At 38.9% G+C, this 113,847-nt stretch carries 105 protein-coding genes and 1 rRNA gene (1 of these 106 only partly in view); 73 read left to right on the top strand and 33 right to left on the bottom strand.

Annotated features, from left to right (window positions below; all coding sequences use genetic code 11):
* Positions 1 to 81 precede the first annotated feature (81 nt).
* Both rrf and glsB read left to right on the top strand, forming a co-directional pair.
* Positions 82 to 196 (top strand): 5S ribosomal RNA (gene rrf, locus PX700_RS11755).
* Between the two features lie 538 nt (positions 197 to 734).
* Complete coding sequence (glsB, locus tag PX700_RS11750) at positions 735 to 1,658, top strand: glutaminase B (protein WP_479520800.1); 924 nt, start codon at positions 735 to 737, stop codon at positions 1,656 to 1,658.
* Positions 1,659 to 1,695: 37 nt separating this feature from the next.
* On the opposite strand, the gene PX700_RS11745 is transcribed toward glsB, so the two are convergent.
* Positions 1,696 to 3,000, bottom strand: a complete 1,305-nt coding sequence (locus tag PX700_RS11745; RefSeq protein WP_166420981.1) for an inosine/guanosine kinase — start codon at positions 2,998 to 3,000, stop codon at positions 1,696 to 1,698.
* A 178-nt stretch (positions 3,001 to 3,178) separates the two neighbouring features.
* Between PX700_RS11745 and tadA the strand changes: the two genes are divergently transcribed.
* Positions 3,179 to 3,694, top strand: a complete 516-nt coding sequence (tadA, locus tag PX700_RS11740; RefSeq protein WP_415636799.1) for a tRNA adenosine(34) deaminase TadA — start codon at positions 3,179 to 3,181, stop codon at positions 3,692 to 3,694.
* Between the two features lies 1 nt (position 3,695).
* On the opposite strand, the gene PX700_RS11735 is transcribed toward tadA, so the two are convergent.
* Together PX700_RS11735 and mltF are read right to left on the bottom strand one after the other, a co-directional pair.
* Complete coding sequence (locus tag PX700_RS11735; protein WP_197180586.1) at positions 3,696 to 3,863, bottom strand: hypothetical protein; 168 nt, start codon at positions 3,861 to 3,863, stop codon at positions 3,696 to 3,698.
* A 164-nt stretch (positions 3,864 to 4,027) separates the two neighbouring features.
* The gene (gene mltF, locus PX700_RS11730) at positions 4,028 to 5,554 is read right to left on the bottom strand and encodes a membrane-bound lytic murein transglycosylase MltF (protein ID WP_479520799.1); all 1,527 of its coding nucleotides are present in this window, start codon (positions 5,552 to 5,554) and stop codon (positions 4,028 to 4,030) included.
* Between the two features lie 211 nt (positions 5,555 to 5,765).
* Between mltF and purL the strand changes: the two genes are divergently transcribed.
* The 4 genes from purL to PX700_RS11710 all read left to right on the top strand — a co-directional run bounded on the left by purL (position 5,766) and on the right by PX700_RS11710 (position 12,811).
* On the top strand, positions 5,766 to 9,656 hold the full coding sequence (purL, locus tag PX700_RS11725) for a phosphoribosylformylglycinamidine synthase (RefSeq protein ID WP_479520798.1): 3,891 nt from the start codon (positions 5,766 to 5,768) through the stop codon (positions 9,654 to 9,656).
* 127 nt (positions 9,657 to 9,783) lie between these two features.
* Positions 9,784 to 12,270: an intermembrane phospholipid transport YdbH family protein gene (locus PX700_RS11720; RefSeq protein WP_479520797.1), complete on the top strand. Its 2,487-nt coding sequence runs from the start codon at positions 9,784 to 9,786 to the stop codon at positions 12,268 to 12,270.
* A 2-nt stretch (positions 12,271 to 12,272) separates the two neighbouring features.
* Positions 12,273 to 12,470 (top strand): YnbE family lipoprotein, encoded by a 198-nt coding sequence (locus PX700_RS11715; protein ID WP_165729381.1) that lies wholly within the window; start codon positions 12,273 to 12,275, stop codon positions 12,468 to 12,470.
* Between the two features lie 11 nt (positions 12,471 to 12,481).
* Positions 12,482 to 12,811: a YdbL family probable chaperone protein gene (locus PX700_RS11710; protein ID WP_479520796.1), complete on the top strand. Its 330-nt coding sequence runs from the start codon at positions 12,482 to 12,484 to the stop codon at positions 12,809 to 12,811.
* 47 nt (positions 12,812 to 12,858) lie between these two features.
* Here the strand turns inward: PX700_RS11710 and PX700_RS11705 are convergent, their stop codons facing one another.
* Both PX700_RS11705 and waaA read right to left on the bottom strand, forming a co-directional pair.
* Complete coding sequence (locus tag PX700_RS11705; RefSeq protein ID WP_166114757.1) at positions 12,859 to 13,407, bottom strand: DUF1415 domain-containing protein; 549 nt, start codon at positions 13,405 to 13,407, stop codon at positions 12,859 to 12,861.
* Positions 13,404 to 14,732 carry a lipid IV(A) 3-deoxy-D-manno-octulosonic acid transferase gene (gene waaA, locus PX700_RS11700; RefSeq protein ID WP_479520795.1) on the bottom strand — a complete coding sequence of 443 codons (1,329 nt, stop codon included), beginning with the start codon at positions 14,730 to 14,732 and terminating at the stop codon, positions 13,404 to 13,406. Before waaA ends, PX700_RS11705 begins: the two co-directional genes overlap by 4 nt.
* 183 nt (positions 14,733 to 14,915) lie before the next feature.
* Here waaA and PX700_RS11695 point away from each other — a divergent pair, with 183 nt between their 5' ends.
* Complete coding sequence (locus PX700_RS11695; protein WP_002961065.1) at positions 14,916 to 15,506, top strand: SIS domain-containing protein; 591 nt, start codon at positions 14,916 to 14,918, stop codon at positions 15,504 to 15,506.
* On the top strand, positions 15,506 to 16,945 hold the full coding sequence (gene hldE, locus PX700_RS11690; protein WP_197239744.1) for a bifunctional D-glycero-beta-D-manno-heptose-7-phosphate kinase/D-glycero-beta-D-manno-heptose 1-phosphate adenylyltransferase HldE: 1,440 nt from the start codon (positions 15,506 to 15,508) through the stop codon (positions 16,943 to 16,945). Before PX700_RS11695 ends, hldE begins: the two co-directional genes overlap by 1 nt.
* Positions 16,946 to 17,030: 85 nt before the next feature.
* On the opposite strand, the gene PX700_RS11685 is transcribed toward hldE, so the two are convergent.
* Complete coding sequence (locus PX700_RS11685; protein ID WP_479520794.1) at positions 17,031 to 18,578, bottom strand: capsule assembly Wzi family protein; 1,548 nt, start codon at positions 18,576 to 18,578, stop codon at positions 17,031 to 17,033.
* 168 nt (positions 18,579 to 18,746) lie between these two features.
* Between PX700_RS11685 and PX700_RS11680 the strand changes: the two genes are divergently transcribed.
* Together PX700_RS11680 and PX700_RS11675 are read left to right on the top strand one after the other, a co-directional pair.
* Positions 18,747 to 19,820 (top strand): glycosyltransferase family 1 protein, encoded by a 1,074-nt coding sequence (locus tag PX700_RS11680; protein WP_415636807.1) that lies wholly within the window; start codon positions 18,747 to 18,749, stop codon positions 19,818 to 19,820.
* Positions 19,817 to 20,902, top strand: a complete 1,086-nt coding sequence (locus PX700_RS11675; protein WP_415636808.1) for a glycosyltransferase — start codon at positions 19,817 to 19,819, stop codon at positions 20,900 to 20,902. The genes PX700_RS11680 and PX700_RS11675 overlap by 4 nt, the downstream gene beginning before the upstream one ends.
* Here PX700_RS11675 and PX700_RS11670 read toward each other — a convergent pair.
* Complete coding sequence (locus PX700_RS11670) at positions 20,895 to 21,623, bottom strand: 3-deoxy-D-manno-octulosonic acid kinase (RefSeq protein WP_479520793.1); 729 nt, start codon at positions 21,621 to 21,623, stop codon at positions 20,895 to 20,897. The genes PX700_RS11675 and PX700_RS11670 overlap by 8 nt on opposite strands.
* Positions 21,624 to 21,745: 122 nt before the next feature.
* On the opposite strand from PX700_RS11670, the gene PX700_RS11665 reads away from it, so the two are divergent.
* The 6 genes from PX700_RS11665 to glpG all read left to right on the top strand — a co-directional run bounded on the left by PX700_RS11665 (position 21,746) and on the right by glpG (position 27,575).
* Positions 21,746 to 22,804 carry a glycosyltransferase family 9 protein gene (locus PX700_RS11665; RefSeq protein WP_479520792.1) on the top strand — a complete coding sequence of 353 codons (1,059 nt, stop codon included), beginning with the start codon at positions 21,746 to 21,748 and terminating at the stop codon, positions 22,802 to 22,804.
* Positions 22,804 to 23,367, top strand: coding sequence for a D-glycero-beta-D-manno-heptose 1,7-bisphosphate 7-phosphatase (gene gmhB / locus PX700_RS11660; RefSeq protein WP_479520791.1), 564 nt, complete (start codon positions 22,804 to 22,806; stop codon positions 23,365 to 23,367). The genes PX700_RS11665 and gmhB overlap by 1 nt, the downstream gene beginning before the upstream one ends.
* 423 nt (positions 23,368 to 23,790) lie before the next feature.
* Positions 23,791 to 24,984 (top strand): glycine C-acetyltransferase, encoded by a 1,194-nt coding sequence (locus tag PX700_RS11655; protein ID WP_479520790.1) that lies wholly within the window; start codon positions 23,791 to 23,793, stop codon positions 24,982 to 24,984.
* A gap of 50 nt (positions 24,985 to 25,034) precedes the next feature.
* Positions 25,035 to 26,060, top strand: a complete 1,026-nt coding sequence (gene tdh, locus PX700_RS11650; RefSeq protein ID WP_002961053.1) for an L-threonine 3-dehydrogenase — start codon at positions 25,035 to 25,037, stop codon at positions 26,058 to 26,060.
* Between the two features lie 382 nt (positions 26,061 to 26,442).
* Positions 26,443 to 26,760 carry a thiosulfate sulfurtransferase GlpE gene (gene glpE, locus PX700_RS11645; protein WP_479520789.1) on the top strand — a complete coding sequence of 106 codons (318 nt, stop codon included), beginning with the start codon at positions 26,443 to 26,445 and terminating at the stop codon, positions 26,758 to 26,760.
* Positions 26,757 to 27,575, top strand: coding sequence for a rhomboid family intramembrane serine protease GlpG (glpG, locus tag PX700_RS11640; RefSeq protein WP_479520788.1), 819 nt, complete (start codon positions 26,757 to 26,759; stop codon positions 27,573 to 27,575). Before glpE ends, glpG begins: the two co-directional genes overlap by 4 nt.
* A gap of 10 nt (positions 27,576 to 27,585) precedes the next feature.
* Here the strand turns inward: glpG and PX700_RS11635 are convergent, their stop codons facing one another.
* On the bottom strand, positions 27,586 to 27,975 hold the full coding sequence (locus PX700_RS11635) for a flagellar basal body-associated protein FliL (protein WP_197193296.1): 390 nt from the start codon (positions 27,973 to 27,975) through the stop codon (positions 27,586 to 27,588).
* 154 nt (positions 27,976 to 28,129) lie between these two features.
* On the opposite strand from PX700_RS11635, the gene PX700_RS11630 reads away from it, so the two are divergent.
* A complete protein-coding gene (locus PX700_RS11630) occupies positions 28,130 to 28,669 on the top strand; it encodes a chorismate--pyruvate lyase family protein (protein WP_479520787.1) in 540 nt (179 codons plus the stop codon).
* On the top strand, positions 28,666 to 29,544 hold the full coding sequence (gene ubiA / locus PX700_RS11625; RefSeq protein WP_479520786.1) for a 4-hydroxybenzoate octaprenyltransferase: 879 nt from the start codon (positions 28,666 to 28,668) through the stop codon (positions 29,542 to 29,544). The genes PX700_RS11630 and ubiA overlap by 4 nt, the downstream gene beginning before the upstream one ends.
* 37 nt (positions 29,545 to 29,581) lie before the next feature.
* Here the strand turns inward: ubiA and PX700_RS11620 are convergent, their stop codons facing one another.
* From PX700_RS11620 to PX700_RS11610, 3 genes are all read right to left on the bottom strand, one after another.
* Positions 29,582 to 30,202 (bottom strand): 2OG-Fe(II) oxygenase, encoded by a 621-nt coding sequence (locus PX700_RS11620; protein ID WP_415636815.1) that lies wholly within the window; start codon positions 30,200 to 30,202, stop codon positions 29,582 to 29,584.
* Between the two features lie 91 nt (positions 30,203 to 30,293).
* Positions 30,294 to 31,178 carry a LysR family transcriptional regulator gene (locus PX700_RS11615; RefSeq protein ID WP_415636816.1) on the bottom strand — a complete coding sequence of 295 codons (885 nt, stop codon included), beginning with the start codon at positions 31,176 to 31,178 and terminating at the stop codon, positions 30,294 to 30,296.
* A gap of 377 nt (positions 31,179 to 31,555) precedes the next feature.
* Positions 31,556 to 31,978: a DUF2721 domain-containing protein gene (locus PX700_RS11610; RefSeq protein ID WP_415636817.1), complete on the bottom strand. Its 423-nt coding sequence runs from the start codon at positions 31,976 to 31,978 to the stop codon at positions 31,556 to 31,558.
* 75 nt (positions 31,979 to 32,053) lie between these two features.
* On the opposite strand from PX700_RS11610, the gene PX700_RS11605 reads away from it, so the two are divergent.
* From PX700_RS11605 to tsaD, 3 genes are read left to right on the top strand one after another with little or no spacing between them, the layout of a single operon-like run.
* On the top strand, positions 32,054 to 32,407 hold the full coding sequence (locus PX700_RS11605) for a putative signal transducing protein (protein WP_479520785.1): 354 nt from the start codon (positions 32,054 to 32,056) through the stop codon (positions 32,405 to 32,407).
* Positions 32,400 to 32,990 (top strand): YjaG family protein, encoded by a 591-nt coding sequence (locus PX700_RS11600; RefSeq protein WP_007584732.1) that lies wholly within the window; start codon positions 32,400 to 32,402, stop codon positions 32,988 to 32,990. The genes PX700_RS11605 and PX700_RS11600 overlap by 8 nt, the downstream gene beginning before the upstream one ends.
* 39 nt (positions 32,991 to 33,029) lie before the next feature.
* Complete coding sequence (tsaD, locus tag PX700_RS11595) at positions 33,030 to 34,043, top strand: tRNA (adenosine(37)-N6)-threonylcarbamoyltransferase complex transferase subunit TsaD (protein ID WP_479520784.1); 1,014 nt, start codon at positions 33,030 to 33,032, stop codon at positions 34,041 to 34,043.
* Between the two features lie 11 nt (positions 34,044 to 34,054).
* On the opposite strand, the gene plsY is transcribed toward tsaD, so the two are convergent.
* A complete protein-coding gene (gene plsY, locus PX700_RS11590) occupies positions 34,055 to 34,666 on the bottom strand; it encodes a glycerol-3-phosphate 1-O-acyltransferase PlsY (protein WP_166420962.1) in 612 nt (203 codons plus the stop codon).
* 392 nt (positions 34,667 to 35,058) lie between these two features.
* Here plsY and folB point away from each other — a divergent pair, with 392 nt between their 5' ends.
* The 8 genes from folB to trmB all read left to right on the top strand — a co-directional run bounded on the left by folB (position 35,059) and on the right by trmB (position 41,220).
* Positions 35,059 to 35,418 (top strand): dihydroneopterin aldolase, encoded by a 360-nt coding sequence (gene folB, locus PX700_RS11585; protein WP_479520783.1) that lies wholly within the window; start codon positions 35,059 to 35,061, stop codon positions 35,416 to 35,418.
* On the top strand, positions 35,419 to 35,907 hold the full coding sequence (folK, locus tag PX700_RS11580; RefSeq protein WP_479520782.1) for a 2-amino-4-hydroxy-6-hydroxymethyldihydropteridine diphosphokinase: 489 nt from the start codon (positions 35,419 to 35,421) through the stop codon (positions 35,905 to 35,907).
* Positions 35,904 to 36,704, top strand: a complete 801-nt coding sequence (locus tag PX700_RS11575) for an undecaprenyl-diphosphate phosphatase (protein WP_479520781.1) — start codon at positions 35,904 to 35,906, stop codon at positions 36,702 to 36,704. Before folK ends, PX700_RS11575 begins: the two co-directional genes overlap by 4 nt.
* 176 nt (positions 36,705 to 36,880) lie before the next feature.
* The gene (mpl, locus tag PX700_RS11570) at positions 36,881 to 38,236 is read left to right on the top strand and encodes a UDP-N-acetylmuramate:L-alanyl-gamma-D-glutamyl-meso-diaminopimelate ligase (RefSeq protein WP_479520780.1); all 1,356 of its coding nucleotides are present in this window, start codon (positions 36,881 to 36,883) and stop codon (positions 38,234 to 38,236) included.
* Position 38,237: 1 nt separating this feature from the next.
* On the top strand, positions 38,238 to 38,858 hold the full coding sequence (locus PX700_RS11565) for a flavin prenyltransferase UbiX (RefSeq protein ID WP_007584746.1): 621 nt from the start codon (positions 38,238 to 38,240) through the stop codon (positions 38,856 to 38,858).
* Entirely contained in the window at positions 38,858 to 39,787 is a 930-nt protein-coding gene (locus PX700_RS11560) for an ABC transporter ATP-binding protein (protein WP_415636824.1), read from the top strand. Before PX700_RS11565 ends, PX700_RS11560 begins: the two co-directional genes overlap by 1 nt.
* Positions 39,788 to 40,555, top strand: a complete 768-nt coding sequence (locus PX700_RS11555) for an ABC transporter permease (protein ID WP_165739646.1) — start codon at positions 39,788 to 39,790, stop codon at positions 40,553 to 40,555.
* Positions 40,555 to 41,220, top strand: a complete 666-nt coding sequence (gene trmB / locus PX700_RS11550) for a tRNA (guanine(46)-N(7))-methyltransferase TrmB (RefSeq protein WP_415636825.1) — start codon at positions 40,555 to 40,557, stop codon at positions 41,218 to 41,220. The genes PX700_RS11555 and trmB overlap by 1 nt, the downstream gene beginning before the upstream one ends.
* Here the strand turns inward: trmB and PX700_RS11545 are convergent.
* Positions 41,217 to 43,100, bottom strand: coding sequence for an EAL domain-containing protein (locus PX700_RS11545; RefSeq protein WP_479520779.1), 1,884 nt, complete (start codon positions 43,098 to 43,100; stop codon positions 41,217 to 41,219). The genes trmB and PX700_RS11545 overlap by 4 nt on opposite strands.
* Before the next feature lie 578 nt (positions 43,101 to 43,678).
* On the opposite strand from PX700_RS11545, the gene panP reads away from it, so the two are divergent.
* Positions 43,679 to 45,304, top strand: a complete 1,626-nt coding sequence (gene panP / locus PX700_RS11540) for a pyridoxal-dependent aspartate 1-decarboxylase PanP (RefSeq protein WP_415636827.1) — start codon at positions 43,679 to 43,681, stop codon at positions 45,302 to 45,304.
* A gap of 58 nt (positions 45,305 to 45,362) precedes the next feature.
* On the opposite strand, the gene serA is transcribed toward panP, so the two are convergent.
* From serA to PX700_RS11520, 4 genes are read right to left on the bottom strand one after another with little or no spacing between them, the layout of a single operon-like run.
* Positions 45,363 to 46,592 carry a phosphoglycerate dehydrogenase gene (gene serA / locus PX700_RS11535; protein ID WP_415636828.1) on the bottom strand — a complete coding sequence of 410 codons (1,230 nt, stop codon included), beginning with the start codon at positions 46,590 to 46,592 and terminating at the stop codon, positions 45,363 to 45,365.
* A 9-nt stretch (positions 46,593 to 46,601) separates the two neighbouring features.
* Positions 46,602 to 47,255, bottom strand: a complete 654-nt coding sequence (gene rpiA / locus PX700_RS11530; RefSeq protein ID WP_479520778.1) for a ribose-5-phosphate isomerase RpiA — start codon at positions 47,253 to 47,255, stop codon at positions 46,602 to 46,604.
* Positions 47,256 to 47,308: 53 nt separating this feature from the next.
* Positions 47,309 to 47,905, bottom strand: a complete 597-nt coding sequence (locus PX700_RS11525) for a 5-formyltetrahydrofolate cyclo-ligase (protein WP_479520777.1) — start codon at positions 47,903 to 47,905, stop codon at positions 47,309 to 47,311.
* 18 nt (positions 47,906 to 47,923) lie between these two features.
* A complete protein-coding gene (locus tag PX700_RS11520) occupies positions 47,924 to 48,472 on the bottom strand; it encodes a hypothetical protein (RefSeq protein ID WP_415636831.1) in 549 nt (182 codons plus the stop codon).
* A 293-nt stretch (positions 48,473 to 48,765) separates the two neighbouring features.
* On the opposite strand from PX700_RS11520, the gene PX700_RS11515 reads away from it, so the two are divergent.
* Positions 48,766 to 50,754 (top strand): LTA synthase family protein, encoded by a 1,989-nt coding sequence (locus PX700_RS11515; protein WP_479520776.1) that lies wholly within the window; start codon positions 48,766 to 48,768, stop codon positions 50,752 to 50,754.
* Positions 50,755 to 50,849: 95 nt separating this feature from the next.
* Here PX700_RS11515 and metK read toward each other — a convergent pair whose 3' ends face one another.
* A complete protein-coding gene (metK, locus tag PX700_RS11510; protein WP_166420951.1) occupies positions 50,850 to 52,001 on the bottom strand; it encodes a methionine adenosyltransferase in 1,152 nt (383 codons plus the stop codon).
* 303 nt (positions 52,002 to 52,304) lie between these two features.
* On the opposite strand from metK, the gene tkt reads away from it, so the two are divergent.
* From tkt to PX700_RS11455, 11 genes are all read left to right on the top strand, one after another.
* A complete protein-coding gene (tkt, locus tag PX700_RS11505; RefSeq protein WP_479520775.1) occupies positions 52,305 to 54,296 on the top strand; it encodes a transketolase in 1,992 nt (663 codons plus the stop codon).
* 244 nt (positions 54,297 to 54,540) lie between these two features.
* The gene (locus tag PX700_RS11500; RefSeq protein WP_479520774.1) at positions 54,541 to 55,731 is read left to right on the top strand and encodes a hypothetical protein; all 1,191 of its coding nucleotides are present in this window, start codon (positions 54,541 to 54,543) and stop codon (positions 55,729 to 55,731) included.
* A complete protein-coding gene (locus PX700_RS11495) occupies positions 55,728 to 56,534 on the top strand; it encodes a hypothetical protein (RefSeq protein WP_479520773.1) in 807 nt (268 codons plus the stop codon). The genes PX700_RS11500 and PX700_RS11495 overlap by 4 nt, the downstream gene beginning before the upstream one ends.
* A 216-nt stretch (positions 56,535 to 56,750) precedes the next feature.
* Positions 56,751 to 57,332: a hypothetical protein gene (locus PX700_RS11490; RefSeq protein WP_479520772.1), complete on the top strand. Its 582-nt coding sequence runs from the start codon at positions 56,751 to 56,753 to the stop codon at positions 57,330 to 57,332.
* The gene (locus tag PX700_RS11485; RefSeq protein ID WP_479520771.1) at positions 57,307 to 58,131 is read left to right on the top strand and encodes a hypothetical protein; all 825 of its coding nucleotides are present in this window, start codon (positions 57,307 to 57,309) and stop codon (positions 58,129 to 58,131) included. The genes PX700_RS11490 and PX700_RS11485 overlap by 26 nt, the downstream gene beginning before the upstream one ends.
* A 299-nt stretch (positions 58,132 to 58,430) precedes the next feature.
* Complete coding sequence (ppnP, locus tag PX700_RS11480; protein WP_002958974.1) at positions 58,431 to 58,745, top strand: pyrimidine/purine nucleoside phosphorylase; 315 nt, start codon at positions 58,431 to 58,433, stop codon at positions 58,743 to 58,745.
* Between the two features lie 187 nt (positions 58,746 to 58,932).
* The gene (hpf, locus tag PX700_RS11475; RefSeq protein ID WP_007376058.1) at positions 58,933 to 59,289 is read left to right on the top strand and encodes a ribosome hibernation-promoting factor, HPF/YfiA family; all 357 of its coding nucleotides are present in this window, start codon (positions 58,933 to 58,935) and stop codon (positions 59,287 to 59,289) included.
* Positions 59,290 to 59,431: 142 nt separating this feature from the next.
* Positions 59,432 to 60,667, top strand: coding sequence for an NRAMP family divalent metal transporter (locus tag PX700_RS11470; RefSeq protein WP_415636836.1), 1,236 nt, complete (start codon positions 59,432 to 59,434; stop codon positions 60,665 to 60,667).
* Positions 60,668 to 60,738: 71 nt separating this feature from the next.
* On the top strand, positions 60,739 to 61,194 hold the full coding sequence (locus PX700_RS11465; RefSeq protein WP_479520770.1) for a GNAT family N-acetyltransferase: 456 nt from the start codon (positions 60,739 to 60,741) through the stop codon (positions 61,192 to 61,194).
* Between the two features lie 78 nt (positions 61,195 to 61,272).
* Entirely contained in the window at positions 61,273 to 61,605 is a 333-nt protein-coding gene (locus PX700_RS11460) for a type II toxin-antitoxin system RelE/ParE family toxin (RefSeq protein WP_039486712.1), read from the top strand.
* Positions 61,592 to 61,906 (top strand): helix-turn-helix domain-containing protein, encoded by a 315-nt coding sequence (locus PX700_RS11455; RefSeq protein ID WP_415636838.1) that lies wholly within the window; start codon positions 61,592 to 61,594, stop codon positions 61,904 to 61,906. The genes PX700_RS11460 and PX700_RS11455 overlap by 14 nt, the downstream gene beginning before the upstream one ends.
* 118 nt (positions 61,907 to 62,024) lie before the next feature.
* Here PX700_RS11455 and PX700_RS11450 read toward each other — a convergent pair whose 3' ends face one another.
* The 4 genes from PX700_RS11450 to PX700_RS11435 all read right to left on the bottom strand — a co-directional run bounded on the left by PX700_RS11450 (position 62,025) and on the right by PX700_RS11435 (position 65,329).
* A complete protein-coding gene (locus PX700_RS11450) occupies positions 62,025 to 62,729 on the bottom strand; it encodes a hypothetical protein (protein ID WP_415636839.1) in 705 nt (234 codons plus the stop codon).
* 9 nt (positions 62,730 to 62,738) lie between these two features.
* A complete protein-coding gene (locus PX700_RS11445; protein ID WP_415636840.1) occupies positions 62,739 to 63,926 on the bottom strand; it encodes a vWA domain-containing protein in 1,188 nt (395 codons plus the stop codon).
* A gap of 265 nt (positions 63,927 to 64,191) precedes the next feature.
* Positions 64,192 to 65,037: an AAA family ATPase gene (locus PX700_RS11440; RefSeq protein WP_197119068.1), complete on the bottom strand. Its 846-nt coding sequence runs from the start codon at positions 65,035 to 65,037 to the stop codon at positions 64,192 to 64,194.
* Positions 65,038 to 65,089: 52 nt separating this feature from the next.
* Positions 65,090 to 65,329, bottom strand: a complete 240-nt coding sequence (locus tag PX700_RS11435; RefSeq protein WP_415636841.1) for a DUF1653 domain-containing protein — start codon at positions 65,327 to 65,329, stop codon at positions 65,090 to 65,092.
* 60 nt (positions 65,330 to 65,389) lie between these two features.
* Between PX700_RS11435 and PX700_RS11430 the strand changes: the two genes are divergently transcribed.
* The 11 genes from PX700_RS11430 (at position 65,390) to rpoS (ending at position 72,975) form a co-directional block, all read left to right on the top strand.
* On the top strand, positions 65,390 to 65,869 hold the full coding sequence (locus PX700_RS11430) for a DUF2947 domain-containing protein (RefSeq protein WP_165740820.1): 480 nt from the start codon (positions 65,390 to 65,392) through the stop codon (positions 65,867 to 65,869).
* Between the two features lie 74 nt (positions 65,870 to 65,943).
* The gene (locus PX700_RS11425) at positions 65,944 to 66,579 is read left to right on the top strand and encodes a hypothetical protein (protein WP_415636842.1); all 636 of its coding nucleotides are present in this window, start codon (positions 65,944 to 65,946) and stop codon (positions 66,577 to 66,579) included.
* Positions 66,580 to 66,616: 37 nt separating this feature from the next.
* A complete protein-coding gene (gene ftsB / locus PX700_RS11420) occupies positions 66,617 to 66,904 on the top strand; it encodes a cell division protein FtsB (protein ID WP_165728446.1) in 288 nt (95 codons plus the stop codon).
* A complete protein-coding gene (gene ispD / locus PX700_RS11415) occupies positions 66,894 to 67,595 on the top strand; it encodes a 2-C-methyl-D-erythritol 4-phosphate cytidylyltransferase (RefSeq protein ID WP_415636843.1) in 702 nt (233 codons plus the stop codon). Before ftsB ends, ispD begins: the two co-directional genes overlap by 11 nt.
* Entirely contained in the window at positions 67,592 to 68,089 is a 498-nt protein-coding gene (gene ispF, locus PX700_RS11410; RefSeq protein WP_007376069.1) for a 2-C-methyl-D-erythritol 2,4-cyclodiphosphate synthase, read from the top strand. The genes ispD and ispF overlap by 4 nt, the downstream gene beginning before the upstream one ends.
* Positions 68,086 to 69,138: a tRNA pseudouridine(13) synthase TruD gene (gene truD, locus PX700_RS11405; RefSeq protein ID WP_165728449.1), complete on the top strand. Its 1,053-nt coding sequence runs from the start codon at positions 68,086 to 68,088 to the stop codon at positions 69,136 to 69,138. Before ispF ends, truD begins: the two co-directional genes overlap by 4 nt.
* Positions 69,119 to 69,883: a 5'/3'-nucleotidase SurE gene (gene surE, locus PX700_RS11400; RefSeq protein ID WP_415636844.1), complete on the top strand. Its 765-nt coding sequence runs from the start codon at positions 69,119 to 69,121 to the stop codon at positions 69,881 to 69,883. The genes truD and surE overlap by 20 nt, the downstream gene beginning before the upstream one ends.
* On the top strand, positions 69,873 to 70,511 hold the full coding sequence (locus PX700_RS11395) for a protein-L-isoaspartate(D-aspartate) O-methyltransferase (protein WP_479520769.1): 639 nt from the start codon (positions 69,873 to 69,875) through the stop codon (positions 70,509 to 70,511). Before surE ends, PX700_RS11395 begins: the two co-directional genes overlap by 11 nt.
* A gap of 9 nt (positions 70,512 to 70,520) precedes the next feature.
* Positions 70,521 to 71,099, top strand: coding sequence for a YqaA family protein (locus tag PX700_RS11390; protein ID WP_415636845.1), 579 nt, complete (start codon positions 70,521 to 70,523; stop codon positions 71,097 to 71,099).
* A gap of 41 nt (positions 71,100 to 71,140) precedes the next feature.
* The gene (locus tag PX700_RS11385; RefSeq protein WP_479520768.1) at positions 71,141 to 71,965 is read left to right on the top strand and encodes a peptidoglycan DD-metalloendopeptidase family protein; all 825 of its coding nucleotides are present in this window, start codon (positions 71,141 to 71,143) and stop codon (positions 71,963 to 71,965) included.
* 35 nt (positions 71,966 to 72,000) lie between these two features.
* Positions 72,001 to 72,975 carry an RNA polymerase sigma factor RpoS gene (rpoS, locus tag PX700_RS11380; protein ID WP_415636847.1) on the top strand — a complete coding sequence of 325 codons (975 nt, stop codon included), beginning with the start codon at positions 72,001 to 72,003 and terminating at the stop codon, positions 72,973 to 72,975.
* A 90-nt stretch (positions 72,976 to 73,065) separates the two neighbouring features.
* On the opposite strand, the gene mutS is transcribed toward rpoS, so the two are convergent.
* Positions 73,066 to 75,651, bottom strand: coding sequence for a DNA mismatch repair protein MutS (mutS, locus tag PX700_RS11375; RefSeq protein ID WP_479520767.1), 2,586 nt, complete (start codon positions 75,649 to 75,651; stop codon positions 73,066 to 73,068).
* Between the two features lie 21 nt (positions 75,652 to 75,672).
* On the opposite strand from mutS, the gene PX700_RS11370 reads away from it, so the two are divergent.
* Positions 75,673 to 76,161 (top strand): CinA family protein, encoded by a 489-nt coding sequence (locus PX700_RS11370; RefSeq protein WP_415638769.1) that lies wholly within the window; start codon positions 75,673 to 75,675, stop codon positions 76,159 to 76,161.
* Between the two features lie 67 nt (positions 76,162 to 76,228).
* Positions 76,229 to 77,272 (top strand): recombinase RecA, encoded by a 1,044-nt coding sequence (gene recA, locus PX700_RS11365; protein WP_415638768.1) that lies wholly within the window; start codon positions 76,229 to 76,231, stop codon positions 77,270 to 77,272.
* A gap of 447 nt (positions 77,273 to 77,719) precedes the next feature.
* On the opposite strand, the gene PX700_RS11360 is transcribed toward recA, so the two are convergent.
* A complete protein-coding gene (locus tag PX700_RS11360; protein ID WP_415638767.1) occupies positions 77,720 to 79,828 on the bottom strand; it encodes a TonB-dependent siderophore receptor in 2,109 nt (702 codons plus the stop codon).
* 268 nt (positions 79,829 to 80,096) lie between these two features.
* Positions 80,097 to 81,263: a DcaP family trimeric outer membrane transporter gene (locus PX700_RS11355; protein WP_415638766.1), complete on the bottom strand. Its 1,167-nt coding sequence runs from the start codon at positions 81,261 to 81,263 to the stop codon at positions 80,097 to 80,099.
* A gap of 440 nt (positions 81,264 to 81,703) precedes the next feature.
* Between PX700_RS11355 and acs the strand changes: the two genes are divergently transcribed.
* The 3 genes from acs to PX700_RS11340 all read left to right on the top strand — a co-directional run bounded on the left by acs (position 81,704) and on the right by PX700_RS11340 (position 86,180).
* Complete coding sequence (acs, locus tag PX700_RS11350) at positions 81,704 to 83,644, top strand: acetate--CoA ligase (RefSeq protein ID WP_479520766.1); 1,941 nt, start codon at positions 81,704 to 81,706, stop codon at positions 83,642 to 83,644.
* A gap of 104 nt (positions 83,645 to 83,748) precedes the next feature.
* Positions 83,749 to 84,399, top strand: a complete 651-nt coding sequence (locus PX700_RS11345) for a response regulator transcription factor (RefSeq protein WP_007584799.1) — start codon at positions 83,749 to 83,751, stop codon at positions 84,397 to 84,399.
* Positions 84,400 to 84,587: 188 nt separating this feature from the next.
* Positions 84,588 to 86,180 carry an AbgT family transporter gene (locus tag PX700_RS11340; protein WP_479520765.1) on the top strand — a complete coding sequence of 531 codons (1,593 nt, stop codon included), beginning with the start codon at positions 84,588 to 84,590 and terminating at the stop codon, positions 86,178 to 86,180.
* 98 nt (positions 86,181 to 86,278) lie between these two features.
* Here PX700_RS11340 and purU read toward each other — a convergent pair whose 3' ends face one another.
* Both purU and PX700_RS11330 read right to left on the bottom strand, forming a co-directional pair.
* A complete protein-coding gene (purU, locus tag PX700_RS11335) occupies positions 86,279 to 87,109 on the bottom strand; it encodes a formyltetrahydrofolate deformylase (protein WP_479520764.1) in 831 nt (276 codons plus the stop codon).
* A gap of 169 nt (positions 87,110 to 87,278) precedes the next feature.
* A complete protein-coding gene (locus PX700_RS11330) occupies positions 87,279 to 89,165 on the bottom strand; it encodes a hypothetical protein (RefSeq protein ID WP_479520763.1) in 1,887 nt (628 codons plus the stop codon).
* Between the two features lie 217 nt (positions 89,166 to 89,382).
* Between PX700_RS11330 and PX700_RS11325 the strand changes: the two genes are divergently transcribed.
* Complete coding sequence (locus tag PX700_RS11325) at positions 89,383 to 90,357, top strand: DNA topoisomerase IB (RefSeq protein WP_479520762.1); 975 nt, start codon at positions 89,383 to 89,385, stop codon at positions 90,355 to 90,357.
* A 48-nt stretch (positions 90,358 to 90,405) separates the two neighbouring features.
* Here PX700_RS11325 and PX700_RS11320 read toward each other — a convergent pair whose 3' ends face one another.
* Together PX700_RS11320 and PX700_RS11315 are read right to left on the bottom strand one after the other, a co-directional pair.
* Positions 90,406 to 90,696 carry a hypothetical protein gene (locus PX700_RS11320; protein ID WP_415638760.1) on the bottom strand — a complete coding sequence of 97 codons (291 nt, stop codon included), beginning with the start codon at positions 90,694 to 90,696 and terminating at the stop codon, positions 90,406 to 90,408.
* Between the two features lie 555 nt (positions 90,697 to 91,251).
* Positions 91,252 to 91,389 carry a hypothetical protein gene (locus tag PX700_RS11315; RefSeq protein WP_479520761.1) on the bottom strand — a complete coding sequence of 46 codons (138 nt, stop codon included), beginning with the start codon at positions 91,387 to 91,389 and terminating at the stop codon, positions 91,252 to 91,254.
* A gap of 488 nt (positions 91,390 to 91,877) precedes the next feature.
* Here PX700_RS11315 and PX700_RS11310 point away from each other — a divergent pair, with 488 nt between their 5' ends.
* The 5 genes from PX700_RS11310 to PX700_RS11290 all read left to right on the top strand — a co-directional run bounded on the left by PX700_RS11310 (position 91,878) and on the right by PX700_RS11290 (position 97,853).
* Entirely contained in the window at positions 91,878 to 93,545 is a 1,668-nt protein-coding gene (locus tag PX700_RS11310) for a methyl-accepting chemotaxis protein (protein WP_415638759.1), read from the top strand.
* 121 nt (positions 93,546 to 93,666) lie between these two features.
* The gene (locus PX700_RS11305) at positions 93,667 to 94,158 is read left to right on the top strand and encodes a MarR family winged helix-turn-helix transcriptional regulator (protein WP_415638758.1); all 492 of its coding nucleotides are present in this window, start codon (positions 93,667 to 93,669) and stop codon (positions 94,156 to 94,158) included.
* Positions 94,159 to 94,318: 160 nt separating this feature from the next.
* Positions 94,319 to 95,068: an RIO2 family protein gene (locus PX700_RS11300; protein WP_197180490.1), complete on the top strand. Its 750-nt coding sequence runs from the start codon at positions 94,319 to 94,321 to the stop codon at positions 95,066 to 95,068.
* A 315-nt stretch (positions 95,069 to 95,383) separates the two neighbouring features.
* On the top strand, positions 95,384 to 96,736 hold the full coding sequence (locus PX700_RS11295; protein WP_415638757.1) for a magnesium transporter: 1,353 nt from the start codon (positions 95,384 to 95,386) through the stop codon (positions 96,734 to 96,736).
* Positions 96,737 to 96,791: 55 nt separating this feature from the next.
* Positions 96,792 to 97,853 (top strand): DUF21 domain-containing protein, encoded by a 1,062-nt coding sequence (locus PX700_RS11290; RefSeq protein WP_415638756.1) that lies wholly within the window; start codon positions 96,792 to 96,794, stop codon positions 97,851 to 97,853.
* 34 nt (positions 97,854 to 97,887) lie between these two features.
* Here PX700_RS11290 and PX700_RS11285 read toward each other — a convergent pair whose 3' ends face one another.
* Positions 97,888 to 98,493 (bottom strand): TIGR04211 family SH3 domain-containing protein, encoded by a 606-nt coding sequence (locus PX700_RS11285; protein ID WP_479520760.1) that lies wholly within the window; start codon positions 98,491 to 98,493, stop codon positions 97,888 to 97,890.
* Positions 98,494 to 98,706: 213 nt separating this feature from the next.
* On the opposite strand from PX700_RS11285, the gene PX700_RS11280 reads away from it, so the two are divergent.
* From PX700_RS11280 to PX700_RS11265, 4 genes are all read left to right on the top strand, one after another.
* Positions 98,707 to 100,230 (top strand): CYTH and CHAD domain-containing protein, encoded by a 1,524-nt coding sequence (locus PX700_RS11280; protein WP_479520759.1) that lies wholly within the window; start codon positions 98,707 to 98,709, stop codon positions 100,228 to 100,230.
* A complete protein-coding gene (locus PX700_RS11275; protein WP_479520758.1) occupies positions 100,231 to 100,896 on the top strand; it encodes an START domain-containing protein in 666 nt (221 codons plus the stop codon).
* A gap of 87 nt (positions 100,897 to 100,983) precedes the next feature.
* Positions 100,984 to 101,793, top strand: coding sequence for a phosphate/phosphite/phosphonate ABC transporter substrate-binding protein (locus PX700_RS11270; RefSeq protein WP_479520757.1), 810 nt, complete (start codon positions 100,984 to 100,986; stop codon positions 101,791 to 101,793).
* A complete protein-coding gene (locus PX700_RS11265) occupies positions 101,780 to 104,011 on the top strand; it encodes an ATP-binding protein (RefSeq protein ID WP_479520756.1) in 2,232 nt (743 codons plus the stop codon). The genes PX700_RS11270 and PX700_RS11265 overlap by 14 nt, the downstream gene beginning before the upstream one ends.
* Before the next feature lie 51 nt (positions 104,012 to 104,062).
* Here the strand turns inward: PX700_RS11265 and PX700_RS11260 are convergent, their stop codons facing one another.
* Positions 104,063 to 105,580 (bottom strand): S10 family peptidase, encoded by a 1,518-nt coding sequence (locus PX700_RS11260; protein ID WP_479520755.1) that lies wholly within the window; start codon positions 105,578 to 105,580, stop codon positions 104,063 to 104,065.
* Between the two features lie 366 nt (positions 105,581 to 105,946).
* Here PX700_RS11260 and PX700_RS11255 point away from each other — a divergent pair, with 366 nt between their 5' ends.
* From PX700_RS11255 to mrcB, 4 genes are all read left to right on the top strand, one after another.
* A complete protein-coding gene (locus tag PX700_RS11255) occupies positions 105,947 to 107,170 on the top strand; it encodes a diguanylate cyclase domain-containing protein (RefSeq protein ID WP_415638599.1) in 1,224 nt (407 codons plus the stop codon).
* Between the two features lie 207 nt (positions 107,171 to 107,377).
* The gene (locus PX700_RS11250; RefSeq protein ID WP_004587162.1) at positions 107,378 to 107,716 is read left to right on the top strand and encodes a P-II family nitrogen regulator; all 339 of its coding nucleotides are present in this window, start codon (positions 107,378 to 107,380) and stop codon (positions 107,714 to 107,716) included.
* 10 nt (positions 107,717 to 107,726) lie between these two features.
* Entirely contained in the window at positions 107,727 to 108,956 is a 1,230-nt protein-coding gene (locus PX700_RS11245; protein ID WP_197181671.1) for an ammonium transporter, read from the top strand.
* A gap of 148 nt (positions 108,957 to 109,104) precedes the next feature.
* Positions 109,105 to 111,447 carry a penicillin-binding protein 1B gene (mrcB, locus tag PX700_RS11240; RefSeq protein ID WP_479520754.1) on the top strand — a complete coding sequence of 781 codons (2,343 nt, stop codon included), beginning with the start codon at positions 109,105 to 109,107 and terminating at the stop codon, positions 111,445 to 111,447.
* Between the two features lie 65 nt (positions 111,448 to 111,512).
* On the opposite strand, the gene PX700_RS11235 is transcribed toward mrcB, so the two are convergent.
* Complete coding sequence (locus PX700_RS11235) at positions 111,513 to 113,354, bottom strand: methyl-accepting chemotaxis protein (RefSeq protein ID WP_479520753.1); 1,842 nt, start codon at positions 113,352 to 113,354, stop codon at positions 111,513 to 111,515.
* 177 nt (positions 113,355 to 113,531) lie between these two features.
* Positions 113,532 to 113,847 carry the end of a glutamate-1-semialdehyde 2,1-aminomutase gene (hemL, locus tag PX700_RS11230; RefSeq protein WP_479520752.1) on the bottom strand. It continues 965 nt past the right edge of the window, so the window shows 316 of its 1,281 coding nt (coding positions 966-1,281); its start codon lies off the right edge, out of view — the gene reads right to left on this strand; the stop codon is at positions 113,532 to 113,534.

Genomic DNA, 113,847 nt, shown 5'->3' with positions numbered 1-113,847 from the left:
AGTAGGACATTACCAGGCTTCAAATTCAGTCGAAGGACTTTAATCTTAATAATTAAAAATAAGAAAATTGAGAAGAATTTTCTTGGTGACAATAGCGTTTTGGACCCACCTGATTCCATGCCGAACTCAGTAGTGAAACGAAACAGCGCCGATGATAGTGTAGCATTTGCTATGTGAAAGTAGGACATTACCAGGATTTAATTAAGAGAAACCCGTTACAGCAATGTAACGGGTTTTTTGCTTTTTGAAATTAGTAAAAATTTGCATACTAAGAGACGATACGATTATTAATAGTGTAGTATTTGCTATGTGACTCTTTACCGCTGTGGGCACTACGAAATCCTACTGCGTAGCGCACGACTTCACATTGTAGAGCGCCCGAATTTAAGATTCGGGCTTTTTTATGTCTGCAGAAAAGTGAAATACGCGCAATTAACACCCACTCACATCAATATTCATCACGTAGGTCGGGCGAGCGTAGCGACTCCCGACGCTAAAATCATAAAAATCTCCGCTCGACAATGAGTGCGTAACATTTGCACTGTGACTCTCCACCGCAGTGGGCACAATGACATTACCAGGATTTAATTAAGAGAAACCAGATACAGTAATGTGACGTTTTTTTCTATTTAAATTTTGTAAAATCTCACCGTTAAATTCAACAACAAAACTAGGTGCACCTAATAGTGCGTGCTAAAATCCAATTTTTATGAATGATGATATAGAGGTCTAGATTGCCTACAGCTGATTACCAAAAGGTGCTTGATGAAATAGCACATGAAGTGCGTCCTTTATTATCACAGGGGAAAGTAGCTGATTATATTCCAGCTCTAGCCGAGGTTGATCCTAAGCAGTTTTCGATTGCTATATATACTACAGACGGTGAAACAATTTGTGCTGGTGATTGTACGCAGCGTTTTACTATTCAATCAGTTTCTAAAGTTATGACACTTACTATGGCACTACAGCGTTATGGTGATGAACTTTGGCATAGAGTCGGAAAGGAACCCTCAGGTACAGCCTTTAACTCTCTTACACAGCTTGAGTTTGAAAAGGGGATTCCTCGTAACCCATTCATCAATGCAGGCGCAATTGTAACGTGTGATGCATTATATAGCCGCTTATCTGCACCAATGCATTCTATGCTCGAAATCTTCAGGTTATTAGCTGGTAATAGAGGCATAGTAATTGATAAAAAAGTTGCTAATTCTGAGTATGAATTTAGGCATCGAAATGCTGCAATGGCGCATCTAATGAAGTCGTTTGGTAATTTTGAAAATGAAGTTGATGATGTTTTATGGTCTTACTTTAACTTTTGTTCTATTGAGCTTAATTGTATTGAATTAGCCAAAGCTTATAATTTTTTAGCTAATAAAGGTGTTGATAATCGTTCGGGAAATCGTGTTCTAAGTAGCCGTCAAAACAAGCAGCTAAATTCGCTTTTATTTACGAGTGGTTTATATGACGCTGCGGGTGATTTTGGTTACAGAGTTGGCATGCCAGGTAAGTCGGGAGTGTCAGGAACTGTTTTAGCTGTGTTACCAAATAAGTTTACTGTAGCTGTTTATTCGCCGGGGCTTAATTCGTTTGGTAATTCTGTTGCAGGAATCGCAGCGTTGGAGCTGTTATCTAAAAAACTCGATATTTCTATTTTTTAGCTAAACGAAAGGGAGCAGTAATTGCTCCCTTTATTATTTATTGTTCCCAATAAACCTGCTCTAAACAATCTTCGCGTTCAGGTAAGCCACGAGATAAACGTGGAGAATGCTGAACTAATACTTCATAGCTGGCTCGGTTAGCATATTTACTAATTTGCGATAGTGACGAATAAGTAATAGCTTGTTGTTGATGCTTAGCTGAGTTTGCCACATTAAGTTTATGATAAACATTCGCTGATAAATCATGAAGCACAGCTGCTAATGCACAATCACCCGCACCATTGGTGTTTTTGATTGAATCAGGTCCACCCATAAATGGCGCTGTATGGCTATATGCTCTGATAGGCTCATCACATTCATCTTTGCGCATAGCACGTGAAAATTCGTAACGGTTAAAATCAGGTATTGCACCTGGTAATAACGGATATTCGGTTTCACGCTTTAAACTTTCGTCAACGTAGCCGGCCATAAACAAGCCTTTTTCGCCAGCGGTGCAAATAACTAAATCTACCCAATCAAGTGCTTTATCAGCAGCTAAAAGAGGATCTTCAAAACCCGTAATAGCTAAACCTTCTTCTTCGTTCATAGCAAGAATATCAACATGCTTTTCAACGAAGCTTGCCCACCAGGTAGGGTCTTGTTCAATTAAGAACTTAGTACCAAGTGTAAGTACTACTGGCACACCTGCATCATTAGCGTATTTAACAGCTTGCATGGTGGCTTCAGTCATCGTTTCGCTACCTTGAGTACGCATAAGATAGGCACTGATCACTAACGCTGATGAATTTTCAATAAGATCTTTATCGATAGATTCAGGACGTAAGTGATTCATTAAGCCTGCACTTATCGCAAAAGTACGCTCACCGGTTTCATCAATTAATGTAAAACAACGGCCTACAGGCCCATCAACTGGTTGAAGGTAGTTTAAGTCTACACGGCTTGAGGTATTACATAAAAAACGGTAAGCGTAGCTACCTATTTTTATATTTTCGCTCATTACGCCTAATAAAACTGAGCGATCATCTGCAAGTACAGAGTAGTTGTGCATAGTGTTACCAATGGTTCCACCGGCAAACTCAAAATCAACCATATCGTTTAATTTTAAACGATCGTATAAGGCGTTTGTTGTGTCGCTATCAATAACTTGCGACATACCCCTACGTAGTTGAAATTCGTCAAGGAAAGCTTGATCAACTTTTGCCTCTATATCAACAACGATTTGATCGATACCCGTAATATAACTACGTTGTAATCGCTCTGTTGCGTTAAGTTGATTGGTAAGTGGATCTTTGGCTTCCACTGGAAAATAATGTTTATGCCTGCGGCGTCCAGGAAATTTCATTTGCTACCCGTGTTGTGAGCTAAATAAAAAAAGCGTGCGATTATAACGTAAATCAGCACTACTGAGCCATTACAAACAGGTAAATAGTGTTTTATTTTTGCAATAAAGTAATGAATGGCGCACTTTAGAGTGGTAACTAGGTATAATTACAGCATGAAAAGTTATTAAAGTAGAAATAATGAACGAGCAATTTGATGATTCCTACTGGATGGAGCAAGCGCTTTTGTATGCAAAGCAAGCAGAGCTGCTTGATGAAATTCCGGTTGGAGCGATTGTAGTAAAAGATAACCAGCTTATTTCAGTCGGATATAACCGTTCAATTACCGATAACGATCCATCTGCACATGCTGAAATGATTGCAGTACGAGAAGCAGGAAAGCTACTTAACAACTATCGTTTAATTGATTGTACGTTGTATGTAACGCTTGAGCCGTGTTCTATGTGTGCGGGATTGTTAGTGCACAGCAGAATTAAGCGTTTAGTATTTGGTGCGCTCGATGCGAAAACAGGATCTGCAGGTTCAATTATGAACTTATTGCAAGAACCAAGGCTAAATCATCAAGTAGAGGTATGTGGTGGTGTTTTGGCACAGCAGTGCGGTGATACTATTTCGGATTTTTTTAAACGAAGAAGGGCGCAAATTAAAGCAGCTAAAAAAGCTGCTCGTGATGATCAAGTAAATAAGGCTTGCTAAGTTAACTGGCTATTGGCTCTACTTCTGACTCAGCCATTTGCTGCATAGCAAACATTCTGCGACGCCAGATGATTTTTTTATGAAGCTTACGTAACATAACACGACGACGCGTAGCTGTTGAGTATATTACATTACGTTTTAATTTTTGTGTGCGTCTACGTTTTAGCATATTTTCTCCTAATGCAAGAGTGAGAAAGGCACAGGGTATATCTTATAAAATAATGATATACAATTAACACACATTAGTGATCATTTGATGACAAGTAAACAGATATTTAATTTACTTAAATTTTGCTTAACGACATGCTCCAAAAACGGATACCTATATTAATCTTAGTTATTATTTTCACTTGGTTGTTTGGGCTCAATTATAGGTTGTTGTTTTTGTGTTGAAGCTTCATCAGCCTCATTTTTTATCGCACTCTTTACTTCATTTTTCTCGTTTAGCTTAGGCTCATTATCAGCATCAGTGCTCAGTTCTGTAATTGGTTCTGGTTCAGGCGTTACGGCAATGGCATCATTCTCATCTAACCAGACAAGCGCATCGTAATAACGGCGTATATTATCTACATACTTAACTGCCACATCCCCGCGGGCATAACCGTAACGAGTTTTACGGTAATAGCGTTTTTTAATTAATAGTGGTAAGCGTTTTTTTACATCGGCCCACTTATCAGGGCTTGCACCTTGTTGCTCGGTAATTATACGTGCGTCGTTAACATGCCCCCAACCTACATTATATCCGGCCAGAGCAAGCCATGTACGGTCGGGTTGCGGGATACGGTCAGGAATGCGTTTAATAAGCTTGCTTAAGTATTTAGCGCCACCACGAATATTTTGCTCCGGTTCCAGCCTATTTGTTACGCCTACTTGTTTAGCTGTGCTGCGGGTTAGCATCATGATGCCTCGTACGCCAGTCGGTGATTTAGCTCGAGGGTTCCACATCGACTCTTGATAACTGAGTGCGGCTAATAACCGCCAATCCAAGCTTCCTGCATACTGTTCAAACCATGGCTGGTATGTTGGGAGCGTTTCTTTAATTGCTTCTATATAAGCAAGGGTATTTACATAATTAAATTGGCGCACGTGACCAAAATACTTTTCTTCGAGTACGTAGAGCTGGTTACTTTCCTTAACGTCACCAAAAAATGGCACCAATAACGCATATAAAGAGTCGTCATCTGATTTGTTGAGTACCCATGCAATCGGGTCGTTATGACTAACTGAAAAGCCGATGCTTAAATTGGGGTGATAACGGCGAAACAACGATAATGTATGTGTATCGGCTAGGGTGTAATCTATCTCGCCATCAATAACCGCTTGAAGTAATTCTTCTTCATCAAACTCTTCGCTCTCTATCCAGGTAAGGTCTGGATTGTTCTTCTTCATTTTTTGTAGAGTAAGCGAGTGGCTACTTTTAGCTATAACAGTAAAGTTACCGTCTAAATCGTCAAACTCTCGAGGACGAACGCGACCTTGCTTATAAACTAATTTTTGGCTGATTGTTCTGTAAGTTGGCCCAAAGCGATATTGCTCTGCACGGGTTTTATTATAGGTAAGTCCTGAGGCTATTAAGTCTAAATCACCGCTTTCAAGGCGTTCAAACATGTCTGATAAGTTAAAGAAAGGGACTATTTCAAGCTCTACACCTAAATATTCGGCAAAAGCTTGAGATAACTCGTATTCAAAACCTTGCTCGCCTTGTACCGCTTGATAATAGTTACTGGCGCTGGCAAGCGTGCCAACGCGTATTTTATTTTGTTCTTTTATTTGGGCGAGTTGAGTTGGCTGTTCTTGCATATCACATGCACATAACAGCATAACTAAAGTAATGATTATTATTAGTTTTTCTTTGAACATTGAGTGCCCCTTAAGCTCGCCAGTCACCGTTATAGCAAAACTAAGCCATCGCGTCACTTTACCTTTTATTTTATTAACCAAAAGAGGCTATAAATAAAGCTAAAAAGTTAATTTTATGAAAAGCGTAATTTTGAGTTAAATCTGAATGCTAATTGGACTATAATGCGTGCCTAAAATATCGTTCAATCCCTAACCCCGGATGAAATTACCTATGTTGATCCTTCGTGGTGCACCAGCACTGTCAGAGTTCAGAGTTAATAAAATTTTAGCGCGTTGCCAACAATCGCAACTTCCAGTCACTAACGTATACGCCGAGTATGCTCACTTTGCCGATTTAACATCGCCGTTGAGTAGCTCCGAGCAAACCAAGCTTGAAAAACTATTAACTTACGGTCCAACTATTGCTGAGCATACCCCAGCTGGCAAACTTGTACTTGTTACACCTCGCCCAGGTACCATTTCACCTTGGGCTTCTAAAGCTACCGACATCGCCCATAACTGTGGTTTAAAGCAGGTTCATCGCGTTGAACGTGGTATTGCTTATTATGTTGAAGGTGACTTAAACGCAGAGCAACTAGCACAAGTAACTGCGTTATTACACGACCGTATGACTGAAGCAACACACAACCAATTTGAAGATGCGGCTCAATTATTTCGTAATGATGCGCCACGCCAAATGTCGTCTGTTGATATTTTAGGTGGTGGACGTGAAGCATTAGCTATAGCTAATGTTGAGCAAGGTTTTGCCCTTGCTGATGACGAAATAGACTACTTGGTAGAAAATTTTATAAAGTTAGGCCGTAACCCTAACGACATCGAATTGTTTATGTTTGCACAAGCAAACTCAGAGCATTGTCGCCATAAAATATTTAATGCTGACTGGACAATCGATGGAAAAGAGCAGCCAAAATCGCTGTTTAAAATGATTAAAAATACCTTTGAGTTAAATCCTGAAAATGTATTGTCGGCGTATAAAGATAACGCGGCAGTAATGAAAGGCTCAAAAGCGGGTCGCTTCTTCCCAAATGCGCAAGGTGAATATGCGTATCATCAAGAAGACATTGAAATATTAATGAAAGTTGAAACGCATAACCATCCAACAGCTATTGCGCCATTCTCTGGTGCAGCTACGGGCTCTGGCGGTGAGATTCGCGATGAAGGCGCAACAGGTCGTGGCTCTAAGCCAAAAGCTGGTTTAGTTGGCTTTACGGTATCAAACTTGCGTATTCCAGGTTACGAGCAACCATGGGAAAGCGATTTTGGTAAGCCAGGTCGTATTGTTAACGCGCTTGATATTATGACAGAAGGTCCACTAGGTGGCGCTGCATTTAATAATGAGTTTGGTCGTCCTAATTTATTAGGTTACTTCCGTACTTACGAAGAAAAAGTAACAAGCCATAACGGCGAAGAAGTACGTGGTTACCACAAGCCTATTATGCTTGCCGGCGGTTTAGGTAATATTCGCTCTGATCATGTTCAAAAAGGGGATATACCTGTTGGCGCTAAATTAATTGCGCTAGGCGGACCTGCAATGAACATTGGTTTAGGCGGTGGTGCTGCATCAAGTATGGCATCTGGTCAGTCAAACGAAGATTTAGATTTTGCTTCTGTACAACGTGAAAATCCAGAGATGGAGCGTCGTTGCCAAGAAGTTATCGATAAATGTTGGCAGCTAGGTGATGAAAACCCAATTGCGTTTATTCATGATGTAGGCGCTGGCGGTTTATCAAATGCGTTCCCTGAGCTTGTTAATGATGGCGGACGTGGCGGTAAGTTCCAATTACGTAGTATCCCTAACGATGAACCAGGCATGGCACCACACGAAATTTGGTGTAATGAATCACAAGAACGCTATGTACTTGCTGTTGGCGTAGAGAACTTTGATCGCTTTGAAGCTATTTGTAAGCGTGAACGTGCCCAGTACGCTGTTATTGGTGAAGCAACCGCTGAACCTCACTTAACCGTGTCAGACAGTCACTTTAAAAATGACCCCGTTGATTTACCGCTGGACGTATTATTAGGTAAAGCACCTAAAATGCACCGCGATGTAACGTCAAAGCAAGTTGTTGGTAAAGCGCTTGATACTACATCAATAAATGCAGCCGATGCAGCGCAGCGCTTAATGCGTTTACCAACCATTGCTGAAAAAACATTCCTAATAACAATCGGCGATCGCTCAGTTACGGGTTTAGTAGCGCGCGATCAAATGGTCGGTCCTTGGCAAGTACCTGTTGCTAACTGTGCAGTAACTGCGGCAACGTATGATACTTACCACGGTGAAGCTATGTCACTCGGTGAACGTACTCCTGCAGCATTACTTAATTACGGTGCATCTGCACGTTTAGCGGTAGCTGAGTCGTTAACTAATATTGCCTGTGCAAACATTGGTAGCCTTGAAAATATTAAGTTATCGGCAAACTGGATGGCAGCAGCGGGTCACCCAGGTGAAGATGCTGGTTTATACGAAGCGGTTAAAGCCGTAGGCGAAGAGCTTTGTCCTGCGCTTGGTTTAACGATTCCAGTAGGTAAAGATTCTATGTCAATGAAAACGACATGGAAAGATGAAGGTGACTCACAAGAGAAATCAGTAACATCGCCACTTTCACTGGTTATAACTGCGTTTGGTCGTGTTGACGACGTACGTAAAACAGTAACGCCACAACTGCGTACAGATAAAGGCGATACATCGCTTATATTAGTTGATTTAGGTGCGGGTAAAAACCGCATGGGCGCATCAAGCCTTGCACAAGTTTATAAGCAATTAGGTGATGTAACACCTGATGTTGATAGCCCTGAGTTATTAAAAGGCTTTTATAACGCAATGCAAGCGCTAGTGGCTGATAGTAAGTTACTTGCTTATCATGACCGTTCAGACGGTGGTTTATTTACCACGGTTGCTGAAATGGCGTTTACGGGTCATACCGGTGTAACGGTTGATTTAGCAGGTTTAACAGGTTCAGACATTGAAGCGCTTTATAACGAAGAGCTAGGTGCAGTAATTCAAGTTGCAAATAGTGATTTAGATGCAGTAAATGCGGTGTTTGAACAACATGGTATTGCAGCAATTACTCACAACATCGGTACACTTAATAGCGACGATACGATTATATTTAACCGTGGCGAAAACACGGTACTTAATCATACGCGTACTGAGCTTCGTACTATTTGGGCTGAAACAACTTATCAAATGCAAGCGCGTCGTGATAACCCTGAGTGTGCTAAGCAAGAGTTTGATGCTAAATTTGATGCAAAAGATCCAGGTTTAAATGTAAAACTAAACTTTGATTTAAACGAAGACATAGCAGCGCCATACATTGCAACCGGTGCTAAACCGCAAATGGCTATTTTACGTGAGCAAGGTGTTAACTCTCACCTAGAAATGGCAGCAGCGTTTAACCGTGCAGGTTTTGCAGCCGTTGATGTACACATGAGCGACATTTTAGAAGGTCGTTTAACACTAGAGCAGTTTAAAGGTTTAGTGGCATGTGGTGGCTTCTCTTACGGTGACGTACTAGGTGCGGGTGAAGGTTGGGCTAAGTCTATTTTGTTTAACGACATGGCACGCGATCAGTTCCAAAACTTCTTCCATCGTGAAGATACCTTTAGCTTAGGTGTATGTAACGGTTGCCAAATGTTATCAACGTTAAAAGAGTTGATCCCTGGCACTGAGCACTGGCCGCGTTTTGTAACTAATAAATCAGAGCGTTTTGAAGCTCGCTTTAGTTTAGTTGAAATACAAGAGAATCCATCTGTGTTCTTTAACGGAATGGCTGGCTCACGTATGCCAATTGCGGTTTCTCATGGTGAAGGTCATGCTGAGTTTGCAAACGATGCAGCTACTAAAGCGGCGCTTAATAGCGGCACTGTAGCGGTTAAGTTTGTAGATAACTACGGTAACCCTACAACGCAGTACCCAGCTAACCCGAATGGTTCTCCAGAAGGCATTACAGGTATCACGTCTACTGATGGTCGCGCAACTGTAATGATGCCGCATCCAGAACGCGTATTTAGAAGCGTTGCTAACTCTTGGCATCCTGATGAATGGATCGAAGATAGTCCGTGGATGCGTATGTTCCGTAATGCACGTAAAAACGTAGGTTAATTACATTGCGTTTATACAAGTTAGATTCATAATCTAACTGTAAAATAAAAAAGGCTGCATTGTGCAGCCTTTTTTGATTAGTATACTTTTAGCACCAAGTTAAAAGCACAAGGCATTTAAGGATAGTATGTTTAAACGAGTTGGTTTAATTGTTGGGGTTATATTGCTAAGTACTTTGCTGCTTGGTTATGTATTTCGTTTACCTTTATTACAGTGGGCTATAGCGCCTGAGCTTAAAAAAGCCGGCATTACGTTAAGTTGTCTCGACTTTTCAATTACGTCTGAGCTAAATATCTATGCTGATAAAGTGTGTGTGAATTATCAAAATCAACAGTTACAACTTACTGGTATTACTGGTATTACTGGTATTACTGGTATTACTGGTATTACTGCAAATACAAAACGTATAGATATTAAAAATGCTGTGCTAACGGTTAATCCTTTCCCTAAAAACGATAATGCTAATCAACTTGCTAAAAATCTCGATTTAGCGCTTCCTTCAACCCGTCCATTAATCAGCATTAAACAGCTTGCAGTAAAAAGTGAACAGCTCAATAAGCCACTAAAAATAAGTATATTGGAACCGACACTAAATCAGTTTAATGTCACTGGTGATATAAACGCGAGTGCGATTTTGACTGCTGATAAAGTAAGTGGTCAGTTTGCAGTAAATGACACTCTTTTAAAGCAAGTTATAAATACTGAAAATACCTTGATAGCAGATGTTAACTTTAATACTCAGCAAGCGTTTAGCTTTGACGGTATAGAGCTTAAATTAAATGGCGATATTAGTGCCCAGTTTGCTTATATTTATGAGCAATGTCAGGTCAACGTATTAACCACTGGCAAGTTGGCAACTCATTTTAATTTAAACAGCCAAGCGTTAATGCTTAATACCGATTTGCTTAATAACAAAATTAATTTAACGCCAAGTTGTGCGAATTTAATTTCACCGAGTGAATACGCAGGTTTTGTGAGCAATCAAGTTCCTTTAAATTGGCAACTTAAACTCCCTCAATCAATTCGCTTAGAGGATAGTGAGCTGAATGTACCTGCAATTAATTTGGTGAGTGAGGGCGATAAGCAATTTGATATTTTAATGACAGATACAGCAGTTAATATTAAATCGCCACTTGAAAACGTACAGACAAATTTATCAGCTCAAATAAGCACACCCGATATAAATAATTTCAGCGTTAATGCTCAGTTAGTGGGCACTACGGTTAAAGGCGATTATGCGGTTGCGCTTGAAAGCTTGCCTGAATTTGTTCCTGCAACAGCGAATGGGCTTAGCCTTGGTGGTCACTTTGATATAAGTGAGTTTATTGACTCAAAACCAGTTGGGCTTATAAATGCTAAATTAACGCTCAATAGTGTAGATGCGTTTGATATAAGCGCAGTGCAATACCGAGGTGATTTAACTGCAAAAATGGATAAGCAGTTAAACGCAGAAGTAACATTAATGCATCAATTTAAAAGCGCACAATATAAAGAATTTAAAGCAACGGATATAAGTAACACATTAACAGCAAATGCTAATTTAGGCGTGGGCGAGTTATTTGCCGAGTTAACAGGAAAAACGAATATAAAGGCTGTTAATAGCCCTGACATAAAACTTAATAATATAAAAGTAGAGTCTAATGGGCTACAAAGCCGTGCACTAAAAGCCACTCATCACGCATTTATAAACGATGTCGAGTTAGTGATAAATCATCATATGTCGGCGCAAGCTCATCCGTTTGAAGTGATTATTCCTGAGCAAAGTGCATTGTTATTAAATACGTTTATTAGTCAATTTGAACCACTTGCGCAACTAACCGAGGGTAAATTTAATGGCTATATTAGTGGTGATGTAAACTTGCAAAACGCTTCATTCAATATAGGGGTTACTCACATAGGTGCACTTTATAACGATTACCTTGCGAGTGATTTGAATAGCGTATTTAGCGGGCAATATAATTCAGGTAAGCTTAATGTAAAACCAACTACCTTTAATTTAAATGAATTTAGAGCCGGTGCTGTTGTAAAAAATATTAAAGGGCAGTGGCAAGTTAACGATAATAGCGCTCTAGTAAACGATATAACGGGCGATATATTTGGCGGCGAATTTTCGTTAGATACCTACACAGTAGGGAAGCCAAATCAAGTCGCTAATGTTAAGTTTGAAAATATTGATGCAAGTCAGCTCGTTACACTCGATGATAAGTCGGGGATTGTATTAACGGGACGCTTAGCCGGTGCGTTGCCAGTCCACTTTAATAGTGGTGAAATTGAAATAATTGATGGCAGTTTATTTAGCCAAGGCACAGGTAATTTAAAAATTACTAATAACGCAGCGTTTGATTCGGTGATGCAACAACAGCAAGAGTTGCAACCTGTGTTAGGATTATTAACAAATCTAGATATTCAAAAGCTAAATAGTAGTGTTGCACTAAAAAATGATGGCTGGTTAAAACTCGGTGTTAACTTACAAGGTTATAATAAAGCAGAGCAGCAGCAAGTTAACTTTAACTACAATCATGAAGAAAACGTATTTACACTTTTACGCGCACTGCGTTTAAGTGACGAAATTACACAAAAAGTTGAGCAACAATACTCACAAAAAGGAAACTAATAATGAGACAGTCGTTATCGATAAAAGTACTGCTCGCGCTGGGTGCTATTAGCGTACTAAGTGCCTGCACGCACCGTGTTGAGGTGTCTGCAAAAGAGCCTATTACAATTAATTTAAATGTGAAAGTTGATCACGAAATTCGCGTAAAAGTAGATAAAGAACTCGATAGTTTATTTAGTGACGACAGTGAGTTATTTTAAGGAGCCAAAACATGAATACGAAGAAAAAATTAAATATTATTATGTTAGTTAGTGCTGTATGTATGTCGTTCTCTGTGTGGGCTATTAGCCTGGATGACGCTAAGAGCCAAGGGTTAGTCGGTGAAGATAGCTCTGGTTATTTAGGGCTTGTAGTGCAAAATGCAGAAGCAAAAGCGCTTGTTGGTGACATAAATACAAAGCGTAAAGCGCAGTACTTAAAGCTGGCTAAAAAGAATAATTTATCACTTTCACAAGTAGAGGCACTCGCAGCGGCTAAAACAATTGAAAAAACGCAAAGTGGTCATTATGTTGAAGTAAATGGTAACTGGGTTAAAAAATAAGCCTAAGTATTATCTTTTTAACATAAAGCAAAAATAAAACCGAGCCTTTAAGCGCTCGGTTTTTTACAGCCTTCGAGTAACTGTTGCCAAAAATCAATACCCTTACGCCTTGCTAGGTTTATATTATGCTCTGGAATAGATTCGGGCTCGTTATAACTATCAAGCGCTTCGCTCATACTGGCTTCGCGGATTAAATGCAAAGTAGGAAAGGGCGCTCTATTTGTGTAGTTTGCAGCATCGGTTTCATCGCTATCGGCAAATACGTAATCAGGGTGAAAGTTAGCAATTTGATACTTGCCTTCAAACCCTTGCGCGACTAACAGCGCATTAGCTAAATCGACCAAGTCTAAATAATCTTCAAAGTCACTAAAGCCGTTATCAAACATGATAAGCGTTGTTTCGCGCTCTGGTTCGCGGTCAAGTTCAACACATTGCTCAAGCATATCCATTACGGCGTCATCCATGCTCGTTGCTGGGCTTACGATGTAATGAATACAGTTATTTTCTACTTCTTTGCGTGCAAACGGGCAAAAGTTATATTTAACAATAACAGATGATACCCATTCGCGGGTTTGGCTTATGGCTATATTGGTCACGATTTTGGCTCTAAATATTGATTAATAATGTTAAGTGTTTTTTGTATAGCACCTTGGTTTTTAGCAACGCATTGAGCAGCTTTAATACCTAAGGTTTGGCACGCTTTTGTATTTTGGCTAAACGTTATAAGCTGTTTTGCAAGCTCGTCGTTGTTATCAACCACTACAGCGCCTTTGAGCTTTATTAGCTCGGGATAAACATGATCAAAATTGTATGTATGCGGACCCGTTATTACGCCCACCGAAAATGCTGCTGATTCTAATGGATTGTGCCCACCTCTAGGTATTAAGCTGCCGCCAATAAAGCTCACATTTGCAGCGCCATACAAACACTGTAACTCACCAAGCGTATCAGCAAGAAGTACTTGTTCATTGTTGTAGTTATTTTGGCTACGACGGCTAAAACTAAGTGGGCTTTGTGTTAAAAACTCAGCCACTTTATCAAATTGCTCTGGGTGGCGCGGAGCAATTATAAGTAAGGCATTAGGTTGTTTTTTTAGTAACTGTTGGTGAGCTGCCAATACTAATTCATGTTCTACAGGATGTGTTGAGCCTGCAACCCATACAAAGCGTTCGCCATTGTTGTGTTCAGTACTGCTATTTTCATTACTATTATTTTTATTAATACTATAAAGCTGTTTAAGGTTGAGTACCTTGGCTAATTGCTCGTCACTTGGCGTTATATCAAATTTTATCGAACCTGTTACATGGCTTTTTGACTTATCAAGACCAAGCTCTATAAAACGCTCAGCATCTGTTTTGTTATGGCTCGCAAGTACTGTAATTGAGCGCATAATAATATGCGTTAATTTAGCGACCTTTTGATAGCCTTGTTGCGACTTTTTAGAGAGTCTTGCATTGATGACAAGCACGGGTATGTTTTTTTTATGACTTATCGCCATTAAATTTGGCCATAGCTCGGTTTCTAAAATACATAATGCTTGTGGCTTAATACGGTTTAAAAATCGGGCTGTCGCAAACGGAAAATCGATTGGTAAGTAGCTACACGCCACAGTGTTTTTAAACTGGTTAAGTATTTGCTCTCTGCCTGTTGGGGTATTACAGGTTATAAGTATATTTAAATTTGGATGCGCTTTTTGAAGCGCTTTAATAAGCGGCGTTGCGGCAAGTACTTCACCAACAGAAGCACAATGAAAAACTAAAGGTTTAGCTTTAGTCGAAAATAAAGACTTACTGACAAACCCAAAGCGCTCTTTAAAGTGTGCACGATACCCTAGGTTTTTTTTACCTCGTAAAATATAGAGATAAAATACAATCAGTGGGCTAATAAAAATTAATGCTAGAGAGTAAAAAATGCGTGCCATACTGATCTTTCTTAAAGGGAAGTGACGTTAGTTTACCGTGAAATAGCCGTTTTCTAAACATACTCACAATAAAATATGGTCTGGGTTCAGTTATAACCCGATAAAATGCACACAATTAAATAAAATTATGGAATAATGGATTTAATTTTTCCCTGCTATTTCAGTTCCTAGAGGAATTTTTTCATGTCAATTATCGATTCAGTGGCAACTAGCTACGTTGAAACATTAAACCGTCATCAAGCATTATTTGAAACGATGGAAGCTTATCATCAAGAATCTATGCAACTGTTAGAGGCATGTCATAGTGCATTACAAGCTGGTGGCAAGATTGTTTGGTTTGGTAACGGCGGAAGTGCAGCCGATGCGCAGCATTTAGCAGCAGAATTTGTAGTGCGTTATAAATTGGAACGTGGTCCGCTTGCCTCTATGGCATTGACGACTGATACCTCAATTTTAACAGCACACAGCAACGATTATCACTTTGATACGGTGTTTGAACGCCAAGTTCAAGCGCTATGTAAACCAGAAGATTTAGTTATAGGTTTAACAACATCAGGTACTAGTAACAATATTAATTTAGCGTTAGAGGCGGCAAATAAGCTGGGTGCTTTTACCGTAGCACTAACGGGGCGTGATGGCGGTAAAGTGAAAGATATTGCTAAGTTACCTATCATTATAAAAAATGACGAAACAGCACGTATTCAAGAGGCTCACATGTTTATAGGTCACTGGTTATGTGAAGCCATGGATATGGTTGTTGCGGAGCAGCAGTAATGGATTTATCGTTATTAAAAAATTTATCGGCAGCACGAATATTGGTTGTTGGCGACGTAATGCTAGACCGTTATTGGTATGGCGATACAGGGCGTATTTCGCCAGAAGCGCCAGTCCCTGTTGTTAAGGTAAGTAAATTTGAAGATAAAGCGGGCGGTGCAGCTAACGTTGCAAAAAACATAGCGCGGTTAGATGCAAAAGTCGGCTTGCTCGGTTTAATTGGTGAAGATGAAAGCGGACAAATTTTAGAAACAATTCTAAAAGGTGAAAATATTAGCTCACAGCTAGTCAGTGTGTGTGATTTGCCAACTATTTCAAAAATGCGTGTTATTAGCCGCCACCAACAACTGGTTCGTCTTGATTTAGAAGAAACATTTACCGAGCAACACAGCCAACTTTTATTAAACCGTTTAGAGCTTGTGCTAGATGAATACGACTTTATTGTGTTCTCTGACTACAGCAAAGGCTCTTTAAGCTTAATTAAAGAGATGGTAAGCCTTGCTAAAAGTGCGGGTAAAACAGTTTTAATCGACCCTAAATCGCCAGATTTACATTTATATGAAGGTGCTGATTACATTACGCCTAATTTACATGAGTTCAAGTTAGCGGGTGGTCAAACCGATTCAGAAGAAGCTTTAGCAGCAAGTGCGCGTGATTTAATTAGCAAAAATGGCATTAAAGCCATGTTGCTTACGCGTTCTGAGCAAGGTATGTCGTTAATTAATGCAGATGAAAAGTTTGATTTTGCAGCACAAGAACTTGAAGTAAGCGATGTTACTGGCGCTGGCGATACTGTTATAGCAACACTGGCGGTAATGCTTGGCGCGGGCATGGAACCTAAAGATGCAGTCGAAATTGCTAATTTAGCGGCAGGTATAGCGGTTAGTAAATTTGGCGCAGCGACTGTCTCGCCAGAAGAATTAAGTCGTAAGCTTGGACAGTATTTACATACTACTGGTGAGCATTATCAAACTCCATTTGATGATGTACTTCAACATATTGAATTTGCAAAACAAAATGGCGAAACCATTGTATTCACTAATGGCTGCTTTGATATTTTACATGCTGGGCATGTACGTTATTTAGCGCAAGCTAAAGCACGAGGCGATAGGTTGGTTGTTGGATTAAATAATGACGAATCGATTACGCGTTTAAAAGGGGCAGATCGTCCTATTAACCCACTAGATGAGCGTGCAATGGTACTTAGTGCGCTTTCTTCTGTTGATTGGGTTATTCCATTTGGCAGCTTAGATGAAAATGATACACCAGCTAAATTAATCGAGCAGATAAGCCCTGATATTTTAGTTAAAGGTGGCGACTATACCGTAGAGCAAATAGCGGGTGCTGAGCATGTACTTCGCCATGGCGGGAAAGTTGAAGTGCTTGAATTTTTAGACGGGTGCTCAACATCAAAAGTAATTAGTAAAATTAAACAGTAATTACTGATTTAGTTTGCTAAAAAATACAAAAAAAGGGATGAAAACACTGTTTTCATCCCTTTCTTACTTTTAATACGTTACTTTATTAAAAGTTATATTCGTACTTGGCAAATGCTGATGTATCGTTTTCAGCACCGTCGTTATTAGATGCAAAAGCACCTAAAGTAACGCGGCCGCCCATAGAAAGCATTCTGTAACGAAGTTCTAACTGCTTAGAGCTAAACCCTGTTTTAGTAATTGTATTTCCTAAGTCAGGATTGTTAGGGTAACGATCGCGGTTGTCACTATTATAATCAACACTGCGCAGTTTTACCTGCCAATCATTACCATTTGATAGTTGACCTAATAGGGTTAAAACAACTGATTGGGCATCGTTATCATAAGTTGAACCAATAGTACGGCCGTGATAACGATAACCTGATTTATATTCAGTGTGTTCGTAATAGCAATTTTCAGTTGTAGACTCTGCTGAACATGAAACACCTGTATCTATATATTCAACATTTGCCAATATATTTTGATCGTATATACGCTGTGTTGTCTGTACACCAAATAAGTAAGCTCTATCAGCGGGTTTAAACTGCGAACTAGCATCTTCACCTATAGTACTGGCATAAACTGCATATGGTTGATCAAATAAGGTATCTGACCAACGAATGTCAACACCGGCAAGTTGGTTACCAATTTTAGAATCCAGAGCGCTATCACAGCTTTCACTGCCATTAGCACATGCCGTTTGCCCTGTAATAACATCAATAAAATCACCGGCTGAACTAGGCTGACCGTCACCGGCCCATTGTGCAGACCAGCTAAGTGCAATTTCTAACTGTTGAATAGGGCGAAAATTAACACGAGTGCTCCACAATAACGCATCAGGAATAACTCGCGTAGATTCAAGTTTTGCCATTTGTGCAGTAAAGCCCCATTGGCCGATCCAACTTAACCATGGTGTTTCAAAAGCGGTACTTTTTTCTCGAGTAACACTAAGCGCAGGTAAAGGTTTTGCATTACCAGACATAATTAAGCTGTTATCAACACCTGGGCCCCAAAATTGTTCAACAGCACCCGCTCTAAAAATCCAGTTACCTAAGCGGTATGCTAAGTAGCTGTCATCAAATGAGGTGTCGTTACAATCAGTTAAAGCTTGCTCATTAGTGGCTATATCGTCAGTCGTTTTACCATCTACTAAACATTTTTTACCATCTTTACGATGATTTACAGCTATTTTAGCCGCAAAGTTATCACCTAAATAGGAGTAAGCAGCAGAAAGCTCGGTTTCTTGAGTATCAGTTGCACCAAAGCTCGTTGCTACAATAGGATCTGTCGCTGCAAATGCTGAAAATTGAACGCTATGCGAACTACTGTTCTCTGATTTATACCGGTGTTTAACGCGTAATAAAGCATCCTGTAAACTTGGAGATAATTGCTCCAGCGGCATGCTTTCAACATCACTTATAAAACTCTTCCACATAAGCGGGTAGGTGGTTACAGGCGCCAAAATAACACCCGCATCAGCTAATTGTTGGATATCAGCTCTTAAACCGTAATCATCAGGCTTTACCCAGGGTTCAGCATTTACTGATGCGCTTACTGCGCAAAAAAGAGTAGAGAGAAGAAAAATTCTGTTTCGCAAAGTTCAGATCCTTGTGATTTGTATTGTGGCTAAGTTTATCAATCAAAGCGGTGAAATGCAGTAAATAATCAATTTATTAGTGTTTATTTGAATGTATAAATAAAACCCGTCTATCGTAAAAACTATGGTGTTGGTATACTACTGATCAAATAGAAAATTGAGAATGTAATGAGTAACAAACGACTTTTATTTATCCCTGTATCATCACCACAAGGTATTGGTGAATATATGCGCTCGTTGTTGTTGGCTCAGAGTTTACAAAGTGAACTTGCAGACTCTCTCGATATTCACTTTATACTAAATAAACATACAAGCTACGCAAAAGACTGCCCTTTTGAAACCACACTACTCGAGCACTCCGCGACTAAAGAGCTAGATTCTGTTTGCGATTTTATAGAAACGTTTAAACCCGATATCGTTGTTTTTGATTGTGCAGGGCGTGCAGGGCATATGAAAGCGGCCAAAAAGGTAGGCGCTAAAGTTATATTTATTTCTCAGCATGCAAAAAAACGTGCAAAAGGATTAAAACTTAACAGAATTAATTTAATTGATACACATTGGGTTGTACAGCCTGATTATTGTATTGAGCCACTTACATGGGCTGAAAGTACGAAGTTAGGCATGTTTCCCTTAGCACATCCCCGTAATGTAGGGCCTTTCGTTGCGTTTTCTTCTAGTGTGCAAAAGCGGGATGTTTTGAATCGCTATAATTTAGTATCGAATGACTACTTTATTGTTAATGCTGGTTCAGGCGGGCATAGTGTAAATAATCTCAATTGCGCTGATATATATTTTGAAGCTGCACTTAAAGCAACTAGACTCACAGGCTTAAAAGCCGTTGTTGTGTTTGGTCCAAATTATAACAAAAACATACCTAAAAGTGATGAGCTTATTTGTTTAGCAAGTCTGCAAAATACTGATTTTTTAGCATTAATGAGTCAAGCTAAAGTTGCATTACTAAGTGGCGGCGATACCCTACTACAAGCAATTGCCGTTAAAACACCTATTGTTGCATGTGCAATTTCTAAAGATCAAAATACACGTTTGGATCACTGTGTTAATACGGGTGTTGTAATTAAAACAAATCTTGATATAGATGAAATCACTACAAAAATAGCTCAAGTTATTACCGAGCCTTTTTATAGTGAGTTTATTGATAAATATAACCAGCTTGATAATTCAAATAGTTACGATGTAATAATTAATGGTATAAAAAGTATGCTCACAGGGGAAAGTCAATGAATGTTGTTATTGTAATAGATTCACTCATGGGTGGAGGAGCTGAAAAAGTAATGCTTACTTTGGCTGAAAAAATGGCGAAACTACATCACAATATCACTATCTTATCTCTTGCTAGCAGTGTTGAATATGATATTCCTGATATAGTTAATGTTGATAATTTATTTCCTGATAGAGCATCTAAAGTAGATCGATTTTGGCAGCGTAAAAAGAGTGTTTTAGCCTTGGAAACTTGGTTTGAAAAAAAACAAAGTGAAGTAGGTCATATTGATTTAGTGCTTTCAAACCTCGACAGAAGTAATAATTTACTCTCAAAAAGTAATGTTAAAAATGTTCATTTTGTAATTCATAACTCCGTCAATGCAGAACTTGCCCGTCAAAAAAAGTTAGGTCCATTTTCTTATTTATATCTTAAAAAAAGTAAGCAAAACCTCAATAGAAAATCACTTGTTTGTGTCTCAAAGGGTGTTGAAAAAGAAATAACACAAGGGGATTTAATTAACCCAAGTGCTATTACAACAATTTATAACCCGTTCGATTTTGAAAAAATAAGACAACAAGCAAGCGAGCAAAATAATAATATTCTTAATGAGCCTTACTTGATTCACGTAGGAAGGCTCGCCAAACAAAAGCGCCACGATATATTATTTTCAGCATTTGCAAAGCTTGATAAAAAATACAAGTTAGTTCTTTTATGTAATAAACCTGCAAAAGCGTTAAAGCTTGCACAGCAATATGGCATAGAAAAACAGTTGGTAGTACCTGGGTTTCAACAAAACCCATATAACTGGATTAAGCATGCTGAGGCATTATTGTTGAGTTCTGATTTTGAAGGATTTGGGAATGTAATTGTTGAAGCTTTGGCTGTGGGCACCCCCGTAGTTAGCACTAATTGTACATTTGGACCAAGCGAGATATTAACAGGCGAGCTAAGTAAATACTTAGTACCTATTCAACAAAGTGAGACATTAGCCAATGCAGTTAAGCAGGTGCTGGCAGATAAGCCAAATGTAGAAAACGCAGATATTTTAAAACAAGTACAGGCAGAGCAGGTTGCTCTGCAGTATTTAGCGCTAGTTAATTAGCGCCTGATAAAGCTTTTAGGTAGTTGCTGTGCAGAGTTTGCCAGTCACTCAGTTGCCAATTAAATACATCATTTCGACCTTGTTCTTTTAAAAATGAGCGCTCAAGTCGTTCCATATTACTTTGTTGCCATTGTGGATTGGGCGTTTTTATTTCACCTCTATCAAAGTCGATAATATACACATCACCAGTATCATCAAACAAAATATTATTAATGTTTAAATCAGCGTGGTATACACCGTTTGAATGAAATAGTGCGATTGTTTTAGCAATGCGCTCCAACTCACCTTCGGTCAATGGGCGTTCAATTAATATATCAAGTACACTTTTAGCGCCTGTAACGGCCTCGGTAATAATATCACCACGATAAATTAACCCGCTGCGAGTTACTTTAGCTGCAATAGGAGTTGGTACGTTTAAACCAAGCTCTATAAGTTTACTCATTAAGCTAAACTCTTTATACATACGGGTTTGTTCAAGCCCTGGATATAAATATTGATCGCTTAGCAATTTACCCACTAAGCCACCGCGCCAATAATGCCTAAGTACGGCTGTTAAATTATCTTGTTTAAAAAACCACGCAGTTGCTCTGCCTTTTTTAGCGCCCACAATTTTATTTTGTTGTTGCCAATAATTTGCATCAAACCAATCTAACGTAATTTGGTTTGTGTATTTAGGGTGGCTTAATACAGTGTGGTTGCCTTGCACGTGTTGTTTAAACATAGCTCTGTGTAATTGCTAAATAATGTGTCTATATTAGCGCGTTTTAAAGCTCAGGATAAGTGCTTGCAATAGCGTGATTATAATTTAAGATCGGCTTTTGTATTTAATACCTAAGGGAATGTGTGACTCAAGCTCCTAATTATTCATCTATTTGTATATTAAGACTCTCAGCTATTGGTGACGTATGTCATGGTGTGAGTGCAGTACAAGCTATCCAAAAAGCACATCCTAATGCAAAGATTACGTGGGTTATTGGTAAAATAGAAGCCATGCTACTTGCCGATTTACCGGGTGTTGAGCTGGTGGTATTTGATAAAAAACAAGGTAAAGCAGCACTTAAAAGCTTAAAACAGCGCTTTAAAGACCAACAATTTGATGTGTTACTTAACATGCAAGTTGCACTAAGAGCTGGGTTTGTAGCGCGTTGTATTCCTGCAAAAGTAAAAATAGGATTCGATTGGGCGCGCTCAAAAGAATTGCACAGTTTGTTTATTAATAAACGCATAGACCCACAAGCCCAGGCGCACGTTCTTGAAGGCTTTAAAGGTTTTGCTAAAGCCATTGGTGTTGCTGATTATAAACCCAGCTGGGACATGCCATATACAGAGCAAGACCAAGCGATTGCTGACGAATTGCTCACGGCTGAGTATTTAACGAATAAACTATTTGTAATATCGCCGGCAGCAAGTAAAGCACAGCGTAATTGGTTACCTGAGCGTTACGCGGCACTGGCTGATTACGCTAATGAGCAAGGTTTTAAAGTTGTACTCACTGGCGGCCCAACTGATCTTGAAATTAACCTAGCAAATAGCATTATAGAGCACAGCAACACGCCTATTTTAAACTTGGTGGGTAAAACGAAACTCAAAGAATTGTTGTGCGTGTTAAAGCGTGGCAGCTTAGTACTCGCACCCGATACAGGCCCTGCACATATGGCGGTAACTGTGGGTACGCCGGTTATTGGTTTATATGCGCACTCAAATCCAGCACGCACAGGCCCTTACTTATATCAAGATTACGTGGTTGAGGTTTATCACCAAAATTTGCTTAAGCAAACAGGTAAAACGGCTGAGCAAGTGCCGTGGGGTACGCGCGTTAAAGGCGATGATTTAATGAGCCAAATTACGGTTGATGATGTAAAAGCGATGTTTGATCATGTTGTACAAAAAGAGTCTTTGTAATGAATGAGCAACAAAAAAATAAAGCGCTTTTTTTAGACCGAGATGGTGTGGTAAATGTTGATCATGGTTATGTGTATCAAAGCGAAAAGTTTGAATTTATTGACGGTGTTTTTAACGCCTGTAAGACATTTTATGATGCGGGCTATAAAATCATAATCGTCACTAATCAATCTGGAATAGGACGAGGTTATTACACCGAGGCTGATTTTTTAGCACTAACGCAATGGATGAAAGCTCAATTTAGTGCGCACGGTATTAAAGTTGCCGATGTGTATTTTTGCCCTCATCACCCTAAAAAAGCGCTACCAGAATATTTAAAACAATGCAGTTGCAGAAAGCCTGCACCAGGTATGTTATTACAAGGCATACAAGAGCATAACATCGACTCTGCTTGCAGCATTATGGTGGGCGATAAACTCAGTGACATCCAGGCCGCGAAAAAAGCGGGTATTTCGACCCGTGTTTTAGTTCGCTCAGGGCAAAGTTTTGACGAAAGTGCAAAACAAGAGGCTGATTTAATTATCGATTCTATAAATAATTTACCCGCACTTTTAAATACATAAATAAACTAAACAGATTAGGGTCTGTTGATCTTTGTAGATTGAAATTTGTTCAAACTAGGGGCTGTTTAATCGCGGCGCGAGATTTGTAACCTAGTGGGCTAAGTAAAAACCGAGCAACAAAGAGTAAATAGCCCCTAGAAAGAACCCTTTGGGCAGCGCCTGTTTGGTCTTTATGCTACGTTATCGCAATAACCACACTGCATAGGCTCTGCCTTGCCTAAATACCAAACAGACTGCTGCAAATTCAACCTTGAAAGATCAACAGACCCTAAGTTGTAAACTGGCAGGAATTCCTTCCAGTTTATGGCGTTTAGGACGAACTACAAACCGTGCATTTTTCCCATTAAACTTTTACAATACCCCACATAATAAACTGCCATTTAAATGTGGTTGTTTACCCGTTCAAATAAATGGAGAACACAGATGAGAGCATCTGCTTTTTTTAGCCAGCTACAACAGCAAATTGAAGACGTAAAAACCGAAGGTTTGTATAAAAGCGAACGTATTATTAAGTCCCAACAGCAAGCTCAAATTGAAGTTTCATCAGGTAAAGTAATCAACTTTTGTGCTAATAACTACTTAGGTTTAGCTAATAGCCCAGAGCTAATTGAAGCGGCGCAAAACGGTTTAAAGAACCATGGTTTTGGTGTTGCGTCTGTTCGTTTTATTTGTGGCACGCAAGATATCCATAAAACGTTAGAACAAAAAATCAGTGAATTTTTAGAAACAGAAGATACAATCTTATATTCTTCATGTTTTGATGCAAACACAGGCTTGTTTGAAACCATTTTAGGCGCAGAAGACGCTATTATTTCTGATTCTCTAAACCATGCATCAATTATTGATGGTGTACGTTTGTGTAAAGCTAAGCGTTTTCGTTATGCAAATAACGACATGGCTGATCTTGAAAAGCAACTTATTGCAGCAGATGAAGCTGGCGCTAAAACTAAACTAATTGCTACCGATGGCGTGTTTTCTATGGACGGCGTTATTTGTAATTTAGAAGCGGTTTGTGACCTAGCTGATAAATACGATGCACTTGTAATGGTTGATGACTCTCATGCAGTCGGCTTTGTTGGTGAGAACGGTAAAGGTACACCAGAGTACTGTAATGTATTAGACCGTGTAGATATTATCACCGGTACATTAGGTAAAGCGCTGGGCGGCGCATCAGGCGGTTATACATCGGGTAAAAAAGAAATTGTTGAGTGGTTACGCCAACGTTCACGCCCATACTTGTTCTCAAATTCATTAGCGCCTTCAATTGTTACTGCATCAATTAAAGTACTTGAAATGCTAGAAAATGGCGGCGAGCTTCGCGCTAAACTTTGGTCAAATGCTAAATATTTCCGTGAGCAAATGGAAGCTGTTGGTTTTACGTGTGCAGGTAAAGATCATGCAATCATCCCAGTAATGCTGGGAGATGCAAAAGTAGCCTCGTTAATGGCTGATAAGTTACTTGTTGAAGGTATTTACGTAACTGGTTTTTCATTCCCTGTAGTACCAAAAGGGCAAGCCCGCATTCGTACACAAATTTCAGCGGCGCATAGCATTGAGCAACTCGATATTGCTATTGATGCATTTACCCGCATTGGTAAAGAAATGGGCGTTATTTAATTTTATTTTAAACCGAAGCCTTGCTTCGGTTTTTTAGTTGAGTGTGAATTATGAAAGCATTATCTAAATTAAAAGCAGAACCGGGCATTTGGATGACAGATGCGCCAAAGCCAGAAGTAGGTCACAACGACTTACTAATTAAAATTCGCAAAACAGCTATTTGCGGCACCGACGTACATATTTACAAATGGGATGAATGGGCAAGCAAAACTATTCCTACTCCAATGGTTGTTGGTCACGAATATGTTGGTGAAGTAGTTGATATGGGACAAGAAGTTCGCGGCTTTAAAGTTGGTGACCGCGTATCAGGTGAAGGCCATATTACCTGTGGTCATTGTCGAAATTGTCGTGCTGGGCGTGTACATTTATGCCGTAATACAACAGGTGTTGGCGTAAATCGTGAAGGTGCATTTGCTGAATATTTAGTTATTCCTGCATTTAATGCATTTAAAATTCCAGATAATATTTCTGACGAATTAGCCTCTATTTTTGACCCATTTGGCAATGCAGTGCATACCGCATTATCGTTCGACTTGGTTGGCGAAGATGTACTGATCACGGGGGCAGGTCCAATTGGTATTATGGCAGCGGCTGTTGCAAAACACGTGGGTGCTCGCCATGTTGTTATTACCGACGTGAACGAATACCGTCTAGACTTAGCACGGAAAATGGGCGCATCACGCGCTGTAAACGTTGCTAACGAAAAGCTTGAAGATGTAATGAAAGAGCTAGGTATGACAGAGGGTTTTGATATTGGCCTTGAAATGTCAGGTGTGCCAAGCGCGTTTAATTCAATGCTTAATAACATGAACCACGGCGGCAAAATTGCCATGCTAGGTATTCCACCATCAGATATGGCGGTTGACTGGAACCAAGTTATTTTTAAAGGCTTAGTGATTAAAGGTATTTACGGTCGCGAAATGTTTGAAACGTGGTACAAAATGGCAAGCTTGATTCAATCTGGTCTTGATTTGAATCCAATCATTACACATCAGTATTCTGTGGATGACTTCCAAGCTGGCTTTGATATGATGATTTCAGGTCAGTCAGGTAAAGTAATTTTAAACTGGGATTAACTCCCACCTAAATTACAAGAAGGGCGGCTCTAGGGCCTGTTGACCTTTCAGGATTAAAATTCGTTCAATCTAGGGGCTATTTAATCGCGGCGCGAGGTTTGTGACCTAGTGGGCTCGGTAACTGCTCCTGCGTTACTCTACTGGCTTACATCCATGTAAGAATAAGTAAAAACCGAGCAACAAAGAGTAAATTGCCCCTAGGCAGAACCCTTCGGGCAGCGTATGTTTGGCATTTGTGCTACGTTATCGCCTATTTATGGGGAATAACCACACTACATAGGCTCTGCCTTGCCTAAATACCAAACATACTGCTGCAAATTTAACCTCGAAAGATAAACAGGCCCTAGCCGCCTTTTTTATACTATTAATTAAAGAGACTTCAATGGCATTTAAACATATTTCTATAGCGAAAACGTTAGAACTTTTAGATAAAGAAGACGTTGTAATTGCAGATATTCGCGATCCTAATTCGTATCAAGCAGGTCATATCCCAGGTTCTGAGGCACTTTCTAACGGTAATATTGCCCAGTTTATGATGGAAAAAGAATTCGATCAGCCAATTATAATTGTGTGCTATCACGGTATGAGCTCTCAAGGCGCCGCTAGTTATTTAGTTGAGCAAGGTTTTGAAGATGTGTACAGCATGGATGGTGGTTTTACCGCTTGGGAAGCAGCTTACAGCGAGAAAGTAGAGCGATGATAGAGCTCGGCAGTTTAAATAACCCGCGCGCCGCACAAGGCTTTATAGATTATTTAAAAAGCCAAGGTTTAGATGCAAAGATACACTCGGCAGATGGCAGTAATGTTATTATTAGTGTGACTGAGGAGGACTTTCATCAAGTTCAGCCGTTATGGGCTGAATTTACACAAAACCCTAATCATGAAAAATACCTACAAGCATCTTGGGATGTAGGTAGCACGCAATCGCCGCTTAAATATCAAGGGCAATCACTTAATCTGATAACCCGTTTTAAAGCGCTCAGCTGGTTAAATCAAACCGTAAGTATTGTAAGCGTTATAATTTATTTTGCTTTTTTACTAGGTGGTTTTGAGACCATTTACACTATGATGCAGTTTAAACCTACGCAGCCTTTAAGTTGGTTAACGCCCGCGCTCGTACATTTTAGCGCGATGCACATAGTGTTTAACTTAATTTGGTGGATGTCGCTTGGTGACAATATCGAAAAACAATGCGGAAAACTCAGTTTAATAGGCTTGTTTTTAGTGACTGCACTTATTAGTAATTGGGCACAATATTTAATGGTTGGTCCCAACTTTGGCGGTTTGAGTGGCGTAGTATATGGGTTACTTGGTTTTTGTTGGATTCATAGCTTTTTAAATCCGAACAAACCTGCGCTGGTTAGTACCGCAATTATTGGCTTTATGTTGATTTGGTTAGTGCTTGGATTTGCAGACGTATTGTTTGTTGGTATGGCTAATTGGGCGCACTTAGGTGGATTAGTTAGCGGTATGGCTTTTGCCTATACCGCCAAAATATTTAACGTAAAACGTTAACCGTTAAATATTAATGATATAAATATTTAGTGAACAAGACTTCACGGATGATCTCTTGTCCTGTTTCTTCTTTTAACAGGCTTTTTAGTTTTTCGGCGCACTTTGCACGTATTTCTTCTCGACCAATAAGTGATTTTATTTTTTCTTCTGGTTCTTTAGATAATATTTTGACAAGTGCATCACGAAGCAGAGGAGTATGGTGTTCAACAATTGCGATATCAGTTGTATTATCAAGCATTAAATCAACACTGACGCGCACATATCCCATTTTTTTATTTGAGTAACTGATGTAATTGGTTACTATATCTGGCTGAAACCCAAAATAACCAACTGTAGATTCAGCACGAGCTATAAAGCTTACAAAGAATGTAAAAAGATATACGTATACTATTTTTTTCATATTTAAAGCGTTTCTAAAAACCTGTTATAAATAGTTTATACTTAATAGTAGGTAATAAACAGCGCCAACCAATTATTTATGGTTATAAAACATCACTTTTTCAAATGCTTTTGCAATGGTATCATTCTGTTGTTTTTTATTTTGTTGAGCTATTGTGATTACTTATCCCCTGTCTATGTCTGCTAATTGGCAGTTCACTTCTTATGTAAGTGATTTATCTCCTCTAGAGCGAGAGTGGCTTTTTGAGCCTAACTCTTTAACGGCTAAATTAAAAAGTAACTCAAAAATTTTTAGTGTAAAAGTATTAAGTGAGCAGTTATTTACTTTAAGCCTAGAGCAAAAGTTATTACTAAACAGTACTGCTAAAACGGCGATTAATCGAGAAGTACTTTTATTGTGCGATAACAAACCTATGGTGTACGCACAAAGCTGGCTTCCTAAAAATGATTCGAGCAATCCTTTGCACAATATGGGCGAACGACCTCTTGGTGATGTGATATTTCAAGACCCTGGACTAAAACGAACTGATATAGAAATTGCTTCTTTTGATGCCAAGCATCCCGTTCAGCAATTAGTTGCAAAATTAAACTTACCTGAAAAAAACTTGTTGGGTCGCCGAAGTGTATTTTCACTCAAAAAATATAAGTTTTTAGTGTGTGAAGTATTTTTACCCGGGGCGTATTTATACTCATGAGATTAGCTACTTTAAAGCCAAAACATATTCCTTACTACATACAGCTAATGCGTATAGATAAGCCCATTGGTACCTTGTTATTACTTTGGCCAACATATTGGGCTTTGTGGCTTGCTAATAGCGGAATGCCTAGCTTACTCAACTTTATCGTATTTACATTAGGTGTGGTTGTTATGCGAAGCGCAGGGTGCGTAATTAATGACTTTGCAGATAGGAAAATAGATGGCTCTGTAAAGCGTACTGCTCAGCGACCGCTTGCTTCAGGGCAGGTTTGTAGTGGTGAAGCACTTAGCCTATTTTTACTGCTAATTGTTATAGCATTTATTTTAGTATTAATGCTGAGCGTTAATACTATTTTGCTTTCTTTTGGGGCGTTGGCTTTAGCCTTTTGTTATCCCTTTATGAAGCGCTATACACAATTACCTCAAGTTGTTTTAGGAGCTGCATTTGGTTGGGCTATTCCAATGGCGTATATGGCTTCAATTAATGGTTTACCATCGCAAGCATGGCTATTATTTATAGCTAATATTTGTTGGACAGTCGCCTACGATACGATGTATGCCATGGTTGATAGGGATGACGATTTAAAAATAGGGGTAAAATCAACCGCTATTTTATTTGGTAAATACGACCGCCACATTATCTTTTTACTTAATGCCGTATTTATAGCGCTGGTTGCTTTTATTGGTATAAGTAATCATTTAAGCGTCGCATTTGGAGTAGGTTTAAGTGTTGCTGCTGGTTTATTAGCCTACCAACAAACGCTTATTCATAAACGAGAGAGGGACGCCTGCTTTAAAGCATTTTTAAATAATCATTATGTGGGTTTGGCTATTTTTATGGGATTATTACTTTCATACCCAATGGCATTTTAAAGCCACAATAAAGGCTGTTAAAATGCACTATTTAGAGCTACCTGGGCGGATCAATAATCCCACTAATTGAAGCGTTTTTTCTAAACCACCCAGCAATAGAGTAGCGCTCATCAACTGCGGGAAGTACTTCGTGAGTAAAGCGCTCGCTTTCAAACATAACTAATGTACCAGCCGTTGGTTTAATCGTTATTTCTACTTCTTTACTTTTAGGTTTATAAATAACAAGTTCGCCACCTTGCTCAGGCGTATTTAAATAAAGCACCGTTGTAAATACACGATTAGATCGACCTTTAAATGCATCTAAGTGCTTTTTGTAAAAGTCCCCCTGTGTATATTTTGCATAATGGCATTCGTAATCAAATAGCCCCATAAAAAAGCTGCGATTTAATGTGGTCTTTATACTTTGCATTATTGCTTGATAAGTAAGCTGTGCTTGAGAACTGCCGTCAAACCAATAGGTTTTGTCAGTACGAATAGTTTTATCTATTTGTAAGTTATTTAATCGACCAATACCGGCAAGGCTAAAGTGGGGGTTTATACGGTGACAATCTGCAACTAAATCGTTAACTAAATCTGCAATAAGCGCGTTATGAATTACGGTGTATCCTTGGCGTTCTATATCATCTAAATAGACATCAGGACCAAAAAGTGTGTTCATCCACATCAGCTGTTTAAAAAAGGTGCGACAGTGTAGCCGAAAAGCGATTTAAAGCTACTGTTTATTACGCCGCACTTTTTAAAATATTGGATTAGCTAAATGTAGCTCCCGCTTTCTTTATAAGCGATAGTAAATGCTCTACATGTTCAGTAATAGAGGTTTGCTGGCTTGTCTGCACAATAAGCTGTTCATGACTTAAATCTTTATTGGTTTTTAGTTGTACTAACTCAGGGTGTTCAGCAATTGTGTTTGCATGCTCAATACTTGCAATCGCAAAGTGATCTGACTTAACGACGCCAGCCATAACTTGATCAATACTGCCAACTTTAATGCTTGATGACTTATTTAAGGAGTCAATTGCTTCATTAAGCATTGTTTGCACTTGTTTCGATTGAGAGAAACAACCGTACATAGGGTAGTTATCGAGATCTCGCTTGCTTATATCGTTTTTATGAACAAGTGGATGATTATTCGAAACAAACAATACAATTTGATCTGGTAAGTGAATATCGCTGCCAATACTATTAATAGCTTGCGAGTAAACACTTATATCTATTTCTCCTTGTTGGAGTCTGCGTGTTAGCTCTTGTTGGTCTTGTAACTGCATTTCAATTTTTATATGTGGATATTGAGCTAAAAATTGCCCACAAGAAATAGGCACAATGCTACTTGCCTTATTGGTATAGCCAATAACCAGCTTTTCGTTAGCATTACCGTTTACTAATTGAAAAATCCGTTTTTTCGTTAGCTCAAGCTCCGATAGAGTCGTTTTAGCATATTCAAGAAAAAGTTCGCCTTCTGGCGTTAATTTAACTGAGCGTGTTGAGCGTTTTACTAGCTCATATCCCATTTCAGATTCAAGTGTTTGAATGCTGCGCGTTAGCGCTGAGGTGCTGATTTGGGTTTGTTCAGCTGCTTGTCTAAAGTGACGTAACACTCCAAGTGCTACAAATTGCTCTAATTGTTCAAATCTCACTTTATAGTCCTTTTTTATAAGTAAGTCGCAGATACAGCGGACATCAAATATATTAATTTTTATTCTAAAGTTTAGTAAAATTTTATATTGAAATATATTTGCTAGTTCATACATGTTTCCAGCAGGATACCCCCCTTTTAGTATTAATTAAAGAAAAAAGCGACCAAATAGTATTGCTTTTTTAATTTAAGACTAGTTGTTTATTGTTATTTATTTATATTTATGCAATTAAGTTTTTGGTAAAGTTATTGCCACTCAATGAGTTGGTTAAGTTAAAATGGAAAGGTTATTCTAAATTATGGAAGAGTATGGCCTTAAATAGTGCGCTATATAGTACATAATGATGACAAACAATAGCGTGCTGGCGACACGCTAAGTTATTTCACAAAATTCCGGCTAATCCTATTGCTTAATGGTTTGTTTTCAATGCTTTGTAGTTCTATTTCAATTGCATCGCAGGAAATATGTATTTCAAATAAAGACGTTAATAACGATAGACTTAAGCAAGCTAAGCTAATGCCAAATAAAATAATCCCCGTGGTGTTAAATTCAATAAATAAAGCAAACATCGAAAATGTACACAGTAAAAAAGAGGCGACTCCGTACACTTGCATTGTTCTAATTAACTTAATACGTTTACGTAAGTTAGTGATTTGGGCCACTACAACAGGTCGGATAGATTCACCTTCACGTGCATTTAACTCCCTAATTAATTGCGCTAAAACTAAAAATCGGTTTGTATAGGCTAATAATAGCAGTGATATCGCCGGAAAAAGTAAGCCCGGGGTTGTAAGTGTCATGTTTATTCCTTAAAAGTGCAGCATGTTAGTAATCTAGCGCAGGATATTGTTAACACAAAATAAATGAGGTGAATATTGCAAAATATTAATAATAAGAACTCAACAGATAGCTCCTTTCAGTGGGTTACAATTTATAAAGCCGAAAACACCCTTGAAGCTAATATTATTAAAGGTTTAATACAAACCAGTGGCATTGAATGTCAAATTAAAGGAGAGATGCTGCAAGGCGCAATGGGAGAAATTCCATTTGATCAAACACAAGTTAGTGTGCAGGTTTATGCGATAAAAGAGCGCCATGCGCGACAAATATTGGTAAACTATCAACAAGTAAAACAATCCGCTCCAGATTGGGTATGCCCTAACTGTAATGAGCATAATGGATCAACATTTGATTTTTGTTGGTCGTGTGAGACGTTAAAGAATGACTAAAGCAAATAATTTTCAGCGTATTAGAGAGCTTAACTATTTACAAAAAGCTGTTTTAGCAAGTGCTTTAATAGAGCGAATGCTGCCAAATTACGGTTTATTTAGCGAAGCAACGGGGTTTGGTGATGAAACCTTACTCCGTAATTCACTTAATGTTTGTTGGGAAAAAATATTACTGCCAAAAAGTAAAATAGATCTCGAAAAACAAGTTGAAAAAATAGAACCGAATGTTCCTGAACTTGCTGATTTTGATATGTTTGGTACTTACCCTGCTATTGATGCTGCAACGTCTTTACTTAGCTTAATGCACGGTTTAATGGCACAAGATGAGCAAGAGTTCATTAGTGTTAGTAAAATTTCTCAAGCAACCGTAGCGCGCTTTATTGAGTATCAAATGACGGTTGAAGGTGAGGTTGCAGATAACACAGCTGTTAGAGAGCATCCATTAATGCAATACGAAATTGAAGTATTAGGTGAGCTAATTGATTTTGTAGAAAATATGGGGCGCATTACCTCTGATAGCGTAAAGGCACTTAAAAAGTTTGCCCTAGAAGATGGCCAAACAAATATTGGTCTTACGTTATAAAAGTAGCAAAGTAAAAATTTAAAAGGCAGGAGAAGTACAGTGCGAATTTTAGGCATTGAATCGTCATGTGATGAAACAGGTATTGCAATATACGATGATGAAAAAGGCTTGTTAGCTCATCAATTATACAGCCAAGTAAAAGTACACGCTGATTATGGCGGTGTCGTGCCTGAACTTGCATCGCGCGATCATGTTCGTAAAACGCTACCACTTATTGATGCTGCATTTGCACAAGCGGGTTGTGGCCCAGAAGACTTAGATGGCATTGCTTATACTGCAGGCCCAGGTTTAGTTGGTGCATTATTGGTAGGTACTTCTATTGGCCGTTCATTAGCGTACGGTTGGGATATTCCTGCTGTTGCAGTTCATCATATGGAAGGGCATTTACTTGCTCCCATGCTTGAAGAAAACATCCCTGAGTTTCCGTTTATAGCACTACTTGTATCGGGCGGCCATACCATGATGGTTAAAGTAGCGGGTATTGGACAATACGAAGTACTGGGCGAGTCAGTTGATGATGCTGCAGGCGAAGCCTTTGATAAAACCGCTAAGTTACTTGGTCTTGACTACCCTGGAGGTCCGCGCTTAGCTAAAATGGCTGAACAAGGCGTTGCGAAGCGCTTTATTTTTCCTCGTCCGATGACAGACAAACCAGGTCTTGATTTTAGTTTTAGTGGTTTAAAAACAGCAGCATCAATTACTATTCGTGAAAACGACGATGATGAGCAAACTAAAGCTGATATAGCGCATGCATTTCAAACTGCAGTTATTGATACGCTGGTTATTAAATGTAAGCGTGCGCTTAAACAAGCCGGTATTAAGCGTTTAGTAATCGCCGGTGGCGTAAGTGCAAATACACAACTACGTTTACAGCTTGAACGCGTAATGAAAGGTATGAAAGGCGAGGTGTTTTATCCACGTACTGAATTTTGTACCGACAACGGTGCAATGATTGCTTATGCAGGAATGCAACGTTTAAAAGCAGGGCAATTTGCCACGCTTGATATGAAAACAAAACCTCGTTGGCCAATAGATAGCCTTGAGCCGATTTAACTGCTCATATTTTAAAGATTTTTGTTTTCATCAGTGGGTGCTTTTTTAGCGCCCACTTTTGGTTCGTCCCCACTAAATAATCTAATAACATTAGTACGATGACGAAATATAATTAACAGCGTAATAAAAGCAACAGGAAGTGTATAAAGTGGTTTTATCAGCCATGTATATAAAGGCGCTAAGGATACAGCTACAAGCGCTGCAAGTGATGAATAGCGTGTTATTGCTACAACAACGAGCCAAGTGCATACAAGCAAACCAGCTAACGATAAGCCAATAGGTAATAACGATCCAAATGCAGTTGCTACAGCTTTACCGCCTTTAAAGCTAAAAAACAGTGGGTACATATGGCCCAAGCAAGCTGCTACAGCGACTAAACCAAGCTCTAAAGGTTCAACTTCTAAAAAATAAGCGCCCCAAACCGGAATAGTCCCTTTTAAAATATCAAACACTAAAACCAAGCAAGCCGGAAATGCTCCGCCTAATCTATAAACATTTGTAGCGCCTGGGTTGTTAGAACCACTATTACGAGGGTCGGGGAGTTTGAACAACCGCGACACTAAAATAGCCGACGAAATCGACCCAAGTAAATAAGCTAAAACAAACATTATAGTGGCTAACACACGCTTCCTTATTTTTTAATTGCTATACCAATTGATAGTGCTTTTAAGCTATTATTGGCAGCAAAATTTATCGTGAAAATTATTAACAGGCTATTTAGTAGCTAGTTTATACCAACCTGCATAAATCTTTGAACAATTTAACGAATTAAATTGCACTATAACGTCGTTAGAAATTTTTTATTTAGAACAACTAGATAAAAAAATTTTTGCCTAGTTCTAGCGTGATTTCCTTAACGTTAAATAGACCCCGTATATAAGCAGATTGGTATTAGTTATTTTGCTATTGTAGAAGTTATTTTTACATATTTAAACACTGGTTAAACCATAGTCAGTATTAATTTTATTAATGCTTTGTATAGTTGCTTAGTAGTTTGTTGTTATTTGGAGTATCAATGGATAAGGTTTTTATATCTCAATTGCACGTCGACACCATCATTGGAGTGTACGACTTTGAAAAAGAAAGTAAACAGAGCCTTTATTTTGATATTGAAATGCTCAGCGATATTAAGCCTGCAGCCGCAAATGACGATATTAATTTAGCACTGGACTATTCAAAGGTCAGTGAGCGCGTTATTCAGCACTGTATGGCTAAGCCTGTTGAGTTGCTTGAGACTCTTGTAGAACAGCTAGCACATATTATTTTGACGGAGTTTAATACGCCACAAGTTACCATTAGAGTAAGTAAACCGGCAGCGGTAGCGCAAGCACAAACTGTGGGTGTTGAAATTACGCGCGTTAAGGCAACTGACTAAATGGCTCAAATTTATATCAGCCTAGGGTCAAATATAAATAAAGCGCATTATATACAATGTGCATTAATTGCACTTAAGCAGCACTTTGAGCACATAGTGCATTCGTCTGTTTTTGAAAGTGAAGCAGTTGGGTTTGCTGGCAATAATTTTTATAATTCAGTAGTTGGTGCATCAACGGATATGCCATTGGTTGATGTATGCGCTTTATTAAAGCAAATAGAGCGCGATAATGGTCGTAATGCAAGCGACAAAAAATTTAGCCCGCGTACACTCGATTTAGATTTACTGTTTTATGATGATGTAATTTGCGATTCCCCTGCGCAACTACCACGTAATGAAATAACTAAAAATGCATTTGTATTACAACCTCTGAGTGAGGTTGCCCCAGATTTTTATCATCCTGTAGCTAAGCAAACAATTGCCCAGTTATGGAATGAATATAATAATCCTCAACAAAAACTATGGAAGGTGGAGTTTTCTAATCTATGAGTATTATCGAAATAATTATTTTAGCCCTCATACAGGGATTTACTGAGTTTTTACCAATATCGAGTTCTGCGCATTTAATTCTCCCATCGCAAATATTAGGGTGGGAAGATCAAGGGCTTGCGTTTGACGTAGCAGTACATGTTGGTACTTTAATAGCCGTTGTTATTTATTTTCGTAAAGAAGTAGTAGATATACTCACTGCATGGTTTAAATCATTTGGTAAGCAAGGCACTACCGATGACAGTAAATTAGGCTGGTGGATTATACTCGGTACAGTGCCTGCTGCTATTTTAGGATTACTTTTAAAAGACTTTATTGAGTTGTATTTGCGAAGCGCTTGGGTCATTGCCACAACAACCATCGTATTTGGTTTACTACTTTGGTACGCCGATGTAAAAGGTAAGCAAATTAAAACTATTTACCAGCTCAATTGGAAAACGGCACTTATTATTGGCTTTGCGCAAGCTGTTGCAATGATCCCGGGTACTTCTCGCTCAGGTATCACGATGACCGCTGGTTTAATGTTAGGTATGAATAAGCAAAGCGCAGCGCGTTTTTCTTTTTTATTGGCGATCCCTATTATTTCTATGATGGGGCTTTATTATATTGCAGAGCTTGCATTGGGTGATCATGTAGTTGATTGGTATACATTATTACTTGGTGTGGTGCTATCGTTCTTATCGGCTTATGCATGTATATTTATGTTTTTAAAAGTAATAGAGCGAATGGGTATGTTGCCATTTGTGATATATCGTTTACTACTCGGTGTAGGTTTGATTATTTTTTTAATTATGTAGCAAATAATCGCCTAACAAAAAAGCCTTCTGACTAAGAAGGCTTTTTTGTTATTAAGTGGACATTTTGGCAAGAGTGAAATGCTTTACTGTAATGGTAACTAAGCACTAATTTTGGCATTATAGCGCCATTAAACTTTGCATAGCTGCAAAGTGAGCATACGATTTAAGGAAAGTATATGCATATACATATTTTGGGCATTTGTGGCACGTTTATGGGCGGTATTGCTGCTATTGCTAAATCGTTGGGTCATAAAGTAACGGGTTCTGATCAAAACGTTTACCCACCAATGAGTACGCAACTTGAAGAGCTTGGCATTGAACTGACTCAAGGCTACAACGTTTCTCAATTAGAGCCAAAACCAGATATGGTGGTTATTGGTAATGCAATGAGCCGTGGTAATCCGTGTGTTGAATATGTGCTTGATAAAGGCTTGCCTTATACTTCCGGTCCTGAATGGCTCAAGCATAATTTATTACAAAACTCGTGGGTACTTGCTGTAGCGGGTACCCATGGAAAAACGACCACGGCGAGTATGCTGGCATGGGTTTTAGAATATGCGGGTTTAAAGCCTGGTTTTTTAATTGGCGGCATAGTCCAAAATTTTGGTGTATCGGCCAAAATAGGTGAAACGCCATTTTTTGTTATTGAAGCGGATGAATACGATACTGCTTTTTTTGATAAGCGCAGTAAGTTTGTGCATTACCTTCCGCGTACACTTATTTTAAATAATCTTGAATTTGATCATGCTGATATTTTTGAAGATTTAAACGCAATAAAAAAACAATTTCATCACTTAATGCGTACATTACCTCAAAGCGGCAAGGTAATTTGGCCTAAGCAAGACGTAGCGCTTAATGATGTAATAGCACAAGGGCTTTGGAGCGAAAGCGAAACTCTAGGCGATGACTGGGGCTATGAATTAATAAAAGCCGATGGCAGTGAGTTTAATGTACTTTTAAATAACGAAAAGCAAGGCACTGTTCGCTGGCAATCATTCGGTGAGCATAACGTTAAAAATGCAATTATGACTATTGCAGCAGCGCGCCATGTGGGTATAGCTATTGATCATAGTATTGATGCCTTAGGAGAATTTATTAGCCCTAAAAGGCGTATGGAGCTAAAGGCTGATATAAATAATATTAAGGTGTATGACGATTTTGCGCATCACCCAACAGCAATTAAAACTACGCTTGCAGGACTGCGCGCAAAAGTAGGCGATGAAAAAATTATCGCTATTTTAGAGCCACGCTCAAACACTATGAAAATGGGTGTGCACCAATATACATTATTAGATTCACTGCGTGATGCTGACGACGTACTACTTTTTGAACCAGAGAATCTAAATTGGTCGTTAAAAGAGCAAGCAGATAAAGCGGGCATGCAGTGCTTTAGCAGCACACAAACAATTATTGATACAGTGCTTGAAAATATTGAGCCTAATCAACATATTTTAATTATGAGCAATGGCGGTTTTAATGGCCTTCATCAACACCTTGTTGATGGTTTAGCTGATAAATACAGCGGAGAATAGTGTGCAATTTAAAGATAGAATTACGCTCGCTTTTAGCGGTGCATCAGGTGCGCCTTATGGTTTAAGGTTACTTGAAGTGTTGCTTGAGCAGCAATTTCAAGTTTACGTACTTATCTCAAGTGCAGCGCGAGTGGTGCTTGATACAGAATCAAATATTAAGCTCTCTGGTAATGAAGATAAAGCCACTGAGCAGTTAAGTACGCTGTTTAATGCTAAATCTGGGCAGTTAAAAGTATACGGTAAAGATAACTGGTTTAGCCCTGTGGCTTCGGGCTCTGCGGCACCTAAAAAAATGGTGGTATGTCCATGCAGTGCTGGGTCGGTTTCTGCAATTGCAGTAGGGGCGTCAGATAATTTATTAGAGCGTGCTGCTGATGTGGTAATTAAAGAACGCGGACAGTTAATTTTAGTGCCGCGCGAAACACCGTTTAACGAAATTCATTTAGAAAACATGCTTAAGTTATCTCGTTTAGGGGTGACAATTATGCCAGCAGCGCCTGGCTTTTATCATAAGCCACAAAGTATTGAAGACTTAGTTGATTTTATGGTGGCGAGAATTTTAGATCATTTAAACATTGAACATAACCTAACAAAACGTTGGGGTTATGGTGAGGGTAAGTAATGAATAAGCAAAATATTGCTTTAAATATAGAAGGCCTTACCAAGGTTTATAAAAATGGTGTTGAGGCTATTAAGGGCGTTGATTTACAAGTTCATGAAGGTGACTTTTTCGCTTTGCTTGGTCCAAACGGAGCCGGTAAATCAACCACGATTGGTGTTATTTCGTCGCTTGTTAATAAAACAAACGGCAAAGTAGAAGTATTCGGTTGCGATATTGATACTGATTTAGAAGCTGCAAAAGCGCATTTAGGCTTAGTGCCACAAGAGTTCAACTTTAGTCAGTTTGAAACACTTAGCCAAATACTTGTTAACCAAGCCGGTTATTATGGTGTGCCACGTGGCGAAGCCCATAAACGTGCTGATAAGTACTTAGCGCAGCTTGGCTTACTTGAGAAAAAAGACAAACAAGCACGTACGCTTTCAGGCGGTATGAAACGCCGCTTAATGATTGCGCGTGCCCTTATGCACGAACCAAAATTGCTTATACTTGATGAGCCAACGGCAGGTGTAGACATAGAACTTCGTCGTTCAATGTGGGATTTTTTACGCCAAATAAATGAGCAAGGCGTTACCATTATTTTAACCACGCATTATCTTGAAGAAGCAGAGTTGCTGTGTAAAAACATCGCTATTATTGATTCTGGTCGAATTGTTGAAAACACCACGATTAAAGCATTGCTTGCAAAGCTTGATAAAGAAACCTTTATTTTAGATTTAAAAATGCCAGCAAACCCTGTAACGCTTGATGGCTACAAATTCACCATGACAGACGATCACACTGTTGAAGTCGAAGTAGCTAAATCACAGGGCTTAAACGCGGTATTTAGCGCATTAACAACTCAAGGTAATACAGTGTTGAGTATGCGAAATAAAGCAAACAGACTAGAAGAATTATTTGTAGGATTATTAGAGCAAGGGCGGGGCGAATAAATGTTTAAATATGGCGTAGCCTTAAAAAGTTTATGGATCAAAGAGTGCATTCGTTTCTTACGTATTTGGGTGCAAACCTTAGTACCGCCAGCAATTACGATGAGCTTATATTTTGTTATTTTTGGTAACTTAATTGGTTCACGAATTGGCGATATGGGTGGCTTTAGTTATATGGAGTTTATTGTACCTGGCCTTATAATGATGTCGGTTATTACTAACTCTTATTCCAACGTAGCCTCTAGTTTTTACTCAACAAAGTTTCAAAAAAGCATTGAAGAGCTTTTAGTTGCACCTGTACCTAACTACATAATTGTACTGGGTTATATGGGTGGCGGCATGACACGTGGCATTATGGTAGGCTTTATAGTGACCTGTGTATCGTTGTTGTTTGTAGATATTCAAATACATAATATTTTTGTAATAATGGCGACGGTTATTTTAACTTCCGCTGTATTTGCTTTAGGTGGTTTGATTAATGCGATTTATGCAAATAGCTTTGACGATATAAGCATTATCCCCACCTTCATTTTAACGCCATTAACTTATTTAGGTGGTGTATTTTATTCGATTACCCTATTGCCTGAATTTTGGCAAAATGTATCACAAGTAAACCCAATTATTTATATGGTTAACGCGTTCCGTTATGGCTTTTTAGGTGTGTCGGATGTTGATTTAAGCGTGGCTCTTGGGGTTATTTTAGTATTTATAACAGCGTTATTTACATTAGCGCTTACATTGATTAAAAAAGGTGTGGGGCTAAGACACTAATGAGTGATGCAAATTCACGTAGTATTGTATCTAATCAAGCGGGTATTCACGAAAAGCTTGATGAAATAGTAAATAAGCACTTAGGTGCTGAGTTTAAAAAGCCAATTGCAGCGCATACTCAAGCTGCATTTGACGAGATTAATGCTAAAGTACAAGCCTTTAGTGGCCCGCTTATTTTAGACTCGTGCTGTGGCGTGGGTGAAAGCTCAGCTAACTTAGCTAAGCGCCACCCTGATGCACTTATAATTGGTATTGATAAATCGTCGCACCGATTAGATAAGCACGATGTTGAATATAAGCAAACCGACAGTGGTCAGTACATCTTAGTGCAAGCCGACTTAAATGACTTTTGGCGCTTAGCGGTTGCTGCTAATTGGCAACCTACGCACCATTATTTGTTGTATCCAAACCCGTGGCCTAAATCTAAGCATATTCGTAGGCGCTGGCATGGAGCAGCTATTTTTCCGTTTATCGTTAAGTTAGGTGGGCAATTAGAAGTGCGCAGCAATTGGGATATTTACGTGAAAGAGTTCGCAAGGGCGCTTGAATTAACTGGTAACCCTTGCGATGTAACTCTTTATGAGTCAGACGACGCAATAACGCCTTTTGAGCGTAAATACTGGGCCAGTGGCCAGCAAAGCCACCGTTTAGTTATTAATCTTTAAAGTATTGTTTCTTCTTCAGTTACAGTATTAACATGTGGTACTGGGTGGGCAAAATAGTTGCCTTGCATTAGTACCACATTCGCTTTTTTAAGCGCGGTTACTATGGTCGCATTATCTACCGACTCGGCCATTAGTTGCAAACCAAGCTGATTAGCGAAACTGGCTATATGTTCAATAAACAAATAAATGTTTTTGTCATTCACTATTTGCTGTATTAGCGCGCCATCAAGTTTAATACCATCTACTTCTAATTTAAGTACATTTGATATATTTGAGTAACCACTACCAAAGTCATCAATAATAACCTTAACGCCTTTTGTTTTAACCATACCAATAAATGCTTTTACTTCAGAAAAGTTAGCAATAGCTTGGGTTTCTAAAAGCTCTAACGTGATGTTGCTTGGGTGCGGGTAACGCTTTAATTCATCAGCAATAAACTCGCTCAAATTAGGATCGAGCATATCTTGTGCTGTTATATTTAAGCTCCAGCAAATATCGGTTTTTCTAAAGCGGCTAACACATTGTGAAAATAGTGTGCGGGTCAATAAGCCGTCCATTCTTGAGCGGGTAACAACATTTAAAAATGCATCAGGTTTTAACACTTCCCCTTGCGCTGTTACCATTCGAGCTAAACATTCGTACTGAACAACCTTATTGGTATTAGTATCAATAATAGGTTGAAAGTAAGGCACAATGCGGTTGTTATCAAACGCTTCACGTACTTCTTTAGCCATTTCAACATTGTATTGATATTGTGTTTTTACATCGTGTAGTGCTTTTGAGTAGTTAACGACGTTGTGTCTACCTTGCTTAGCCTGTAGAGCCGCTATATGCGCATTTTCGAGTAATAGCGATTTATTACCACTGGCAATACCTGCACAAAGGGTTATATAAATAAAAGGGTCGGTTAATACTGGCGTATTAAAGTTATAAGTTTTTACTAGGTCAGTAAATTCGTCATTACCCATTTCTTTAGGCGCGAGCAATACTATTTTGTTGGTTGCTAATCTGTATATATAGCAATGTGCAGAGCTTCTAAGCTTAAAGTGAGTAAGTAAGTTTTTCATTACCTTATCGCCCACTTCAGTACCATAAAAGCTGTTTATATCTTCTATTTCATTAACCCAAATAACGGCTAATTGCATGTGATGGGCATTACTTTTTTTAATGTAGTATTCAAGCGCGATATAATTTGAAAAGCCAGTACTTGAGTCAGTTGCTAAAGAGCGTTTGAGTAAATAAATATATATGGCGGCAACAAGCAATGCGATAAAAAAGAAGAAGCTAGCCATTGCAGCAGCCTTCGATACGCTTTCTTTAAGTTGTTGGTTTAAATTGTACATAGTTATATCGGCGCCCGTTAAATAGGTATTGCCGTTATTTGGGTCAACGTAAGGAATAAAAATAGTTTTAAAATGACCCCACTGATCGCTCGATATTTCAAATACAGGCTCTGTTGAATAAAAAGCACTTAGGTTGGCATCGGTGGCTTCAGGATAGAGATCTAAAAATTGTGTAACTTTGCCATTATTTTGATCGTCTTGCGTGTAGCTTGATGAGCTAAAAAGAACCTTTCCGTCTTTTAAAATCATTGAATACACATAAGCAATATCAAGTGCTTGAGCAAACTCAGAGAGCTGTTTACTCTTATTTTGATAGTAAGAAAAGCTTATATTATCGCCTTGATTAACCGCACTTAAGTAATTTTCACCTAGAATATGTTTAACGCTGGTGGCGGCGTTAAGTAAGCGATTATCAACCGACTGCATTATTTCGGCACGCGTGGTTTGGTAAGTGTAGTAAACGTAGGTAAGCAAGCTTATTAAAAACAAGCTAAAGCCCGCCACTATCCAACTAACCTTTACTCTTCCTTCTGGCATATGTGTCCCTTTTTTGTTATCAAATTTATTATACCCAAAATAAGTAAATGCCCAATAAATAATTATGTTTAGTCGAATTTTAATTAGGGTCTGTTTACCTTTGCGGATTATAATTTGTTCAAACTAGGGGAGATTTAATCACGGCGCGAGATTTGTAACCTAGTGGGCTCGATAACTGCTCCTGCGTTATTCTACTGGCTTACATCCATGTAAGAATAAGTAAAAACCGAGCAACAAAGAGTAAATAGACCCTAGGCAGAACCCTTTGGGCAGCGTCTGTTTGGCATTAATGCTGCGTTATCGCCTATTTATGGGGAATAACCACACTACATAGGCGCTGCCTTGCCTAAATACCAAACTGGCTGCTGCAAATTTAACCTTGAAAGATAAATAGACCCTAAATTATCATTTTTTTGTCATCGCTTTGATTGCTTTTGTAGGTTTAAGCGAGACATTTTAGTTATATTGCAGTAAAGTTAGCGCAATTTTTAAAGAAACACGATTGCTCTAAAGATCCTATTAATTAGGCGTTTTTAATGAGGAAGCGCGTGTTTTAGCTACACACACTAGGTATTGAGATGGATCAAAAGCGTTGTGCCGTCGCCTCTAAAGAAAGCCTTAAGCGTATATTTACTGTACCTGAAGCGCCAGACTCAACTTTAAGCAAAATCGAGCTTGAAATTTCGAGTAATTTAGCAGGTTTTCTAAACGAAAATATAGCGGCAATTGAAAAACCATTACATGAAATCGAAAAAGATTTTCAATCGGCAGTGATCCCAGAGGATCCAACGTTTGTATCTGCTTATGCCCAAGATATAATGGAGCAACTTGTTGCACATTCAGTGCATACAGCTGCGCCTAGCTTTATTGGTCACATGACCTCTGCATTGCCGCATTTCTTATTACCGCTGTCAAAATTGATGGTAGGGCTAAATCAAAATCTAGTAAAAATAGAAACATCTAAAGCGTTTACGCCTCTTGAGCGTCAAGTGCTTGGAATGATGCATCATTTAGCTTATGGGCAAGAAGACTCGTTCTATTCTAAATGGATGCACAGTGCTAAAACCTCATTAGGCGCATTTTGCTCTGGTGGCACGGTTGCTAATATTACTGCGCTGTGGATTGCGCGAAACCGCTTATTAAAACCCGACGGTGATTTTACAGGTATTGGCGCACAAGGCCTAATTGCCGGTATGCTGCATTATGGCTATAAAGGTTTAGCCGTATTAATATCAGAACGCGGACATTACTCTTTAGGTAAATCGGTTGATTTACTGGGCATTGGTCGCGATAACTTAATTGGTATTAAAACCTGCGAAAATAATAAAGTTGACGTAGGCGCTATGCGCGAAAAAGCGCGTGAGCTTGAATCGCAAGGCATTAAAGTAATGGCAATTATTGGGGTAGCGGGTACAACCGAAACCGGCAATATTGACCCACTTGATGAAATGGCCGACTTAGCACAAGACATTAACTGTCATTTTCATGTAGATGCGGCATGGGGCGGAGCAACGCTTTTATCAAACACGCATCGTCCTTTACTCAAAGGAATAGAGCGAGCAGATTCAATTACTATTGATGCACATAAGCAAATGTATGTACCAATGGGAGCGGGTTTGGTGTTGTTTAAAGACCCTGCAGCAACCGATGCTATAGAGCATCATGCTGAGTACATACTGCGTAAAGGTTCAAAAGACTTAGGTAGCCACACACTTGAAGGTAGCCGACCAGGTATGGCAATGTTAGTACATGCTTGCTTACGTGTTATTGGTCGTAAAGGTTACGAAATGCTGATTGATCGAAGCATCAAAAAAGCGCATTACTTTGCTGACTTAATCAAAGCTGATGAAGACTTTGAGCTTATCTCAGAACCTGAGTTGTGCTTATTAACGTATCGTTATGTACCTAAGCAAATTAAACAAGCAATAGCCGATGCAGATGCTGCAACTCGGTTAGATATTTTTGCCTCTCTGAATCGTTTTACTGCCAGTATGCAAAAACGTCAGCGAGAGTCTGGCCGCTCATTTGTATCACGTACTCGTTTAACGCCTTCTAAATACGACAATCAACCTACAGTTGTATTTAGAGTGGTACTTGCAAACCCGCTTACCTCAGGCGCTATTTTAAAAGAGATATTGGCTGAGCAAAAAGAGTTGGCTGCAACAGATCCGGTATTCAAAAAATACTTAAGAAAGTATATGTAATCTAAACACAAAAAAGGGTCCATAAGGACCCTTTTTTAATATCAAAGAGTGGTATTAATTAATGTAAAATACGTGCTCTAATTGTACCCTCAACAGCGCTTAGCTCTTTAAGTGCTACTTCAGATTGATCTGTATCTACATCAATAACTACATAACCAATAGATGCGTCTGTTTGTAGGTATTGCGCAGCAATATTAATACCGTGCTGTGCAAACGCTTGGTTAATTTGCGTTAGTACACCAGGGCGGTTGTGGTGTACGTGTAATAAACGGCTACGATTAGCAAGCTCTGGCAGCGATACTTCAGGGAAGTTAACCGCAGTAATAGTTGAGCCATTATCTGAATATTTAGCCAATTTACCCGCTACTTCAATACCAATGTTTTCTTGCGCTTCTTGTGTTGAGCCACCAATGTGCGGCGTTAAAATAACATTGTCGAATTGGCGTAGTGGCGATACAAATTCTTCATCGTTAGATTTTGGCTCAGTAGGGAACACATCGATTGCTGCACCACTTAGTTTTTTCTCTGTTAGTGCTTCTGCAAGTGCATCAATATCAACAACCGTTCCGCGTGAAGCATTGATCAAAATAGATCCCTGCTTCATAACAGCAAGTTCTGCGCTACCAATTAGGTTTTTAGTTTGCGGTGTTTCTGGTACGTGTAAGCTAATAATATCAGAGCGTTGCAACAGCTGAGTTAGGTTATGCACTTGCTTTGCATTACCCAGTGATAACTTATCTTCGATATCGTAATATTCTACGTTCATACCGATGTTTTCAGCCATAATACCTAGCTGAGTACCAATGTGACCATAGCCAATAATACCTAAAGTTTTACCACGTGCTTCAAACGAACCATTTGCTGTTTTTAACCAGCCACCACGATGAGCCGCTGCGTTACGCTCTGGAATACCGCGTAATAAAAGTAGGATTTCACCAAGTACAAGTTCAGCAACTGAACGAGTATTAGAAAATGGAGCGTTAAATACAGCAATACCGCGTTCGCGTGCTGCATCTAAATCAACTTGGTTTGTACCAATACAAAAACAACCTACAGCCACTAGTTTTTCAGCTGACTCTAATACGGCTTGGTTAATATGAGTACGAGAACGAAGCCCTACAAAGTGAACATCTTTAATGCGCTCTTTTAGCTCGTCCTCAGGTAAGGATGTTTTAACGTAGTCGATATTGCTATAGCCGTTACGTTTTAGCGTTTCAACAGCGCTTTGGTGAACACCTTCAAGCAAGAGAATTTTAATCTTGTCTTTTGCTAACGATACCTTACTCATAACCTCATCCTATTTAATTTGTGGCCCATTTTTAGTACCGATAATCACTTTATCAGCGCCGCGCATCGCAAATAGGCCGTTGGTAACTACGCCAACAATTGAATTTATTTGTGTTTCAAGTTGTTTAGCATTGGTAATTTTTAAGTTAAATACATCTAATATAACGTTACCGTTATCGGTAACTACACCTTGGCGATAAACAGGGTCACCACCAAGCTTTAATAATTCTCGTGCAACGTAGCTGCGCGCCATCGGAATAACTTCTACCGGAAGCGGAAAATCGCCCAATGTATCTACTAATTTGGTGTCATCAACAATACACACAAATTGCTTAGCAACAGCAGCTACTATTTTTTCGCGAGTAAGGGCTGCACCGCCGCCTTTAATCATTTCGTTCTGAGCGTTTATTTCGTCAGCACCATCAACGTATACATCTAAAGCAGCAACGTTATTAAGCTCAAATACTTCAATACCTAACGCTTGTAGGCGCGCAGTAGAAGCTTCTGAGCTAGATACAGCGCCTACAATAGTGTCCTTTACTGAGCCAAGGGCATCAATAAAGTGATTAACAGTAGAGCCTGTACCCACACCTACAATAGTGTTTTCTTTTATAAACTCGAGTGCTGCCCAAGCAGCTGCTTTTTTTAATTCGTCTTGTGTCATTGCTTTGTGCTCATGTATGTCAGAAATATGCGGTTAGTAATCAAATTTAATTGTTACCAACTGTATGTTTTATCTGGGGTGATAATGGTTTTAAGTGGTACATCCCACGATTCTATTGGTAAAGTTTCAACTTTTTGGCATTCATGTGCAAGGCCAATTAGTTGTGGTTTTTGCCAATTTTGTTCATGTAAACATGCCAATGTCCGGTCGTAAAACCCACCTCCCATTCCTAGGCGATTACCTTGTTTGTCAAATGCAACTAATGGCATAAGGAGGTAATGAAGCACTGGTAATGGGCATATTTGAGAGCAGTTCAGCTTAGGCTCCAAGATACCATAGCGATTTGCTCTCATGGGTGAGTTTTTCTCATAGCGCTGAAATAGTAAATTAGCGCCATTGAATGGGTGTATTATAGGTAGGTAAACAGCATGATTTAAACTCCATAATTCTTTAATTAACAATGAGGTGTCTAGCTCTCCATCATTACTTAAATAAATGGCAATATGCTTTGAATTCGTTGTTTTTTCGCTTTTTAAATGTTGAATAAAATTCATTTTTAGCAATTGAGCAGCAATTATTTGCTGATTATTTGATAAGTTATTACGAATTTCACGAATTTCAGCTCTTATTTTTGCGCGTTTATTGCTCATTAAATTAATTAGCCATTCTTAAAAAGAGAATAAATCGGGAAAAATTAAAAAAACAGCCAGTACGATTAGCAAAATAGTGGCAGTTGCAATCAATGAATATAAAAGTAAGTTACTGCGTTTTTTAGGAGGCGCTAAGTCATCATCTAGCATTAGGTCGTCATCTTGCCATTCGTCAATATTTTCGTCTGGTGTTTTTAATTGAACGTCAGGAAGTCGTTGCTCTAACTCATCTAGTTTTTCTTCAAGGCGAATTAAGCTGCTAGTGATGTAATCGAGTGCATCAAAAATACGTTCATCACGTTGACTGTCATTTGCAGTAGGGGCAGAGCTATTTTGAATAGCGCTTGAAACAGCTTGAAGCTTACTTTTAATGCCTAAGCTTGCTAGTAACTTAGCTTGTTTTAATGCTTTGTCTTTATTACTTGGCGCAAACAGTGGCTTACCTTTAAAAAAAAGAGCTATTTTTTCGTCTGACGTTTTTAATTTTGCAGCTAAATTTGTACATGCTGTTTTTATGTCAACGCTATCGGCAAGTCCTGCAAATATAACGCGAAAGTTATCGGCCATTTAACTATCCCTAAAGCTTTATAATGAAGCGAGTATAAACCGAACCCCTTGATAAATGTATCTCTATGTAAAATAAAATTGTTAAACATATCTATTTCCCAAGAGATTACTTACAAAAAAAGTTGATTAGTATTTCAATAGAATATTCCATTACTTGCAATTAAATGTGAATGTAATATTTCATATGTAAAGTTTTTTCTTTAATTACAAGTAATTATAGCTATTTCCTTGTTGAAATAGCTTAAACAAGTAAAATTGTTTTCCTAGGGGTATAATATATTAGGTACAGGATTTTGCTAAAAACACACACACTTCCATCTAGCCGCTGGCTAGAATTTGTAAAAGAAAGCGGACGTATTGCCACTCTTTGGTTTGCTGGTGTACTACTTTTTATGGGCTTTCGGATTTTCTTTTTAATTCATTTTAGTGATCGTATTACTTCAGAACTAGATATTGATTCAATAATAGTGACATTAAAAGCGGGTTTAGCATTCGATTCTGCCGCGACGGGGGTCTGTTTTAGTATTGTTTTTATTTTAAACTGTATTTTACAGCCTCTACGTTTAGGACAATGGGTTAGAAAAGCACGTATATATACAAGCCGAATATTTTTCATTACGTCAACAATACTATGTATAACGAGTATTACTTACATTGCTGAATATGGAAGCCAGTTTAACTTTTTTATGTTTGAAGGGCTAAATGACGATCAACAAGCTATTGCATTAACTGTAATCGAGCAATATAAACCGTGGGGTAGCCTAGTTAGTTTAGTTATTTTATTAGCGATAGCATTTAAAATAAATAAACTAGTTGATAGGAAAAGCTATAGTGCTATCAATCACCTTTTCACCACTAATATATTAAAGCGTACGATTTTAGTTGCATTGATTATTGTTTTATTTGTTTGTGCAATAAGAGGATCATTTGAAACTCGTCCTGCTTCTCGAAAATGGTCAGCAGTAACGACAGATGCTTTTGTAAATAACCTTGTAATAAATCCGTTTCGAAGCTTCATATATGCCATTAAAGATTATAATGATTTACAAAGTTTTGGTTTAAATGGTCACAATCCTTACTTACGAAAAAATGCACCTGACATAGATAACCCTTTAGCGACGCTTGAGAAAAAAACCAGTGCGCCAATTTTAGCGGCACCTTCACAAGTGTTTTTTATTGTTATGGAAAGTTATGATGCTTGGCCGTTACAGCAAAAATATACATCGCTCAATTTAACTAATGAACTACGTAATTTAGCTAGTAAAGGTATATATTTAAATAATGTATTACCTGCAGCAAGCAGTACTATGAATTCGCTATCTAGCCTTATGTCTGGTATAGCGTTTTCGGGCGTTAACATGAGCCGTATTGGACCACAAAAACCAGCGAGTAAGTTATCAATATTTAATCAACTTGAGCAACTAGGTTATCAAAGTCGATTTTATTATGGCGGCTTGCTGTCATGGCAAAATATAGGCGAATATGTGCTTTCACAAGGAGCTGATAAAGTATTTTCGGCTGCAGACACTGGAGGTAAAGGAAGTGCTGGTGTGTGGGGAATTGATGATGGTCAGTTATTTGATTTAGTCGATACTGAAACAGATGAAAAAAGTTTTAACTTAATCATGAGTGGGAGTTACCACGGGCCATTTAACTTAGATTTAGATAAGTATGGGTATCCTTTAAAATCAGTTGCTGACTATCCAAAGGAAATTCAAGCTTTAGATGATGACTTATTAGACCCTTACGTATTAGGGCATTTATGGTATGCCGATAAAATGCTTGGTCAATTTGTTCGTAAAATGGAGCAGCGCTACCCAGATGCATTATTTGTAATTACAGGTGATCACTATAGTCGCCGTTATTTACATCATCGCCCTGATCTATATGAACTAACACATGTACCGCTTGTTATTTATGGTAAAGGTGTAAATCCAAACTGGGTATCGAGCGATCAATTAGCGAGCCATATGGATATTGCACCTACATTATTAAACTTAATAGCACCGCAAAATACGACATTTTATAGCATGGGCCAGTCGCTATTAAATCAACCTAAAGATCGTACTGTATTTGGTTTTCAAACTGTGCGTAAACCAGAACAGCTTTGGCGTGGTGATTTTTCGTCAATATATGAGTATCAAAAAGTTGAACCAGAGGATCGGATTAACTTAGCACCACTTAAGCCGCAGCCTTTTGAACCAATTGATGTAGCAACAGAGCAAGCTTATAATAAGTATATGGCTACAGCGTGGCAGTTACTTACTAAAGGAATGGATTAATAGATTTAAAAGTAGCTTTTAAAGCTGCTTTTACTCAATTAGTTTACATATAAAAAAAGCGCCAATTGGCGCTTTTTTTATATTTACTTAGCCAATCAAAGGCCAGCCGCTGCACGAAGTGCGTCTGCTTTATCTGTACGTTCCCAAGGGAACTCTTCACGACCAAAGTGGCCGTAAGCCGCTGTAGGAAGGTAGATAGGGCGCTCTAAATCAAGCATTTGAATTAAGCCGTAAGGGCGTAGGTCAAAGTGTTCACGAATAAGCTCGATTAAACGGCTTTCTTCTAGCTTGCTTGTACCAAACGTTTCAACGCTGATAGAAGTAGGCTCTGCAACACCAATAGCGTAAGAAACTTGAAGTTCACACTTATCAGCTAGGCCAGCAGCCACTACATTTTTAGCTACGTAACGTGCAGCGTATGCAGCACTACGGTCAACTTTTGATGGATCTTTACCAGAGAAAGCACCACCACCGTGACGAGCCATACCACCGTATGTATCTACAATGATTTTACGACCTGTTAAACCACAATCGCCCATTGGTCCGCCAATTACAAAGCGACCTGTTGGGTTAATGAAAAACTTAGTCGCGCTTGTAATAAGTTCAGCAGGAAGTACCGGCTTGATGATTGTTTCCATCACCGCTTCTACTAAATCTTTTTGTGAAATATCTTCGCTGTGCTGAGTAGAAAGTACCACTGCATCAATACCTACTGGTTTGCCGTTTTCGTATGCAAAAGTAACTTGAGATTTTGCATCTGGACGTAACCAGTTAAGCTCGCCGCTTTTACGAACCTCAGCTTGGCGCTGAACTAAACGGTGTGAGTAAGTAATTGGAGCAGGCATTAGTACTTCTGTCTCGTTACATGCGTAACCAAACATTAAGCCTTGGTCGCCAGCACCTTGTTCTTCTGGGCTAGTACGGTCAACACCTTGGTTAATGTCAGGAGACTGTTTACCAATAGTGTTTAAAATAGCACACGAGTCTGCATCGAAACCCATGTCTGAATTTGTATAGCCAATGTCACGAATTGTTTTACGTGTAATTTCTTCGATATCAACCCATGCGCTAGTAGTGATTTCACCACCAACCATAACCATACCGGTTTTTACGTAAGTTTCGCATGCAACACGGGCATGAGAGTCTTGCTCTAGGATAGCATCAAGTACCGCATCAGAGATTTGATCGGCGATTTTATCCGGATGACCTTCAGAAACTGATTCAGAAGTAAATAAATGTTTTGCCATTGTAATTCTGCTCACAAATATTGCGCTTCACAAACGTCGGTATTAGCGCTAAAAAATTAAGGGGCGTATTTTATCGAAAACAAAACACCTTGCATAGTGTTTTTACGCCTAGACGTCTAAATAAAATGTATAATAACTTTTTGGTCTTAAAAAATATTCATAATGCCTCATTTTTATAGGGTTTTTAATTGCACACAGCCCCCACAATAAGTAAGAATGGTGCCATAAAAGCTCTTAAGTGACTTATGAGCATAAACGATTACATAAATACCCGCGCAAATACACATAAAGGTAGGAGAATTCATGCCATCTCGCAAAGAACTTGCAAATGCTATTCGCGTCTTGTCAATGGACGCAGTACAAAAGGCCAAATCTGGTCACCCTGGAGCCCCTATGGGCATGGCCGATATCGCAGAAGTACTATGGCGCGATTATCTAAAGCATAACCCAACAAATCCAGAGTGGGCTGACCGTGACAGATTTATTCTTTCAAACGGCCACGGTTCAATGCTTATATATTCTCTATTGCACCTAAGTGGTTACGACTTACCACTGGACGAAATTAAAAACTTCCGTCAAATGCATTCTAAAACACCAGGTCACCCTGAATATGGCTATGCACCAGGAATCGAAACTACTACGGGTCCATTAGGTCAAGGGATCACAAATGCCGTAGGTATGGCAATTGCTGAAAAAGCGCTAGCTGCACAGTTTAACCGTGAAGGTCACGATATTGTTGATCACTTTACCTATGCATTTATGGGCGACGGTTGCCTTATGGAAGGTATTTCTCATGAAGCGGGTTCACTTGCTGGCACATTAGGCCTTGGTAAACTTGTTGCATTTTGGGATGACAACGGCATTTCAATCGATGGCGAAGTAGAAGGTTGGTTTACAGATGACACGCCAGCGCGCTTTAAAGCATATGGCTGGCATGTAATTAGTGGTGTTGATGGCCACGACAGCGACGCTGTAAGTGCTGCAATTGCAGAGGCTAAAAGCGTTACCGATAAGCCATCACTAATTTGTTGTAAAACAATTATTGGTTACGGCTCACCTAATAAATCAGGTAGCCACGATTGTCACGGTGCTCCACTAGGTGATGACGAAATTAAAGCGTCTCGCGAATTTTTAGGTTGGACTGGCGATGCGTTCGAAATTCCTGATGATATTTACGCACAATGGGATGGCAAAGAAAAAGGCCAACAGCTTGAATCAAGCTGGGACGAAAAATTTGCAGCATACGCAAAAGCATACCCAGAGCTAGCGTCAGAATACAAGCGTCGTATTAACAACGAACTTCCTGGCGATTGGGCTGAAAAATCTCAAGCGTATATTGAGCAATTACAAGCAAACCCAGCAAACCCAGCGTCTCGTAAAGCATCGCAAAATGCACTAAATGCATTTGGTCCGTTATTACCAGAATTTATGGGTGGCTCAGCCGATTTAGCTGGCTCAAACTTAACAATTTGGGATGGCTCTAAAGGTTTAACACACGATGATGCAAGCGGTAACTACATTTACTACGGTGTACGTGAGTTTGGTATGTCAGCAATTATGAATGGTATTGCTCTTCATAAAGGCTTTATTCCTTACGGTGCTACGTTCTTAATGTTTGTTGAATATGCAAAAAATGCTGTACGTATGGCTGCATTAATGAAGCAACCAAGCATTTTTGTATACACGCACGATTCAATTGGTTTAGGTGAAGATGGTCCAACTCACCAACCAGTAGAGCAAATTGCAAGCATGCGTTTAACGCCTAACTTATACAACTGGCGCCCGTGTGACCAAGTTGAGTCGGCAATTGCATGGCAACAAGCTATTGAGCGTAAAGACGGCCCTACATCGCTTATCTTTACTCGCCAAGGTCTTGAGCAACAAGCGCGTGACGCACAGCAATTAGCAGATGTTAAGAAGGGTGGTTACATCCTTAGTTGTGACGGCAACCCAGAGATTATCTTTATTGCGACGGGCTCTGAAGTGCAACTAGCACAAGATTCAGCAAGCGAACTACGCAGCCAAGGTAAAAAGGTACGTGTTGTATCTATGCCATGTACTGATGCCTTTGAAGATCAAAGCGCTGCATACAAAGAAAGCGTATTACCGGCATCTGTTTCACGTCGCGTAGCAGTAGAAGCGGGTATTGCTGACTACTGGTACAAGTATGTAGGTCTAAACGGCGCAGTAGTAGGTATGACTACCTTTGGTGAGTCGGCACCTGCTGGTGAGCTGTTTGAGCACTTTGGTTTTACAGTGGCAAACATTGTAAGCAAAGCAAACGAGCTTTTTTAATAGCTTTGATTAAATAAAGTAAGTAATTGAAAAGCCCGCACTGTGAAAAATAGTGCGGGCTTTTTTGTTTGTAGGTCGTGCTTTAGCGCGTTAAAGGTATATCAAAAATATGACGCCATAAATGACGACCTACAATGGAGCAAAAAAGGTGCAATTCAACATTATAATACTGCGTTAAAAACTTTTGCTCTAATAAATAATTTAACGTAGTATTTTAACCCAGACTCATTTACAAGGAAGAAATATGTCTTGGTCTAAACTCAATAAAACTATCAATGCTCATTCTGTAATCCCTATTGACGCGCTTAGCTGTCGAGATTTTGGTGTTAAGCTCCCTGTTAATTTCCCATTTAGTAAAGCTAAATTTACCTGCCAAGCTCTCGCTATGCTATCGCAGCTCAATGACTATGATTTAAAAATGGTGTGCGCCGATATCATTCAAATATGCGCTAATCCAAATGCTAACAACTCAATTAAGCATAGCCGTAACCCGCTGCGCCGTTTATGGCGAACAAAGTACCCGTTCCGTAATTATCATTTTTTAATACGTTATAGCTTAGAAGCAAGTAATATATCCATAACCGATATATTATTTGATAAGCAATTAGAGGGAGCCAAAAATAATTTTGCTGCAGAGCGTACCATGCTTTATGAAGTGAAAAGGCGAAGCCGTCATACATACGACAAAGCAATGAATGATGACGAAATAAAGAAAGTACAAGGAGCTTGGGAACCAATACCAACTCCAACCACACAAATAAAAACGCAGCATGCGGCGGTCAATGGTATGCAAAATGAGCTTAACAAAGCCACATGGTTAATGGGCACCCACCTTGATAGATCCTATGAGGGAGACGGTATAAAAGCTTATACGTTATTTCATAACCCCACCGATTATACAAAGCTTGACTTAATTGAGTGCGCGTTTGATAAGCGTTCAGGGACTAAATCCCACAATGCTCAGCATTTAGCAGCCGTGCTGGCACAAAATAATCAGCAAGGTAAACAAGTAAAATGGCTAGCTCACAGCCAAGGGGCAATCATTTTTTGTGCCGCGCTAGAGCATTATCGCATTCACTATGGTAAGCCTCTTGCGGGTCAGCAACTCGCTGTGCATGGTTCAGGCTCAAATGTCGAACGTTTAAAACGCATTGCCCATAGCGTAGGTGTAAAAGTAGTCTCAGTGCGTAATAACCCTTATGATTTAGTGCCTAATTTAGCTGACCGCAGTAAAATATCATCCAGTAGTTTAGTACGTTCGCTGAAATTTAAAGGGCTGGTTACAGATGGCTCTGTTGGCGAAAGCCCACACACTTTACCATTTTTAGGCTTAGTCACCTATGCTGACCAACTGCAAATGCTAGGTAATAATGAAAAGGCCGATATAGTAAGAAAGTTTATTAAAACTCTACCGCCTACGGATGCGCGATTATGATCAAATTAGCCAAGGCGTTTTACCGTGGTTTTATTGGCGGGCCCAGCTTCGACAACTGTATTCATTATCGCTTTATTTTAGAAGATAAGCAGTTAACACTTGATATGCCTAGCAGTAATGTTGCTGCTGTACCGTCTACCATTGACGTGTCGTTTCCCTATAATTCGAAAACTTGGTTTAATCAGCACAAGGAAGATTATTTCCATCACGTATATGTACATATGCTTACTAAAAACTGGATGTACTTGCCACCAGTGAGCTATTTGCCAAGTAGTGAGTATGGCATGCTTAGTTGCCAACTAAGAATTAAGCAAACCCACAAAATAAATGTACAGGACTTTGAGCAACTTAAGCATTTTGTAATTGAATCATATGAGAACTTTCATTGGGGACCTGATGGCAGAAATACCGAAGTTAAAAATGACACTACATTAGAATCAAGTAAAATGGCCGTCCCTTTTGAGCCTGATGAGTTAGAGGAAGAAATTTTAGGACGTATTGAGACTCGAGGATATCCACCACTACCGGCGGCCAAAGAAGTTATACTTAATAATCGCCAGTGGGTGTTTTACCAAGTAAAAAGAAACAACAGTCTCTCTCGCCAAGATTTTTATTGTTTACCATTAAGTGAACATGCTTTTTTAGAGGTTGAATTTAATCATCGTATTGATCGCTCTGATAAGCATAAAAAATGGGCTAAGCATGCACTTGAGTCACAACAGCGGATTATGGAATCAATAAAGCTCAGTGATTTACCTCCAGACTACGATAATTTAATTACTGATAATACAAATAATGCTTAAATTAGCTAAGGCGTTTTATCGTGGTTTTATTGGGGGGCCCAATTTTGAAAATTGTGTTCACCATCGCCTTATTTTAGAAGACAGACTACTCACTCTCGATGTACCGGATAGCAATGTCGCAGCTTTACCATCTACCATTGATATATCGTTTCCTTACAATTCAACAAGCTGGTTTAATCAACATAAAAAAACTATTTACACCATGAATACGTACATATGCTTACTGAAAACTGGATGTATTTACCACCGATTAACACCTTCCTTAGCAGAGAGTTTGGTATGTTTAGTTGCCAACTAAGGATTAAACAAACCAATGAAGTCAATGTGCTTGATATCAACCAATTAAAACATTTTGTGATTGAATCATATGACAACTTTCATTGGGGACCTGATGGCAGAAATACCGAAGTTAAAAATGATACCACATTAGAATCCAGTAAAAGAGCAAACCCTTGGCAGGGCGAAGCACTAAAAAAGGAGATTTTAGAGCGTGTAGAAATTTATGGTTATCCACCATTGCCCGCTGCTCAAGAGACAATTATTAATAATCGTCAATGGGTATTTTATCAAATTAAAAAATCAAATCGACGCTCTCGCTATGATTTTTATTGCCTCCCTTTAAGTGAACATGCTTTTTTAGAAGTAAAGTTTAACCATCGTGTTGACCGCTCAGATAAACATAAAAAATGGGCTAAGCATGCACTTGAATCACAACAGCGGATTATGGAATCAATAAAGCTCAGTGATTTACCTCCAGATCACGATAATTTAATTGCTGATAATTCTAAAAGTGTTTAATTTAGCCAAGGCTTTTTACCGTGGTTTTATTGGCGGGCCCAGCTTCGACAACTGTATTCATCACCGCCTTATTTTAGAAGATAAGTTACTTACTCTTGATATACCGGATAGCAATGTCGCAGCTGTACCGTCTACTATTGATATATCGTTTCCTTACAATTCAACAAGCTGGTTTAACCAACATAAAAAAAACTATTTACATCATGAATACGTGCATATGCTCACTGAAAATTGGATGTATTTACCACCAGTTAGTTATTTGCCCAGTAGTGAGTATGGCATGCTCAGTGGTCAGTTACGGATTAAACAAACCAATAAAATCAATGTGCTTGATATCAGCCAATTAAAACATTTTGTAATTGATGAGTACGATGACTTTCATTGGGCCCCAGATGGAAAAAACACTAAAATCAAAAATGATACCACCTTAGAATCGAGTAAAAGAGCAAATCCTTGGCAGGGGGAAGCTTTAAAAGAAGAAATTATAGGTCGTATTGAATCTTATGGAAAGCCGCCATTACCTGCCGCTAAAGAGGTTATGATTAATAATCGCCAATGGGTATTTTACCAAGTAAAAAAAAGTAATAGGCGCTCTCGTCACGATTTTTATTGTTTGCCATTAAGTGAGCATGCTTTTTTAGAGATAAAATTTAACCATCGTGTTGATCGCTCTGATAAGCATAAAAAATGGGCTAAGCATGCACTTGAATCACAACCGCGGATTATGGAATCAATTAAGCTCACTGAGTTACCCTCGGACCATGATAATTTAATAACAGATAACTCGCAGGGGTTTTAACTTTCTCAAAGTCTACCTTTTATAAAAGAGTTACTTTTAAAAGCCAGAAATATGCGCATCTACAAGTAGTTGTACCCAAAGTTAAGGATCGTTATTTGTAGACGTAGAGCTTGCTCACGTGAGAAGCGTAGCTTCTAATTATTTAACATATCCTCTAAAAACTAATATTCAATAAAAATAGGTTGTTGTTTGCCGTTATGATATTTTGACTTAATGTTTTTCGCTCCACTTCCTTGCAAGCTCATTATGTATCAGGCAATGTGACCGCAATTAAATATAAAAATTAGCAGGAGCTAAAAATGCCAAAGTTCGATAACGTGAGTGTAGTAAAAAAAGCCAATGTATATTTTGACGGAAAAGTGTCGAGCCGTACCGTTATTTTAGGTGATGGCGAAGCAAAAACGTTGGGCTTTATGCAACCAGGTGAGTTTGTTTTTGATACAAACCAAAAAGAATGCATGGAGCTTTTAGCTGGCCAATGGGATATTTTATTACCAGGCGCGAGTGAGTGGAAAACATTTAATGCAGGTGAATCGTTTAATGTAGATGCAAACGTAAGCTTTAAAGTAAAAGTATCTGATTTTGCTGATTACTGTTGTTCGTACACAGATTAATCAATCAGAGCTTAAATTAAGTAGACGTCTGAAAGCCCATGCAATGTGGGCTTTGCATAAACTTTGCGCAACACATGATTTAAATCACCAAAAGCCGTAAATAATCCTCAAATATATCTCTTTTTTCCTTGTGTTAATCTAAATAGCCCCCAATACTAATTGTAGGTAACAAATAAAAGGATACCCTATGAAAATTAATCTTTCTGGTCACCATGTTGAAGTTACTGACTCTATTAGAGAGCACATCAACGAAAAATTTTCAAAAATCGAGAGCCATTTCCCATCGCTTATTGCACTCGATATTATTTTGTCTAAAGAGCATCATAAGATCCAAGCTGAAATTAGCACAAATTACGAAGGCACGCGCATATCGGTAAAAGGGGAAAACGAAGTTATGTACCCAGCCATTGCAAGTGCAGCTAAAAAACTCGATGCGGCACTAAAACATCGAAAAGGGCAAATAAAAGCTAACCTACACGAAAAGCCTGTAAGCACGACACCTGAAATCGCACACGAGATCATTCAAGAGATGGATCTTAAATAAAAATTAGTCACAAAGTATTGTAAAAAAGAGCCGCCTGGCTCTTTTTTATTGCCTGTAATTTAGGTAAGTTATGCGTTCTTGTAGTTTATTAATTATAAAAGTTGATAAAAATAGCGTACAACACACATATTTTGAGAAATTAATGCACACAACAAAAACAGTATGGAAGTCTCGTCTAGGTGCGCTTGGACCTGGAATACTCATGGCAACAGCCGCTATTGGCGGTTCTCACTTAGTTGCCTCTACGCAAGCTGGAGCAATATTTGGCTGGCAATTATTTTGGCTAATACTCGTAGTAAATGTTTTAAAATATCCATTTTTTCGTTTTGGTATGGAATACACACTCGCTACTAAAAACAGCTTAGTGGAGGGGTATAAAAGTAAAGGTCCGTTTTACTTTTATAGCTTTATTGGTTTAAACATTGTAGCCGCCGTTGTTAATACCGCCGGCGTATTACTGCTTACCGCAAGCTTACTGCATTACGCTCTACCCGTGGTTATTGAGGTAACCTTGCTTTGCTGGATGCTGCTGGGCGTGTGCTTAGTTATATTATTACTTGGGCACTTTAAAGCGCTCGATAACGTTGCTAAAGGCATTATGGGGCTGCTTACACTCGCGACTTTAATTGCCCTTGCCATTGCATTTAGTAACGGTCCAATGGCACCGGCTGATTATGTAGGGCCTTCACCATATGAACTTGCCATGCTTAGCTTTATGGTGGCTTTAATGGGCTGGATGCCAGCGCCTATCGAAATATCTGCATTAAGCTCTTTATGGCTAAAAGAAAAACAAGCGCAGCAAACCGTCACTAAAAGCCAAGGCCTGTTCGATTTTAACGTAGGTTACTGGCTTACAGCCGGCTTAGCCTTGGTATTTTTTAGCTTAGGCGTATTAGTGCAATACGGGCAAACCAGCAGTATAGAACTCGGTGGAGTCGCCTTTGCCAAGCAACTTATTGATATGTACGCATTAACAATAGGGGAGTGGGCAAGGCCGCTGGTATCAGCAATCGCTTTCTTATGTATGTTTGGCACCACACTTACGGTGCTTGACGGCTACGCCCGCACGCTCAACGAGTCTCATAAGTTACTTGGCTTTAAGCAATCAAAACACAGCTTAAATATTTGGTTAATACTGCAAGCACTTGCAGGTATGGCGGTTATTTTATTTTTTAAATCAGCCCTTGGCCCCATGCTTACGTTTGCGATGACGCTTTCATTTGTTACAACGCCTGTATTTGCATGGCTTAACTTTAGTCTTGTGCGATCAGAGCCTGCTATTAAGCACAGCGTGCTATTACGTAGTTTAACTTGGTTAGGCTTAGTGTACTTGGTTGGTTTTGCTGTTGCGTTTGTAGTGTGGAAACTAGCAGCCTAAATACAGCTACTTGCTTTAGGGTTTTAATTAAAGCCCTAAAGCATTAAATTCTAGGATTAAACGAGATATAAATGGATATTAGAACAGGTGAACTTTCAAACCATGAAGTTATAAAACTACTACAAGCGCATCATAACGATATGCTAAAGCACTCACCCGTCGAGAGCGTACATGCACTTGATGTGAGCAAACTCACTCAGCCCGACATAACTTTTTATAGCTTATGGATTGATAATAATTTAGCGGGTGTTGGCGCTTTAAAAGTACTAAATGCGACCGAAGGCGAAATTAAGTCAATGCGTACATCAAGCAACTACTTACGCCAAGGTATAGCTGCTAAGTTGCTCACCCATATTATTGAGCAAGCGACCTTGCGAGGTTATAAAAAGTTAAGCTTAGAAACCGGCACTGCAAAGACATTTTTGCCCGCACAAAAGCTTTACGCTCAATTTGGTTTTAAAGAGTGCGAACCGTTTGGTGATTATGAGTTAGATCCTTACAGCTTGTTTATGAGTAAAGCGCTTTAGCTAAAGCAAGAGATACCTGCCGCTACTCGTTTAAAATCTTCAATTGAATTTATACGCTAACTGCGTATACTTTAATGTATGAAAAGCCTATTTGTTGAATCAAACATATTCGAAAAGTACCGAGAGTTGTACTTGAGTGATGACGAGTATCGTTTATTTCAAGCAGATCTAATGGTTAACCCAAAACAGGGCGATGTTATTCAAGGAACAGGCGGCTTACGTAAAATACGAGTTGCGAGCAAAGGAAAGGGTAAGCGTGGTGGTTCAAGAGTTATATATTATTACTTGGACGACAAAAGACGTTTTTATCTACTCACTATCTACAGTAAAAACGAAGTAACCGATTTAACAGCAGATCAGAAAAAACAATTAAAAGAATTCTTAGAGGTGTGGCGCAATGAGCAAACGTGATTTATTTTCAGAATTAACTACAGCACTTGTTGATGCTAAAGCGCATTCACAAGGAAAGCTTACGTTACGTACTCATGCAGTAAAGGATATCAACGACCTTGCTATCTCACCTGATGAAATAGTAAATATTCGAGAAACATTTAATATGTCGCGCGGTGTATTTGCAAACATTCTGCATACATCATCAAGAACGCTCGAAAACTGGGAACAAGGACGCAGCGCACCGAATGGGCAAGCGATAACTTTGCTAAAGCTTGTGCAACGACATCCTGAGACATTGAATCATATTGCTGAGCTGTAGGGTTTTAAGCCTTATCAAAATGAATGAAGCATTTAGACAATTTTCGCTTATTTTTTTGGATCAGAAGAGAGATGTAACCTAATAACTTGTTCTGGCGTGCATCTGAAAAATAGTAAGACTATTCTTCAGATGAAAGAGCCTCTTCCCATGCAGGAAGAGCTAACCTTTTTTCACCGGGGAAAAGTAACTCCTGTAGTTGCTCATAGTAATTATTAATTTCATAATAAAAACTTGAAAAATCTGAGTGGGCATGACTTGCTTTCAGGTATATCATCTTTGAGACAATTGAATTTGATTGGTATTTGTCTGAAGGTAGTTTAGCTAAACTAATGAAAATTCCTTTTTTAGAACTTTCAATGTTTATTACTATTTGCTCCATATCACTATGTATTTTATCCAAAAAGCTTTGTTGCACCTCAATATCTCTCTTTAATGCATCGTCATTTGATCCACTATTTAGCCTGAGTCTAGAGATTAGTTCTTTTAAGTTTTCGCGCTGCTTTCCAAATTCATTACTCTGACTAACATACTCACTTATATTAACGAAGTAATTAACTATATTACCTAGGAGTTCTAATTTCATTTCAATAGACTTTTGTGTAAGCCAAGAGTTTCTGGCATTCCAGGCTAGATAAGCTAGAGCAACTGTACCAATCATGATTAAGAAAGTGCTGGTGGAAGTTATCCAGTTAGCAAGGCTATCTTGTTTAAGTTTACTTAGTAGTATATCTATTATTGAATTAGTTGAAATACCTACGATGAATCCAATAAATATAAGAAGGGTACAAACAAACCATTCATTTAAATAAATACTTTTTTTCATATTATTCCTTTAACTCAGCTCTTTTATCGCTCTACTTATCCCATCTAAGCTCAGCGCATACATGCGATTGTTCATTAACTCTTTTATAAAACCAATTGATTGATAGTACGGCCAGTGTTCAACGGGTTGTGGGTTGAGCCAGGCGACTTTATCAAAGTGGTTGGTGATTCTTGATAACCAGGCACTGCCGGGCTCTTCGTTATAGTGCTCTACTGAGCCGCCGGGGTAGGCTATTTCGTATGGTCCCATGGTGGCATCGCCGACAAATATGACTTTGTAGTCGCTGGTAAATTTATTAATCAGCGTCATGGTGTCTATTACGTTTGAATGGCGGCGCGCGTTATCTTGCCAAACATTTTCGTACAAGCAGTTATGAAAGTAGTAAAACTCTAAGTGTTTAAACTCGCCCTGGGCGGCGCTAAATAATTCTTCGCAGGTATGAATGTAGTCATCCATTGAGCCGCCAATATCAAACAGCATGAGTACTTTTACCGCATTGTGGCGCTCGGGCGCCATTTTTACGTCAAGCATACCGCCTTGTTTTGCGGTAGCGCGAATAGTCTCGTTTAAATCTAGCGTGTCGCTTGCGCCAGTGCGGGCAAACTTTCGTAACTTTTTAAGGGCGAGTTTTACTGTGCGCGAACTAATTTCTCTGTCGGTGTCGAGGTTTTTGTATTCTCGTTTATCCCACACTTTTACTGCTTGGCGGTTACGGTTGCCTTCTTGCCCTATACGCACACCTTCTGGGTTATAGCCGTATGCACCAAAAGGTGATGTGCCGCCAGTGCCCACCCATTTATTGCCGCCAGCGTGGCGTTTTTGTTGCTCTTCTAAACGCTCTTTTAGGGTTTTCATAAGCTCGTCGAGTCCGCCCATAGCTTTAAGTTGGGCTTTTTCTTCATCGCTTAGGTTTTTTTCAAACTCTTTACGTAGCCAATCTTCTGGTAAGTTATGTTGCTGCTTTAAGCTCTCGAGTAAATCGAGGTCAGCAATACCACTAAAATAGTCGCTAAAGGCTTTGTCGAATCGATCAAAATGCGTTTCGTCTTTTACCATTATGGTGCGTGCTAAATGGTAAAAGGCGTCTACGTCGGCAAATATAACGCCCTTTTTTAAGGCGTTAATTAAGTCGAGTAACTCGCGCAAACTGACTGGTAAGCGGTATTTACGTAATTTGAAAAAAAATGCAATCAACATATAAGGGCCTGTTTATCTTTCGAGGTTAAATTTGCAGTAGTGTGTTTAGTATTTAGGTAAGGCAGAGCCTATGTAGTGTGGTTATTCCCCATAAATAGGCGATAACACAGCATAAATACCAAACACGCGCTGCCCGAAGGTTCGTCCTAGGGACGATTAACTCTTTGTTGCTCGGCTTTTACTTAGCCCACTAGGTTACAAACCTCGCGCCACGATTAAATCGCCCCTAGTTAGAAAAAATTTAATCCTGAAAGGTCAACAGGCCCTAGCGGCTCATAAATGCGAGTTTTTCGATTAGGCTGATGTCTTGCTCATTTTTAAGTAATGCGCCAAACATCGGCATTAAACCGCCTTTTTTAGCTTTGTCGTGCAGTGTTTTAGCGTCAATGTCTTCAGCCATTAAAAGTTTTAACCAGTCGAGTAATTCGCTGGTGGATGGCTTCTTTTTAAGACCATTTGCGTCGCGCAGGTTAAAAAATACTTCGAGTGCTTGGCGTACTAAATCTTGTTTTACGTTAGGGTAGTGCACGTCAATAATCTGCTGCATTTCATCGCTGCTAGGAAAATCAATATAGTGAAAAAAACAGCGGCGTAAAAATGCGTCCGGTAACTCTTTTTCGTTATTTGATGTGATGATCACAATAGGGCGCTCTTTGGCGACAATGCGCTCGTTAGTTTCATAAACATGAAACTCCATTTTATCGAGCTCAAGTAGTAAGTCGTTTGGAAATTCTATATCGGCTTTATCTATTTCATCAATGAGTAATACAGGGCGTTTACCGTGTAGTTCTGCATGAGTAAATGCTTGCCAAAGCTTACCTTTAACAATGTAGTTACCAATATTGTGTACACGCTCGTCACCTAATTGACTGTCGCGCAGGCGCGAAACCGCATCGTACTCGTACAAGCCTTGCTGGGCTTTAGTAGTCGATTTTATATGCCACTGAATAAGTGTGGTATCTAAGCTTTTAGCCAACTCCTCAGCCAGCATGGTTTTACCCGTACCGGGTTCGCCTTTAATTAAAAGTGGTTTTTCGAGCATAATGGCCGCATTTACGGCCTGTTTTAGCGAGCTGCTTGCGATGTAATTGTCAGTAGAATTAAATTGCACGGTGTACCCTTGTCTGGTCTGAGGAGTAGGTTATTTTGTTATAATGCCATAGTTAAGCAGCAGGTCCAATATAAGCAAAACGCGGTATTGTTTTACCGTCTTTTTCAACGGTTTCTAAAAACATACTAAGTGGACGTGCCCAGATTCCAAATTCACCATAGAGTGCTTGGTAAATCACAAGTTGTTCCTCGGTTTCGCTATGGGTGGCAACGTGAATAACTTTGTATTGCGGCCCTTTGTAGTGTTGGTACATACCTGGTTTGAGGGAAAGTGGTTTTATTGCTGTAGTCATGTTTTGATCTCTTGTATAATTTGGCTTTGCACTTTTAATGTTAACTAATTTGCCAACACTATGAACTATATTTCTTTAGATGATTACAAAAAGGCGTGGGTTTTTCGCCACAAAGATTTACCTGTATCTGATGAAGACGCAGCAAAAATAAAGCCTATGGGCGACGAGCGCGCAGCCGTACTTTGGACAACCATGGTGAGCCGTGAGTTTGATCACCCAGATTTTTTTGAAGACACCGATTGGTGCGGACAAGAAAAAAGTTTTAGCCAAGAAGTAGATTGGCAAGATGCGTGGGAAAATGGCGATGCGCAACCACCAGAAGCAATCTTAACTTTTTTAGATTGGGAAGCTAATACCACGGTTTATTTTTGTATGGCGCGCGATAATATTATCGAAACAACATTTGATGTATTTAAACGCAATTGGCAAAACTTTATGTTTTTAGCCGATGGCAGTTTGCTGATTGGTAAAAAGCGTAATACGGTTGTGCAATTTTTAGAATCAGGTAAAGCAAAATTAGGTGAAAAGCCAAGCGCTTAAATAGTGCGCTGCGCTTAAAAAATATTCAATACTGTGTTATAAAACATTTACCTGAGTATTTTTGAGTACAGCTATTGGTCGCTAAAAATCAGTCACTTGGTGCTCAGCAGCAAGTTGAAATTTGGCAAACTGATGCACAAAAAGTGTTGTATGCACAATTGTGCAATGCGTTTTATCAGCGAGAGGTTAAGCGTTTAGTTGCAGAGCCTAATGCCGATAAACTGCGCCGCCAGTTAAAAAGCCTACCTTATTATATTGAGCGAGCTGCAACGTTGGTTGCCAATGGTGACACGCCTTTTACACTTGATGCGCAAAACGGGACGTGGCTTGAAAAGCAAAAACCGACTCCACCCGATGTGAATGTTCACGCTAATGAACTTTTTTATCAAACGTATGCCAAAGTGGGGCTTATAGTGCCCGTTATATTGCATGGTTACGATCAGGTGCGCCTTAGAATAGATAGCATTGATCAGTTAGGCGAAAATAAGCTGCATTGCAACGAGCTTGGTTGGTTTGATTTTTTAGGTAATGGGCTAGAGCAGCAAAATGCTCAGTTAATAAAGCCAAGTAAAGTGAGCTTAACTGCTGCATGTTGCGGGCATCAGTGGCAATTTTCGAAGCGTTGTATGCCACGGGTTTTATCGCTACGCGAAATGCTTTTAGCGGGTAGTATTAATTGGCGCAATTTAAAGCGCCCCTTAGCGTATTAAAGTTAAGGTATTTGGAATTTAAAATAAGGAGTGTTAAATGCGTATTTTTCAAGTTGGCTTACTGTGCTTAGCACTGTTTGTACAATACAGATTATGGTTTGGTCATAATGGTTTACAAGACTACACACGGCTAAAAGGTGCTGTAGCATCGCATCAACAAACCAACGAAAAGCTCATTAAACGTAATAAAGTACTTAAAGCAGATATTGAAGATTTAAAGCTTGGCCAAGAAGGCATTGAAGAGCGTGCACGCAACGAATTGGGAATGATTAAACCGGACGAAACATTTATTCGTGTTTTACCGGGCAAACAATATGACAAATAAACAGACTATTGCAGCAATTGTACCTGCTGCGGGTGTTGGCAGTAGGATGCAGCACAATGCGCCTAAGCAATACATACAATTAGCGGGTAAAACTATTTTAGAGCATACCTTAGCTAAACTTTCTCAATTACCCCAATTAAGCTCTATTGTTGTTGCCCTTAGCGACAGCGACCCCTATTTTGACGAACTCCCACTGCTTGATAAGCGCATTGTGCGAGCCAGTGGTGGAAAAGAGCGAGCAGATTCAGTACTCAATAGCTTACTTTTTTTAGCACCTAACCCGCCTACGTGGGTATTAGTACATGATGCTGCGCGCCCATTAGTTAATATTAGTGATATAGAGCGTTTAATTGATGAATGTATACGCGCTGATGAAGGCGGTATTTTAGCGAGTAAAGTAAAAGACACCATAAAACGCGGACACGAGTACAGCGAACAAACTGTACCTCGCGATGACTTATGGCAAGCACTTACCCCACAGTTTTTTAAATATGAAGAGCTTAAAAGTGCACTTCAAAACGCATTAGCGAGTGGAGTAACTATTACCGATGAAGCAAGTGCAATTGAATGGGCGGGTAAACCGGTAAAGCTTGTAACAGGTCGCAGCGATAATATTAAAATAACCACGCCAGAGGATTTAGATTTGGCTGGGTTTTTACTACATAAACAACAAAACGAGAGTGCATTATGATACGAATTGGCCATGGTTTTGACGTACATAAATTTGGCGGCGAAGGCCCGTTAACTATTTGTGGTGAAAAAATTGATTACCCACAGGGCTTTTTAGCGCACTCAGATGGCGATGTGGCTATTCATGCATTATGCGATGCTATTTTAGGCTCCCTTGCAATGGGTGATATTGGTAAGCACTTTCCTGATACGGCAAGCGAGTATGAAAATATCGACAGCCGTATTTTACTTCGCCATGTAGTTGGCTTAGCTAAAGAACAAGGTTATGTACTTGGTAATGGCGATGTAACTATTGTTGCACAAGCGCCTAAAATGCTGCCACACATTCAAGCTATGCGCGCTAATTTAGCCAGCGATTTAAATTGTGACCTTTGCCAAATTAACGTTAAAGCCACCACCACCGAAAAGCTAGGCTTTGAAGGTCGTAAAGAGGGTATCTCGAGCCATGCTGTGGTAATTATGAGTAAAGAGCTAGCGAGTACAAAAAACGCATGAGCGATTTAAATTATTTATACGGTGCACCGCTTTCTAAAGCTGATTTTAAAACCACTGCTGAAGACTTTATGGTTGATGAAGACCTAGGTATAGAATTTACCGGCAGTGGCGAACACGTGTGTTTACAGGTGGTTAAAAAAGGCGAAAATACGCAATACGTTGCAAAGCTAATTGCACAACGTGCGGGTGTGTCACCGCGAGACGTAAGTTACGCCGGCATGAAAGATCGCCATGGAGTGTGCTCGCAGTGGTTTAGTGTAAAAGTACCGATTAAAAAGCCTATCGATTTTAGCGATTTAAATAGCGAGAGTATTTTTATTGTTTCGCAACAGCGCCACGACCGTAAATTACGTACGGGTTGCCACAAAGGTAATAAATTTACTATTACGCTGCGTAATGTAACCAAGCCCCTTGATATTTTATGCCGTATTAACGCTGTGCGCGCAGGTGTGCCTAATTATTTTGGCGAACAACGCTTTGGTCATGGCGGGCATAATTTAGTAATGGCTGAAAAAATGTTTGCCGGTGAGCGTATTCGCGATAAAAAACTGCGCGGTATTATTATTTCAGCGGCGCGCTCACATGTGTTTAATCAGTTAGTAAGCCTACGTGTAAAAGAACATGGTTTAGCTAAAACAATGCACCGTGAAGTATTTATGCTTAGTGGCAGTAACGCATTTTTTGAAGACGCAATTAACGATGAAAACATAGAACGATTAGCCACTGGCGATATTATGATGTCGGCACCTATGGTAGGTAAAAGTGAAAAAGGCTTAACCGAGCAAGAGAAAGTATGGCTCGAACCATATCAAGCATGGTGCGATGGCTTAGGTGAGCTAGGCCTTAAAAATGAGCGCAGAATGCTGCGTTTAATTCCGCAAAACTTAACGGTTGAGACCATAGATGAAACCAGTTTAAAACTGAGTTTTGGTTTGCCTAAAGGGTGTTTTGCAACCGCATTATTACGCGAGCTGGTGGATTACACAGATGCAAGTCCACGAGAGCGCAAAGAAAAGGATAATGGTATAAATGAAGATACTGTTAAGTAACGATGATGGCGTAAATGCTAAAGGCATTGCAGTTTTATATCAGGCGCTTATACAAATTGCAGATGTAACCCTTGTTGCACCTGATCGCAACTGTAGTGGCGCAAGTAATTCTTTAACGTTAATGAACCCGCTGCGAGCTACAACGCTTGAAAATGGTTTTATGTCGGTTAATGGCACGCCTACTGATTGTGTACATTTAGGTGTAAACCAGTTAGCTGATGAAAAACCAGATCTTGTTGTTGCAGGCATTAACCATGGTGCCAATTTAGGCGACGACACGCTTTATTCTGGCACTGTTGCAGCTGCAACTGAAGGTCGCCATTTAGGCTTACCTGCAATTGCAGTATCGCTTTGCTCACATAAGGGCGAGCATTTTGAAACAGCCGCCGCAGTTACCGTAAATATTATTAAAGGCTTGGCTTCGCACCCGCTGCCAAAAGATCAAATAATAAATATTAATGTGCCAGATATTCCATTAAGTGAATTAAAAGGGGTGCAAGTAACACGCCTAGGCGCTCGCCATAAAGCCGAAACCATGACCAAACAAACCGATCCTTGGGGTCGAGATATTTATTGGTATGGATCGCTGGGCATAGAAAACGATGCAGGTGAGGGGACCGACTTTCACGCTATTAACAATGGCTATGCATCGGTGACGCCATTGAGTGTTGATATGACAGCAAAAGATAGCTTAAAAGCCGTAGGAGACTGGTTAGCCGATTTGGAGATTAATCGTGCTCGCTAACTATAATCGCAGTGCAAAAGCGTTATCTGACTTACTAAAGCGTGAAGGCGTTGAAGATACACAAGTACTCAGTGCTATAGCTGACATTCCTCGCCATATTTTTATAGATGATGTGCTAAAACACAAAGCCTATGAAAATACAGCGTTACCTATTGGGCAAGGGCAAACTATTTCTCAGCCTTATATAGTAGCGCGTATGACTGAGTTGCTCCGCTTAGCTGGTGTACGCGATAAAGTATTGGAGATTGGCACTGGCTCTGGCTATCAAACTGCAATATTAGCTAAAACGTTTACTAAGGTTTACTCGGTAGAACGTATTAAAACACTTCAGTGGCAGGCAAAACGCAGGTTGCAGCAACTCGATTTATATAATGTAACCATGAAGCATGGCGATGGTTGGCAAGGCTGGCAATCACAAGCGCCGTTTGATGGTATTATAGTGACTGCTGCGGCTTCTAAAGTACCGCAAGACTTACTTGATCAGTTAGCCGATGGCGGCGTGTTATTAGCCCCAATTGGTGAGAGTGATCAAAAATTAATAATGGTTATCCGCAAAGGCGATAATTATAAAGAGCATGTTATTGCTCCCGTTAGATTTGTGCCGCTAGTACCTGGCGATATTGAATAGGAATTCATTTTGAAGTTGTTTACCAAGTTATACGATATGGCCCTAGTGTGGGCAAAGCACCGTAATGCGGAACGTTATTTAGCTGCAATGAGCTTTGCAGAGTCAGTTTTTTTTCCAATACCACCCGATGTAATGCTTGCACCTATGTCGCTTGCGCAACCTAAAAAAGCATGGCGCTTTGCAAGCTTTGCCACAATAGCGTCGGTTTTTGGTGGCATAATTGGCTACTTACTCGGTTTTTGGTTATTCGAACCTGTTGTTGAGCCATTAATTGCACAAATGCACTGGCAAGAAAAGTTTGATATCGCATTAAATTGGTTTAAAGATTACGGTGTTTGGGTTGTGTTTTTAGCTGGTTTTTCGCCGATACCGTATAAAGTATTTACAATTGGCGCAGGTGTTTTGCAAATGGCATTTTTGCCATTTTTACTCGCATCAGCTATTGGGCGCGGTGCACGTTTCTTTTTAGTTTCAGCTTTAATGAAGTGGGGCGGGGCTAAAATGGAAGCAAAATTACGTCAGTATATTGAAATACTTGGTTGGGGATTAGTGGTATTAATTGCATTAGCGTACTTTTTATTGCGTTAAGCGTTAAAAATATCAATTGTCTAATTTGGGAGGAAAATACAATGAATAAACAGTTTTTACTGTATGTGACTATATTTATTAGTATTTTTCTCTTTGGTTGTTCTTCTCGCCATATTCCTGCGCCTGTTAGCAGCCTAAATAATAATGTTAATGATTTAGGTCATACTATTAACATTAATGGAAGTAGCTATAAAGTGCAAAGAGGAGATACGCTTTATTCTATCGCTTTTAGTGCCGGGCAGGATTTTAGGTTACTAGCAAAAAACAATTCAATTCCATCACCTTACACTATTTTTCCTGGGCAAAATATCTCTTTAATCCCTAAGCCTAAAAAAATTAAAAGGGATGAAAAATATACGAATTCGAGTAAAAAGTCTACAAAAAAAATACAAAAAAATAACATAATATTAAAGAAAGAGCTTGATCCCCCAAAACAACGAGAGTATGTTCAGAAACAAGCCAGTAACAAAGTTAGTAATACTAAACGTTTGTCGAGCAGTAAAGTTAAGTGGTCTTGGCCTGCAAAGGGCAAAATTACCAAACGCTTTTCTAATAAGGAAAACGGTTATAAAGGTTTACAGATTACTAATCGCAAAGGGGCTTCAGTCTTAGCCGCGGCACAAGGAACGGTGGTGTACGCGGGTAGCGCTCTTCGAGGGTACGGTAGTTTAATCATATTGAAACATAATGATGATTATCTAAGTGCTTACGCACATAACTCGAAATTACTTGTTAAAGAAAAGCAGAAGGTTAAGGCAGGACAAAAAATAGCAGAAATTGGTAATTCAGAATCTCCGGTCACCGCGCTTCGTTTTGAAATTCGCTACCGAGGGCAAGCTGTCAATCCTGCTAAATACCTACCCTAATTTTTAGGTATTGATAATTGCTCGGGAGAAGGCTTATGGCTAGCGCAGCAAAACTTGACAAAAATAACACGACTGACGAAAATTTTGATGACACCGCCACAGATGGAAGCACTACTCTACTTGATAAAGTAGAAGACGATGAAATATTTGCAAAAGAGGAAGTCACTAAAAACCTTGATGCAACCCAACTTTATTTAGGCGAAATTGGTTTTTCTCCTTTGCTTAGTGCAGAAGAAGAAGTATTTTTTTCTCGTAAATCACTTCGAGGTTGTGAAGCCTCACGCAAACGTATGATTGAAAGTAACCTACGTTTAGTTGTTAAAATAGCACGCCGTTACAACAACCGCGGCCTGGCTTTACTCGATTTAATTGAAGAAGGGAACTTAGGTTTAATCCGCGCAGTTGAAAAATTTGACCCTGAGCGCGGCTTTAGATTTTCGACTTACGCTACATGGTGGATACGTCAAACAATTGAACGTGCCATTATGAATCAAACTCGCACCATTCGCTTACCTATTCACGTAGTTAAAGAACTTAATGTTTATTTACGTACAGCTCGAGAATTAACTCAAAAGCTTGATCATGAGCCAACAGCTGACGAAATTGCAGCTTGCCTAGACAAACCCGTTGAAGACGTGACTAAAATGCTACGTTTAAACGAAAGAATAGCATCGGTTGATATGCCTATTGGTGGTGAAAACGACAGTGTTTTACTTGATATCATTCCTGATGAAAAAAGTGCTGGCCCTGAAGGCGAAGTACAAAACAATGATATTAATAAGCATATTGTAGATTGGTTAGGTGAATTGAATCCTAAACAGCGCGAAGTGTTAGCACGTCGATTTGGATTGCTTGGCTATGAGCCATCTACACTTGAAGATGTAGGCCGCGAAATAGGCTTAACACGTGAACGTGTAAGACAAATTCAGGTAGAAGCATTACGTCGTCTAAAAGACATTTTGCAACAAGAAGGTTTAAGTACAGATAGCTTGTTTAATCAGTTTTCGTAACAGCTTAAATAATTTAAAAGACTATGTGTGTTAAAAGCCGAAGAATTTATTCTTCGGCTTTTTTTATGCTTGTAAATTAGATGATATAAATTACAACAATGCTTTTAGTTTATATAATAAATCGTGCGCTTGGCGTGGCGATAAGTTATCAGGGTCAATAGCACTTAACTGCTCTTCTACTTCAGAAGAGGCACTTTGTGTAACTTCGTTATTGAAAGTAAATGCTTGTTGCTCTGTATTTGGTGCAGTAACGCTTTGATGATTTTCAAGTAACTTAAGTTTTTGTTTTGCTTGTGCAATAACAGCTTTTGGAACTCCCGCAAGGGCAGCTACTTGTAAGCCAAAGCTTTTACTTGCAGCGCCATCAAGCACTGTATGCATAAAGGCGATAGTATCGTTATGCTCTATTGCATCAAGATGCACGTTTACAAGGCCCGTTGTTTGCTCAGCAAGCTCTGTAAGCTCAAAATAATGTGTAGCAAACAATGTTTTTGCAGATATTTTTGATGCTAAATGATCGGCTGTAGCATACGCAAGCGATAAACCATCGTAGGTACTTGTACCACGACCAATTTCATCCATTAATACTAAAGACTGCGCTGTCGCATTATTCAAAATAGTGGCTGTTTCGGTCATTTCTACCATGAAGGTTGAGCGACCTGATGCTAAATCGTCGCTTGCACCAATACGTGTAAATATTCTATCAATATTACCAATTTTAGCGCTGTCTGCGGGCACGTAACTACCTATATGCGCCATGAGAACAATAAGTGCTGTTTGGCGCATATAGGTCGATTTACCGCCCATGTTTGGACCGGTAATAATTAGCATTTTACGTTGGCTGTTTAACTCTACAGGGTTGGCAATAAACGGTTCTTTCATTACTTGTTCAACAACAGGGTGGCGACCTTGCTTAATGCTTATATTGTCGTTATCGCACAATTCTGGTTTTGCATAATTGAGTGCAAATGCACGCTCAGCTAAATTATTTAATACATCTAAATCAGCTAATGCTGCCGCCATTATTTGCAGCTGTTCAATATGTGGAGCGATAAACCTGAACAGCTCCTCATATAGTTGCTTTTCAAGCGCTAAGGCTTTTGATTGGCTACCAAGTACTTTATCTTCGTGCTCTTTAAGCTCAGGAATAATATAGCGTTCGTTATTTTTAAGTGTTTGACGACGAATGTAGTCGGCTGGCACTAAGTGAGCATTGGCGCGGCTTACTTCAATAAAAAAGCCATGTACGCGGTTATAACCAATTTTAAGCGTGCTAATACCTGTACGTTCGCGTTCACGCAACTCTAGTTGATCAAGTACATCGGTTGCACCTTTACTTAAGTTACGCCATTCATCAAGTTCACTGTTGTAACCAGGGGCAATAACGCCACCGTCACGAATAAGTACAGGTGGATTTTCTATCACTGCACGTTCTAATAATTCTTGTAAATCAGGGAGCTCAGGCGAGTGCTTGATAATACCCGCTATACGAGGATCGTTAGCATCACCTAATAAGGTATGCAGTGGTGCAAGTGACTGTAATGCACTGCGAAGGCGAGTTAAATCGCGCGGGCGAGCAGTACATAAAGCTAAGCGCGCAATAACACGCTCTACATCACCAATCTCTTTTAATGACTCATGTAATTCACCGCAAAGCTGTGCATCTAAAATAGCGCTAATTGCATTTAAACGAGAATTTAGCTCATCTTTGTTACGCACCGGAGTATGAATACGGCGCTTAAGTAAGCGAGAACCCATAGGTGTTGCTGTTTTATCAAGTACTTGAGCAAGGGTGTTTTCAAATCCGCCTGATAAATTAACAGTAAGCTCTAAATTTTTACGCGTTGCGGCATCTAAAATAACAGCGTGTTCGTTATGCTCAAGCGTAATTGCACGAATATGCGGCAGTGCAATACGTTGTGTATCTTTTACGTATTGCATTAAACAACCTGCAGCAACAAGTGCGCTGTGGGCTTTATCTACACCAAATCCCACTAAATCTTTAGTACCAAATTGATCGCATAATAAGTGCTGAGCCGTATCTAAGTCGAATTCCCACTCTGGGCGACGACGAGCGCCTTTTATATGCTCAATTAAATGAACGTTTTCAAAGCTTTCGCTATACAAAAGTTCTGCTGGCGATAGGCGTTGAATAGTTGAGCTAAAGGCTTCGTCGGTATTTACTTCAACAATGTTAAAGCGACCCGAGTTAATATCAAGGTATGCAATGCCATATAGGCCTTTTTTACTTTGCCAAACGCTAGTAAGTAAGTTGTCTTGTCGTTCTTGTAAAAGCGCTTCGTCAGAAATTGTACCGGGTGTAACTATACGAACAACTTTTCGATCGACAGGGCCTTTACTGGTTGCGGGATCCCCAACTTGTTCGCAAATAGCGACTGATTCACCCATTTGAACTAGGCGTGCTAAGTAGTTTTCTACGGCATGATAAGGCACGCCCGCCATTGAGATAGGATCGCCGCCGGCTTTACCGCGATGTGTTTGCGAAATATCGAGTAATTGAGCGGCGCGTTTTGCGTCATCAAAAAAAAGTTCGTAAAAATCGCCCATACGATAAAACAATAAAATATCGCGATGCTCTGATTTTATTTTTAGATACTGCTGCATCATAGGGGTTTGTTGTTTTATAGTGTGTGGTGCATAAAGATCAAACGACATGTATTTACCCAAAGGCTGAATATGGAATTACATCAAGAGATTAAAACACTTGCTGCGCAATTAGGCGCTATTTTAACGGATAAATGCTTATGGATCACTAGTGCTGAATCATGTACTGGTGGCGGAGTGAGTTATGCGCTTACCGATACCCCTGGAAGCTCGGCTTATATTGACCGTGCATTTGTCACTTACAGCAATCAAGCAAAGCAAGATTTACTAAATGTGAGTGCAGGCACATTAGCGCAATATGGCGCAGTGAGCGAGCAAACTGTACGTGAAATGGCAATCGGTGCTACTAAGGCAACAAATGCAAATATATCTATAGCTGTATCTGGCATTGCGGGCCCCGGAGGTGCAACTGATGGCAAACCTGTGGGACTTGTGTGGTTTGGCATACAAATTAATGACAAAGTACTGACCTTTAAACAAGTATTTACTGGTGATAGAGCTCAAGTTAGGTTGCAAGCTATTGTATTTGCATTGAAAAGTGTAATAGATGAGATAAAATGAAAAAATTAGCTTGATACTGTGATTTCATACAGTATACTTGTTCGCATTAGCTGGATTGGAGAACAAAATGAACGATAACAAACAAAAAGCGTTAGACGCAGCACTATCACAAATTGAACGTCAATTTGGTAAAGGCTCAATTATGAAATTGGGTGATAACAAAGCGTTAAACATTGAATCTGTATCTACAGGCTCATTAGGTATTGATATTGCTTTAGGCATAGGTGGCCTACCTATGGGACGTATTGTTGAAGTGTATGGTCCGGAGTCATCTGGTAAAACAACGCTTACTTTACAAGTTATCGCTGCTGCACAAAAAGAAGGCAAAACATGTGCCTTTATCGATGCTGAGCATGCTCTTGATCCAGTGTACGCACAAAAATTAGGCGTAAACATTGACGAACTTTTTGTTTCTCAACCAGATACCGGTGAGCAAGCGCTAGAAATTTGTGACATGTTAGTACGCTCAAGTGCTGTAGACGTAGTTATTATTGACTCGGTTGCTGCACTTACACCAAAAGCTGAAATTGAAGGCGACATGGGCGACTCGCACATGGGCTTACAAGCACGTTTAATGTCACAAGCATTACGTAAGCTTACAGGTAATATTAAACGCTCTAACACCTTATGTATTTTCATTAACCAAATCCGTATGAAAATTGGTGTTATGTTTGGTAACCCAGAAACAACAACGGGTGGTAACGCACTTAAGTTTTACGCATCGGTACGTATAGATATTCGTCGTATTGGTTCTGTAAAAGAAGGCGATGAAGTTGTTGGTAATGAAACCCGCGTAAAAATTGTTAAAAACAAAGTAGCACCGCCGTTTAAACAAGCTGAATTTATCATCATGTATGGTGAAGGTATTTCTAAGCAAGGTGAGCTAATTGACTTAGGTGTTAAGCACAAAATTGTTGAAAAAGCAGGTGCTTGGTATAGCTACTGTGGTAACAAAGTTGGCCAAGGTAAATCTAACTCAATTAAGTTTTTGAAAGAAAACCCAGAAATTGCAGATGAGATTGAAGGTAAATTACGCGAAATGCTTTTACTAAAAGCAACTATTGAACCAGAAGACGGTGAAGATAAGTTAGGCGACGAAGCAGACCTTTAAACTACATCAAAATGAGTTATTAAGCTTGATTTGACCCGAGCTTTAAAGAGCGCTAACCAGCATTGGTTAGCGCTTTTTTGTTGTTCAAAACTTAAAGCGGATAAAATAAAAACGACACACTAAAAGTGTGTCGTTTTTTAATTTAACCTATAAAAATATACGATTACATAGCGCATGAGCAGGCACTGCAATAGTAATTACTATACTAATACCAACCTGCATAAATCTTTGATCAATTTAACGAATTAAATAGCACTATAACGTCGTTAAAAATTTTTTATTTAGAACAACTAGATACAAAAATTTTTGCCTAGTTCTAGCGTAATTTCCTTAACGTTAAATAGACCCCATATATAAGCAGATTGGTATAAGAAGAGCAAAGCAATCATACGCTATACATTTTAATCGGGAGAAGAGTTAAGAATGCGCCCTAATTAAAATGGAACTTTAAAAGCGATAAGTTAAGCTAACTTTACCGCTAATAGGAGAGCCATAAAAACCAACATTGGCTAAGCTAGTAATATGTTTTTCATCTGTGATGTTATCAATGTTAGCTTGAATTGATAAGTCTTCGCTAGCATCCCATCGAGCAAATGCATTCATAAGTAAATAAGAATCCTGCTTAACATTACTGGCTATATTTGCCGTTTTCGATTGCCATTTACCCGCTAAACCAAACTGAAACTCAGGTAGTTGGGGGAGCGTATAATCCAATGAAAAATTAACAACATTTTCAGGTTCCCATTCGTGAGAGCTATCGCCTGCGTCATCATTAATATCTAGGTATGTATAAGCAAATACAGCGTTAAGATTATCAGTTATATGTCCGGTTAATTCTAATTCAAAGCCCTGCGAATCTTGATCGGCTCCTTTATAGTAAGTAAATCCAGAGGCATTTAGTCCTGCATAAGTTGCAATATTATCTTGTTTGGCACTAAATACTGCAAAGGTTGCAAGTAGGCGATCATCAAGCCATTGAGTTTTCACTCCAACTTCGTAATTAACGCCTTTACTTGGATCTAAAAAGTTACCGTCGTAATCGTATTGCTCTTGTGGTTGATAAATGTCGGAGTAGCTTACATATAAGTTAACATCGTCATTAATTGCATACGTTGTTGCAAGGTAAGGGCTTACTTCACTTTCATCATTATCTATGTCAACGCCTTGACTAAAACCTGTGCGCTCATAATCGATAGCGTTAAAGCCCGCAATAACAAATAAGTCACTTGTTAGGTTTAATTTAGTAGAACCAAAAAAACGCTTTAACGTAACATCAATATCTGCATATTTAGTTTGTTCGCCCCAAATAGGTTCAGCAATCGCATCTAATGCGTATGGAAAAGCAGGCGCTAAACCATAAGCTTCAGTTGTTGCTGCATTGTAAGAGTTAGTAAAAGAGTAAGATGTACTTTGTGAAATACTTCCACCAAGCATTAACTCATGCTCTTGACCAAACAAGCTGTACTCACCTTTAGCTGTTATATCAAATAAATCAGCTGAAAATTCTGTATCATATCGTCCAGGAAGACTGGCTAAACCTAAATTAGTTTCACTATCAAACATTCCACTAGCGTCATAAAGATAAAGTAATTTACTTTGATCTTCTGAGTCTTGGTAATTATAAGTTGTTTTGATTTCCCAGTTATTATCGAATACATAAGTATATTCAATAAAAGCTGTGGTATTAAGCGTATCCCATTTAGTCCACTCTTGAGTAGTACTAGTACCTACATCCCACTCTGCTTGTGTACCATCGGCATATGAAAGTGGTAATCCTCCCCACATGGTTCCATCTGTATTGGCATCTTGATGTGAAGCACCAAATGAAAGTGTTGAATTACCAGTAAGTTGTCCATCAACTACAGCAGAGAAGTAAGTACGATCGTTTTCTAAACCATCAAGGTATGAATCAGAGCCTTCTGCAGCACCAACAACACGTGCAGCCCAGCTACCAGAATCTGTTAATAAAAATGAATAATCAGCTTGTAAGCGCTTTAAACCATAAGTACCTACAGAAATGCTTACTTCACCTTCATTCTCATTTGTCGGACGCTTTCGAACATAGTTAATTGTACCCGCAGCATTACCAACGCCTGTTAATTGTCCATTAGCACCACGAATAACTTCTATTTTTTCATAACCATAACTTTCCATAGCACCTGTAACAAGGCCCCAGTTATTAGGCAGTCCAACTCCATCAACTTGTGTGCTTTTAATATCAAAACCACGTGATGTATATCGTGTACGGTTAGTTTCACCTTGTTCTACAGTAATACCCGTTGCCATTTTCATTGCGTCATTAATACTGTTTGCTGCAAAGTTTTGAAGTTGCTCTGCGCCTATTACACTAATAGATTGTGGTGTTTCGTTAAGTTCCATAGTTAAACCAGTAGCACCTTGGCTAACTCGGTCTTGACGTACACCAACTATTAATATTTCTTCCATTTGTTCATTGTTATTTTCAACTGTATTTTTGGTTGATGTTTCTTGTGCTTGAGCTGAAAAGCCCATGGCTAAAACTAATGAAGAAAGTGCAAAAGTGCGATTGAGTTTCATGTTTTCCCTTAATTAATATTTAATATTATTTGAGTTTATTTAAATAATTGGGACATTCTACTATTTAGAATCAACAAACTCAAACAAAAACTATTATCATTTGTAAACGCGTTAACGCTGTTTTAGGGAGAATTACTTAGTTTGTAAATAATATTATGATTAGGATAAACGATACGGCTTATAAAAATATGGTTGTTTTTTTAACTTAAATTGAATTATAAAAAAAGCGGCCTAGGCCGCTTATTTAAAGTAGTTAGCTTTTTAGTTATTAAAAAGAGTATTTAACAGAGAACTGTAAGCGATCTAAATCGCCATCTACGCCATTTTCGGTTTCACGTTCAGCATGCTTTAGTTCAGCACCAAACGTTAAACGTTTAACGGGTGAGTATAGAATATTTGCGCTGTAGCTTTGGCTTGATTCTGTCGGATCGCCAGAAATAGCTAATAAATCAGTGTTGTTATCAGCGCTAAAGAATGAGTATAAGAACGTTGAGCGCCATTTGCTTGTCCATTTGTGCTGGTAAGCAACAAAACCAGAAGTTGAGTCAATCGCATCTAGTTCATCGCCATTAAGTACTGCGCCGTGAGCAACGTTTAAGCCTACGTAACGGCCTAAGCCTTTACCTTGCGTAAGCATAAATTTAAGGTTGTCTTCACCAAGGTTTATTTTACCTGAAGCACTTACACCAAACGATGTTTCATCGGCATCAACACCGCCTACCTTGTACGTAAGTTGACGTGCAAGTGCGGCAACAACAACATTACCCCAATCTGCTTTGTGCGTATAACGAGCTGTAAAATCGGGTAATGATGCATCATCAGTAACTACCATACCGCTAGTCGTAGAAATTGTACTTTCTGGGTTTTCTAATGAGAAAGACCATGCGCCAGTGGTATATTTAATTTGCGATTGACGTACAAATACAGTGCCCTCTGCTGGCCCTACAAAATCAAGTGTTTCAGCAAGTGCGCCTACATTTTGGAAGTTAGACCACGTTTGACCAAATAACCAACCATCGTAAGTAACAAACGCGTGGCGAATACGTGGTGCGTAAGAGTTTGAAACTCGCTCATTACCGCCAGTTGCAGAGGCTAAAAAGTCAATTTCAATTTTAGTTTTTACGGTCTTGCCGTTATCCATTAACGTTGAAGTACCAAAGTTAAAGCGTGACTCGCGTGCATGCATATCAAATACTGCGTCAGAATCATCATCGTTGCCAACTGTTAGCGTACTTGGTACGTAAAAGTCGCGGCCTACGTTTGAGCCTGCAGGCGCACCCGCTGAATAATCACTCCACATAGAGTCGAGTTTAATGTATCCACCGTAAGTAAATTCGGTATCACCAATTTTTGCAGCAGTTGCCGCGTATGCAGTACTTGATAGTGCACATAGTACAGCGCTTGCTGCCAATGTTTTTAATGGGGTAAATTTCATTGTGGCGTCCTTTATAGGCTACTTGTTGTTTGTTACTTTTTTTTTCATGTAAGGTTGTATTACTTGCTACGAGTATTACTTACGAATAAAAAGGGTGTTAATTTAGCTTTTCAATATACATATTGTTTTCATTCGTTAAATAAAGCTTTTATTAAGTACTACAGTAAATACGTTTATTACAGTACCGAACACTGTTGAATATGCGCAATATTTACTCAATTACCTATTGGTCTATAAGACTAAGGTTTTAGAGTAGATAAGTTTGTATTCACTTACATTTAACGCGTTGTATTATTTATGTAAAAAAATTGAAAGCAGAAGGATTATAAACTACAAATGAGCAAATTGGTGAGGAATACAACTAAGGTCTAATACTTAATAAAGCACTGCTGAGTAATCCTTGATAAGAGCCTAAGGCAAGTAATTTAATGGAGACGAAGATGTCACAAAGTATCTATCCAGTTCCGGCGCATATTAAAGATGCGACTCTTGTAGATAAAAATAAATATAATACGCTTTATAAGCAATCTATTGATGACCCTGAAGGTTTTTGGGGTGAGCATGGCAAACGCCTCGATTGGTCTACTCCTTACACTAAAGTTAAAAACACATCATTCGACAAAGGTCACATAAATATTAAATGGTATGAAGATGGCTATTTAAATGCTTCGTACAATTGTATTGACCGCCATCTAAAAACCAAAGCCGATAAGGTTGCGCTTATTTGGGAAGGTGATAGTCCATCTCAAAGCGAGAATATTACTTATCAGCAGCTGCATGATGAAGTTGCTAAGTTTGCTAATGGCTTAAAAAAGTTAGGTGTGCAAAAAGGTGATCGCGTAGCGATTTATATGCCTATGACGCCACAGGCTGTGTATGCAATGCAAGCCTGTGCACGTATTGGTGCTATTCATTCTGTTGTATTTGGTGGCTTTTCACCTTCAGCGATTGCCGATCGTATTAGAGATTCGGGTGCTAAAGTTGTTATTACGTCAGATGAAGGGCGCAGAGCGGGTAATTGTGTACCACTAAAAGCAAACGTTGATGAAGCTGTTGCACAAGATACTGTGACTTCAATTGAACACGTTATAGTACATCAATTAACAGGCGGCGAAGTTGATTGGAATGAACATGATATTTGGTGGCATGACCTAGTTGCTGATTTACCAGCGCAGTGCGAGCCAGAGCCAATGAATGCTGAAGATCCGCTCTTTATTTTATATACGTCAGGATCGACCGGACAGCCAAAAGGTGTTGTGCATACCACAGGTGGTTACTTAGTTTACTCATCAATGACACACGAGTACGTATTTGATTTAAAAGAAGACGATGTGTATTGGTGTAGTGCCGATGTAGGTTGGATCACAGGCCACAGCTACATTGCATACGGACCACTGGTAAACGGTTGTACGCAAGTTTTATTTGAAGGTGTACCTACATATCCAACAGCGGGGCGCATGGGTGAAATTGTTGATAAACACGGTGTAACTATTTTATATACTGCGCCTACAGCAATTCGTGCATTAATGGCGAAAGGTGATGAGCCAATTGCTTCATCAAACCGTGATAGTTTACGTATTTTAGGCTCGGTTGGTGAGCCAATTAATCCTGAAGCGTGGACTTGGTATTACGAGAGTATTGGTAAATCTAATTGTCCGATTGTTGATACGTGGTGGCAAACAGAAACCGGTGGCATTATGATCACGCCATTACCAGGTGCTACTGATACAAAACCAGGTTCTGCAACACATCCATTTTTTGGTATTGCGCCTGCATTATTTGATGCAGAAGGTAATACACTTGAAGGTGCTGTAGATGGTAACTTAGTTATTTTAGATAGCTGGCCATCACAAGCGAGAACGGTTTATAACGACCATGAACGTTTTGAGCAAACTTACTTTAGTGCCTACCCAGGTGTGTATTTTACAGGTGATGGTTGTCGTCGTGATGAAGATGGTTATTACTGGATCACAGGTCGTGTAGATGATGTACTTAACGTGTCAGGCCATCGCCTTGGTACTGCCGAAATTGAAAGTGCGTTAGTTGCGCACCCAGCGGTTGCAGAAGCAGCCGTTGTAGGTTACCCGCATGATATTAAAGGCCAGGGTATTTATGTTTATATTACGCCTAACGAAGGTATAACAGTAAGCGATGAGTTAACCAAAGAGGTACGGAACTGGGTTCGTAAAGAGCTTAGCCCAATAGCATCACCAGATATGATTCAATGGTCTCCGGGTTTACCAAAAACGCGTTCAGGCAAGATTATGCGTCGTATTTTACGTAAAATCGCTGCAAATGAGCACCAACAACTAGGTGATACATCAACACTTGCCGATCCTTCTGTAGTCGATGAACTAATCGAGAACAGATTAAATCGTTAAATGTGCGTTAAAAACTTGATTACAAGTTGATTCTAAACGTAGTATATCGGCTGTCAGTGAGGGTTTTATACCTAACTGGCAGCCGAATTTATTAGGAGTGAACCATGAGTCAGTTTTTAATAGCGGACGACCATCCGTTATTTCGTGAAGCACTAAAGGGCGCATTGAGCGCAAAATTTGAAGGTTTAGAGGTTTTTGAATCATCCGATTTTGACAGCACGTTGCAAGTGTTAAGCGAGCAAGAGGATCTTGATATATTACTGCTAGACCTTCACATGCCAGGTAATGGTGATTTATATGGTCTTATTCGTATTAGAGAAGAATACCCAAGCTTACCTATTGCAGTAGTTTCAGGTAGTGAAGACGCTAATATAGTTTCAAAAGTAATGGGTTACGGCGCGATGGGTTTTATTCCTAAATCGTCATCGTCTGATGATATTGCCAGCGCAATTAACCAAATACTTGAAGGCGATACATGGCTACCAAAAGAGTTAAAAAACAAAGTAGCTGAAATAGAAGGTGAAGACCGAGAAATAGCAGCGCAAGTTGCCTCATTAACACCCCAGCAATACCGAGTGCTGCAATATCTGCATGAAGGTTTACTTAACAAGCAAATTGCTTATGAGCTACACATATCAGAAGCGACAGTAAAAGCACACATTACAGCCATATTTAGAAAACTCGGCGTATACAATCGTACTCAAGCCGTTTTAATTGCCGCAAAATTAAAACTAGAACCGATAGAGCAGGCATAACAAACTGTATTATAAAAAAGAGCTTTTTTGTCAATTGTATTTTTAAAATAGTAAATTAAAAATTGGCATTACGGCTCTGTTTACTTTTCTTTATTTAAACTTTCCCCACAAGCTATTCACCTTTTATACATGATCTCATATACAAAAAATGCTAGGTTACGGCAATTTTGTAACTTTAAGAGCAGAGTATGACAGACTCCACACACTCACCAAGTAATAGTCCAAACAACAAAGGGCTATTTAATCGATTTTTAGCCACGGTTGAATTTTTAGGAAACATGCTGCCACACCCGATTACTTTATTTGCGATATTTGCAGTGGCAATTGTCGTATTTAGTGGTATTGCTGATTGGTATGGACTCAGTGCTATCGATCCACGACCAGAAGGTGCGTCAGGGCGTGATCCTGATGGTGTTATTGAAGTGGTTAGCTTATTGAGTGCTGAGGGTTTACAGCGGATCATGACCGGGCTTGTTACAAATTTTACCGGTTTTGCGCCGCTTGGCACTGTGCTTGTTGCATTACTTGGAGTGAGTGTGGCTGAGCATTCAGGGTTACTGTCTGCCGCTATGCGAGGCATGGTAATGGGCGCATCTAAGCGTTTAGTGACGTTTATGGTGGTATTTGCCGCTATTATGTCAAACACCGCAGCTGAGCTAGGTTATGTTGTACTGATCCCACTGGCTGCTATGATATTTCATAGTTTAGGGCGTCATCCTTTGGCCGGTTTAGCTGCTGCATTTGCAGGTGTTTCAGGTGGATATAGCGCCAACTTATTATTAGGCACCATAGATCCATTATTAGCGGGTATTACAACACCAGCAGCACAAATGATTGATCCAACTTATGTTGTGGGCGCTGAGGCTAACTGGTATTTCATGATGATATCGGTATTTCTAATCGCGATTTTAGGTACTTTTGTAACCGAAAAAATAGTAGAACCACGCTTAGGTAAGTATAACCCAGATGAAGCGAGTATCGATTTATCGCTAAACAGCATTGATAAACTGACTAAGCAAGAAAAGTCAGGTTTAAAATGGGCAGGTGTATCGTTATTAGTTGTTTCATTATTACTTGCATGGACCATTATTCCAAGCGACGGCATTTTACGAAACCCAGATACGGGAGAGGTAGCAGGTTCACCTTTTTTAAAAGGTATTGTGGTTATTATTTTTGTGACATTTAGTATTCCTGGTTTTGTATATGGGCGTGTTGTAGGCACCATGAAAAACGATAAAGATGTAATAAATGCCATGAGTAAAAGTATGAGTTCTATGGGACTTTATATTGTACTGGTATTTTTTGCAGCGCAGTTTGTTGCCTTTTTCAAATGGACTAACTTAGGTACTATTTTAGCTATTAATGGTGCCGCATTATTACAAGCGCTCAACCTTACAGGCCCTGAAGTATTTGTATTGTTTATTTTAATGTGTGCCTTGGTTAATTTAAGTTTAGGCTCATCCTCAGCACAGTGGGCTATTACCGCACCAATATTTGTGCCTATGTTAATGTTAATTGGCTATGCACCAGAGACAATACAAGCGGCTTATCGTATTGGTGATTCGGTGACTAACTTAATAACGCCGATGATGAGTTATTTTGGACTCATATTGGCCGTTGCAGTTAAATATAAAAAAGATATGGGAATAGGCACTTTAGTCGCGACTATGCTTCCGTACAGTATGGTGTTTTTTGTAGGCTGGGTTATTTTGTTTTATGTTTGGGTATTCTTATTGGGAATGCCAGTAGGGCCAGAGTCACCTACGTATTACACGCCTTAAAAAATTAGCGTATACGTGAAGTAATCAAAACTCAGGTTAAGTATTAAAAAAGCCAGCAAAGCTGGCTTTTTTAATACTGACTAGCCCTTTATTAAATCTTAGCTAAAAACCACTGTTTTATTACCATTAATAAATAGCTTATGTTCTGAGGCAAGTTGGAGTGCTTTGCTAAATACGGTTTTTTCTACGTCTTTACCCATTTTTGCCATCATTTCAGCTGTATTAGCGTGCGTCACGCTTGTTACGTCTTGAAGAATGATAGGCCCTTCATCCAGCTCATTATTTACAAAGTGAGCCGTTGCGCCAATAATTTTTACACCGCGCTCAAAAGCCTGGTGATAAGGCTTTGCACCAATAAATGCAGGTAAAAATGAGTGGTGGATATTAATAATTTTATTATCGAATCGGCCAACAAACTCAGGGCTTAAAATACGCATGTATTTGGCAAGACCAATAATGTCAGGGTTATAGCTGGCAATTAAGTCACCTACTTTTTCATCGTGCTCGCTACGAGTAAGCCCTACGTGCGATACCACATGAAATGGCACATCAAACCCTTTTGCTAATGGCTCTAAATCAGGGTAGTTAGCAATAACGGCTAATACTTCAATGTTGAGGGCTTGCTCGAACTGTTTGAGTAATACAGTACCTAAACAATGTGCTTCTTTAGTGGCAAGTAAAACCACTTTTGTCTTAGCACCACAGTGCAGTGCAAGTTGAGCACCTTGTGGTAACAATAGTCGTAGTTTATCTAAAAAGTCGCTTTGTGGCTCACCGGTAAGCTCTGTGCGCATAAAAAAGCGCTGTGCGTCTTTATCTACAAATTCATTATTGCGTGTAATATTTAAATTATGCTCGTGACAAAGGCCTGTAATTTTAGCTATTAAGCCTACATCGTCAGCGCATTGGGTGGTTAGTATATAGCTCATTGTCCTCATTCTTACCCTGTGATTAATACTTCATTATTTGTGTTTTGGCATATAAAGCAAGGGCTTTGTGGACTAATCCAATATTAATCATGTTATTGAGTATAAAAGAGTTAATAAAGGATAAAAAAATGCCACCTAATTTAACAAGGTGGCATTAATAATAAAGGAGTTAGGCTTTAGGCTCAGGAGATAAGTTTTCTTCTTGTCTTAAATACCCGGCAGCTTCTTCGTCATCTTTAGCTATCGCTTGCTGAGTAGGTATAGCACGCGTTTGCTGGTTTAATTGATGTATTTGTGACGCATTACCTAAATCACGCTCACTGGTGATTGAGGCGATAGATTCACGGTCTTTCAAGAACGCGATAACGTCTTTTTTGATTGCTTGTAATTGACCTTCGTCTTTATGCATTTCCATAATGTGGCGAGGGTGCTCAAGGTTTTTCATACCTGTTGCTGCAAACGTAGTAGAAATAACACGAGATACAATAATCCAAGGCGTTATGCTACTGCGTACTAACGTATTTTCTGAGCGAGTACTATCGTGAATACCCGTACCAGTTGATATTTTAGACTCAGTAAATGTGCCTTCGCATTTAAAGTACACCAATAGTGATTCAAACTGCATTTCAGCAAAAAATAAATGAGCTGTGTTTGTTAGCAATTGCGCAAATGCTTTAATGAGTATACCAATTAGTAATAAGTGAAAGCTTGTCATTAATAGCTCACTAAATTGAACAACATGTTGGTTACTAAATGCTTGTTTAAAGCTATTAATATTTGCCGCGTCAACATAATGGTAAATGTTGATAAACGAATACGCTAAAAATACAGTAAACGCCAACGCTACAATATAAAGTAAGTTACCGCTCACTAAAGAAATTAGTCTTGCTAACGAGAAGTTTTTACCTAAATCCATTGAGTGCAGTTTAGGTTGAATTTCTTGAATCATTTCACCTTTAAAACCGCCTTTTCCTTCAATTTGTTCTTGAAGCTTAGGATCTAATTCGCGATAAACTCTGTTAGGCACTTCTTTATAACGGCGGTTAGCCATTACTAGGTTATCAAGGTTTATAAATATTTCGTCTGGATGAACGGATTCTTGCCAGTTTTCACGTAGTTCTGATACTTCAGCTGAAGGTGTCACTGAATTTAAGCGTGCTTTAATCATAATAAAAGCAAGTGCGCAGCTTAGAGTCGCTAATACAATAATTGCAATTAAGTACATGCCAGCATGAAGGCTAGGTAGTTGCTCAATCCAGCCATCTATTTCTTGTTTGCTAATGTGTTGTTCTTTCATCAGCCATGACATAGACAAGCCAATAGCGATTGGTAGAATAAAAGATAAAGAAATAATTTTAGCGAGTGCACCAGTGCCAAGTGCTTCAATATTTTTTTCAGCATTTCGAGAGATAGGTTTACCCGTAGAGCGCCACGAAAAAAGCACGTAAAACATTAATATTGCGCTATAAACAGGAAATGCTAATTCGCCAGCTTCACCGGTAAAACCAGATAAAGATACAAATGCCACAAGGCCATAAGCAATAAGGGCAACAAGTGTACTTACCCATGAGCCAAATAAGCGCTGGGCAACATTACGAATCGGATAAGGTAGGAATAATAACTTAGGAATTAAGCTGTGAAGTAAACGTGATAAAAAACCATTAGGTTCTTTAAACGTACTGTTTTTACGACCAACCAGCATTTCTTCGAGTGATTGTGCGCTGTAGGCTACTTCTTTTTTCTCTTCTTGGGCAGTTGATGCTTCTGATTTACTGTAGTTATAAGCAAGTGATGTAGGGTGGTTTCGGCCTACAAAATATTTAAGCGTTGCATAGATGCCAGAAGATAGTGAGCGAATGCCGAATGCTAAAATAAGCATACCAAACACCATTAAAATCCATCCTGCAGTTGTATCTTCTTTCACTGAGCCCGCAGCAATAACAAGTAAACTAATACCTGCTATAGACTCAATGAGTCCTCTTACAGCTGTTACTTTACCTTCAAGTTTGAAGGGGTTTTTTAGTCCAAGATCAATCGATCCGTAATCAAAAGCCATTGAATGCTCCTTTTAAACAGCATGCCCAATTAAGGGAGAATATAAGCGTAGTTATAATAACCATTATATATATCGTATTTTTGTTTTTGCTCAATTTTTGATTATATATCAATAAAGTCGTTCAGTTTAAGGTTATTTTAAAGTGGTACATTCTATCCTTTGAAATATAAGCTTAAGTGAGTTAACAATATCTCTTTTAAATGCTTGAGGAGGAATGGTGGAATTAATTTACGTTGATGATAGTTTGCCCGGAATTACCCGAAAGCAAAAAAACAAACAGTGGCAGTATTTTGACCCAATAGGAAAGTTAATCGAAGATAAAGTGATTGTTGAGCGTTTAAATTCACTCGCGTTTCCGCCCGCTTATAAAAGTGTATGGTTTTGCCCGGAAGAAAACGGACATATTTTAGCAACAGGTTACGATAGAAAAGGGCGAAAGCAGTACCGATACCATCCATTATTTACACAACAACAAGATGCTAAAAAGTATCAAGCTTGTAGTGTGTTTGGACATAAACTGCCGTTACTTAGAGCTCAATTAAAGGAAGCATTGCAAGGTGATGAGCTCGATTATGAACGTACTTTAGCTGCCATTGTTAGATTAATGGATTTAGGCGCATTGCGTGTAGGTAATGAGCGTAATGTAAAACAAAATAAAAGTTTTGGAGCCACAACCTTAAGATCAAGACATGCAAAATTAACAGGTAAAAATATCAGATTAAAATACCGTGCAAAGTCAGGTAAAGAAAGAGAAGTAAATATAACAGACAAAGCATTGAGTAGTGTTATAAAGGAACTGCAAGACTTACCCGGGCAACATTTGTTTCAATATATAGAAGAAGGTGAGCGCTCTAACGTTACCTCTACTGAAATCAATCAGTATATTCAAAAGATAATGGGTGAAGAATTTAGCGCAAAGCACTTTAGAACATGGCGAGCAAGTGTGATTGCTTTTAAAGAAATATACGAAGCGAAAGGCGCTATTACATTAAAAGCAATGCTTGATGAAGTCTCTTCAAAGCTCGGCAATACGCCAACAATAGCGCGTAACTCTTATATTCACCCTGATGTTATTGAGCTTTGTAAGAAAAATGAATCAGATCAAACTCATTGGCGCGACAATTTTAAATTACCACGTAAAACAAAGTACCTTAGCCGGTTTGAGCGCGGTTTATTAGAGTTTTTAACATGAAGATAAAGGCTGCAGTTTGCAGCCTTTATCTTGCGCTTTTATAACATGCTATTGCAGCATAAACGTTTCGTATTCTAAATCTTCAAACTGTTTTGAAAGCCAAAACAATCCCACTACTGAGGTAATAATAGTTGCTATGTAATCAGGTATATATCCTAAATACTCAATCATGGTTGCAAGTTTTAAATGTACAGTAGTGTAAATGAGTGGCTTTACGTTACTGTTGTACGGAATTAGAATACGCCTTGATACTGGCGATATGGTTGATGTACCCCATGTTTGTAAGTGCCCATCAGTCACCCAAGATGTAAAGTCCGCATTTTTTATTTTAAGTGCCATGGCAAGGCGGCTATCAGGCTGCGCATAATCAATAACTTGTACTTTAAAACCTAATTTTTTTGTTGTTTTTAATTGTGCGCTTAGCCAAGCTTGATCGTTCTCGGTAGTTAATTTGTAGCTATTATTAGTTGGGTTGTAATGGCTATATAAACCTTCAGCAATTAAGTCATTGGTTAATCCGGTAAGTTTAGGTAGTAACTCAAAACCTCGGTTAAGAATAAGGTGTTTATTAAACGTGGCAGACAGATTATCTATAATCGCGACTAAGCCACCTTGTTGATCTGATTTACTGTGCTTGTCATCTAAAAGTTGATAGCTGTCTAGCGTATCTAAAAATAAACCACTGAAACCGCGTGTTTTTAAAGTAGCTGCGCTATTTTTTATGTGTTGGTATCAATGCGTAGATGTTAAATCGGCAATGTGACTATTTCAGTTAGGGTTAACTGAAATTGAAGACTCTCTTTTATCAAATGACTCACCCACACTTAAATAAGCGTAAACGGCGATATTTCGTTTTTTAAACCAATTAAGTTCATGCTTAGTGACGAGTTTTGGCTAAACTACAACACGAGAGTAAAAAGTCATTTCGGCTAATGGCATCGGCGCAGAGTAGTAAAATGCAGTACTATTATTTACAGGTGTAGCGAGTACATGAACAGATACTAAAAGTGCAAGATATAAAATATATTTCATTAATAATTCATTTTTATAAGATTATAACTGTGACTCAAAGTGATGCGTTCCGATTTCATTTTAGCTATTTTGTATTAGTGATATAGACTTGTTATATGTTAATTAAATGTTTATATCTATATGTTCGTTATTTATATGAACCTAAAATCTATACTAACATGAGTAATGCGCTAACTCATTACATAGGGATTAATTAGCCGCTTTAATACGCCATCAAATTAAGTTTAGATAAATACAGCCGTTAGAATTTTAAATCTCTTATTAAAGGATGGGAAATTATATATTAATTAATACGAAGGTCTCAGTGTTTTTAGTGTCAAAATACCTACCTTGCAACTATAATATCCGCCAATTGAGCATGGTATGAGTTTACTCCCACCAACCTTGTTTTTATTTGCTGTGCTTTAAATTCAACAAAACAATGTAAACATTCGAAATTTAATTTTGGCTATTGTCCTATATATGCATTTATACACTCTGGAGAAACAATGAGTAATTTAAGCTTGAAAAACAAACTGTTGTTATTAGCTATTTTGCCCCTAATGCTACTTTTGATTAGCTTAATGCTGAGCTCTTATTATTTAGAGAATAAAAATCAGCAACAAAATTTTGAATCATTTCAAACTAAGCTGATAAATGACAAGCAAACGTTATTAAGTACCGAAGTTGAAATTGCTAGCAAAATTGTTCGCTATCAATTAGCGAATGGCTCTGAACAGGATGCTAAAAACGCTTTAAGAGACTTAACGTTTGGCCAAGGTGGTTACTTTTTTATATACGACACAAATGGCGTTAGTGTTTTTCATGCATTATTAGGTGATGCTATTGAAGGGCAAAACAAAATAGAAATGACGGACCCTAACGGTAAAAAAATTATAGTGGGTTTATTAGATCAAGCCAGAAAAGGCGGCGGGGCTTTTAACTATCATTTTCAAAAACCAAACACGACAGGTCTAGTTGAAAAAATGGGCTACGCAGCAATGATCCCCGGCACAAACTGGATGATTGGCACTGGCGCATATATGGATGATATAGACGCCGAATTAGTTAAATACCAAACGACAATGCAAGAACACATGAATGATAAAGTAATGACATTATTATTAATTGCTTTATTTTGGGTTGTTTTAACAATTATATGTGCGTTAATTGCCGCTAATACAATGGTAAAACCAATACAGCGTATGGCGCAAAGTCTTGACGATATTGCCAAAGGTGAGGGCGATTTAACTAAACGTTTAGATATAGATACTAACGATGAAATAGGCCAACTTGGCGAAGCATTCAATATGTTCGTAAGTAAGTTACATGGCATTATTGCTAATGTGGTTGATGTAACACACGATGTAAAAACAGCTTCTGGTGATATAAATACACAAACACGATTAATTGAAGACAAACTACTTAATCACAATCACGAAACAGACTTGGTCGCGACGGCTATTACCGAAATGTCGGCTACTTCTCATGAGGTGGCTCAAAATACGAACCAAGTGGCAGAGTCAACCCAAGCGGCAACGCAAGAAGTTGCTAAAGCGCAAGAGTGTGTTGATATTTCACTCAGTGAAGTATCTAACTTAATGGGCGAGATAAACTTAGCCGCTAAACAAGTTGATTCACTAAGTGATCAATCTAAAAAAATTAATAGCGTACTAAGTGTAATAGGCGGAATAGCCGAACAAACAAACTTACTTGCACTCAATGCTGCAATAGAGGCTGCGCGAGCGGGCGAGCAAGGCCGAGGATTTGCAGTTGTTGCTGATGAAGTAAGAAGTTTAGCTAGTCGTACTCAAGTTAGTACATTAGAGATTAGTGAAATGTTGAGCGAGCTACATGATTTAGTATCAGATGCCGTGGCCGCAATGCAAGCGAGTCAAAATAGCTGTAACCGCTCTGTTGAATCGTCTCGTGCTATTTCAGAAAGTTTAGGTGCAGTAACAAGCTCGGTTAGATCAATTAACGATATGAGTACGCAAATTGCCACTGCAGCGCTGGAGCAAAGTAGTGTCACAGAAGAGATAAACCGTAATGTATTCGCCATTCAAGAAATAGTTAATGAGTTGACTATTTCAAGCAAAACCACCTCTACAGTAGGTCAGCATTTAGCTGCCCGTGGCGAGAACTTAGGCCAGCTTGTTGGGCAGTTTAAAATTTAACAAAGTTTAAAGCTATATAAAATAAAGCCGCTGATTGCGGCTTTATTTTTGTGGATTAGCTTAAGCTACTTAGTTTTTATAAAAATTATTGAATTTTTTGTATGTGTTAAGGTCTATCAGCATGCAAATATACCTATACAGTGGAATAGCCATGCAAAACATGCCATCAATTAAACGTTGTACTCGAGAAGAGTTAGCGCCAGAGCAAGACTTGGGGCGTTTAGTGTCTTTTTTACGCTCGAGATTAGCCATTCATGTCGATGCTAAGTTACTCCCTATGGATTTAACCTCAGCGCAATATATTGTGGTGGTATTACTTGCTAGAGAGTCGGTTAATACGCTTGCTGGATTATGCGAGTATATGGTTTATGATCGTGGTGCTATGAGCCGTTTACTAAATCGGCTTGAAGAAAAGGGACTCATTATTAAAACACAGTGTGAGTTTGATAAGCGCTCAACTATTTTATGTTTAAGTGAAAAAGGTAAAGCCCTTTGCCCAGAAATAATGCCATTAGTAAACGAAGTCTATGCTCAAGCATTAAGTGGTTTTTCAGAACCTGAAAAAAACCAAATAATAGACTTACTCTTCAAAGCTATAAATAACCTCGATTGATTACCCGAAGTAGTCCCTTACAAATAGATTATCAATAAAATAGCGATACTGTTTCAATAGAAAGTTAGCGTGCTAATTAGTTGATCTTATTGTGCGTAGAATCTAACTTTGATAATATAGTTGCCTAGGCAATTAAAGTTATCATCTTGTTAGGTTTGTTATGATTGAAAATAATTTGTTAGTACAATTACAGCAGCAATATCCAGAACATACTTTTATGCAACATCACTTAAGTGTTGTTCATAAGGGGCGTTTTGCTAACGCGATTGTGTATCGATATAAAGATGATGAATTTGATTTAATCGTTAAAGATTTTAGCCAAAGCCCGTGGCTTATCCGCAAAACATTTGCGCGACTATCTGTAAATCAAGAATATAAAGGGTTGAGCCGATTAGCTGAGCTTGATGCTGTTGCTAATCGCTTTTGTAGGTTATCGCCGATAGCTGTGGCTTATAACTATATTGAAGGCACGCCACTGCGCTCTTTAATTCATGAAGACAAAACACTACCTGTTAACTTTTTTAGCGAGCTTGAGCGCCAAGTAGCAAAAATGCATCGTAAAGGCATCGTGCATTTAGACTTGCGTAATATGGGTAATATTTTATGCGGCGCAGACGGTAAACCTTATTTTATTGATTTTCAGTCAACCATTAGCTTTTCGCGTTTTCCGCGTTGGTTGCAACGCTTTATGCGAGGCTCTGATATGTCAGGTGTATATAAAGCATGGAATAAACTAGGCGATCAACCTTTGCCACAATCTAAACAAGACTACCTAGAACATTTTAATCACGTGCGTAAGCGCTGGATTTTTAAAGGCTACCCAATACAGCGTGGCTATGCGTGGGGCGCTGCACTTATTGCTCAATTTGTAGATTCTGACTTAGTACGAAATATTACCGATAGACTTTAATTAAAAGCACAAACCGTAATTTAAAAACACCTTATTCATTGTGTGATTTTGCCCATATTAGCCTGGCTAATATGGGATTTTTTTTGATTGTCATTAATCCATTTGATTTACTTACTTGTCGTTTAATTCCTCAAAAACAATTCCTTTTACTGTTTTTTTAATTTTTTAAAATAAATATTAGTACTGCATTTAGTTTGCCCATACAATGCGCAAAAATAGCCTGCGCATGCTTAATAAGTTCACGCTTTTTCTGCAATTTTTTATTGTTCAAGTAAACTATAAGTAATGTGCGCTTTTAAATTTTAAGGTTTTAAGATGATTGAGTATCCGGTAGACCAACTTCCACAGCTCATAAATGATTTACTGCAATGCGATACAACAGAACGTAAAAATAAGTTATTAGCAGATGCGCAGTTAACGCTTTCTACAGAGCACTTGTCATTACTTTTTGAGGCGATACCAAAAGAGCAACGACTAGAAATATGGCAACTGCTTGACGAAGACACGCAACACGAAATTTTTGTAAATTTAAGTGAAGATAGTTGTTTGTGGTTACTGCAAACACTAGAGGACACTGATGCCTTTAAGCTTCTTGACGAAGTTAATGTAGAAGAGCTACTGGAACTTGAAGAAGTTATACCAGAGCGATTTGTTGAGTATGCAAAAAAACAACTCGATGAAGCGCAAACCAAACAATACGACTTAGCGCAGCAATACCCGCCAGAGCAGCTTGGTCATTGGTTAGGTTTTGATTTTTTAAAAGTATCAGAGAAGTTAACTGCCGGTGGCGCTAAAAAGCTTTTACACAAGGGTTTACCGCAATACAGTGAGGTTATTTATTTAGTAAGCCGTAAGGGCAGCTTAATAGGCGAGGTTGCGGTTAACGATTTAATTAAGGCGAGCGATACCGACAGCTTAATGACATTGGCGAATCATGACTTTTCATCGCTCCATGCTGATGATGATTTATATGAAGCAGCAGAAGTGGTGATCCACAGTGAAAAAATGGCACTGCCAGTGGTTAACTCTGACAATAAATTACTCGGACGATTAACCATTGCCTCTGCGTACGAATTACGCCAAGAGATTGCTGACGAAGCAGCCGCTAAAGCCGGTGGTTTACGTGAAGATGAAGACCTGTTCGCAAGTGTGCGAAAAAGTGCTAAAAACCGGGGTATATGGTTAGGTATTAATTTAGCGACTGCGTTTTTGGCGTCGTGGTTTATTGGTTTATTTGGTGCAACTATAGAACAGGTTGTAGCACTCGCTGTATTAATGCCAGTGGTTGCTTCTATGGGTGGGATCGCTGGTAGTCAAACTCTAACGGTTATTGTGCGTGGTTTAGCGCTTGGGCAGGTTACAGATTCAAACCGCAATGCGTTACTTAAAAAAGAGCTACGTGTTGGCGCTGTAAATGGTTTGGTGTGGGCATTTGTAATAGGTCTGCTTACCTTCTTATGGTTTAACGATTTAATGCTCAGTATTACGATTACGGTTGCCATATTATTAAATTTAGTCGCTGCGTCACTTGCGGGTGTTGTTATTCCGTCTATTTTAGACAAAATGAAAATTGATCCTGCGTTATCTGGTTCGGTAATTTTAACTACCGTTACCGATATTGTTGGGTTTGTTACCTTTTTAGGTTTAGGCAGTTTATTGCTTTTATAAGCCTTATACCAATTCGCTTAATTAAGTGAATTGGTATTACTAACAGGAAAATACAATGACCTTTGAAGTCATGATTTGGTGTGCAATTGCTTTGTGTATTTCACAATCGGCAATATTTTCGGGCTTAAACTTAGCGTTTTTTTCACTAAGTAGACTCCAGCTCGAAATGGAAAGTACAAAAGGGAACGAAGCTGCCATAAAAGTGATGGCACTTCGAAACGACTCTAACTTTTTATTATCGACTATTTTATGGGGTAATGTAGGTATTAACGTACTGCTTACGCTACTTTCTGACTCGGTATTAATGGGCGCAAGTTCGTTTTTATTCTCAACTATCGCGATTACTATTATTGGTGAAATAACGCCGCAGGCTTATTTTTCGCGTAATGCACTTAAAATGGCGAGCCTGCTTTCGCCGCTAATTAAGTTTTATCAGATTCTGTTTTATGTAGTTGCTAAACCAACCGCTTTAATACTTGATGCATGGTTAGGTAAAGAAGGGATTACGTACTTTGCTGAAAGTGAGCTCAGAGGTATTATTCGCAAGCACATAGAAGCAGAAGAAGCTGATGTTCAACATGTTGAGGGTATAGGCGCGCTTAACTTTTTTAGTTTAGATGAAATAAGCGTAACTAAAGAAGGGGAGATAATTGATCCTGATTCTATTATTGCACTGCCGACTAAACTCGATTTACCTATTTTCCCAGACCTTACATTAACGACTGATAATGAGTTTTTACGAAAACTACATAAGTCTGGTTACAACTGGGTGATCATTACTAATGAAGATGGTTGGCCTTTATTGGTTGTTGATGCAGACGGCTTTTTACGCTCAGCGTTGTTTGAACCAGATACATTTGACCCGTATCATTATTGTCACAGACCTATAATTGTTGCTGACGAAGCGATGCGTTTGAGTGAAGTGATTTTAAAAATACGGGCTAATCATTCTTTAGATAAATCGTTTGATGGAGCCATTGATCACGATGTGGTTTTGGTGTGGAGTGATATAAAACGCATTATTACTGGCGCTGATATATTTGGTCGATTGCTCAAAGGTATGAGCGCACCAAAGCTCGAATTACATGAAAATACAGAGAATAAAAAGCCGCAATAAGCGGCTTTTTGTATTTAACGGATATATGGAAGGCTTACGCCCAACCTTCGTAGCGCTTACGACGCGACAACACTATCGTTAAAATAATACCTAAAAACAGGCCTAAAAATGCAATAGCACCACCGTAGGTAAGTAGCTGACGTTTCTCTTTTGAGCTAGCAGCTTCTTTTTGAGTGCGCTCTTGCTCTAGCGTTGTTTTAAGTTTAGTAATTTGAGCTGATAACTGTAGGTTTTTATCAGTTAAAGTTTGGTTTTGCTCTTGCAGCTGCGGAAGCTCTACCTGAGCTTGGCGTAGCTTTTCTTGCATGGTGCTCATTTCACTGCTTAGTGTTTTGTACTGTTGGTGTAAGCCTGCTGTTTTAGATATAAACTTAGTTTCTATCCAACCTTCACGGTCTTTATCATCTTTAATTTTTATAAAGCCGTTTTCTTCGTTTGATAACAAGGTTAACTTTGTTCCAGCATCTACAGAGCCGAGTAGTCGATAATTCTTACTCGCACCAGATCGCATAAAAGTATATAAATTATCGCTAATATAAGCGGTGTTTGCATTGGTTGAACTTGCAGGTTTTGCTTCTTCTGCATAACTCATAAATGTGGTGGCCGTTAAAAGTAGCCCTAATAAACAATGTTTTAGCATTTATCTACCTTGTTGATCTAGCTGTGTCCGTTATGAACGTGGTTTTATTTCACATAAGTAGCTAGATAGTATGGATTATATAGCTCAATAGCAAGACTGATATTGTAACTCGCCCCTGATATGACAAGAGAAATAAGGCTAAAAAATTTGCATTGTTAAGGCGCTTTGTTTATTTTGAGCACTTATTTATTTTAAAGGTAATCCGCAAACCGAATGGATACTGAGATAGAACTGAAATTTTTGGTATCAGATGCCGTTATTCCACTGATCCCCTCATTAATTACTCAATTTGCAAAAACGGTGAAGAATAAACCGTCACGCAGTTTACAAAATGCATACTACGACACGCCAAGCAGAGAGCTTAGAGCGCTTGATATCGGCTTTAGAACGCGTTGTTCTGACAGTGAATGTGAGCAAACTATAAAACTTGCCGGTGAAGTTGTAGGTGGTTTACACCAACGTCCAGAGTACAATTTACCAATTGAATCAAGTCGCCCTAATTTAATGGCGTTTGATGCTGATATTTGGCCTCATGGCATGCAAATAAGCGCAATCTCAAAAAACTTGTATCCAATATTTAGTACTAACTTTATTCGTCGTACTTGGTTAATTGAAACCGAAAGCGGCGCTAAAATTGAAGTTGTACTCGATAAAGGTGAAATTGCGGCTTCTGGTAAAATTGAAATTATTAGCGAGCTTGAAATTGAGCTTGTTGAGGGCAGTCGTAATGAGTTGTTTGCGTTTGCAGATGTACTGGTTAGCCAGAACTGTATCCGTTTAGGATTATACTCTAAGGCTGCTCGTGGTTATCGCCTTGCTGATGAAAAGCCTTTAACGCCGAGTAAGTCTATTGGTTTTGTTCAATTACCAAAGTCGACGACTCAAGAACGCGCTTTAGTTGAGGCCATGAACTTTGGTATTCGTTTCGTACAAAAACACGAACAATGCTATTTCGATAAGCCAAGCTTAAAAACGCTTAAACGCGTAACTGACGGCATTAGCTTAATACGCCATACTTTTTGGTTGTACGACGATATAGTATCCAAAGAAAGTACAGAGCATTTACGTACAGAGCTTAAATGGTTATTAAGCGAATTAGCGTGGGTAGAAAACGCGATTCAATTAAAAACGTACACGTCTAAACGCCATGCTTTTTATAAAAAAATTAATGCAGCGCCAGCACTTACTCAAGTCATTGGTGATTTAAAAGAGTTACAACCAAGCATTGACGATATAAATGCACTGTTTCATAGTGCGCGTTATAATCGTTTATTACTGTCGTTAACTACCTGGTTAATAGATAAACAGTGGCGTAAAGACTGGGGGCAAACAGAGCTTCAAGCAGCTGAGCAAAATGTGTCGTCGATTGCGAGTAGGCTTTTTAATAAAGACTGGAAAAACCTACACGAATTACTTCCAAAAGAGCAAACACTCGATGTTGCTTCGTACCTAAACCTGCGCACTCAACTTGAAAATAGTCTACTGAGCGGTAATTGTTTAGGATCGTTATTTGATAAAGAAGAGCGCTTAGAGTTTAGATTACCTTGGCTTGATATTTCCCATGGTATTTATGAGCTAAGCACGCTTGAGTATTTAAAGCAGTTATGTGCTGGGCAAGAAGATGAGCAGCTTGCTAAAATCCAATCATGGCTTGAGCAAAAGTCTGAATATTTGGTTAGTGCCATGGAGCAAAGCCGTTTGGCTTCATTTGACATAGAACCTTACTGGCAAAAATAAATGATGCACTTTTGTAATAAAGTTCAGTTGCAAAAGTGCTTATTCGTTATTCTTTTATTAGTTAGTTTTAACACTTACGCTGAGCCAACATGGCATTTGTATAAAAACAAAAATGGCGTAAGTGTGTATTATCAAAGCCACAGTGATAATACCTTTGAAGTAAAAGCGCAGATGAGCGTGAAAGATGTATCTACCAATGAGTTTTTAGAATTACTTAGCGATACCGATGCTGCATCCCAATGGCTCGAAAATGTATCTCAGGTAAAGGTTATTAAGCACATAAGCCCATCAGAAAATTTAGTGTACAGTTATATTAATTCTCCTTGGCCTGTTAGAGATAGAGATAGCATTACTCATTCTTGTTATTCACAGTTAACTGCAAATAAGAGCCAATTGCTTATTAATGCTCGCCCTAATGAGCTGCCCAAAAATGATGGTGTTATAAGAATTACTACTTTAAATGCACGCTGGCTACTCAGTGAGGACAAAGGCCGCCTTGATATTGAATACCAAATATATGCTTTGCCTGATGGGGCAATACCTACTTGGCTAAGCAATAAGGTTGGATTGAAAAGTACTTACAACACCTTTATTAATTTGCACCATATGCTCACACATAAAAAATACACTCCAAAACTACCTGTAATCATAGACAGTCAGTGCTAAATATAGAATACATAATAATTTTATGGTGTGTTTAGTAGTCTTTAACTACGCTTAAGCAATAATGACACGCTATTAATTGGAGAATTGATGAAGTATTTAGTGGCTATATTATGTTTTATGCACAGTTCACTCTTATTTGCTCAAGAATACACCTTTGGTGTAGTGCCGCAATATGAGCCGCAAAAGTTAAACGCGATTTGGCAACCTTTGTTAGAGCAAGTAAGTAAGCAAACAGGGGTATCAATAAAGCTAATTACAGTTGAGTCCATTCCGGTATTTGAAAAAGCCTTTGCTAACGGCGAGTACGACTTTGCATATATGAACCCATGGCACAGTGTTATAGCATATGAGAAGCAGGGGTATTTGCCACTAATAAAAGATGCAGGGCGAAAGCTGCAAGGTATTTTGGTAGTAAATAAAGACAGTGGTATCGATAATTTAAGTCAGCTTGAAGGTGCTGAAATAGCATTCCCTGCACCTAATGCATTAGGTGCATCATTATTAATGAGAGCGGACTTAGCATTGTTATACGGCTTGAGCATAAAGCCTATATATGTTCAAACTCATCCATCGGTATATTTAAATGTAGCACTGCGCTCAACAATGGCAGGTGGCGGCGTAATGGGTACGTTTAAACAACAACCAGAAAGCTTACAAAATAAGCTTAAAATTCTTTATAAAACGCGTGAAATTAGTCGCCATCCAATTGTAGCCCACCCGAGGATTGACCTTGCAATACAGTTAAAAGTGCAACAAGCTATTTTAGATATTGGGCAAAGCCCAGAGCATAAACATTTACTTGCAGATATCCCAATTATTAACCCTAGTATTGCAAATTTAGCTGAATATCAGCAGCTAACACAATGGGGGCTGCGCTCATTTTATGTTGAAAATTAGAGGGTTTCGTAGTTTAAGGGCGCAAAGCTTTATTGTTGTATTGATATGTGGCTTGCTTATGGCCTGTCTTTTCATATTTTATGCACTGCCTGAGCAAGCGCGTTGGGTGAACGATGACTTGTCGAAGGCTGCTCAGCGCTCTTTAGATCAGCTATCAACGTCTATAACTACGCCCTTATTAACTAGGCAGTATGCAGAATTGTATGAAGAAATAGACAGTCAACTACAAACTCGGCCTAATTGGAAAAGTATTAAAGTTGTTGATATTGATTCAAAAAACCAGCTCTACCCACTTGATAATTGGGTTGGAGCAAATGAAAACGGCGATATGTTGTTATCTCAGCAAGTGATTTTTTTAGATAAGCCGTTGGCTAATATTAGTTTGGTAGTTAACTTTACTAATGAAATAAACGAATCTTCAAAACTCCATTACACCCTAATATATATACAATTTATTATTTTAGTTATTGTTTTTATTGGCTTAGCTTGGCTGGTGGATTATAGGGTTACATCGCCTTTGAGGACGCTAAAACTGGGGTTTTCACGCTTAGCAAAAGGCGACTTTGATTGCCATATAGATAAACAGCAACAAAACGAAGTGGGCAGTGTAATAAGTGCATTTAATAACATGGTTGATGAGGTTGCTAATAACCATCAAAAATTGAATGTATTACGTATTCAAGCAGAGTCGGCAAGTAAAGCTAAATCAGACTTTATGGCCAGTATGAGCCACGAATTAAGAACCCCATTAAATGCAATTTTGGGCTTAGCCCAGCTGTATGGATATGATGAAAGTGCAAACAAAGTACAAAAAGAAAACGCGAAAAGCATTTATCAAGCCGGGGAACATCTATTATTACTTATAGACGATGTACTTGATTTAACGGCTATTGAGTCGGGTAATATGCAGTTTAGTTTTTCTTATGTGCCTATTAAAAGCGTATTAGAGGAGTCTGTAGAGCTCGTCACTGAGCTTATTAAAGGACAATCAATAACGTTGAAAACACAAGGGTTTGAGTCCTTAGAAGGGCTAAGGGTTTATATTGACCAGCACCGCTTTAAACAAGTGATGCTTAACTTGCTCTCAAATGCGATTAAATACAACAAACCAAACGGCAGTATTAATATTAATTGCCGGGTATTAAGTAATAAACAGTGCGAAATAGATGTAATAGACACAGGATGTGGATTTGCTCCAGATGATATTTCTCGCTTATTTAAACCCTTTGACCGTTTAGGAGCTGAAACCAGTAAGGTAAATGGTACAGGTATTGGTTTAGTAATAACGAAGCAACTGGTAGAGCGGATGCAGGGTTCTTTAAATGCACAAAGTGAGCAGCACAAAGGCTCTTGTTTTACACTAAAATTTAACAGCTTCGATCAAGCGGACTTACCAGCACAAGTGCAAGCTCCTCAAATAACACAGCAAAGTTTAGATACAGTCACTCTTCCTACGCTTGAGGTTTTAGTGGCAGAAGATCAGGTTACAAATCAGCAAGTATTAAAACAGCAATTAACCATGCTAGGAGTGTGTTCTACTTTTGTAAGTAATGGGGAACAAGCCTGGGAAACTCTGCAAAATAAACACTTTGATATTTTACTAACCGACATTCAAATGCCTTTACTCGATGGGTTAGGGTTAGCTAAAAAAATACGCGAAAACACCCGTTTTGATGAACTTATCATAATTGCAATTACTGCCAACATTACCAAAAACAATATAGATAATTGTTATAGTTGCGGAATGAACGGCTTTTTAACCAAACCCATTGAGCTTGTTAAATTAAAGTCGCTGTTGATGGAACACTCGCAAACAATAGTTAATACATGCTCAGAAAAGCCAGATACTGAAAGTATAACTTCAGATAGTTTTGACCAACTCGATATTACGCTGCTAAAAGCAATGCTTGGTGATGACCCAACAGTCCACTGCATGGTATTTAATGCGTTTTTACAAACAGCAGGAGAGCAAATTAAATTGGCTAATGCGTATGCCAAGAGCAAAAACTATGTTGATTTAGCTTTTCAGGCCCATGCCTTAAAGTCGTCGTCAAAATCGGTAGGGGCTATTAAACTGGCTGATATATGCCAGCAGATTGAAACGCATGCAGAAAATGAATCTATTGATAACAATGAAATGCAAAGTCTCGAGACCTGCTTTAACGATGTTGTTACTCAGCTTAAAAGTTACTGCTTAAGATATGAAAAACGCACATAAAAAATGGCTCATAAAGAGCCATTTTATTTATCTTTTTTATTTATCAATAATTTAATATTTAGCCGCTTGTCCTTCTTTAGGTAAAGCGTGCTCTATAAAGTTACGTAAATCATTGTTAGAGCTTTCTAAATCAGCATGGCGGAGGTACATCATGTGTCCACTTCTGTAGCCTTTAAAGCTCAAACGATCTTTCATCTTACCGCTTGGATCTAATTGCCATAACGTATATTTAGCGTCAAAGTAATTGGTTGCACCATCAAAGTATCCTGATTGAATCATCACGTTTAAGTAAGGATTTTGCGCCATTGCTAAGCGCAGGTTTTCGCCCGTATTGTTACCGGTTCTATCCCACGGATGAACATTACCAAATAAGTTATATTTTACTTCTGTTTTATAGTTTAACTCTTCGCGTAAGTAGTGATTAATTGCAGGAGTGAAAGAGTGTAACCAAGAGGTAAGTTCAGCCCAGTAGTCAGGAGATTCACCTGCGCCTCGTTTATCTATTCCTAAATAACGAGAATCTAAGCGGCCTACAGTTTGACCACGTTCACGTAGTAATTCTTTCCAAAAAAATTGAGTTGGAACATCTAAGTTATTTTGCTCAACAAATTTTTCTGATAAGCCTGCATAGTGCGCCATTTTTGTAATTATGCGACGTTTTTCATCAGCGTTAATAAAACCACCTTTAGCAAGCGCTGGAATTAACTCATTTACAGTAAACTCTTCAACTTCAGGTAATAACTCGTCTAGGTCTTTAGCTTGTAAATCGGCTTTAAGTGCCTTGTGATACCAAGCAGTCGCTGCAAAGTAAGGTAGGCGGTTAGCGGCTTTAATTGGACCGTCGCGCTTAATACCAATATCGGTAGGTGATACCAGTACAACACCGTTTATATACATCCACTGACTATTTTGAAGCTCATGAGCAAGGCCCGATACCCGTGTTGTACCGTAGCTTTCGCCAATTAAAAACTTAGGTGAGCGCCAGCGCTCTGCTCTATTTACAAAGGTATTTAGCCACTCAGCAAGGTATTTAATATCGGCATTAACACCAAAAAATAGCTCTTTTTGTTTTGCTTTAGAAGGGAGCTCGCCTTTGTCGTTTTCAAGTACGCGAGAGTAGCCTGTATTTACTGGGTTTACGTAAACAATATCGGCGATATCAAGCACAGAGTATGGATTGTCTTTTACACCATAAGGTTGAATAGGATAGCCTTCGTCATCAATTTTTAATACGCGAGGGCCAGTATAGGCAAGGTGCATCCATACGGAGGCCGAACCAGGCCCGCCATTAAACGAAATAAGTAATGGACGAGTTGTTCTGTCGTCAACTTTGTCGCGGGTATAATAGGTGTATTGTAGTGTAGCAACTGCGTCGCCTTTATCATCCCATACAGGTTGTGTGCCTGTAGCTACGGTATAATTAAAGCGTTGGCCATTAATTTTAGCTTTATGCTGAGTAACAACTTTACTATCTACATCAATACGACGCTGGTTATCGGCAAGTGTGCTTGTACTAATTATTAATGCAATAACGGTTATCGGTAAACTGATAATACGACTAAGCTTCATTAGGTGTCCTTATTATTGTTGATACACCATTAAAGACATTAATGAGTTAAATAACAAAAGTATTGAGACTAGTTGCCGATAATACTAGTTAAGTAAAATATAAATGCGCTTAGAGACGGGCATTTATCACTTTCATAGTTATTTTGGATTTGGTTTCTTTATTTAGTTAATTACAAAATTCAGGTATATTGCGGGCTTGCTTGTATTGATTTTATCTACAGGCTATCACCAAGAAAATCTAATGGATTACGCTTTCAAGCACATCAGTGCACTCTACACCGGATGTTTATAGACAAATGCTATTACCGTAATAGCGTTGTATTTATTGTTTTTTTACTAAATTAATTAAAGGTAAAGAGAAGCTTTATGCAAAGAGTATTAGTGGTTGAAGACAGTAAAGTAGTGCAGCAGGTACTTCGCCACTTAACGGCACAATACCTTGATGTAGCAATTGATTTTGCCTGGTCTTTAGCTGAATGCGAAACCTATGTAGAAAAGCACGATTATACGCTTGCGTTAGTTGATTTAACTCTGCCCGATGCTCCGCACGGTGAAGTTGCAAAATATACTTTATCTAAAAAAATTCCGACGGTCGTTTTAACCTCCAAAATAGATGAATACAAGCGCCAACAAATGCTTGAATTAGGTGTTGTTGATTATGTTATTAAAGATAATCGTGATTCTTACCACTACGCTGTAAAACTCGTTGCTCAATTACTAAGAAACCAAGGCTGTAAGGCATTAATAGCGGATGATTCAATGCTGAGTCGCTCGTTAATGAAGCAAATGCTTGAAAAGCAATTGTTCGATGTAACAGATGCTCACGACGGCCAACAAGCACTCGAAATATTAAAAGCTAATCCTGATATAAAGCTACTTATGACCGACTACGCTATGCCCTCTATGGATGGCTTTGAGCTGGTTAAAGCGGTGCGGAATTTTAGAGGCCGAGACGATTTAGCAATTATTGGTTTATCGGGCGCTGGGAAACATGGCCTATCAGCACGATTTATTAAATATGGTGCCAACGACTTTTTAACAAAGCCATTTATGAATGAGGAGTTTCATTGTCGAGTACTTCAAACAATGGAGCAGTTGTCGCTGATTTCAGATATTAAGGAAAGTGCACATAGGGATCATTTAACAGGGCTTCATAACCGACGCTATTTTTATCAATATGCAGAAAAGCTTCTTAAAAGTAAAAATCAGAAAAACACTCTAGCGTTACTTGATATCGATTTTTTCAAAAATATTAATGATACGTTCGGTCATGAAGGTGGCGATCAGGCTTTAAAACAGGTTGGCTCATTAATACGATCTACGTTTTCAAAGTTTACGGTTGCACGCGTTGGCGGAGAAGAGTTTGCCATAATTTTACCTGAAATAGAGCTAGAACGTGGTCGTGAGTATTTTGAAGCATTTAGAAAAAAGTTGGCTAGTTACGATTTTTCTATTAGCGATAAATCAATTAAAATTACTACAAGTATAGGCTTGGCAGACTTTCAAGACACTAGCTTAACGCAGGCAATGCGTGTTGCTGATAAAGCATTATACGAAGCTAAAAACCAAGGTAGAAACTGCGTGGTATAGCTCTCTTATATAAAGCTAAGCATGCAATTAATTACACGCACCAATGTAGCTGACTTGTTAAATTAACGCACCTAATTGGTGCGTTTTTTTTGTTGTTGAGTTTATGTTTGTTACTAACTTATTGTTTTTAAATATATAAAAATAGTGGCACAAAGGTTGGATTGTTTAACCCAACAGGATAACAATAAAGAGTCCGAGGGGGCCGCTATGAAAATGATTAGTGCAATCATAAAACCATTTAAATTAGATGACGTGCGTGAAGCACTCGCTGATTTAGGAATTGAGGGGATGACAGTAGTTGATGTTAAAGGGTTTGGACGTCAACGAGGTCATACTGAGTTATATCGTGGTGCAGAATACCAAGTAGATTTTATTCCTAAAATCAAACTTGAAATTGCAACGCGTACTGAAAACTGTCAACGCGTTGTGGAAGCAATCACTAAAATTGCATCAACGGGTAAAATTGGTGACGGTAAAATTTTCGTATACGACTTAGATCAAATTGTTCGTATCCGTACTGGTGAACTTGACGAAGAAGCAATTTAAGGGGGGTCTCATGGAAAATACAATAATAGAACTAAAATTTTCACTCGATACCTTCTATTTTTTAATATCAGGTATATTAGTAATGTGGATGGCAGCAGGTTTTGCCATGTTAGAAGCGGGTTTAGTTCGCTCTAAAAACACAGCTGAAATTTTAACTAAAAATGTCGCGCTGTATTCAATTGCATGTACGATGTTTTTATTAGTTGGCTACAACATTATGTATGTAGACAATGCCGAAGGTGGTTTTATTCCTTCAATAGGCGCTTTAATTGGCACACAAGCTGCTGATGCTGACCATTCTTTAGAATCTGACTTTTTCTTCCAGGTAGTATTTGTTGCAACCGCTATGTCGATTGTATCGGGTGCTGTTGCTGAGCGTATGAAGCTATGGGCTTTCCTTGGTTTTGCTGTAATACTAACTGGTTTTATTTACCCTATTGAAGGTTACTGGACATGGGGTGGTGGTTTCTTATCTGAAATGGGCTTTGTTGATTTTGCAGGTTCTGCAATTGTACATGGCGCAGGTGCAGCCGCAGCATTAGCAGGTGTATTAATCTTAGGTGCTCGTAAAGGTAAATACGGTAAGAACGGTGAAATATACCCAATTCCAGGTTCAAACTTACCACTTGCTACACTAGGCACATTTATTTTATGGATGGGTTGGTTTGGCTTTAACGGTGGCTCTCAATTACTACTTTCTGATAAAGAAAACGCAACTGCAGTAGGCCAAATATTACTTAACACCAATGCAGCAGCTGCAATGGGTGCTATTGCAGCACTGTTTGTATGTAAAGTACTTTGGGGTAAATCAGATTTAACCATGGTATTAAATGGTGCATTAGCTGGCTTAGTTGTTATAACAGCAGACCCATTATCGCCATCACCATTAATGGCATGTTTACTTGGTCTACTTGGTGGTGCACTTGTTATATTTAGCATCATAGCACTTGATAAAGTTAAAATTGATGACCCCGTTGGTGCTATCTCTGTTCACGGTTCGTGTGGCGCATTAGGTATTATGTTAGTACCACTTACTAATGGAGATGCAAGCTTTGTTAATCAGTTAATTGGTCTACTTTGTATTGTTGGCTTTGTTTTTATAACGTCATTCATTGTTTGGACTGTGCTAAACAAAACAATGGGCATACGAGTAACCGAAGAGGAAGAGCTAAACGGTATGGATCAACACGATTGTGGTATTGAAGCCTACCCAGAGTTTGTTTCTGTTCGAAACAGCTAATAGTTTTTAAATAATAGTGTGTTTACACAAAGCTCTACTCCGGTAGAGCTTTTTTTGTTTCAGGGGGGGTTAACTTTTCGGATGTTAGGATATGCCCAATATGCTAAGCTCACTCTCGTGAATAACCCTTGGAATAAATTACACTTAAATGGCCGATAATAAAAAAACACCTACCAGAAAATCTGCAACTAAACGTGCAAGTAAATCATCAAGCACAACAAAAAAAAGTACCTCAAAGGGCAGTAAAAAAACAGTTAAAAAAACAGTTAAACGCTCTTTTATGAGAAAAACATGGTCAGTGTTTTGGAAATTAAGCTTAGCCGTTTTTATTGCCATGGCAATGTATTTCATTTATTTGGATTCAAAAACAACACGTATATTTGAAGGTAATAAATGGCAGTTACCTGCACAAGTGTACGCACGTTCAATGGAGTTTTACCCTGGACAGTTTTTATCAAGCCAAGAGGTTGTGTTTGAACTTGAGCGTTTAAATTACTCGTCTGTTAATAGATTGAGCCGAACAGGGCAGTTTGTTAAAACAGCAGATAGCATTAAGATTTACCGTCGTGATTTTGAATTTTATGATGGCCTTGAAAAATCACATATTATTGAACTTCGCTTTGCAGGGCAAAAAGTTGCAACCATTAAAGATAAGTTTGGTAGGCGTTTAAATTCTGCTCGCCTAGAGCCAGTACAAATAGCGCGTATTGGTAACGACTCTAAACAAGATAGAGAATTTGTACCGCTAGATAAGTTTCCTGCAATGCTTAAAGATACGCTATTGGTAGTTGAAGACCGTGATTTTTATGAGCACCATGGTGTGTCGGTGTTTTCTATTTTACGCGCGCTTTATTCAAATATTAAAGCGGGCCGCACCGTTCAAGGTGGCAGTACACTTACTCAGCAGTTAGCTAAAAATATTTACCTAACGCGTGAGCGTTCTTTAGTACGAAAAATAAATGAGGCCTTTATTGCCCTTATCTTAGATTATCGTTATTCAAAAGATCAAATATTAGAAGCTTACTTAAATGAAGTATACCTAGGGCAGTCATACAACCAAGGTGTGCACGGTATGGGGCTTGCTGCTGACTTTTACTTTTCAAAGCCAGTAGACGAGCTTGAGTACGACCAAATTGCTTTGCTGGTGGCAATGGTTAAAGGTCCATCTTATTACAACCCACGTCGCTATAAAGAGCGCACAATGGAGCGCCGAGACTTAGTGCTTCGTCTTATGGTTGAAAACAAGCTACTTAGCACTAAAGAGTATCGTGCATCGCTTAATCGCCCAATTGATATTGCGCCTATGAAAGCCAGCTTACAACAATCATACCCGGGCTATTTAGAGCTAGTAAACAGAGAGTTAAATGAGTTATTGCCAGATCAGCACACACTTGATGCCGGCGTAAGAGTATTTACTTATTTTGATTTGCAAAAGCAAACAGCAATGGAAAAGTCGATTGAAAAAAGCTTACCGTACCTAGAAAACCGCCCTAGAACCGAAAAACTAGAAGCGGCCATGATCTCTGTTAACGTAGAAAAGGGTGGTGTATCTGCACTTGTTGCAGGGCGCGACGTTCGTTATTCAGGGTTTAACCGTGTTTTAGATACAAAGCGTAATATCGGCTCGCTGGTAAAACCTGCGGTGTATTTAACCGCACTGCAATTACCGCATTATAATTTAGCTACTTTGCTTGATGACTCACCAGTACAGGTTACAAATGAGCAGGGAAAAGTGTGGCAGCCAGAGAACTTTGATCATCAATACCGTGGTGCAATTCCTTTGTATAAAGCATTTAGTAACAGTATTAATATTCCTGCGGTTAATTTAGGTCTTGATGTAGGTGTTGATAAGGTAGTTAACACACTAAAAGGGTTAGGTGCTACAGGGGCGATAGACGAATACCCATCGCTGCTTTTAGGGGCTGTTGAAATGTCGAGCCTTGAAGTTGCTCAGCTTTATACAACAATTGCTGCAGATGGCGAATATAAAAAGCTTACTGCAATTTCAGCCTTAACCGACTCCGTTGGTAAAGTACTTTATAAACATGAAGTTAATGCAGAGCCTCGTTTTGACAAGTCAGCAATGTATATGACTAAATATGCAATGAAGCGCGTAACGAAAGATGGTACTGCTAAACGCTTAAACTTACACTTCCCATCAATCCAACTAGCAGGTAAAACAGGCACTAGTAACGATTTACGTGATAGTTGGTTTGCAGGCTTTGATCAAAATACAGTGACTGTAGCGTGGCTTGGCCGAGACGACAACAAAAGCACGGGTTTAACAGGCAGCGTAGGCGCATTAGAAGCGTATATTCGTTACTTAAAGCCACTTAACCCACAAGCAATAGCTGATACTCGTCCACCATCAATACGTTGGGCATTTGTAAATGAGCAAACGGGTAACCAGGCACCACCAGGATGTGGCAAGGTGATTCAGCTACCGCTTAGAGCAAGTGAGTTCGAACCAAGACCGCAATGTATTCGTTAATCTAAGATTACTTTAAACAACAAAGCCGCTTATTTAGCGGCTTTGTTGTAAGTTGTAGTTAACGCTTAAGATTTAAAAAACTGCATCGATTTAGTTAAGTCATCGGATAGGCGACTTAGCTGCTGTGCATCTTGCAGTGTTGATTGAGCTGATGTTAGCGTTTGATCTGCTAAATTACTCACCTCTTGCGAATCATTTAATGCTTGTGTAGTTGCATTAGATTGCTGTTTAACACGCTCTGCAATTACTTCACCCTGATGTTTAATATCGCCCATACTTTGCTCTGCACTTTGCAATACTTCATTGGTTTGATTAGCTGCTTTTACTGATTGCTCCATTTTTTCAACACTTGAGCGCATTTTTTGCTGAGTGTCGTCAGATGCTTGTTGTAAGGAGCTAATAATTTGATGAATTTCTTGAGTTTGTGTTTGTGTACGCTGAGCAAGTGTTCTTACCTCATCAGCTACAACGGCAAATCCACGACCATGCTCGCCAGCGCGTGCGGCTTCAATAGCAGCATTAAGTGCAAGCAAGTTTGTTTGATCGGCTATTTCACTGATCCCTTTGCTAACTTTGCTAATTTCTTGGCTATCTTGTGCTAGCTTATCGAGCGCTTGTTGGCTTTCTGCAAATTCAATTTGTAGATCTTGCATATATTTAGCAAGCTCCATTGTATTGTCTGAACCTTGTTTTACATGCGCAGCAGCATCTTGCGCGGTAAGCGTAGCTTGATGTGCTGACTCTTCAACTGCAAGTGCGTTTTGAGCCATATCGCTTAGTGCATTATAAATGGCATTTACTCGAATTTGCTGTTTTGAAACATCATTGCTTGTTTGGCTACTCGCATGTGATAGTGATTTAGTTGCACCACATAGCTCTTCTGTACTTGCTTTAACATCAAATAATAAATGTGAAAATGCATTAAGTAATGCATTGTAGCGCGATGCAATAATTCCCATTTCATCATTAGTGCTTGAATCAATCGTTGCATTTAAGTCGCCATTCGCGGCTCTATTTGCCGCATCAGCAAAGCGATTAATAGTATCAACAACCGCAAAATAAAAACCAATCATTAAATAAAATGCAAATAACAAACTAATTAATGAAGCGGCTAAAACAAGATTTCGAGTCCACTGTTGAGTTTGTAGTTTTGCTTCAATAAGGCTCTCAAGCGTTGGAATACTCTTAGTAACAAGTTGATTAATACTGTTGTGAACATTGTTTGTTAATTTAGTAAACTCTGCTTGAGTTAATAGGATATCGTCTGGCTCAAGTAGTTTTTCATCTATCGCTTTTTTGAATGCACTAACAGCACTGTGTAAATTAGTTAACGAAGGCATGAGCGCCTTATTTACTGATTTATCTGCATTGGTGGCTACATTGAGTATTTTATCGAGTTGTTTTTCATATAAAGGCAGTGACTTACTAAAATTTGAAAGTGCTATAAACGTATCTGGCGTAAAACGATTACTTGCCAAAACAGTGTTTGCGCTTTGCGCTGTCGAGTTTATTTGCATTATAAGTGCAGGAATTGGCGTGACTAAAGAGCGGTTTACATAAGCGCTTGCTAATTGACTGTCTAAGGCTAGGTTTGACTGAATAGAAACAAGTTCGAGTACTTCACTTTCTTGATCGTTTTTTATATCAAAGCCGAGTGAACGGGCTATTTTTATATTTTGATTTATATCACCTTGCATCAAGTTTGAAAGTATAGGTCTGTAGCCTTTTAAGCCTTGTTGCTGCATTTTTGAAACAGTAATACTGTCACTTAATAATGAGACTAAAAAAAACAAACTAAGTGCAAGAGGAACGAGTAAAATTCCAAACATTAAGCTGATTTTAGTTTTGTATTTTAAATTTGCCATTAGCTGGATAGCGGGAAAAGAAAATTGACGTAATCCTGACATAAGGCTCTCTTGTATTTTTGTAATTAGGGTAAAGGTGAATAGACCTTGTTATGCTTAATTATCATTCATTTATAGTACATTACAAATAAAAAAAGCCCTTTCGGGCTTTTTTCAATCTTTAGTCTTAATTACGCACCGCAAAACAATTGCTTATAAAATATAATAAGTAATCTTAACTTAAAGTTTAGCAAACGAGCGTTCTGCTGCCGCTATTGTGTCTTTTACTTCTTGCTCAGTATGCGCTGCACATACAAAACCAGCTTCAAATGCCGATGGAGCAAGGTACACACCTTCTTCAAGCATAAGGTGGAAAAAACGTTTGAAGCGCTCTAGGTCGCATTCAGTAGCTTGTTTGTAGGTTGTTACTTTTTCAGCATCAGTAAAAAAGAATCCATACATGCCGCCAGCATAATTAGTTGTTAATGCAATGCCTGCTTTTTTAGCGCCAGCTTCAAAGCCTTCACAAATTGCTTTAGAAATTGCTTCTAACTTA

The sequence above is a fragment of the Pseudoalteromonas sp. TP27 genome (assembly GCF_056470645.1).
The sequence above is the reverse complement of the archived record's forward strand: the minus strand, read 5'-3'. Positions and strand labels throughout refer to the sequence as shown.

Coding starts and splice junctions, on each gene's coding strand:
- PX700_RS11500 (WP_479520774.1), top strand. CDS start 54,541: ATGTCTTGGTCTAAACTCAATAAAACTATCAATGCTCATTCTGTAATC.
- PX700_RS11300 (WP_197180490.1), top strand. CDS start 94,319: ATGATTGAAAATAATTTGTTAGTACAATTACAGCAGCAATATCCAGAA.
- PX700_RS11255 (WP_415638599.1), top strand. CDS start 105,947: ATGCAAAGAGTATTAGTGGTTGAAGACAGTAAAGTAGTGCAGCAGGTA.
- PX700_RS11470 (WP_415636836.1), top strand. CDS start 59,432: ATGCACACAACAAAAACAGTATGGAAGTCTCGTCTAGGTGCGCTTGGA.
- PX700_RS11715 (WP_165729381.1), top strand. CDS start 12,273: ATGAGACAGTCGTTATCGATAAAAGTACTGCTCGCGCTGGGTGCTATT.
- glpG (WP_479520788.1), top strand. CDS start 26,757: ATGATAGAGCTCGGCAGTTTAAATAACCCGCGCGCCGCACAAGGCTTT.
- PX700_RS11735 (WP_197180586.1), bottom strand. CDS start 3,863: ATGCTAAAACGTAGACGCACACAAAAATTAAAACGTAATGTAATATAC.
- PX700_RS11495 (WP_479520773.1), top strand. CDS start 55,728: ATGATCAAATTAGCCAAGGCGTTTTACCGTGGTTTTATTGGCGGGCCC.
- PX700_RS11235 (WP_479520753.1), bottom strand. CDS start 113,354: ATGTCAGGATTACGTCAATTTTCTTTTCCCGCTATCCAGCTAATGGCA.
- PX700_RS11275 (WP_479520758.1), top strand. CDS start 100,231: ATGATGCACTTTTGTAATAAAGTTCAGTTGCAAAAGTGCTTATTCGTT.
- rpoS (WP_415636847.1), top strand. CDS start 72,001: ATGGCTAGCGCAGCAAAACTTGACAAAAATAACACGACTGACGAAAAT.
- PX700_RS11320 (WP_415638760.1), bottom strand. CDS start 90,696: ATGGCACTTAAAATAAAAAATGCGGACTTTACATCTTGGGTGACTGAT.
- PX700_RS11520 (WP_415636831.1), bottom strand. CDS start 48,472: ATGGCCGATAACTTTCGCGTTATATTTGCAGGACTTGCCGATAGCGTT.
- acs (WP_479520766.1), top strand. CDS start 81,704: ATGTCACAAAGTATCTATCCAGTTCCGGCGCATATTAAAGATGCGACT.
- recA (WP_415638768.1), top strand. CDS start 76,229: ATGAACGATAACAAACAAAAAGCGTTAGACGCAGCACTATCACAAATT.
- PX700_RS11330 (WP_479520763.1), bottom strand. CDS start 89,165: ATGGCTTTTGATTACGGATCGATTGATCTTGGACTAAAAAACCCCTTC.
- PX700_RS11270 (WP_479520757.1), top strand. CDS start 100,984: ATGAAGTATTTAGTGGCTATATTATGTTTTATGCACAGTTCACTCTTA.
- PX700_RS11555 (WP_165739646.1), top strand. CDS start 39,788: ATGTTTAAATATGGCGTAGCCTTAAAAAGTTTATGGATCAAAGAGTGC.
- tadA (WP_415636799.1), top strand. CDS start 3,179: ATGAACGAGCAATTTGATGATTCCTACTGGATGGAGCAAGCGCTTTTG.
- PX700_RS11315 (WP_479520761.1), bottom strand. CDS start 91,389: ATGAAATATATTTTATATCTTGCACTTTTAGTATCTGTTCATGTACTC.
- tkt (WP_479520775.1), top strand. CDS start 52,305: ATGCCATCTCGCAAAGAACTTGCAAATGCTATTCGCGTCTTGTCAATG.
- PX700_RS11575 (WP_479520781.1), top strand. CDS start 35,904: ATGAGTATTATCGAAATAATTATTTTAGCCCTCATACAGGGATTTACT.
- PX700_RS11355 (WP_415638766.1), bottom strand. CDS start 81,263: ATGAAATTTACCCCATTAAAAACATTGGCAGCAAGCGCTGTACTATGT.
- PX700_RS11465 (WP_479520770.1), top strand. CDS start 60,739: ATGGATATTAGAACAGGTGAACTTTCAAACCATGAAGTTATAAAACTA.
- PX700_RS11600 (WP_007584732.1), top strand. CDS start 32,400: ATGACTAAAGCAAATAATTTTCAGCGTATTAGAGAGCTTAACTATTTA.
- PX700_RS11260 (WP_479520755.1), bottom strand. CDS start 105,580: ATGAAGCTTAGTCGTATTATCAGTTTACCGATAACCGTTATTGCATTA.
- hpf (WP_007376058.1), top strand. CDS start 58,933: ATGAAAATTAATCTTTCTGGTCACCATGTTGAAGTTACTGACTCTATT.
- ispF (WP_007376069.1), top strand. CDS start 67,592: ATGATACGAATTGGCCATGGTTTTGACGTACATAAATTTGGCGGCGAA.
- folB (WP_479520783.1), top strand. CDS start 35,059: ATGGATAAGGTTTTTATATCTCAATTGCACGTCGACACCATCATTGGA.
- PX700_RS11290 (WP_415638756.1), top strand. CDS start 96,792: ATGACCTTTGAAGTCATGATTTGGTGTGCAATTGCTTTGTGTATTTCA.
- PX700_RS11655 (WP_479520790.1), top strand. CDS start 23,791: ATGAGAGCATCTGCTTTTTTTAGCCAGCTACAACAGCAAATTGAAGAC.
- folK (WP_479520782.1), top strand. CDS start 35,419: ATGGCTCAAATTTATATCAGCCTAGGGTCAAATATAAATAAAGCGCAT.
- mpl (WP_479520780.1), top strand. CDS start 36,881: ATGCATATACATATTTTGGGCATTTGTGGCACGTTTATGGGCGGTATT.
- metK (WP_166420951.1), bottom strand. CDS start 52,001: ATGGCAAAACATTTATTTACTTCTGAATCAGTTTCTGAAGGTCATCCG.
- trmB (WP_415636825.1), top strand. CDS start 40,555: ATGAGTGATGCAAATTCACGTAGTATTGTATCTAATCAAGCGGGTATT.
- panP (WP_415636827.1), top strand. CDS start 43,679: ATGGATCAAAAGCGTTGTGCCGTCGCCTCTAAAGAAAGCCTTAAGCGT.
- mutS (WP_479520767.1), bottom strand. CDS start 75,651: ATGTCGTTTGATCTTTATGCACCACACACTATAAAACAACAAACCCCT.
- PX700_RS11490 (WP_479520772.1), top strand. CDS start 56,751: ATGCTTACTGAAAACTGGATGTATTTACCACCGATTAACACCTTCCTT.
- PX700_RS11720 (WP_479520797.1), top strand. CDS start 9,784: ATGTTTAAACGAGTTGGTTTAATTGTTGGGGTTATATTGCTAAGTACT.
- waaA (WP_479520795.1), bottom strand. CDS start 14,732: ATGGCACGCATTTTTTACTCTCTAGCATTAATTTTTATTAGCCCACTG.
- ispD (WP_415636843.1), top strand. CDS start 66,894: ATGACAAATAAACAGACTATTGCAGCAATTGTACCTGCTGCGGGTGTT.
- truD (WP_165728449.1), top strand. CDS start 68,086: ATGAGCGATTTAAATTATTTATACGGTGCACCGCTTTCTAAAGCTGAT.
- mltF (WP_479520799.1), bottom strand. CDS start 5,554: ATGTTCAAAGAAAAACTAATAATAATCATTACTTTAGTTATGCTGTTA.
- PX700_RS11635 (WP_197193296.1), bottom strand. CDS start 27,975: ATGAAAAAAATAGTATACGTATATCTTTTTACATTCTTTGTAAGCTTT.
- PX700_RS11430 (WP_165740820.1), top strand. CDS start 65,390: ATGAACTATATTTCTTTAGATGATTACAAAAAGGCGTGGGTTTTTCGC.
- ubiA (WP_479520786.1), top strand. CDS start 28,666: ATGAGATTAGCTACTTTAAAGCCAAAACATATTCCTTACTACATACAG.
- PX700_RS11610 (WP_415636817.1), bottom strand. CDS start 31,978: ATGACACTTACAACCCCGGGCTTACTTTTTCCGGCGATATCACTGCTA.
- serA (WP_415636828.1), bottom strand. CDS start 46,592: ATGAGTAAGGTATCGTTAGCAAAAGACAAGATTAAAATTCTCTTGCTT.
- purL (WP_479520798.1), top strand. CDS start 5,766: ATGTTGATCCTTCGTGGTGCACCAGCACTGTCAGAGTTCAGAGTTAAT.
- PX700_RS11280 (WP_479520759.1), top strand. CDS start 98,707: ATGGATACTGAGATAGAACTGAAATTTTTGGTATCAGATGCCGTTATT.
- PX700_RS11250 (WP_004587162.1), top strand. CDS start 107,378: ATGAAAATGATTAGTGCAATCATAAAACCATTTAAATTAGATGACGTG.
- surE (WP_415636844.1), top strand. CDS start 69,119: ATGAAGATACTGTTAAGTAACGATGATGGCGTAAATGCTAAAGGCATT.
- PX700_RS11620 (WP_415636815.1), bottom strand. CDS start 30,202: ATGAACACACTTTTTGGTCCTGATGTCTATTTAGATGATATAGAACGC.
- PX700_RS11310 (WP_415638759.1), top strand. CDS start 91,878: ATGAGTAATTTAAGCTTGAAAAACAAACTGTTGTTATTAGCTATTTTG.
- PX700_RS11285 (WP_479520760.1), bottom strand. CDS start 98,493: ATGCTAAAACATTGTTTATTAGGGCTACTTTTAACGGCCACCACATTT.
- PX700_RS11445 (WP_415636840.1), bottom strand. CDS start 63,926: ATGTTGATTGCATTTTTTTTCAAATTACGTAAATACCGCTTACCAGTC.
- PX700_RS11670 (WP_479520793.1), bottom strand. CDS start 21,623: ATGTTTAAACAACACGTGCAAGGCAACCACACTGTATTAAGCCACCCT.
- PX700_RS11525 (WP_479520777.1), bottom strand. CDS start 47,905: ATGAGCAATAAACGCGCAAAAATAAGAGCTGAAATTCGTGAAATTCGT.
- PX700_RS11265 (WP_479520756.1), top strand. CDS start 101,780: ATGTTGAAAATTAGAGGGTTTCGTAGTTTAAGGGCGCAAAGCTTTATT.
- PX700_RS11360 (WP_415638767.1), bottom strand. CDS start 79,828: ATGAAACTCAATCGCACTTTTGCACTTTCTTCATTAGTTTTAGCCATG.
- ppnP (WP_002958974.1), top strand. CDS start 58,431: ATGCCAAAGTTCGATAACGTGAGTGTAGTAAAAAAAGCCAATGTATAT.
- PX700_RS11560 (WP_415636824.1), top strand. CDS start 38,858: ATGAATAAGCAAAATATTGCTTTAAATATAGAAGGCCTTACCAAGGTT.
- purU (WP_479520764.1), bottom strand. CDS start 87,109: ATGAGCTATATACTAACCACCCAATGCGCTGACGATGTAGGCTTAATA.
- PX700_RS11675 (WP_415636808.1), top strand. CDS start 19,817: ATGAATGTTGTTATTGTAATAGATTCACTCATGGGTGGAGGAGCTGAA.
- ftsB (WP_165728446.1), top strand. CDS start 66,617: ATGCGTATTTTTCAAGTTGGCTTACTGTGCTTAGCACTGTTTGTACAA.
- PX700_RS11340 (WP_479520765.1), top strand. CDS start 84,588: ATGACAGACTCCACACACTCACCAAGTAATAGTCCAAACAACAAAGGG.
- mrcB (WP_479520754.1), top strand. CDS start 109,105: ATGGCCGATAATAAAAAAACACCTACCAGAAAATCTGCAACTAAACGT.
- rpiA (WP_479520778.1), bottom strand. CDS start 47,255: ATGACACAAGACGAATTAAAAAAAGCAGCTGCTTGGGCAGCACTCGAG.
- PX700_RS11545 (WP_479520779.1), bottom strand. CDS start 43,100: ATGCCAGAAGGAAGAGTAAAGGTTAGTTGGATAGTGGCGGGCTTTAGC.
- PX700_RS11370 (WP_415638769.1), top strand. CDS start 75,673: ATGGAATTACATCAAGAGATTAAAACACTTGCTGCGCAATTAGGCGCT.
- PX700_RS11345 (WP_007584799.1), top strand. CDS start 83,749: ATGAGTCAGTTTTTAATAGCGGACGACCATCCGTTATTTCGTGAAGCA.
- hldE (WP_197239744.1), top strand. CDS start 15,506: ATGGATTTATCGTTATTAAAAAATTTATCGGCAGCACGAATATTGGTT.
- PX700_RS11455 (WP_415636838.1), top strand. CDS start 61,592: ATGAGCAAACGTGATTTATTTTCAGAATTAACTACAGCACTTGTTGAT.
- PX700_RS11745 (WP_166420981.1), bottom strand. CDS start 3,000: ATGAAATTTCCTGGACGCCGCAGGCATAAACATTATTTTCCAGTGGAA.
- PX700_RS11695 (WP_002961065.1), top strand. CDS start 14,916: ATGTCAATTATCGATTCAGTGGCAACTAGCTACGTTGAAACATTAAAC.
- PX700_RS11710 (WP_479520796.1), top strand. CDS start 12,482: ATGAATACGAAGAAAAAATTAAATATTATTATGTTAGTTAGTGCTGTA.
- PX700_RS11435 (WP_415636841.1), bottom strand. CDS start 65,329: ATGACTACAGCAATAAAACCACTTTCCCTCAAACCAGGTATGTACCAA.
- PX700_RS11245 (WP_197181671.1), top strand. CDS start 107,727: ATGGAAAATACAATAATAGAACTAAAATTTTCACTCGATACCTTCTAT.
- glpE (WP_479520789.1), top strand. CDS start 26,443: ATGGCATTTAAACATATTTCTATAGCGAAAACGTTAGAACTTTTAGAT.
- PX700_RS11460 (WP_039486712.1), top strand. CDS start 61,273: ATGAAAAGCCTATTTGTTGAATCAAACATATTCGAAAAGTACCGAGAG.
- gmhB (WP_479520791.1), top strand. CDS start 22,804: ATGAATGAGCAACAAAAAAATAAAGCGCTTTTTTTAGACCGAGATGGT.
- PX700_RS11295 (WP_415638757.1), top strand. CDS start 95,384: ATGATTGAGTATCCGGTAGACCAACTTCCACAGCTCATAAATGATTTA.
- PX700_RS11680 (WP_415636807.1), top strand. CDS start 18,747: ATGAGTAACAAACGACTTTTATTTATCCCTGTATCATCACCACAAGGT.
- tdh (WP_002961053.1), top strand. CDS start 25,035: ATGAAAGCATTATCTAAATTAAAAGCAGAACCGGGCATTTGGATGACA.
- PX700_RS11305 (WP_415638758.1), top strand. CDS start 93,667: ATGCAAATATACCTATACAGTGGAATAGCCATGCAAAACATGCCATCA.
- PX700_RS11450 (WP_415636839.1), bottom strand. CDS start 62,729: ATGAAAAAAAGTATTTATTTAAATGAATGGTTTGTTTGTACCCTTCTT.
- PX700_RS11385 (WP_479520768.1), top strand. CDS start 71,141: ATGAATAAACAGTTTTTACTGTATGTGACTATATTTATTAGTATTTTT.